Source organism: Devosia sp. P2_G7 (assembly GCF_056403495.1).
In genome coordinates this window covers 54,775-166,331 of the sequence record NZ_JBFUFI010000010.1, presented here as the reverse complement: position 1 = coordinate 166,331, position 111,557 = coordinate 54,775, and the positions used below count along the sequence as shown (strand labels likewise).

111 protein-coding genes and 5 tRNA genes (2 of these 116 only partly in view) are annotated in these 111,557 nt (G+C 65.5%); 63 read left to right on the top strand and 53 right to left on the bottom strand.

The window, feature by feature from the left end; all coding sequences use genetic code 11:
- Positions 1 to 492, top strand: the final stretch of a protein-coding gene (locus AC1DWU_RS16945; RefSeq protein ID WP_477151172.1) for a hypothetical protein. 1,182 nt of this gene lie to the left of the window's left edge; the window shows 492 of its 1,674 coding nt (coding positions 1,183-1,674); its start codon lies off the left edge, out of view; its stop codon occupies positions 490 to 492.
- Here the strand turns inward: AC1DWU_RS16945 and AC1DWU_RS16940 are convergent.
- The 3 genes from AC1DWU_RS16940 to AC1DWU_RS16930 are packed head-to-tail and all read right to left on the bottom strand — an operon-like array spanning position 489 to position 3,011.
- Complete coding sequence (locus AC1DWU_RS16940) at positions 489 to 1,421, bottom strand: hypothetical protein (RefSeq protein ID WP_477151171.1); 933 nt, start codon at positions 1,419 to 1,421, stop codon at positions 489 to 491. The two genes, AC1DWU_RS16945 and AC1DWU_RS16940, sit on opposite strands and share 4 nt — an antisense overlap.
- Entirely contained in the window at positions 1,414 to 2,043 is a 630-nt protein-coding gene (locus AC1DWU_RS16935; RefSeq protein WP_477151170.1) for a class I SAM-dependent methyltransferase, read from the bottom strand. Before AC1DWU_RS16935 ends, AC1DWU_RS16940 begins: the two co-directional genes overlap by 8 nt.
- Positions 2,040 to 3,011, bottom strand: coding sequence for a glycosyltransferase family 2 protein (locus AC1DWU_RS16930; RefSeq protein WP_477151169.1), 972 nt, complete (start codon positions 3,009 to 3,011; stop codon positions 2,040 to 2,042). Before AC1DWU_RS16930 ends, AC1DWU_RS16935 begins: the two co-directional genes overlap by 4 nt.
- Positions 3,012 to 3,267: 256 nt before the next feature.
- On the opposite strand from AC1DWU_RS16930, the gene AC1DWU_RS16925 reads away from it, so the two are divergent.
- A complete protein-coding gene (locus AC1DWU_RS16925) occupies positions 3,268 to 3,579 on the top strand; it encodes an integration host factor subunit alpha (protein WP_477151168.1) in 312 nt (103 codons plus the stop codon).
- Positions 3,580 to 3,605: 26 nt separating this feature from the next.
- Positions 3,606 to 4,121, top strand: a complete 516-nt coding sequence (locus AC1DWU_RS16920) for a MerR family transcriptional regulator (protein ID WP_477151167.1) — start codon at positions 3,606 to 3,608, stop codon at positions 4,119 to 4,121.
- Here AC1DWU_RS16920 and AC1DWU_RS16915 read toward each other — a convergent pair.
- Positions 4,118 to 4,381: a hypothetical protein gene (locus AC1DWU_RS16915; RefSeq protein ID WP_477151166.1), complete on the bottom strand. Its 264-nt coding sequence runs from the start codon at positions 4,379 to 4,381 to the stop codon at positions 4,118 to 4,120. The genes AC1DWU_RS16920 and AC1DWU_RS16915 overlap by 4 nt on opposite strands.
- A 217-nt stretch (positions 4,382 to 4,598) precedes the next feature.
- Here AC1DWU_RS16915 and AC1DWU_RS16910 point away from each other — a divergent pair, with 217 nt between their 5' ends.
- Positions 4,599 to 4,952, top strand: a complete 354-nt coding sequence (locus AC1DWU_RS16910; protein ID WP_477151165.1) for a response regulator — start codon at positions 4,599 to 4,601, stop codon at positions 4,950 to 4,952.
- Positions 4,953 to 5,020: 68 nt separating this feature from the next.
- Here the strand turns inward: AC1DWU_RS16910 and AC1DWU_RS16905 are convergent, their stop codons facing one another.
- Positions 5,021 to 6,556, bottom strand: a complete 1,536-nt coding sequence (locus AC1DWU_RS16905) for an MDR family MFS transporter (RefSeq protein ID WP_477151164.1) — start codon at positions 6,554 to 6,556, stop codon at positions 5,021 to 5,023.
- A 117-nt stretch (positions 6,557 to 6,673) separates the two neighbouring features.
- Here AC1DWU_RS16905 and AC1DWU_RS16900 point away from each other — a divergent pair, with 117 nt between their 5' ends.
- The gene (locus AC1DWU_RS16900; protein ID WP_477151163.1) at positions 6,674 to 7,327 is read left to right on the top strand and encodes a MarR family winged helix-turn-helix transcriptional regulator; all 654 of its coding nucleotides are present in this window, start codon (positions 6,674 to 6,676) and stop codon (positions 7,325 to 7,327) included.
- Between the two features lie 129 nt (positions 7,328 to 7,456).
- Positions 7,457 to 7,930 carry a Cys-tRNA(Pro) deacylase gene (gene ybaK, locus AC1DWU_RS16895; protein ID WP_477151162.1) on the top strand — a complete coding sequence of 158 codons (474 nt, stop codon included), beginning with the start codon at positions 7,457 to 7,459 and terminating at the stop codon, positions 7,928 to 7,930.
- Here the strand turns inward: ybaK and AC1DWU_RS16890 are convergent.
- The gene (locus AC1DWU_RS16890; protein WP_141728495.1) at positions 7,927 to 8,088 is read right to left on the bottom strand and encodes a Thivi_2564 family membrane protein; all 162 of its coding nucleotides are present in this window, start codon (positions 8,086 to 8,088) and stop codon (positions 7,927 to 7,929) included. The two genes, ybaK and AC1DWU_RS16890, sit on opposite strands and share 4 nt — an antisense overlap.
- 146 nt (positions 8,089 to 8,234) lie before the next feature.
- Between AC1DWU_RS16890 and AC1DWU_RS16885 the strand changes: the two genes are divergently transcribed.
- From AC1DWU_RS16885 to AC1DWU_RS16870, 4 genes are all read left to right on the top strand, one after another.
- Complete coding sequence (locus AC1DWU_RS16885; RefSeq protein ID WP_477151161.1) at positions 8,235 to 8,867, top strand: cysteine hydrolase family protein; 633 nt, start codon at positions 8,235 to 8,237, stop codon at positions 8,865 to 8,867.
- Positions 8,868 to 8,941: 74 nt separating this feature from the next.
- A tRNA-Pro gene (locus tag AC1DWU_RS16880) sits at positions 8,942 to 9,018 on the top strand.
- A 30-nt stretch (positions 9,019 to 9,048) separates the two neighbouring features.
- The gene (locus AC1DWU_RS16875) at positions 9,049 to 10,023 is read left to right on the top strand and encodes a phosphotransferase enzyme family protein (RefSeq protein ID WP_477151160.1); all 975 of its coding nucleotides are present in this window, start codon (positions 9,049 to 9,051) and stop codon (positions 10,021 to 10,023) included.
- A gap of 18 nt (positions 10,024 to 10,041) precedes the next feature.
- Positions 10,042 to 10,827 (top strand): metallophosphoesterase family protein, encoded by a 786-nt coding sequence (locus tag AC1DWU_RS16870; protein ID WP_477151159.1) that lies wholly within the window; start codon positions 10,042 to 10,044, stop codon positions 10,825 to 10,827.
- On the opposite strand, the gene AC1DWU_RS16865 is transcribed toward AC1DWU_RS16870, so the two are convergent.
- The 5 genes from AC1DWU_RS16865 to AC1DWU_RS16845 are packed head-to-tail and all read right to left on the bottom strand — an operon-like array spanning position 10,824 to position 15,961.
- Positions 10,824 to 11,336, bottom strand: coding sequence for a cyclic nucleotide-binding domain-containing protein (locus tag AC1DWU_RS16865; RefSeq protein WP_477151158.1), 513 nt, complete (start codon positions 11,334 to 11,336; stop codon positions 10,824 to 10,826). The two genes, AC1DWU_RS16870 and AC1DWU_RS16865, sit on opposite strands and share 4 nt — an antisense overlap.
- A 37-nt stretch (positions 11,337 to 11,373) precedes the next feature.
- Positions 11,374 to 12,630, bottom strand: coding sequence for an O-antigen ligase family protein (locus AC1DWU_RS16860; RefSeq protein WP_477151157.1), 1,257 nt, complete (start codon positions 12,628 to 12,630; stop codon positions 11,374 to 11,376).
- A 1-nt stretch (position 12,631) separates the two neighbouring features.
- Positions 12,632 to 14,149 carry an undecaprenyl-phosphate glucose phosphotransferase gene (locus AC1DWU_RS16855; RefSeq protein WP_477151156.1) on the bottom strand — a complete coding sequence of 506 codons (1,518 nt, stop codon included), beginning with the start codon at positions 14,147 to 14,149 and terminating at the stop codon, positions 12,632 to 12,634.
- 45 nt (positions 14,150 to 14,194) lie between these two features.
- Positions 14,195 to 15,370: a glycosyltransferase family 4 protein gene (locus tag AC1DWU_RS16850; protein WP_477151155.1), complete on the bottom strand. Its 1,176-nt coding sequence runs from the start codon at positions 15,368 to 15,370 to the stop codon at positions 14,195 to 14,197.
- A gap of 36 nt (positions 15,371 to 15,406) precedes the next feature.
- Positions 15,407 to 15,961 carry a polysaccharide biosynthesis/export family protein gene (locus AC1DWU_RS16845; RefSeq protein ID WP_477151154.1) on the bottom strand — a complete coding sequence of 185 codons (555 nt, stop codon included), beginning with the start codon at positions 15,959 to 15,961 and terminating at the stop codon, positions 15,407 to 15,409.
- Between the two features lie 159 nt (positions 15,962 to 16,120).
- On the opposite strand from AC1DWU_RS16845, the gene AC1DWU_RS16840 reads away from it, so the two are divergent.
- Genes AC1DWU_RS16840 through AC1DWU_RS16830 form a run of 3 tightly spaced genes read left to right on the top strand, consistent with a single transcriptional unit; the run spans position 16,121 to position 20,575 of the window.
- Complete coding sequence (locus AC1DWU_RS16840) at positions 16,121 to 18,199, top strand: GumC family protein (protein WP_477151153.1); 2,079 nt, start codon at positions 16,121 to 16,123, stop codon at positions 18,197 to 18,199.
- Between the two features lie 5 nt (positions 18,200 to 18,204).
- Positions 18,205 to 19,239 carry a polysaccharide deacetylase family protein gene (locus AC1DWU_RS16835; protein WP_477151152.1) on the top strand — a complete coding sequence of 345 codons (1,035 nt, stop codon included), beginning with the start codon at positions 18,205 to 18,207 and terminating at the stop codon, positions 19,237 to 19,239.
- Positions 19,240 to 19,288: 49 nt separating this feature from the next.
- Entirely contained in the window at positions 19,289 to 20,575 is a 1,287-nt protein-coding gene (locus tag AC1DWU_RS16830) for a UDP-N-acetylglucosamine 1-carboxyvinyltransferase (protein ID WP_477151151.1), read from the top strand.
- A 6-nt stretch (positions 20,576 to 20,581) separates the two neighbouring features.
- Here the strand turns inward: AC1DWU_RS16830 and AC1DWU_RS16825 are convergent, their stop codons facing one another.
- Positions 20,582 to 20,788: a DUF2842 domain-containing protein gene (locus tag AC1DWU_RS16825; RefSeq protein ID WP_477151150.1), complete on the bottom strand. Its 207-nt coding sequence runs from the start codon at positions 20,786 to 20,788 to the stop codon at positions 20,582 to 20,584.
- A gap of 83 nt (positions 20,789 to 20,871) precedes the next feature.
- Between AC1DWU_RS16825 and AC1DWU_RS16820 the strand changes: the two genes are divergently transcribed.
- The 3 genes from AC1DWU_RS16820 to rpsI all read left to right on the top strand — a co-directional run bounded on the left by AC1DWU_RS16820 (position 20,872) and on the right by rpsI (position 23,220).
- Complete coding sequence (locus AC1DWU_RS16820; RefSeq protein WP_477151149.1) at positions 20,872 to 21,924, top strand: COX15/CtaA family protein; 1,053 nt, start codon at positions 20,872 to 20,874, stop codon at positions 21,922 to 21,924.
- Positions 21,925 to 22,273: 349 nt separating this feature from the next.
- Positions 22,274 to 22,738: a 50S ribosomal protein L13 gene (gene rplM, locus AC1DWU_RS16815; protein WP_477151148.1), complete on the top strand. Its 465-nt coding sequence runs from the start codon at positions 22,274 to 22,276 to the stop codon at positions 22,736 to 22,738.
- Positions 22,738 to 23,220, top strand: a complete 483-nt coding sequence (gene rpsI / locus AC1DWU_RS16810; protein WP_477151147.1) for a 30S ribosomal protein S9 — start codon at positions 22,738 to 22,740, stop codon at positions 23,218 to 23,220. The genes rplM and rpsI overlap by 1 nt, the downstream gene beginning before the upstream one ends.
- Before the next feature lie 55 nt (positions 23,221 to 23,275).
- Here rpsI and AC1DWU_RS16805 read toward each other — a convergent pair whose 3' ends face one another.
- Positions 23,276 to 24,688 carry a DUF2264 domain-containing protein gene (locus AC1DWU_RS16805; RefSeq protein ID WP_477151146.1) on the bottom strand — a complete coding sequence of 471 codons (1,413 nt, stop codon included), beginning with the start codon at positions 24,686 to 24,688 and terminating at the stop codon, positions 23,276 to 23,278.
- A 112-nt stretch (positions 24,689 to 24,800) separates the two neighbouring features.
- Here AC1DWU_RS16805 and AC1DWU_RS16800 point away from each other — a divergent pair, with 112 nt between their 5' ends.
- From AC1DWU_RS16800 to AC1DWU_RS16770, 7 genes are all read left to right on the top strand, one after another.
- Positions 24,801 to 25,832: a glycosyltransferase family 4 protein gene (locus AC1DWU_RS16800; RefSeq protein WP_477151145.1), complete on the top strand. Its 1,032-nt coding sequence runs from the start codon at positions 24,801 to 24,803 to the stop codon at positions 25,830 to 25,832.
- A gap of 293 nt (positions 25,833 to 26,125) precedes the next feature.
- Positions 26,126 to 27,343, top strand: coding sequence for an LL-diaminopimelate aminotransferase (locus tag AC1DWU_RS16795; RefSeq protein ID WP_477151144.1), 1,218 nt, complete (start codon positions 26,126 to 26,128; stop codon positions 27,341 to 27,343).
- Between the two features lie 254 nt (positions 27,344 to 27,597).
- Positions 27,598 to 28,566 (top strand): iron-siderophore ABC transporter substrate-binding protein, encoded by a 969-nt coding sequence (locus AC1DWU_RS16790; protein ID WP_477151143.1) that lies wholly within the window; start codon positions 27,598 to 27,600, stop codon positions 28,564 to 28,566.
- Between the two features lie 8 nt (positions 28,567 to 28,574).
- Positions 28,575 to 29,543, top strand: coding sequence for an iron-siderophore ABC transporter substrate-binding protein (locus AC1DWU_RS16785; RefSeq protein ID WP_477151142.1), 969 nt, complete (start codon positions 28,575 to 28,577; stop codon positions 29,541 to 29,543).
- Between the two features lie 243 nt (positions 29,544 to 29,786).
- Positions 29,787 to 31,127, top strand: a complete 1,341-nt coding sequence (locus AC1DWU_RS16780; RefSeq protein ID WP_477151213.1) for a homoserine dehydrogenase — start codon at positions 29,787 to 29,789, stop codon at positions 31,125 to 31,127.
- A 34-nt stretch (positions 31,128 to 31,161) separates the two neighbouring features.
- Positions 31,162 to 32,142 carry a class II fructose-bisphosphatase gene (glpX, locus tag AC1DWU_RS16775; protein WP_477151141.1) on the top strand — a complete coding sequence of 327 codons (981 nt, stop codon included), beginning with the start codon at positions 31,162 to 31,164 and terminating at the stop codon, positions 32,140 to 32,142.
- Positions 32,139 to 32,519 carry a DUF1801 domain-containing protein gene (locus tag AC1DWU_RS16770; protein ID WP_477151140.1) on the top strand — a complete coding sequence of 127 codons (381 nt, stop codon included), beginning with the start codon at positions 32,139 to 32,141 and terminating at the stop codon, positions 32,517 to 32,519. The genes glpX and AC1DWU_RS16770 overlap by 4 nt, the downstream gene beginning before the upstream one ends.
- A gap of 54 nt (positions 32,520 to 32,573) precedes the next feature.
- Here AC1DWU_RS16770 and AC1DWU_RS16765 read toward each other — a convergent pair whose 3' ends face one another.
- Positions 32,574 to 33,524 (bottom strand): Tim44 domain-containing protein, encoded by a 951-nt coding sequence (locus tag AC1DWU_RS16765; protein ID WP_477151139.1) that lies wholly within the window; start codon positions 33,522 to 33,524, stop codon positions 32,574 to 32,576.
- 179 nt (positions 33,525 to 33,703) lie between these two features.
- Here AC1DWU_RS16765 and recJ point away from each other — a divergent pair, with 179 nt between their 5' ends.
- Together recJ and AC1DWU_RS16755 are read left to right on the top strand one after the other, a co-directional pair.
- Positions 33,704 to 35,500 (top strand): single-stranded-DNA-specific exonuclease RecJ, encoded by a 1,797-nt coding sequence (recJ, locus tag AC1DWU_RS16760; RefSeq protein ID WP_477151138.1) that lies wholly within the window; start codon positions 33,704 to 33,706, stop codon positions 35,498 to 35,500.
- A gap of 172 nt (positions 35,501 to 35,672) precedes the next feature.
- A complete protein-coding gene (locus tag AC1DWU_RS16755) occupies positions 35,673 to 36,908 on the top strand; it encodes a class I SAM-dependent methyltransferase (RefSeq protein WP_477151137.1) in 1,236 nt (411 codons plus the stop codon).
- A 10-nt stretch (positions 36,909 to 36,918) separates the two neighbouring features.
- Here the strand turns inward: AC1DWU_RS16755 and AC1DWU_RS16750 are convergent, their stop codons facing one another.
- Positions 36,919 to 37,206, bottom strand: a complete 288-nt coding sequence (locus tag AC1DWU_RS16750; RefSeq protein WP_477151136.1) for a putative quinol monooxygenase — start codon at positions 37,204 to 37,206, stop codon at positions 36,919 to 36,921.
- Entirely contained in the window at positions 37,206 to 38,168 is a 963-nt protein-coding gene (locus AC1DWU_RS16745; RefSeq protein WP_477151135.1) for a nucleoside hydrolase, read from the bottom strand. The genes AC1DWU_RS16750 and AC1DWU_RS16745 overlap by 1 nt, the downstream gene beginning before the upstream one ends.
- Positions 38,169 to 38,511: 343 nt before the next feature.
- Between AC1DWU_RS16745 and AC1DWU_RS16740 the strand changes: the two genes are divergently transcribed.
- Positions 38,512 to 38,769, top strand: coding sequence for a hypothetical protein (locus AC1DWU_RS16740; protein ID WP_477151134.1), 258 nt, complete (start codon positions 38,512 to 38,514; stop codon positions 38,767 to 38,769).
- A 117-nt stretch (positions 38,770 to 38,886) separates the two neighbouring features.
- Here AC1DWU_RS16740 and AC1DWU_RS16735 read toward each other — a convergent pair whose 3' ends face one another.
- Positions 38,887 to 39,258 (bottom strand): hypothetical protein, encoded by a 372-nt coding sequence (locus AC1DWU_RS16735; RefSeq protein ID WP_477151133.1) that lies wholly within the window; start codon positions 39,256 to 39,258, stop codon positions 38,887 to 38,889.
- 151 nt (positions 39,259 to 39,409) lie between these two features.
- Here AC1DWU_RS16735 and AC1DWU_RS16730 point away from each other — a divergent pair, with 151 nt between their 5' ends.
- From AC1DWU_RS16730 to AC1DWU_RS16715, 4 genes are read left to right on the top strand one after another with little or no spacing between them, the layout of a single operon-like run.
- Complete coding sequence (locus tag AC1DWU_RS16730) at positions 39,410 to 40,363, top strand: ABC transporter substrate-binding protein (protein WP_477151132.1); 954 nt, start codon at positions 39,410 to 39,412, stop codon at positions 40,361 to 40,363.
- A complete protein-coding gene (locus AC1DWU_RS16725; protein WP_477151131.1) occupies positions 40,364 to 41,395 on the top strand; it encodes a FecCD family ABC transporter permease in 1,032 nt (343 codons plus the stop codon). It begins immediately after the preceding gene.
- The gene (locus tag AC1DWU_RS16720; protein WP_477151130.1) at positions 41,392 to 42,453 is read left to right on the top strand and encodes a FecCD family ABC transporter permease; all 1,062 of its coding nucleotides are present in this window, start codon (positions 41,392 to 41,394) and stop codon (positions 42,451 to 42,453) included. The genes AC1DWU_RS16725 and AC1DWU_RS16720 overlap by 4 nt, the downstream gene beginning before the upstream one ends.
- A gap of 14 nt (positions 42,454 to 42,467) precedes the next feature.
- On the top strand, positions 42,468 to 43,292 hold the full coding sequence (locus AC1DWU_RS16715) for an ABC transporter ATP-binding protein (protein ID WP_477151129.1): 825 nt from the start codon (positions 42,468 to 42,470) through the stop codon (positions 43,290 to 43,292).
- 14 nt (positions 43,293 to 43,306) lie between these two features.
- On the opposite strand, the gene AC1DWU_RS16710 is transcribed toward AC1DWU_RS16715, so the two are convergent.
- The 5 genes from AC1DWU_RS16710 to AC1DWU_RS16690 form a co-directional block, all read right to left on the bottom strand.
- Positions 43,307 to 44,095 carry an alpha/beta fold hydrolase gene (locus AC1DWU_RS16710; protein ID WP_477151128.1) on the bottom strand — a complete coding sequence of 263 codons (789 nt, stop codon included), beginning with the start codon at positions 44,093 to 44,095 and terminating at the stop codon, positions 43,307 to 43,309.
- The gene (locus tag AC1DWU_RS16705; RefSeq protein ID WP_477151127.1) at positions 44,092 to 44,547 is read right to left on the bottom strand and encodes an SRPBCC family protein; all 456 of its coding nucleotides are present in this window, start codon (positions 44,545 to 44,547) and stop codon (positions 44,092 to 44,094) included. The genes AC1DWU_RS16710 and AC1DWU_RS16705 overlap by 4 nt, the downstream gene beginning before the upstream one ends.
- 15 nt (positions 44,548 to 44,562) lie before the next feature.
- Complete coding sequence (locus AC1DWU_RS16700) at positions 44,563 to 45,159, bottom strand: dihydrofolate reductase family protein (protein WP_477151126.1); 597 nt, start codon at positions 45,157 to 45,159, stop codon at positions 44,563 to 44,565.
- Positions 45,160 to 45,249: 90 nt separating this feature from the next.
- Entirely contained in the window at positions 45,250 to 45,603 is a 354-nt protein-coding gene (locus tag AC1DWU_RS16695; RefSeq protein WP_477151125.1) for an ArsR/SmtB family transcription factor, read from the bottom strand.
- A gap of 62 nt (positions 45,604 to 45,665) precedes the next feature.
- Positions 45,666 to 46,502, bottom strand: a complete 837-nt coding sequence (locus AC1DWU_RS16690; RefSeq protein ID WP_477151124.1) for a transglutaminase-like domain-containing protein — start codon at positions 46,500 to 46,502, stop codon at positions 45,666 to 45,668.
- Between the two features lie 111 nt (positions 46,503 to 46,613).
- On the opposite strand from AC1DWU_RS16690, the gene AC1DWU_RS16685 reads away from it, so the two are divergent.
- Complete coding sequence (locus AC1DWU_RS16685; RefSeq protein WP_477151123.1) at positions 46,614 to 47,573, top strand: transglutaminase family protein; 960 nt, start codon at positions 46,614 to 46,616, stop codon at positions 47,571 to 47,573.
- A 108-nt stretch (positions 47,574 to 47,681) separates the two neighbouring features.
- Positions 47,682 to 48,728 (top strand): aldo/keto reductase, encoded by a 1,047-nt coding sequence (locus AC1DWU_RS16680; RefSeq protein WP_477151122.1) that lies wholly within the window; start codon positions 47,682 to 47,684, stop codon positions 48,726 to 48,728.
- A gap of 266 nt (positions 48,729 to 48,994) precedes the next feature.
- Here the strand turns inward: AC1DWU_RS16680 and AC1DWU_RS16675 are convergent, their stop codons facing one another.
- Entirely contained in the window at positions 48,995 to 50,176 is a 1,182-nt protein-coding gene (locus AC1DWU_RS16675) for a mandelate racemase/muconate lactonizing enzyme family protein (RefSeq protein ID WP_477151121.1), read from the bottom strand.
- A 129-nt stretch (positions 50,177 to 50,305) separates the two neighbouring features.
- Between AC1DWU_RS16675 and AC1DWU_RS16670 the strand changes: the two genes are divergently transcribed.
- Positions 50,306 to 51,223, top strand: coding sequence for an alpha/beta hydrolase (locus tag AC1DWU_RS16670; protein WP_477151120.1), 918 nt, complete (start codon positions 50,306 to 50,308; stop codon positions 51,221 to 51,223).
- 53 nt (positions 51,224 to 51,276) lie between these two features.
- On the opposite strand, the gene AC1DWU_RS16665 is transcribed toward AC1DWU_RS16670, so the two are convergent.
- From AC1DWU_RS16665 to AC1DWU_RS16650, 4 genes are all read right to left on the bottom strand, one after another.
- Positions 51,277 to 51,351 (bottom strand) — tRNA-Glu (locus AC1DWU_RS16665).
- Between the two features lie 62 nt (positions 51,352 to 51,413).
- Positions 51,414 to 51,488, bottom strand: a tRNA-Glu gene (locus tag AC1DWU_RS16660).
- 68 nt (positions 51,489 to 51,556) lie between these two features.
- Entirely contained in the window at positions 51,557 to 52,012 is a 456-nt protein-coding gene (locus tag AC1DWU_RS16655) for a YcbK family protein (protein WP_477151119.1), read from the bottom strand.
- A 157-nt stretch (positions 52,013 to 52,169) separates the two neighbouring features.
- Positions 52,170 to 52,589, bottom strand: coding sequence for a VOC family protein (locus AC1DWU_RS16650; protein WP_477151118.1), 420 nt, complete (start codon positions 52,587 to 52,589; stop codon positions 52,170 to 52,172).
- 172 nt (positions 52,590 to 52,761) lie between these two features.
- Between AC1DWU_RS16650 and AC1DWU_RS16645 the strand changes: the two genes are divergently transcribed.
- The 6 genes from AC1DWU_RS16645 (at position 52,762) to AC1DWU_RS16620 (ending at position 58,367) form a co-directional block, all read left to right on the top strand.
- Positions 52,762 to 53,826, top strand: coding sequence for an ABC transporter substrate-binding protein (locus tag AC1DWU_RS16645; RefSeq protein WP_477151117.1), 1,065 nt, complete (start codon positions 52,762 to 52,764; stop codon positions 53,824 to 53,826).
- Positions 53,827 to 53,829: 3 nt separating this feature from the next.
- Positions 53,830 to 54,888 carry a FecCD family ABC transporter permease gene (locus tag AC1DWU_RS16640; protein ID WP_477151116.1) on the top strand — a complete coding sequence of 353 codons (1,059 nt, stop codon included), beginning with the start codon at positions 53,830 to 53,832 and terminating at the stop codon, positions 54,886 to 54,888.
- Complete coding sequence (locus AC1DWU_RS16635; protein WP_477151115.1) at positions 54,881 to 55,639, top strand: ABC transporter ATP-binding protein; 759 nt, start codon at positions 54,881 to 54,883, stop codon at positions 55,637 to 55,639. The genes AC1DWU_RS16640 and AC1DWU_RS16635 overlap by 8 nt, the downstream gene beginning before the upstream one ends.
- Complete coding sequence (locus AC1DWU_RS16630) at positions 55,636 to 57,003, top strand: hypothetical protein (protein WP_477151114.1); 1,368 nt, start codon at positions 55,636 to 55,638, stop codon at positions 57,001 to 57,003. Before AC1DWU_RS16635 ends, AC1DWU_RS16630 begins: the two co-directional genes overlap by 4 nt.
- A gap of 105 nt (positions 57,004 to 57,108) precedes the next feature.
- Entirely contained in the window at positions 57,109 to 57,732 is a 624-nt protein-coding gene (locus AC1DWU_RS16625) for a cold-shock protein (protein ID WP_477151113.1), read from the top strand.
- Between the two features lie 164 nt (positions 57,733 to 57,896).
- A complete protein-coding gene (locus tag AC1DWU_RS16620) occupies positions 57,897 to 58,367 on the top strand; it encodes a DUF192 domain-containing protein (protein WP_477151112.1) in 471 nt (156 codons plus the stop codon).
- Here AC1DWU_RS16620 and trhA read toward each other — a convergent pair.
- On the bottom strand, positions 58,354 to 59,040 hold the full coding sequence (gene trhA, locus AC1DWU_RS16615) for a PAQR family membrane homeostasis protein TrhA (RefSeq protein ID WP_477151111.1): 687 nt from the start codon (positions 59,038 to 59,040) through the stop codon (positions 58,354 to 58,356). The two genes, AC1DWU_RS16620 and trhA, sit on opposite strands and share 14 nt — an antisense overlap.
- 142 nt (positions 59,041 to 59,182) lie before the next feature.
- On the opposite strand from trhA, the gene AC1DWU_RS16610 reads away from it, so the two are divergent.
- Positions 59,183 to 59,713: an ArsR/SmtB family transcription factor gene (locus AC1DWU_RS16610; RefSeq protein ID WP_477151110.1), complete on the top strand. Its 531-nt coding sequence runs from the start codon at positions 59,183 to 59,185 to the stop codon at positions 59,711 to 59,713.
- Between the two features lie 7 nt (positions 59,714 to 59,720).
- Here the strand turns inward: AC1DWU_RS16610 and AC1DWU_RS16605 are convergent, their stop codons facing one another.
- On the bottom strand, positions 59,721 to 60,473 hold the full coding sequence (locus tag AC1DWU_RS16605; protein WP_477151212.1) for a YdcF family protein: 753 nt from the start codon (positions 60,471 to 60,473) through the stop codon (positions 59,721 to 59,723).
- 135 nt (positions 60,474 to 60,608) lie between these two features.
- On the opposite strand from AC1DWU_RS16605, the gene AC1DWU_RS16600 reads away from it, so the two are divergent.
- Positions 60,609 to 60,684: transfer RNA gene (locus tag AC1DWU_RS16600), tRNA-Arg, on the top strand.
- Between the two features lie 242 nt (positions 60,685 to 60,926).
- On the opposite strand, the gene AC1DWU_RS16595 is transcribed toward AC1DWU_RS16600, so the two are convergent.
- From AC1DWU_RS16595 to AC1DWU_RS16585, 3 genes are all read right to left on the bottom strand, one after another.
- On the bottom strand, positions 60,927 to 61,172 hold the full coding sequence (locus tag AC1DWU_RS16595) for a hypothetical protein (RefSeq protein ID WP_477151109.1): 246 nt from the start codon (positions 61,170 to 61,172) through the stop codon (positions 60,927 to 60,929).
- A 108-nt stretch (positions 61,173 to 61,280) separates the two neighbouring features.
- Positions 61,281 to 62,726, bottom strand: a complete 1,446-nt coding sequence (locus AC1DWU_RS16590; RefSeq protein WP_477151108.1) for an ArnT family glycosyltransferase — start codon at positions 62,724 to 62,726, stop codon at positions 61,281 to 61,283.
- A 141-nt stretch (positions 62,727 to 62,867) separates the two neighbouring features.
- The gene (locus tag AC1DWU_RS16585) at positions 62,868 to 63,893 is read right to left on the bottom strand and encodes a LacI family DNA-binding transcriptional regulator (RefSeq protein WP_477151107.1); all 1,026 of its coding nucleotides are present in this window, start codon (positions 63,891 to 63,893) and stop codon (positions 62,868 to 62,870) included.
- 236 nt (positions 63,894 to 64,129) lie between these two features.
- Between AC1DWU_RS16585 and AC1DWU_RS16580 the strand changes: the two genes are divergently transcribed.
- The 10 genes from AC1DWU_RS16580 (at position 64,130) to AC1DWU_RS16535 (ending at position 74,049) form a co-directional block, all read left to right on the top strand.
- A complete protein-coding gene (locus tag AC1DWU_RS16580; protein WP_477151106.1) occupies positions 64,130 to 65,368 on the top strand; it encodes an ABC transporter substrate-binding protein in 1,239 nt (412 codons plus the stop codon).
- A 110-nt stretch (positions 65,369 to 65,478) separates the two neighbouring features.
- Positions 65,479 to 66,438 carry a carbohydrate ABC transporter permease gene (locus AC1DWU_RS16575; RefSeq protein ID WP_477151105.1) on the top strand — a complete coding sequence of 320 codons (960 nt, stop codon included), beginning with the start codon at positions 65,479 to 65,481 and terminating at the stop codon, positions 66,436 to 66,438.
- On the top strand, positions 66,435 to 67,361 hold the full coding sequence (locus tag AC1DWU_RS16570; protein ID WP_477151104.1) for a carbohydrate ABC transporter permease: 927 nt from the start codon (positions 66,435 to 66,437) through the stop codon (positions 67,359 to 67,361). Before AC1DWU_RS16575 ends, AC1DWU_RS16570 begins: the two co-directional genes overlap by 4 nt.
- A 6-nt stretch (positions 67,362 to 67,367) precedes the next feature.
- Positions 67,368 to 68,444, top strand: a complete 1,077-nt coding sequence (locus AC1DWU_RS16565) for an ABC transporter ATP-binding protein (protein ID WP_477151103.1) — start codon at positions 67,368 to 67,370, stop codon at positions 68,442 to 68,444.
- 126 nt (positions 68,445 to 68,570) lie between these two features.
- Positions 68,571 to 69,323 (top strand): sugar phosphate isomerase/epimerase family protein, encoded by a 753-nt coding sequence (locus tag AC1DWU_RS16560; RefSeq protein ID WP_477151211.1) that lies wholly within the window; start codon positions 68,571 to 68,573, stop codon positions 69,321 to 69,323.
- A gap of 8 nt (positions 69,324 to 69,331) precedes the next feature.
- Positions 69,332 to 70,078, top strand: coding sequence for a sugar phosphate isomerase/epimerase family protein (locus tag AC1DWU_RS16555; RefSeq protein WP_477151210.1), 747 nt, complete (start codon positions 69,332 to 69,334; stop codon positions 70,076 to 70,078).
- 4 nt (positions 70,079 to 70,082) lie between these two features.
- Positions 70,083 to 71,225, top strand: a complete 1,143-nt coding sequence (locus AC1DWU_RS16550) for a Gfo/Idh/MocA family protein (RefSeq protein WP_477151102.1) — start codon at positions 70,083 to 70,085, stop codon at positions 71,223 to 71,225.
- A gap of 141 nt (positions 71,226 to 71,366) precedes the next feature.
- On the top strand, positions 71,367 to 71,579 hold the full coding sequence (locus AC1DWU_RS16545; protein WP_477151101.1) for a hypothetical protein: 213 nt from the start codon (positions 71,367 to 71,369) through the stop codon (positions 71,577 to 71,579).
- A gap of 252 nt (positions 71,580 to 71,831) precedes the next feature.
- Entirely contained in the window at positions 71,832 to 72,887 is a 1,056-nt protein-coding gene (locus AC1DWU_RS16540) for a sugar phosphate isomerase/epimerase family protein (protein WP_477151100.1), read from the top strand.
- Positions 72,888 to 72,897: 10 nt separating this feature from the next.
- Entirely contained in the window at positions 72,898 to 74,049 is a 1,152-nt protein-coding gene (locus AC1DWU_RS16535; protein WP_477151099.1) for a Gfo/Idh/MocA family protein, read from the top strand.
- A 33-nt stretch (positions 74,050 to 74,082) separates the two neighbouring features.
- Here AC1DWU_RS16535 and AC1DWU_RS16530 read toward each other — a convergent pair whose 3' ends face one another.
- The 4 genes from AC1DWU_RS16530 to AC1DWU_RS16515 all read right to left on the bottom strand — a co-directional run bounded on the left by AC1DWU_RS16530 (position 74,083) and on the right by AC1DWU_RS16515 (position 76,161).
- Positions 74,083 to 74,814, bottom strand: a complete 732-nt coding sequence (locus tag AC1DWU_RS16530; RefSeq protein ID WP_477151098.1) for a sulfite exporter TauE/SafE family protein — start codon at positions 74,812 to 74,814, stop codon at positions 74,083 to 74,085.
- Positions 74,815 to 74,831: 17 nt separating this feature from the next.
- Entirely contained in the window at positions 74,832 to 75,752 is a 921-nt protein-coding gene (locus AC1DWU_RS16525; protein WP_477151097.1) for a TraB/GumN family protein, read from the bottom strand.
- 11 nt (positions 75,753 to 75,763) lie between these two features.
- The gene (locus AC1DWU_RS16520; protein ID WP_477151096.1) at positions 75,764 to 76,069 is read right to left on the bottom strand and encodes an ETC complex I subunit; all 306 of its coding nucleotides are present in this window, start codon (positions 76,067 to 76,069) and stop codon (positions 75,764 to 75,766) included.
- Positions 76,070 to 76,084: 15 nt separating this feature from the next.
- Positions 76,085 to 76,161, bottom strand: a tRNA-Pro gene (locus AC1DWU_RS16515).
- Positions 76,162 to 76,264: 103 nt separating this feature from the next.
- Between AC1DWU_RS16515 and AC1DWU_RS16510 the strand changes: the two genes are divergently transcribed.
- Positions 76,265 to 76,999 carry a phosphatase PAP2 family protein gene (locus tag AC1DWU_RS16510; protein ID WP_477151095.1) on the top strand — a complete coding sequence of 245 codons (735 nt, stop codon included), beginning with the start codon at positions 76,265 to 76,267 and terminating at the stop codon, positions 76,997 to 76,999.
- Here the strand turns inward: AC1DWU_RS16510 and metC are convergent.
- Positions 76,989 to 78,140 (bottom strand): cystathionine beta-lyase, encoded by a 1,152-nt coding sequence (metC, locus tag AC1DWU_RS16505; protein WP_477151094.1) that lies wholly within the window; start codon positions 78,138 to 78,140, stop codon positions 76,989 to 76,991. The genes AC1DWU_RS16510 and metC overlap by 11 nt on opposite strands.
- Positions 78,141 to 78,394: 254 nt before the next feature.
- Here metC and AC1DWU_RS16500 point away from each other — a divergent pair, with 254 nt between their 5' ends.
- The 5 genes from AC1DWU_RS16500 (at position 78,395) to AC1DWU_RS16480 (ending at position 84,140) form a co-directional block, all read left to right on the top strand.
- Positions 78,395 to 79,426, top strand: coding sequence for an amino acid ABC transporter substrate-binding protein (locus AC1DWU_RS16500; RefSeq protein WP_477151093.1), 1,032 nt, complete (start codon positions 78,395 to 78,397; stop codon positions 79,424 to 79,426).
- A gap of 119 nt (positions 79,427 to 79,545) precedes the next feature.
- The gene (locus tag AC1DWU_RS16495) at positions 79,546 to 80,733 is read left to right on the top strand and encodes an amino acid ABC transporter permease (RefSeq protein WP_477151092.1); all 1,188 of its coding nucleotides are present in this window, start codon (positions 79,546 to 79,548) and stop codon (positions 80,731 to 80,733) included.
- Between the two features lie 9 nt (positions 80,734 to 80,742).
- Complete coding sequence (locus tag AC1DWU_RS16490) at positions 80,743 to 81,867, top strand: amino acid ABC transporter permease (RefSeq protein ID WP_477151091.1); 1,125 nt, start codon at positions 80,743 to 80,745, stop codon at positions 81,865 to 81,867.
- A 3-nt stretch (positions 81,868 to 81,870) separates the two neighbouring features.
- Positions 81,871 to 82,671: an amino acid ABC transporter ATP-binding protein gene (locus tag AC1DWU_RS16485; protein ID WP_477151090.1), complete on the top strand. Its 801-nt coding sequence runs from the start codon at positions 81,871 to 81,873 to the stop codon at positions 82,669 to 82,671.
- A gap of 413 nt (positions 82,672 to 83,084) precedes the next feature.
- On the top strand, positions 83,085 to 84,140 hold the full coding sequence (locus tag AC1DWU_RS16480; RefSeq protein WP_477151209.1) for an amino acid ABC transporter substrate-binding protein: 1,056 nt from the start codon (positions 83,085 to 83,087) through the stop codon (positions 84,138 to 84,140).
- Between the two features lie 3 nt (positions 84,141 to 84,143).
- Here the strand turns inward: AC1DWU_RS16480 and AC1DWU_RS16475 are convergent, their stop codons facing one another.
- Genes AC1DWU_RS16475 through AC1DWU_RS16465 form a run of 3 tightly spaced genes read right to left on the bottom strand, consistent with a single transcriptional unit; the run spans position 84,144 to position 86,964 of the window.
- Positions 84,144 to 85,160: a WD40 repeat domain-containing protein gene (locus AC1DWU_RS16475; RefSeq protein WP_477151089.1), complete on the bottom strand. Its 1,017-nt coding sequence runs from the start codon at positions 85,158 to 85,160 to the stop codon at positions 84,144 to 84,146.
- 32 nt (positions 85,161 to 85,192) lie between these two features.
- On the bottom strand, positions 85,193 to 85,915 hold the full coding sequence (locus AC1DWU_RS16470; RefSeq protein ID WP_477151088.1) for an alanyl-tRNA editing protein: 723 nt from the start codon (positions 85,913 to 85,915) through the stop codon (positions 85,193 to 85,195).
- Entirely contained in the window at positions 85,912 to 86,964 is a 1,053-nt protein-coding gene (locus AC1DWU_RS16465) for a cysteine synthase A (RefSeq protein ID WP_477151087.1), read from the bottom strand. Before AC1DWU_RS16465 ends, AC1DWU_RS16470 begins: the two co-directional genes overlap by 4 nt.
- Before the next feature lie 395 nt (positions 86,965 to 87,359).
- On the opposite strand from AC1DWU_RS16465, the gene cysD reads away from it, so the two are divergent.
- From cysD to AC1DWU_RS16450, 3 genes are all read left to right on the top strand, one after another.
- A complete protein-coding gene (cysD, locus tag AC1DWU_RS16460) occupies positions 87,360 to 88,277 on the top strand; it encodes a sulfate adenylyltransferase subunit CysD (protein ID WP_477151086.1) in 918 nt (305 codons plus the stop codon).
- The gene (cysN, locus tag AC1DWU_RS16455) at positions 88,277 to 90,193 is read left to right on the top strand and encodes a sulfate adenylyltransferase subunit CysN (protein WP_477151085.1); all 1,917 of its coding nucleotides are present in this window, start codon (positions 88,277 to 88,279) and stop codon (positions 90,191 to 90,193) included. The genes cysD and cysN overlap by 1 nt, the downstream gene beginning before the upstream one ends.
- Before the next feature lie 221 nt (positions 90,194 to 90,414).
- Entirely contained in the window at positions 90,415 to 91,944 is a 1,530-nt protein-coding gene (locus AC1DWU_RS16450; protein WP_477151084.1) for a peptidoglycan-binding protein, read from the top strand.
- A 5-nt stretch (positions 91,945 to 91,949) separates the two neighbouring features.
- On the opposite strand, the gene AC1DWU_RS16445 is transcribed toward AC1DWU_RS16450, so the two are convergent.
- From AC1DWU_RS16445 to AC1DWU_RS16385, 13 genes are all read right to left on the bottom strand, one after another.
- Positions 91,950 to 92,156: a hypothetical protein gene (locus AC1DWU_RS16445; protein ID WP_477151083.1), complete on the bottom strand. Its 207-nt coding sequence runs from the start codon at positions 92,154 to 92,156 to the stop codon at positions 91,950 to 91,952.
- Between the two features lie 259 nt (positions 92,157 to 92,415).
- Complete coding sequence (locus tag AC1DWU_RS16440) at positions 92,416 to 93,465, bottom strand: alginate lyase family protein (protein ID WP_477151082.1); 1,050 nt, start codon at positions 93,463 to 93,465, stop codon at positions 92,416 to 92,418.
- Position 93,466: 1 nt separating this feature from the next.
- On the bottom strand, positions 93,467 to 96,199 hold the full coding sequence (locus AC1DWU_RS16435) for a tetratricopeptide repeat protein (RefSeq protein WP_477151081.1): 2,733 nt from the start codon (positions 96,197 to 96,199) through the stop codon (positions 93,467 to 93,469).
- Between the two features lie 20 nt (positions 96,200 to 96,219).
- Positions 96,220 to 96,861 (bottom strand): alginate O-acetyltransferase AlgF, encoded by a 642-nt coding sequence (locus AC1DWU_RS16430; protein ID WP_477151080.1) that lies wholly within the window; start codon positions 96,859 to 96,861, stop codon positions 96,220 to 96,222.
- A 15-nt stretch (positions 96,862 to 96,876) separates the two neighbouring features.
- On the bottom strand, positions 96,877 to 98,199 hold the full coding sequence (locus AC1DWU_RS16425; RefSeq protein ID WP_477151079.1) for an alginate O-acetyltransferase AlgX-related protein: 1,323 nt from the start codon (positions 98,197 to 98,199) through the stop codon (positions 96,877 to 96,879).
- Positions 98,196 to 98,999: an SEL1-like repeat protein gene (locus AC1DWU_RS16420; RefSeq protein ID WP_477151078.1), complete on the bottom strand. Its 804-nt coding sequence runs from the start codon at positions 98,997 to 98,999 to the stop codon at positions 98,196 to 98,198. The genes AC1DWU_RS16425 and AC1DWU_RS16420 overlap by 4 nt, the downstream gene beginning before the upstream one ends.
- Positions 98,996 to 100,099: an alginate O-acetyltransferase AlgX-related protein gene (locus tag AC1DWU_RS16415; RefSeq protein WP_477151077.1), complete on the bottom strand. Its 1,104-nt coding sequence runs from the start codon at positions 100,097 to 100,099 to the stop codon at positions 98,996 to 98,998. Before AC1DWU_RS16415 ends, AC1DWU_RS16420 begins: the two co-directional genes overlap by 4 nt.
- A gap of 10 nt (positions 100,100 to 100,109) precedes the next feature.
- Positions 100,110 to 101,540: an MBOAT family O-acyltransferase gene (locus AC1DWU_RS16410; RefSeq protein ID WP_477151076.1), complete on the bottom strand. Its 1,431-nt coding sequence runs from the start codon at positions 101,538 to 101,540 to the stop codon at positions 100,110 to 100,112.
- Complete coding sequence (locus AC1DWU_RS16405; protein WP_477151075.1) at positions 101,540 to 103,060, bottom strand: right-handed parallel beta-helix repeat-containing protein; 1,521 nt, start codon at positions 103,058 to 103,060, stop codon at positions 101,540 to 101,542. Before AC1DWU_RS16405 ends, AC1DWU_RS16410 begins: the two co-directional genes overlap by 1 nt.
- A complete protein-coding gene (locus tag AC1DWU_RS16400; protein WP_477151074.1) occupies positions 103,053 to 104,489 on the bottom strand; it encodes a mannose-1-phosphate guanylyltransferase/mannose-6-phosphate isomerase in 1,437 nt (478 codons plus the stop codon). Before AC1DWU_RS16400 ends, AC1DWU_RS16405 begins: the two co-directional genes overlap by 8 nt.
- A 2-nt stretch (positions 104,490 to 104,491) precedes the next feature.
- The gene (locus AC1DWU_RS16395) at positions 104,492 to 105,508 is read right to left on the bottom strand and encodes a hypothetical protein (RefSeq protein WP_477151073.1); all 1,017 of its coding nucleotides are present in this window, start codon (positions 105,506 to 105,508) and stop codon (positions 104,492 to 104,494) included.
- Positions 105,509 to 105,622: 114 nt separating this feature from the next.
- Positions 105,623 to 107,110 carry a glycosyltransferase gene (locus tag AC1DWU_RS16390; RefSeq protein WP_477151072.1) on the bottom strand — a complete coding sequence of 496 codons (1,488 nt, stop codon included), beginning with the start codon at positions 107,108 to 107,110 and terminating at the stop codon, positions 105,623 to 105,625.
- 3 nt (positions 107,111 to 107,113) lie between these two features.
- Positions 107,114 to 108,433, bottom strand: a complete 1,320-nt coding sequence (locus AC1DWU_RS16385) for a nucleotide sugar dehydrogenase (protein WP_477151071.1) — start codon at positions 108,431 to 108,433, stop codon at positions 107,114 to 107,116.
- Between the two features lie 801 nt (positions 108,434 to 109,234).
- Between AC1DWU_RS16385 and AC1DWU_RS16380 the strand changes: the two genes are divergently transcribed.
- The 3 genes from AC1DWU_RS16380 to AC1DWU_RS16370 all read left to right on the top strand — a co-directional run.
- Entirely contained in the window at positions 109,235 to 109,654 is a 420-nt protein-coding gene (locus AC1DWU_RS16380; RefSeq protein ID WP_477151070.1) for a response regulator, read from the top strand.
- 98 nt (positions 109,655 to 109,752) lie between these two features.
- The gene (locus tag AC1DWU_RS16375) at positions 109,753 to 110,748 is read left to right on the top strand and encodes an amino acid ABC transporter substrate-binding protein (RefSeq protein ID WP_477151069.1); all 996 of its coding nucleotides are present in this window, start codon (positions 109,753 to 109,755) and stop codon (positions 110,746 to 110,748) included.
- Positions 110,729 to 111,557: the 5' portion of a L,D-transpeptidase family protein gene (locus AC1DWU_RS16370; protein ID WP_477151068.1), read on the top strand. It continues 818 nt past the right edge of the window; 829 of the gene's 1,647 nt are visible here — the first part of the coding sequence; its start codon is at positions 110,729 to 110,731; its stop codon lies off the right edge, out of view. Before AC1DWU_RS16375 ends, AC1DWU_RS16370 begins: the two co-directional genes overlap by 20 nt.

Below are 111,557 nucleotides of genomic sequence, written 5' to 3'. Positions count from 1 at the left end.
CTTGAGCCGGCGCATCCGGAGGCTGTCGCCGGAGTGGGTTGGCTCGCCGGGGTGGAGTCGACGCCGCTGCGCTTTTTCGGGGCAAGCTCGATATTCCTCGCCGTGCCTGCGGCGCTGCTGCTGCTTGCCGGCCGGATCGGCCGGATGATCGTGCTCGTGCTGTTCATCGGCCTCGCCGGAGCGGCGATCCATTGGCACGAGCTGCAGCATGCCGAGGTGCAGCTACTGTTTCTCAACGCCGATGTCGACGCGGTGCATAAGACGCAACTGGCGCCGCTGTACTGGTCGGAGGCGGTGCGCGACCAGTCGCCGTGGTCGTACTCGCTGCAGTACGCGCTCGATGCACCCTTCCTCGACATGGACGGGCCGCTGCCGGCCAAGGCCGGGTTGATCTCAACCGACCCGGCTTCGGACGGTCTCGCGTGCGCAGCGCGCCTGCCGCGGGGACTATACCTGTTGGCCAATCCGCCTGATGCGGGAACGGGCTGCTAGGGCTTCCGTTTCATAGCGAAGCCGATAAGGGCCAGCAGCACATCGCCGAAGGTGGTGATCAACCGGTGGCCGAGCGCGACGGTGGTGGCGCCTGGGATACCGGCGGCGGTCAGGCCGGCGATCAGCACGGCGTCGCGCACGCCAAGGCCGCCTGGGGCGCCGGGAACGAGGAAGCCGATCAGCCAGGCGGCGGCGGTGATGCCGATGATCTGCGGCGAGGCCGCGCCGGGGCCGCCAAGGCTCCAGGCCAGCGCCAGCGCGAGGCCACCGCTGCCGAGCATGAACAGCAGGTAGAGGCCCAATGCCAGTACGCCGCGGCCGACGATACGACCGGCGAGGCGCTGGACCTTGAGCCTTCGGGCAACGGCGGCGAAGAGCACGGTCACCACACCGGTGCATCCGATGACGATAGCGGGCAGTAGCAAGGCTTCGAGGCCGTGGAAACGCAGCTGATCGAGCAGCAGGGGCAGGGCAAGGATCGACGCGATCACTCCACCAGCAGCCGAAAGCAGTGCCAGTTCGACGAGCTGGGCGATGCCGAGTGCGGTGTGGGAGGCACCGGCGGTGCGGGCCTCGACATAGCGGCCGACCATGTGGAGAACGTTACTCGGCAGGTACTTGTAGACCTGGGTGCGCGCGTAGATGGCCAGCGCCGGCAGGAGCGCGATGGCGGGGCGATCGATGGCCGCCAGCATGCCGTGCCATCCGAACGCGAGGAGGAGCAGCAGCAGCGCATAGGCGAGGCTGCCGCCGGCGATCGTCGCGAGGAACGTCGGTGAGGTGACATCGGCGCTGAGCTGGCCGAACGAGCGCTGGACGGCGAAGACCACGAACACCAGCGCGGCCAGCGTCACCGCAATGCCGGCTGCCTTGAGCCAGGGGTGGAGGCGCGAGGGCCTCGCGACGGTGTCTGGCTTCAGCTCATCCACTGCGGCACAGAATCATGGTCCAGGGCAGCGGGCGGCGGATCTCGACGATCTCAAAGTTCTGGGCGATCAGCGAGATGAAGGCCGACGAGGACCAGTGCTGGATGTGTCCTGGGGTGTTGCCAAGCTCGGCCATGTATTTGCCGCGCATCACGTTCAGCACGCGCCAGATCGGCTCGCGCGGCACGCTGACCAGCAGGTACGGGGTCGCGATCCTGTGCAGGGATGCAAGGGCGCGGGCGGTGTCGGGGATGTGCTCGAGCACCTCGCAGCAGATCGCGAGCGGGGCACTCTGCTCCGCCCTCAGGTCGTACAGTGAGCGAACCTCGAATGCAGCAGGTAGGCCGCGCTCGGCGCATTGCGCGTTGGCCTCGGCGACGCTGCTCGCCTCGAGGTCGGAGCCGTGCACGGTCCAGCCGCGATCGGCAAGCCGCATGCTGAGATTGCCCTCACCGCAGCCAACCTCATAGGCAGTGCGCGCCCCGGTCTTCGCCGTGAGCTCATCGAAGGCGGCGAGGAAGCCATCCATCAGCAGGCGCGCGACCGGGTTCCTGGTGTTGTACTTGTCGTAGTGGTTGCCGGGGACGTTGACGTAGTCGTGCCGCACGTGGGTCGGCCCGCTCATGGGGCGTGCTCCCGGGATGGCGCGGTTCGCTGCAGTTCGGCCCGCAACTGCCGCTCGCGGATTTCCTCGAGCAGCCGCCGGTTGGTGGCGATGAGATCGGCGAGGATGCCGCCCACCGCGAGGATGCCCGACACCGCGAGGAGCCCGGCGCCGAGCACCAGTGACTGGATGTTGCCCGCGCCTTCGCCGATGGCGAAGTGGTAGAGGAAACGCACGAAGACGATGACAGCAGGCAGGGCGACGATGATCGCAAGGCCGAGGAAGAAGCGCAGCGGTTTGTAGAGCACGAAGATGCGGACCACCGTCAGGATCGACCTCGCCACGTAGCTACCGATGCTGCGGACCAGCCGCGAGGGGCGCAGGTCGCCGTTGACGCCCACCGGAACGGACGCGATGGCGATGCCGTTGCGGCCGGCCTGGATGATGGTCTCGAGCGTGTAGGTATAGGAGTTGAACACGTTCATTCGCACCGCCGCATCGCGGTGAATGGCGCGGAAGCCGCTTGGCGCATCGGCGACCACCGTGCCGCTGGCCTGCTTCACCACCCACGAGCCGAGCCGCTGCAGCAGCTTCTTGATCGGCGAGAAATGCGCGATCTGCTCGATCGGTCGGGCGCCGACGACGATCAGCGCCTTGCGCGCGAGAATCGGCGCCACCAGATCGGGAATCGAGCGGGCGTCGTACTGGTTGTCGGCGTCGGTATTGACGATCACGTCGGCGCCAAGCCTGAGGCTGGCTTCGATGCCGGCCATGAATGCACGAGCCAGACCCTGGTTGGTCGGCAGCGATACGATGTGGTCGACGCCGTTCGCCCGCGCCACCTCGACCGTACGGTCGGTGGAGCCGTCATCGATCACCAGCCATTCGACGCGCTCGAATCCTGTCACGCTGCGCGGCAGGTCGGCGAGCGTGATCGCGAGGGTGGCTTCCTCGTTGAGGCACGGAATCTGGATGATCAGCTTTGACAAGTTGGATCCGACGGTCGCGAGGGTCCACGACGTGTGGCGCCGGACCAAAACTCTCCACCAGAAGTCCGAATTCGCGGTTAACTCGGAGGGCGGGGCCGCCGCCCGGCCAGTTGGGGCGGTTGCGAAGTGGTCACGCCTTTGATTGGTAAGCCAGATTGCCAGTCACGTTACAGCGCGTTAATCTTTGACAAAATCCGTGGGTGGGGGCGCCTGACGGGGACCTGAAATGCAGGTAGGCGAAACGGAGGGGCGGCATATGACACAGAAGACGGTCACGCGAGCGGACTTGGCCGAGGCGGTCTACGAAGCGGTGGGCTTGTCGCGAACGGAATCGGCCGAGTTGGTCGAGCGCGTACTCGACTTGATCGGCGACGCGCTGGTTGAGGGCGCCAACGTCAAGCTCTCCTCGTTCGGCTCGTTCCAGGTGCGCTCGAAGAATCAGCGCATCGGCCGCAATCCCAAGACCGGCGAGGAAGTGCCGATCCTGCCGCGACAGGTTCTGGTGTTCAAACCCAGCAACGTGTTGAAATCCAAGATCAACAAATCTATGGTCCGGTCTGGAAAATAAGACTCTTTCCGGGCGGGTGAGTCCTTTTGGACAAGTCTCCAGACGCGTTTAGAACCATCTCCGAGGCGGCCGACGAGCTCGACCTGCCGCAGCACGTGCTGCGCTTTTGGGAAACGCGCTTTTCCACCATCAAGCCGCTGAAGCGCGGCGGCGGCCGGCGCTACTACCGGCCCGAAGACGTATTGCTGCTCAAGGGCATACGGTACCTGCTCTACGACCAGGGGTTCACTATCAAGGGGGTGCAGCGCATCCTCAAGGACCAGGGCATCCGCTACGTCATCGGCATCGGCGAGGGCCGCCCGGTGGAAGCGCTGGAGCACCAGCCGGCCGATACCGAGCCAGACGAGGACTTTGCATCGGAATCAGCGGTGCTCGTCGAGGACGACATGACCGAGGTTGCGCCCGCGCCCGCTCGCCTGAAGCTGCCAAGCTTCAAGCCAAAGCCGGCTGGGCTGACCGCTGCCGACCGCGACAAGCTGTCGGATGTGCTGCGCGAGTTGCTCGACTGCAAGCGCCTATTGGAGCGGGCTCGCGAGGGCTAGGCCCCAGGGCCGCTATCGTCTTCGGCCGCGCCATTGCCATCAAGCACGCCGAAAGACTGCGAAGAACCATTTCCGCTGGCGTTGACCACCCCGTCGACAGCGAGTCCACGCCGCAGCAATTCGCGCACCGCCGCGGCCCGGCTCGGCATCCGGTTGGCGAAACGAAAATCATCGAGCGCACGCAGTTCGTCTGCCTCCAGCATGATCTGGAGGCGCTCGCCGCGGATCAGGTCGTTACCTTTGTAGGTCTTTTCGGACATCGCAGATCATGAGGTTATGAGGTCACTTACTCATTCAACTCATTAGACGCCGAATGGTTGCATGCAGCGCGTACTCATTCGCCCCAATGCGCTGCAAGGTGGCAACGCGCTAACTCCCATTTTCCTCGATTTTACGGGGCCGACGGCGCAAGCATGATCGCGAAGGAGACGGCAAGTGCTATCAAATCCGCAGGTAGAAGGCTTTGGAATCGGGACCGTGCTGATCGTCGAGGACGAAGCACTGGTATCGGTGATGATGGAGGATTTCCTGCTCGATCTCGGTGCGTCGGAGGTGATCGTCTGCGGCACTCCGGATGAGGCCCGGTCGCGGATGGGCAACCGTTCGGTGCACTGCGCGATCCTCGACGTCAAAGTCGGTGGCGCCGACAGCTTCGAGCTCGCCGACGAGCTGACCCACCGGAACGTTCCGTTCTTCTTCGCGACGGCAACGGGGCCGGAGGCAATCGTCGAGCGTCACCGCCATCGGCCCATTCTTGCCAAGCCCTTCTCGAACGCCCAGCTGCTCGAATTCCTCCACGCCACGATCTCCGAGCCGCGGCCGACGATTTGACGCCAGGCGCGCAGGCGCGAATGACAAAGGGGCCGGATGGCCCCCTTGTTCGTTTCTCGTTCCGGCCGTTACGCCCGCTTCGGGATCTGCACGTCCTTGAGCAGGATGGTGAAGCCCATGGCCAGCACATAGAGCGCGGCGACCCACAGGAACATCACGTTGATGCCGGCGCCGTAGTGGCTCAGCACCACATCGCGCGCCGCCTCCGGCAGGCCCGAAGCGATGTGCGGGCTTAGGCCGGTGAGGCCGTCGGGCAGTTGCGCCGCGACATCGGCGGGCAGGGCGGCGTTCTGCTGCGTCAGCGCGAAGGTCATCACCGCGCCGTTGATCGCGAGACCGATCGACGCCCCGATGGTACGGGCCTGGGTGATCAGCCCGGTGGCCGCGCCGATGTCGCTCAGCGGCGCCGCGGCCTGGATGGCAACCATCAGCACCTGGAACTGCAGGCCCATCGAAATGCCGAACACCGCCATCATCAGCGCCAGAATCCACAGCGGCGTGTGGGCGTCGATAAAGGTGAAGGCGACCATCAGGGCAGCGCCCACGGCCATTGCCGCGACCGGCATCCACTTGTATCGCCCCGTCGAGGCGATCACTCGGCCGGCGACCATCGAGATCACCATCGAGGTGGCCGATGCCGGCAGGAACAGGAAGCCGACCTCGGCCGGCCCCAGACCGGTGAGTGTCTGGAAGTAGAGCGCGAAGTAGAAGAACATCCCCAGCGTCACCGAGCCGGCGATCAGCGAAACGATGGTGACGATGCTGATGGTGTGGTTGCCGAACAGCCGAAGCGGCACGATCGGCTCCTCGGCACGACGCTCGACCATGATGAACCAGATGGCGGCGCCGACGCCGATCACCGGCAGCGCGAAAGTCAAGAGGTCCGGGCCCGAGGGATCGAGCACGTGATCGCCCCAGTAGACGATGGCGGTGGTGGCGATAGCCAGCAGCACGCCGCCGAGATAGTCGACCTTGTGCTTCTTCTCGGTGAATTTCGACTTCATGGCGAAGCCGATCAGCGCCAGCACCACGAGGCCGACCGGCAGGTTGACGAGGAACACCCAGCGCCAGCCGAAGATATCGGTGATGTAGCCGCCGGCGACCGGCCCGAGGATCGAGCTCAACGCGAACACGGCGGACGAATAGCCCTGGTATTTGGCGCGGTCGCGCGGCCCGAACAGTTCGCCGATCATGGCGAAAGCCGAGACCATCAGCCCGCCGCCGCCAATGCCCTGGAGGATGCGGGCAGCGATCAGCGATTCCATCGACCAGGCCATGCCGCAGACCGCTGAGCCGACAAGGAAGAGGACGATGGCGGTCATCACCACGTTCTTGCGACCGTACATGTCGCCGAGCTTGCCGTAGAACGGCGACACCGCAGCGGTGGAGAGGAGGTAGGCCGAGCCGACCCAGCCGAAGAGGTGCAGGTTGCCCAGTTCGCCGGCAATGGTGGGCAGCGCGGTGACGACGATCTGCATGTCGAGGGTCGCCATGAACATCGCGATCAACGCGCCGAAATAGACGAGCAGCGTCGTGCGGTCGGGGCGCGCTGGCGCCTCGGCGACCGGCGCGGCGCCGGAAATGGGATTCGTATCAACGCTCATTTGGAAATCTCCGAAACTCGGATGGCTTATGTGCCTCCCTCACATATGTGTCAACAGCAAATATGTGCACACAGCATGTAATTGACGTGAGCACATGAATCTGCTAGGCGCGGTGGCATGAAAGACAACCATGACATGCCGCCGCTGCCGGTGCTGGCCTGCACGACAATCGGCGATCAGGAGCTGGTTGCCCTGGCGCGAAGCCGCGGGCTCAGCGAGGCGGCGGCCCAGGCCGTTGGTGCGATCGATGGCGTGATGGCCAGAATCCGCCGCAACATGATGCGCCGCGAGTTCGGCCGGATCGTGCTGGCGCAGATCGCGCCAGATCTGGAAGTCGCCCACATGGACGTCATCAGCGCCATCGGCCATCGGATCGAGGGCGACGCAGAAGAGGTGACCGTCGGGCTGATCGCCGAGCGGCTCGGCATCGATCCATCGCGCGCCAGCCGGGTATCCGCCGACGTCGTCGACCGCGGCTTCGCCCGCCGCGTCGCCTCGCAGCAGGATGCGCGCCGCATCTGCCTTGAGTTGACGCCCAAGGGCCGGCGCTTCGTCGATGCGATCCGGCAGAGCAAGATGGGGATGTTCACCAGCGCACTGGGGCAGTGGGACGAATCCGAGCTGATCGTGTTCGCCAACCTGCTCGATCGCTTCAGCAGTTGGGCCACTGACCCCAAGGGGCTCACGGAGCGGGCGGCAGAGGTCAAGGCGTTGCTGGAGGAGCCCGAGGCTGGGCCCAAGCCGAAGCGGCAGCCTGCCAGGATCACCTGATATCCGCTTCCGCCGGCGGGCTGCTCGGCGTACAGCCGGCTACGATGCCGACATCGGCAGGCTGTTGCTCCAGGCACCGGGCGGCCACGCAGTAGACGGCGCGGTTTCCGCGCCGTAACACTTGGTGCTATGTCCAAGACCACCGCGGCCACGCTGGCGCTCGACAAGGCCGGCATCGCCTTCACCCATTTCCCCTACGATTACGATCCCGATGCGCCGCGTATCGGCCTGCAGGCGGCCGAGGCGCTGAACAAGGCGCCAGAGCAGGTGTTCAAGACGCTGATGGCGGAGGTCGACGGCAAGCCGGTCTGCGTCGTGGTGCCATCCGACTGCGAGGTGAGCATGAAAAAGCTCGCCGCGGCGTTCGGCGGTAAGTCCGCCAACATGATGAAGCCGGCGGACGCTGAGCGTCTCACCGGCTTCAAGGTCGGCGGCATCAGCCCCTTTGGGCAGCGCAAGCGCGTGCCCACGGCCATCGATGAGACCGCCGAACTATTCGACGAGGTGCTGATCAATGGCGGCCAGCGCGGCCTCCTGGTCGGGCTGAGCCCAACTGATGCGGCGCGCGCGGCCGAAGCGAAGCTGATCGACCTGGTGGCTTAGAATACCGCCAGGTACTTCAGCAGCGAAACAATGCCGATGATGATCACGACGATCTGGATGATCTGCTTCACCCGGGCATCGACCGGCAGGCGCTGAACCAGCCAAAGGATGAGGACGACCACCAGGAAGGTGATGAGGATTCCGATAAGGACGGACATCTGTAATCTCCGTGACGCCGCGGAAATGCAGGCCCTTTCACAACGCGCGAGACGGCAAATCGTGACAGGCGCTCGCGAAATTCCTCTCCAGTGGCTTTCTTGAGTGGGGGAGGGGAACCGGTCGCGCCGCATCGAGTTGCTGGTCGATGACCTCCCCGACAGACCTCGTCGCACCTTCCGGCATTCACTTCGGTCCGCTTGGCGATAACTGGGTGCACCTCTGTGTCGACATGCAGCGCATGTTCGCCGAGCAGACCGAATGGCACGCGCCGTGGATGGAGAAGGTGCTGCCGGAGGTCGTGCGGCTGGTGGAGCTGGGCCCAGAACGCACGGTCTTCACCCGCTTCGTTCCGCCCATGTCGGCGGATGAGGCCGGCGGCACCTGGCGCCGCTACTACCAGCGCTGGGCGATGATGACACGTGAGCAGCTCGATCCCGCGCTGATCGACCTGATCCCCGACCTCGGACGATTTGCGCCACCGGCGCGGGTGTTCGACAAGCCGATCTACAGCCCCTGGCTGGGCAGCCGGCTCCACGCCGAACTGCTGGCCGACGGCGTCGACACGGTGGTGGTATCGGGCGCCGAAACCGAAGTCTGCGTGATGGCGGCCGTCATCGGCGCCATCGACCTCGGCTACCGCGTGATCATCGCCACCGACGCGATCTGCTCGTCCGCCGATTCCACCCACGACGCCATGGCGCACATCTACGACAGCAGATTTGGCATGCAGGTGGAGACGGCGGAGGTGACGGAGATCGTGGAGGCGAGGGGGCGTTAGCCCTGCTTCGATCGCATTGCCGCAAAAATGCCTCTTGCCTCAAAAGGCTGGTTTCTGTAGGCCTCCGCACCAGTCGGGGTGTAGCGCAGCCTGGTAGCGCATTTGTCTGGGGGACAAAGGGTCGTCGGTTCAAATCCGGCCACTCCGACCATTTCTTCTAAAGGCCTCAGAGGATAGCGGATTGGATATTGCCCCCAGCGATCCGCTCCCGGAGGAACTGTCGCTCGTCGCCGGCAGCCTCGAGCGCTGGCCGGTCGCCGATGGCGGCGCGCCGGTTCTGATCAATCTCTCCGAGAATCACACGTTCCGCATCGACGGGCCCAACGGCGCGCGCCATGTGCTGCGGCTGCATCGGCCGCGCTATCAATCGAAGACCGCGATCGGCAGCGAGCTGGCCTGGCTCGAGGCAATCACCGACGACACCGAGATTCCGGTGCCGCGGCCGATTCCCGGAGCCGACGGCGAGATCGTGCAGGAGGTGGCGCCCGATCGGTTTGCGGCACTGTTCGCGTTCGAGAACGGCAGCGAGCCGCAGCCGGATGCCGATCTCGTGCCGCTGTTCGCGACGCTGGGGCGGTATGCGGCGACGCTGCATAACCACATCGCCACCTGGCAGCAGCCCGAGAAGTTCGTGCGGCCGATCTGGGACGCGGTGGGGATCCTCGAGGCGTCCGGACTGTGGGGCGATTGGCGCAAGGCGCCGCATGTCGAGGGCGAGGTGCTGGCCGACCTGACGGAGCTCGACGCGGCGCTCAGGACCGATCTCAGGGCCTATGGCACCGACATCGATCGCTTCGGGCTGATCCATGCCGACATGCGGCTCGGCAACCTCCTCGTCGATGGCGAGCAGACGATCCTGCTGGATTTCGACGATTCCGGCTTCGGCTGGTTCCTCTACGACCTGGCCGCCAGCCTCTCGTTCATCGAGACCTCGCCGCAGGTGCCGGCGCTGATCCGGGCGTGGCTCGGCGCCTATATGGAAATCCGGCCGCTGAAGCCGGAAGACCTCAGGATGATCGATACGTTGATCCTGCTCAGGCGCATGGCGTTGCTGGCCTGGATCGGCTCGCATGCAGAAACCGACCTTGCCAAGGCCCATGCGGAGCGGTTTGCGCTGGACACCGCGACAATGGCGCGGAAGTATCTCGCTCGCTGACGACCGGGGGAGGGCGCCATGCGCATCCTCGCCGTCGCCGATCTACACTACAGCCTGCCGCAGTTCGACTGGCTCGTCTCGGTCGCCGATCGCTATGACTTGCTGATCATCGCCGGAGATTTGCTGGACGGCAGTTCCTTCGTCACCACGAGCGCGCAGATGGTGGTGGTGCTGAAGTATCTCGAGCGGCTGCGGGCGCTGGCGCCGCTCGTCGTGTGTTCGGGCAATCATGACCTCAACCACGCCTACTCGACCGGGGAACGCTATGCGCGCTGGGTGCCCTATGCGCGTGGGAGCGGCGCGCATGCCGACAACGAGACCTTCGCGATCGGCGAGGATACTGTCACCGTCTGCCCATGGTGGGATGGGGATATCGCCAAGCACGCGATCGGCAGGCAGCTGGCGGAAGCGGCGACGACGCGTGGGCGGAACTGGTTCTGGGTCTATCATGCGCCTCCGGCCGAGGCGCCGGTGAGCTGGTCGGGGTCGCGGCACTATGGCGATGTCGAGCTGGCGGCTTGGATTGTGCAGTACCGGCCGCAACTGGTGTTCAGCGGGCATGTGCATGAAGCGCCGTTCGCGCGCGGCGGCTCATGGGCATCGCGCATCGGGGATACCTGGGTCTTCAACCCCGGCAAGCAGGTGGGCGATGTGCCGACGCATATCGTGGTCGACTCCGAACTGAAGCAGGCGGCCTGGTTCTCTTTCGAGGGTGCGGGAACGCTCGACTGGGGCAGCGGTAGCGCACCCGAAGAGATGACCGAGTGGCCGGCCTGGCTGCCACGGGCTCCGGTGGCTGCCTAGAGGCGGGGATCGGGCTTGCCGTCACCGGCAGGAGCAGCAGGCTGCGAGGGGAGCTGCTGGTTGACCAGGGCTTCGAGCACCTCGTCGACCATGCCGAGATGGTCGCTGCGGTCGCTGAATTGGTGCTTGAGGTCGGCGAGATAGGTCGTGGCGTCGATCAGCCGGCTGGCGAGGATGCGGGCGACGTGGAAGACGATCTCCGGCCGCATCTGCAGGAAGCTCTCGGCATCCTCGATGCGGTGGACGGTGACGGGCTCGATGGCGCGCACGGTGGCGCTGTGTGGGCGGCCGAGGAGGGCGGAGATTTCGCCGAACACGGCGCCCGGCTCGTCGACCAGCGAGACGCGGACGTCGCCGCGCAGCACTTCGACGGCGCCGTCGACGAGGATGTAGAGCACGCCGCTGCTGGGACCTTCGGCGATGAGGATATCGCCGGTGTCGTAGCGCACCTTGGCGAGGTCCGCCGTGGTGGTGAGGACCGCCTGCATCGAGCTGCTCTGAGGTTCCATGTTGCCCCCGCTGTCGCGCTAGGGAGCAATCATGCCCTCAGGGAACGGGCGCCGCCAAGCCAAATCGCTTCTCGACATGCCGGTAGGCGGCGGTGATGCCCCAGATCAGCCCCGCGACGAGGAAGAAGTGGCGCCAGTGGTCGAGGTCGATGATCGCGGCTTCGCCCGCCAGCGGCACGAACACCGACACCAACGGGATCAGCAGCAGGCGGTTGGGGCCGGGGCGGGCGATGTATGTGGCGCTGCGCCATAGCGTGACGCCGATAAACAGGATGAAGACGAAGCCACCGCCCCAGCCATAGGCGTGCAGCACGTTGACGTAAGTGTTGTGCGGCTCTTCCTTGACGCGGAGGTTGCGGAACTCGAGCGGGCCGAGCCCGAGCGGGTGCTGCAGCGCCAGGTCGAAGGCGTAGCCCTGGCGGCCGAAGCGCCCGCTTTCGCCGGTGTCATAGTTCTGCGACTGGGTGCGGAGCTCGATGAACGAGCGGAACTGCGGGATCGACAGTACGCCGGCCGCCGCCACGACGAGCAGCAGCAGGCCGAGCAGCGCGATCATCAGCATGCGCACCTTCTGGCGCGCGTGGGCTTCGAGCACGAACACCAGCAGGTAGATGATGGCACTGGAGATGACGATGTGGCCCCAGGCGGCTCGGGAGAAGCTGGCGAAGACGCCCACCAGCAGGACGGCGTAGGCGAGTGCAGCCCAGGCGGCACGCTTGGGCGTGCCGATCAGCACACGCTGCAGCGCATACATGGCGGGCAGGATCAGGAACGGGCCGAAGACGTTGGGATCGTTGAACAACGCCTTGGCCCGATCGTAGCGGGTGAACAGGTCGTGGCCGATGCCGAGGTAGCCGAGCGTGCCGAGGATGGCAGAGAGCAGCGCCGTCGCGAGGTAGGCGCCGACGATCAGGCGCATGCGGGCCTGCGGCGCGTCGGCGACGTAGTTGGCCACCCAGTAGGAGGTGAAGAACAGGAAGATCGTGACGGTCTGGTAGATCAGCGCGTCCGGGATCGAGCTGAACCTGACCTGGAAGGCGGCGATGATGGCGAACGGGATGAAGCTCGCGAATAGCACCAGCAGCCCCAGGGTCGAGCGGCGCAGCGTGAAGCCGGCGAGCATCGAGACGCCGAGGACGAGCAGGAAGGCGAGTTCGTAGGGCGACGGCTCGGTGATCACCATGCCGCCGGCGAAGATCCAGAGGACGACGAGTGCGTCGAGCAGGGTGGTGGCGCGGGTGCGGAGCCAGGTGGCGCCGAGCGCCGAAACGGTGTGGACGCCGGCGGCGCTCACCTCAGAACGCGTTCTTGCGCTGGGTGAACAGCGAGATCGGGGTCATCGCGACGATCTTCACGTCGAGCCAGAGCGACCAGTTTTCAATGTAGTAGAGGTCGTGGTTGACTCGCTGCATGATCTTGTCGACCGTGTCGGTCTCGCCGCGCCAGCCGTGGATCTGGGCCCAGCCGGTCATCCCCGGCTTCACCCGGTGACGGGCGAAATAGCCCTCGACCGCATCGTAGTAGAGCTGGTTGTCGGCCTTGGCCGAGAGCGCGTGCGGACGCGGTCCGACGATCGAAAGTTCACCCAGAAGGACATTGAAAAGCTGCGGAAGTTCATCGATGGAGGTCTTCCTGATGAACTTGCCGACCTTGGTGACCCGCGGGTCGTCCTTGGTCACCAGTTTCGTGGCGTTGGCATCGAGCATGTCGGTGCGCATCGAGCGGAACTTCCACATGTCGATGAGCTGGTTGTTGAAGCCGTGGCGCTTCTGCCGGAAGAACACGGGGCCCTTGCTCTCGAGCTTGATGGCGATCGCGGTGGCGATCATCACCGGCGAGAGCAGGACTAGGGCGGTGATCGCGACAAGCTTGTCGAACAGCCACTTGAAGACGAGGTTCCAGTCCGAGATCGGCCGGTCGGCCATGTCGAAGACCGGCACGCCGCCGACATAGGAATAGGCCTTCGAGGTGAAGCGCAGCTTGCTCATGTGGGCCGAGAGCCGGATATCGACCGGCAGCACCCAGAGCTGCTTCAGCATGTCGAGCACGCGGTGCTCGGCGAACAGCGGCATCGAAACGATGACGAGGTCGACCCGGGTCTGCCGGGCGAACTCGATGAGTTCGGCGACGCGGCCGAGCTTGGCGAGGCTGGCGACGGATTCGGGCGAGCGGTCGTCGTTGCGGTCGTCGAACAGGCCGAGCAGGTCGATGTCGTCGCTGGCACCGGTCTGGATGGATTCGATCAACGCCTCGGCATCCTTGCCGCCGCCGACGATGACGGTGCGGCGTCTCAGTTTGCCCTGCCGGGTCCAGCGGGTGACCAGCTCGTGCACGAAGGTGCGCGAGACGACCAGCACCACGAGGCCGGCGGCCCAGAATGTCACGACCCAGTTGCGCGACAGGGCATGGCCGCTGTCATAGAGCAACACCAGCGCGCCAAGTACGGCGAAGGCGGCGGTCCAGGCGAGCGCTGTCTTCCAGATCTGCGTGAAGCCCAGGCGATAGGCGGCGACGCTATGCATCCGGGCGAGGCTGATGAACAGTTGCGCCACGGCGACGACGCCGAGCGTGGTGATGACGCTGAGCAGCGTGTCACCGCCATTGAGCCCGAACAGCGTGAAGCCGGTGAGCGTCAGGACACCGATCTCCGCCACCTGCGTGACGCCCGTCACCACCGCCGCCGAATAGGTCGGCTCGATCGGCTGGTCGGCGATCGCTGCGGCGAGGTCGCCCAGTCGCGGCGGGCCGGCCTTGGCCTTGGGCGGGTGGGCGACGTGCTCGAGGACGGCTTCTTTGGGATCGAGATGGAACATGGTGGGGGCGGCTCTTTGACTGGGCTCTTGTGGTTCAGCCGGACTTTAGGAAGATACCGATGAAGACTCGGTGAAACCCGTAGTTCGCCTGGTGTCGAGGACTCGCCGGTACAGCGCCTCGATCTGATCGGCCATGTGGGCGATGGAGAAGCCGGCGCGGATATGGGCGAGGCGCATCTCGGCCTCCTGCGTGGCCGCCGCGGGGTCGTCGAGGGCAGACTGCATCGCCCGACGGAGGGCAGGCGTATCGGCCGCGGGGAGCAGGCTCGACGCGGTGGGTCCGAAGATTTCCCTGACCCCGCCGACATCGGTGGCGATCACGGGCCGTCCGGCGGCCGCGGCCTCGAGGATGACGTAGGGCAGCGACTCGGCGAGCGACGGAACCACGGCCATGCGGCCGAGGTGCAGGGTCGGGCGGGCCGGCTTGACGCCGAGCAGGGTAACGCGGTCGGCGAGGCCGAGCCGGGCGATCTGGGCTTTGACGGCGTCGAGATCAGGGCCGCCGCCGGCCATGACGAGAGTGGCGGGGCGGCCGCCTGGGGCGCGAACGGGTGCCAGCGCATCGAGCAGGTAGGCGATGCCCTTCACGGCGCGGAACTCGCCGATGAAGACGAAATCGGCGGCATCGGGGCCCGGCGTGATCGGCTCGAACTCCGAAGGCATCAAGCCATTGTGGATGACCGGGGCGGGGCAGGTGGGCCGGGCGATTTGCGAGACATAGGCGGCCTGCGCAAAGGCGCTCTCGAACACGATGGCGTCGGTGGCCCCGATCAGCGCCCGCTCGATCAGGCGGAAGGCGAGGCCCGCCGGTGAGTGCGGCTTGTAGTTCAGTACGCCACCATGTGGGGTGTAGAGCGAGACCCGCTGCCTGGCGCCGATCCGCGCCAGCCGCGCGTTGAGGCCGCCTTTGGCGCCGTGACCATGCAGCACATCGATCTGCAGCACATCGGCAAGCTGCCTGACCTTTAGCGGCGTCATGAGGTCAGCGGTGCCGAAGACGCGCGGAATGGGGAGCGAATGGATGCCCAGCGGCGCGAGAGGTCGGAGCCTGCCGAGCCGCTCCTCGGTGAGGGCGTCGGTGTGGAGGCTATCGGCGACGATGCCGATCTGGTGGCCGCGGGCCGCCAATTCGTGCGTCAGGTCGTAGACATGCCGGAACAGGCCGCCGACCGGGGCGCGGAGAATCTGGAGGATGCGGAGCGGCGCGGAATTACGGAACATGGCACGCAGTTTTGCGTACCGGGGTTTCCGAACCCTTTAGAGCCAGCGCTCCGACACCACGATGGTATCTCCGGGGTAAATGGGGAAGTCGAGGTCGACCGTCCCCTTTGCCATCTGGTTGCCCTGCCGGCGGTAGACGATCGCCCTGCCGCGGTCGGCCGTATCGGAGAATCCACCGGCGGTGCTGATCGCGGCGCGAACCGTCATACCGTAGACATAGGGGAACTGGCCGCCGTTCTTGATCGCGCCCTGGATGAAGAATGGACGGTAAGTCTCGATTTCGACTGCAACACTCGGCTCGCGGATGTAGCCCTCAGCGAGCGCGGCGGTGATCGAGGCGGCGGCAAGCTGGGTGGTCTTGCCGCGCACCTTCACCGGACCGACCAGCGGCAGCGCCACGGCGCCCGAGTCGTCGACCTGGTAGCTCTTGGAGAGCTCGGCCTCGCCATAGACGCTGACCCGGACGACGTCGCCGGTATCGAGCGCGTAAGGGCCTTTCACGTCGACCAGGTAGGTCGAGGGACGGCCGTTCATGGCGCAGGCCGCGAGCGGTACGAGCAGCAAAATGAGGAGGAAACGCAGCCAGCGCATGGCCATCCCTGGAAACCCTGATCAGGGTGTCAGTGTCGGGGCGCTATGGTTAACATTCTGCTTAGAAAATCACGCTGCGGCTCTCACATTGCGAGGCCGCTTAACCGAATGCTTACCACGATGGGCCCATAGCTCGGGTGTAACAGTGAGGGCGGGCGAGTGAGTTCGGATATCGAGCGCGCCGAAGATATGCGGATGGACGTGGGGGCGCTCGTTGCCGCCGTGCTGTCGCGCGGGCTGCGGATCGTGCTCGTCACGGCTCTGCTGCTGGTGGCGACCGCCGCGGTCCTGCTGTTCATGCCCAAGACCTACGAATCCTCGGCGAGCCTCCTGGTCGAGGCGCGCGACAATATCTACACGCGCGCCGCCATGGAGGCGCCGACGAGCGGCAGTTCGGTGAACACCGAAGCGCTGATGTCGAGCCAGATCGAGCTGATCAAATCGCGCGACCTGCTGCTCGAGGTGGTCGATTCGCAGAACCTGCGTTCGGTGCCGGAGTTCTCCAATGCCGGCTTCTCGCCGATCGGCTTCGTCATGCGGCTGATCGGCCGTGGGCCTGAAGCGCGTAGCGTCGACGAGACGGTGCTCGGCAACCTGGCGGACCGGATGACAGTGATCCGCGAGCGCGACTCGGCCGTCATTTCGATCTTCGTGCGCTCGACCGACGCGGAACTGGCGGCTCGTGTCGCCAACGCCATCGCGGCAGCGCATGTGAAGCGCCGTGGTGCCCAGTCGCTGACCGATACCGCGGATGCCACGGTGTGGCTGCAGGAAGAGATCGACAAGCTGCGTCCCAAGGTGAGCGCGGCGGAAACCGCGGTGGCCAATTACAAGGTCGACAACGACCTGTTCGTCGGGGCCAACAGTGTGCCGGTGACAGACCAGCAGCTGACCGTTGTCAGCACGCAGATCGCCGAAGCGCAGCAGCGCAAGAACGATGCCGAGGCGCGGGCGCAGGTGATCCGCGGGCTGCTGGCTTCCGGGCAGTCGCTCGACGGCGTCAACGACGTCCGCAACTCGGTGGTGATCCAGAGCCTGTTGCAGACCAAGGCGAACCTGCAGGCCGACCTGGCGCAGAAGTCGACGACGCTGCTCGCCAACCACCCGACGATCAAGGCGCTGAAGGCGCAGATCGGCGAACTCGGCAAGCAGATCGTCGCCGAGGCCGATCGCGTGGCGGATTCGCTCGTTGCCGAGGCGAAGGTCGAGGCCGACCTGGAGCAGCGGCTGCGCGATGACCTGACCCGCGCCAAGCTCACCGCCGGCGACGCCACCAAGGGCAACGTGACGCTCGATAGCCTCGAGCGCGAAGCCAAGGCGCAGCGTGACCTGCTGGAAAATTACCTGGCGAAATACTCCGATGCCGTGTCGCGTACCGCTTCCAACTCGGCACTACCCGATGTCCGCATCGTCAGCGAGGCCGCCCCGTCTGCAGAGCCGGCTTCGCCGAAGATCCCGCTGATCCTCGGTGCCGTCGGCTTCGTGGCGCTGGCGTTGCAGATCGGGGCGGTTCTGTTCGGCGAGCTGATGTCCGGACGTGCGCTGGTCGAGCGGGAGACCGTGGCGGTTTCGGAAGAGGAAGCGCTGCCCGAGGATGCCGAGGCGGTGGCAATCGCTGTGGCCGACGCGATCGCCGACGAGCCGAGGGTCGCCGGGCAAGCGAGCCCTGCGGCCGCCTCCCGGCCTCCAGTGGCTGATGACCTGACGCAACTGTCGGCCGCGGTCAGCTCACATCAATTGCGTACGGTGCTGCTCGCGAGGCTCGACGATGGGCCTGAGGCCGTTATCGTGATCGACCGGTTGCTGGAGGACGCGCTGATGAGCGACCTGAGCGCCGTTGTCGTGGACGCCGGAAGCGGCGAAGCCGGCACCGCACTTGGCCTGACCGACCTCGCGGCGGAGCGGGCCGACTATGGCGACGTCATGCAGCGTGCCGGCGAGAATCTCGCGGAAGTGCCCTGGGGCCGGCTGTCGACGCTGGATCGCCGGTCGTCACGGCCACTGACCCTGATCGAGGCGCTGGCCGACATCTATCATGTGGTGATCGTCGACACCGGGCGCGTTGGCGTGGCTTCGGGCCTGCCACTGTTCAGCGGAGCGCGCGCCACTGTGGTGCTGGTGGCAAGCGAGGCGAGCGGCCCGGTGGCCGTGTCTGCGGCACGGCGCGATATCGTGGCGCTCGGTTTCGAGGTTGGTCGCGTGGTGAGTCTCCCTGCCGTCAGGGCCGACGTGGCGTAAGCCCGATGGCCGAGTTCAAGTACAGGCTGATCGGCGCCGCCTTCGAGCTGTTGTGGGCGAGCCAGCTGACGCGCCTGATCCGCAGCCGCTCCAAATCGCGCGGTGTCATCTTCACCCTCCATCGAGTGCTGCCCGACGACCCAGCGGATTTCTCGCCCAACGCCATCCTGCAGGTGAAGCCGGACTTCCTCGAGTTCACCATCGGGCGGGTGCGCGAACTCGGCTTCGACATCGTCGACATGGACGAGGCGGCGCGCCGCATCGAGGCGGACGAGCCGGCAAAGCCCTTCGTGGTCTTCACCTTCGACGACGCCTACCGCGACAATCTGAGATACGCGTTGCCGATCCTGCGGCGCCAGCAGTGCCCGTTCACCCTCTATGTGCCGACGGCGCTGGTCGATGGGGTCGGCGAGGTGTGGTGGCAGACGCTCGAGGATATCGTCGCAGGGCAGAATGCGCTGGCCGTGACCTATGCTGGCGACACCGAGTATTTCGTCACCGCGAGCCTTGAGGAAAAGCAGCGGGCCTTCGACAGCCTCTATCGGCGCATGCGCACCATGCCCGAAGCCGACCGCGTCAAGCTGATCCGCGACCTCGCCCGGCAGTACAATTTCGACCTGGCGCAGCATTGCCGCGAGTTGATCATGGATTGGTCCGAGCTGCGGAACTTCGCCGCCGAGCCGCTCTGCACTATCGGCGCGCACACGGTGCACCACTATGAGCTGGCAAAGCTCAGTCCGGCCGACGCGCGCAACGAGATCGAGCAATCGGTCCGCATCCTGAAGGCGCAGTTCGGCAAGACGCCGCTGCATCTCAGCTACCCGATTGGCGGGAGTGCCTCGGCCGGGCCGCGGGAGTATACCCTGGCTCGCGAACTGGGGTTGCGCACGGCGGTAACGACGCGGCCGGGCGGACTTTATGCCGGCCATCGGCATAGCCTCCACTCGCTGCCGCGGGTGTCACTCAACGGGCAGTTCCAGTCGCGGCGCTATGTCGATGTCTTCGCCACCCCGGCGGTGTTCTCAATGCTGCCGGGTTGATCGGGTTCATCTCGCCTCCCATTCGGACTGATTCACTTTCGGAGCTTTCATGGCAGACCTCATCGTCGACGGCGCGCACCCGGTTTCGGGCACCATCCGTCCGTCCGGCAACAAGAACGCGGTGCTCCCCATGCTCTGCGCCACCTTGCTGACCGACGAGGAAGTGACGCTGAGCAACGTCCCCGAGATCAGCGACATCGACAAGCTGGTCGAGTATTTCCGCACCAAGGGCTCTCGTGTGGAGCGCAGCCTCGAGGCGCGGACGCTGACCATCCAGCACGACTTCAAGGCCTTCGCCACGTCCGATGCCGAGCTGCCGGTGGGCATTCGGGCTGCCGTGCTGCTGCTGGCGCCGGTGCTGCTTCGCAGCGACCACCTGATTTTCGACACCGAGGCCAAGGGCTGCGCACTCGGCGTGCGTGAGATCGACCCGCATCTCGAGATCCTCGAGCGCTTCGGCGGCACGATCGCCGGCACGCATCCGTTCCGTGTCGAGCGGCGCAACGAGATCCGCGGCACCGATATGTGGCCCGACTACGCGTCGGTAACCGCGACCGAGACCTTCGTGATGATCGCGGCGCTCGCCAAGGGCACCTCCACCATGAACAACGCCGCGTCGGAGCCGCATGTGCAGGCGCTGTGCGACATGCTGGCGGCGATGGGCGCCGATATTGACGGCATCGGCACCTCGCGGCTGACCGTGCGGGGCGTGGGCAAGCTGTCGGGCACGACCGCGCGGGTTCCCGATGACCACCACGAGGTCGCGACCTTCCTCGCCATCGGCGCGGTGACCGGCGGCCGGCTGACGGTCGAGACCGACATGGGCCCGCAGCTGACGCTGATCCTCCGCCAGTTCGGCAAGCTCGGGCTGGAGTTCGAGGTGGGCGAGGGGAAGGTCACGGCGACCGGCTGGACTCGCAAGGTGACCGAGCCCTACACCGCCGAGATGCTGCCCAAGATCGAGGCGGCACCCTGGCCGTATTTCCCGGCGGACCTCCTGCCGCATGCCATCGGCATCTCGGTCGGTTGCACCGGCGACATCATGTTCTGGAACAAGGTCTACGAGGGTGCGCTGGGCTGGAGCGCGGAGCTGCTGAAATTCGGCGCCCGGGTGCACCTGTCCGACCCGCACCGGCTGGTGGTGTTCGGCGGCAATCCGCTGCGGCCGGCGACGGTCGAGGCGCCGTACATCATCCGGGTGGTGGTGGCCCTGCTCCTGGCGGCGATCCAGATCCCCGGCGAGTCGCGCATCAAGAACGCTGACCCGATCCGGCGGGCCTATCCGCACTTCGTAGAAAAGCTCAGCGCTCTCGGCGCCAAGGTGCGCTGGGAGTAGGGCGGGCTACTTATCTGGCTTGGCCATCCAGCGGATGATCCAGGTCGCCGGGAAGAACCAGCCCATGCCCATTACGGCGAAGAAGCCGATGAGCAGCCACCATACGGCGGCGCCGAGGAAGCTCATGTAGATCCACATGCCGAGCACCGACCAGACGAGCAGCGAAAGCAGGATCAGGATGGTGCCGAGCAGCTTGCGGGTGGACTGGGTCATGGATTTCCTGGGTCGGGATGCGGCATCGCGGCCATTGTCAGACGGCCGCCGCCGGGAGTAGTTCGGGGCGAAAGGAACCCATCTTGGCCCTCAGCGCAACCGAACAAACTGCCACAGCAGCAGTATCCACCCGCGATCGGCTGAAGCCGGTCCGGATCTGGCTCTACCTGGTGGCGCTCCTGGTGCTGACCATGGTGGTGGTGGGCGGCGCGACGCGGCTGACCGAGTCGGGGCTTTCGATCACCTCATGGAAGCCGGTTTCCGGCACCATTCCGCCGCTGTCCGATGCCGACTGGCAGGCCGAGTTCGAGGCCTACAAGCTGATCCCGCAGGGGGTCCAGAACTCCTGGATGGGGATCGAGGACTTCAAGTCGATCTTCTGGTGGGAGTGGGCGCACCGCTTCCTTGGCCGTTTCATCGGGCTGGCCTTCGCGGTGCCGTTCCTGGTGTTCCTGTTCCAGAAGCGCTTCACCTGGAGCCTCGCGGCCCCGCTCGCCGGGCTGTTCGTGCTTGGGGGCTTCCAGGGCTTTCTCGGCTGGTGGATGGTCTCGTCGGGCCTGTCGGAGCTGACCTCGGTTTCGCAGTACCGGCTGGCGGCGCACCTTAGCGCGGCGGCGCTGCTGTTCATCGCGCTGATCTGGGTGGCGCGGCGGCTCGAGCCCGCCAAGGATGCCACCCCCACGGGTTGGCCGGTGTGGCTCCTGTTGCTGCTGATCCTGGTCCAGATCGCGGCGGGCGCCTTCGTGGCCGGGCTCGATGCCGGCATGGGCTACAACACCTGGCCGTTGATGGATGGAGCGCTGATCCCGCAGGGGTTGGACGCCATAGACCCGTTCTGGAAGAACCTGTTCGAGAACACGCTGACCGTGCAGTTCATCCACCGGATGATCGCCTATGCGGTCGTGCTCTATGTCGGGTGGCTGCTGTGGCGGCAATCGCCGCGCGGCGGCTTCGGCGGCGTACACGGCTGGCTGCCCCGCATTTCGGCGCTGATCTTGCTGCAGGTGGCGCTCGGTATTGCGACGCTGCTCAACATGGTGCCGATCTCGCTGGCACTGGGCCACCAGGCGCTGGCCTTCATGCTGGCAGGAGCCGTGACGGCGTATCTCGCTGACGCGACGCCGCGGCGAGCTTAGTCCACTCGTAGTTGCCTCCCCACTGGCCGTCATCCCGGCGAAAGCCGGGACCCAGTGCTCGCCGGTCTCAGGCGGACAGGCCTCTCCGACCTTGCTGTGACAGACCGGAAGGGCAGTGCCGTTCCGACTTTCGAGCAGTGCGTCCCGGCTTTCGCCGGGATGACGGCCAGTGGAGTGGTGTAGAGTGAGCAAAATCAATTACTTAGCATGTGGTATCATAATACCAACAACGCAAACCATTGAAAATACAGCGCTAAATCTTTCCGCTTGACGCTTTGCAGTCGCGTCCGTATATCCGCGCCACGAATACGGGGCAGGGGTCTCTCTGTCCGCTTTCAAGGAAAACGAAATGAGCACCTACACGGCGAAGCCGGACGAGATCCAGAAGAAGTGGATCCTGATCGACGCCAAGGATCTGGTGGTTGGCCGCGTCGCCTCCATCATCGCCATGCGTCTGCGCGGCAAGCACCTGCCGACCTACACCCCGCACATGGATACCGGCGACCACGTCGTCGTGATCAATGCCGACAAGGTGAAGCTGACCGGCAAGAAGCTCGATCAGCGCCGGTTCTTCTGGCACACCGGTTATCCCGGCGGCATCAAGGACCGTACGCAGCGCCAGCTGCTGGAAGGCCGATTCCCCGAGCGCGTGCTCGAGAACGCCGTCCGCCGCATGATCCCGGAAGGCCCGCTCGGCCGCAAGCAGTACGGCAACCTGCGCGTTTACGCTGGTGAGACCCACCCGCATGAGGCCCAGGCGCCCGTGAAGCTCGACGTCGCTTCGTTCAACTCCAAGAATGTGAGGGCCAAGTAATGGCCGAGACCATCAATTCGCTCGAAGACCTGGGCACCGCTTCGGTCGCCGCCGTCGTCAATGACGCGCCGGTGCATGTCCAGAAGCTCGACGCGCAGGGCCGTGCCTATGCCACCGGCAAGCGCAAGAACGCCATTGCCCGCGTCTGGGTGAAGCCGGGTAACGGCAAGATCACCGTCAACGGCAAGGAGTTCAACGCCTTCTTCGCCCGTCCGGTGCTCCAGATGGTGCTGCAGCAGCCGATCGTCGCCGCGGCCCGCAAGGACCAGTACGACATCGTCGCCACGGTTTCCGGCGGCGGTCTCTCCGGCCAGGCCGGTGCTGTGCGTCACGGCATCTCCAAGGCGCTCACCTATTTCGAACCCGAGCTGCGCGGCGTGCTGAAGGCCGGCGGTTTCCTCACCCGCGACAGCCGCGTGGTCGAGCGCAAGAAGTACGGCAAGGCCAAGGCCCGTCGTTCGTTCCAGTTCTCCAAGCGCTAAGCTTCGAGTTCTCAGATTTCCGGAAAGGCCCGCTTCGGCGGGCCTTTTCTTTTGGCTACCGCTTCAGCGGGTAGGGATCGAGCGCCGAATAGACCTCGGCGTCGTAGGCGGCGGCGTGGTTGTTCGGTCGCTGTGCCCGTTCGCGCAGCAGCTCCCGCATCCGGTGCTTCCAGCTGTAGGGCCGAAGGGCAGGGCGATTGCCCCTGTTCTCGGGAATGACGATTCGGATATCGCCTGAGGTCTCCTCCCCTTCGATGACCCAGCCGAGTTCGGGCAGGTCCAGCCGGTAGTCCTCAACCTCGACCGGCAGCGGCTGCTCAGGAGCGGTCCAGTATGCTGAACCCGGCGGATGCAGCAGCGTCGGGATCACCGAGCGTAAGCCCCAATGGCTGCTACCCGGGCCGGAGTAGCTGTCGAGGAGCCGCGGATCGTCGCCGAAATAGCCCTGGGTCAGGGTGCCGTCGCGCGCCGCGCCATGGGCAAGGAAGTATCGCCAGACACAGTCGTTGGCCCGACGCGACAGGCCGAGCCGCTGTGGGCTCGGATCGAGCAGCGCGGCGACCGACAGGGGAGCGCTGGCGGCGGTGCGATAGCAGACGCTCCGTCCCATGATCGGGATGCCTTGCGGGCTGATCAGATGCGCTGTGAGGTCGGCCGAGGCGAGGACGGCGCTGCGCATGAACTCGGCGTCGTAATCGGGATGCATCAGATGCAGGAACGCCAGCTGATAGGTGATGCCCCAGACATTGTAGTAGTCGACCACCCGGTGGGTCGCCGAATCCGAGAACCAGCCATGGGCGAGATAGTGTGGCTTGAACCTCTCATAGTCCGGGAGCGCCGTGACGGTCCGCCCCTCGAGCGCGGCGACGACGGCCTCGCAAGTGGCGCCGAACAGCAGCCAGTTGTTGACCGGCCGATCCGAGGCAGCCGCACGGCGCAGCCAGGTGAGGAGGTTGGATTGCGTCCGGGCATCGAGCATCGGCCAGATGGTGTCCCGCCCGATCCACAGCGTCACCGCGATGTCGCTGGCCTCGACCAGAACCTGGGCCCAGTCGTAGGGATCGCTCCAGTAGGCGGGATGCGCCGGATCGGCTCCGGCCGTGAGCCCGGAGGCGAGCAACTGGGCGAGGTCGACGCTGCGACCGCTCGGCAGGTCGGAAATCACCGGGCCGCGGCCGCCGGCAATCCAGGCAGCAAAGAGCGGGGCGGTTCGCGCAAACCCTTCGACTCCAGCGACGCGATAGCCGTGCAGGCTACCCCTGCCGCGATACTGGGCGCGCTCGAAATCGGGCGTCGCGGCGGCGAGGAAGCCATCAACGAAGTAGCGGAACAGCGTCTCGTAGCGTTGCTCCGCTTCGATGCCGCTGTCGAGGAAGTCGCGCACCAGCGCCGCATCCGCTTCGCTTGGGCGAGTGGGAGCCGGGCGGTAGCGCAACCAGCCCAGTCCAGTCGAGAAAGGCATACGCATGGATGCTCCGATCCGGACCAGCGTAGAGTGGCTTGGGCATGGACCGCAACTACGGCCGCTTGCGAGCACCGTCCGTCCACGATACGCATTGCCGCGTTCAGACGAGCAGCCAATGCCGCAGCCCAAGACCGTTCTCATCGTCACCGACGCCTGGCACCCACAGATCAACGGGGTGGTGCGCTCGATCGAGCTGGTGGCGCGAGAGATGGAAAAGCGCGGCATCACCGTCAAACTGCTGACGCCGAACGAATTCAAGACCTTCCCGATGCCCGGCTATGGCGAGATTCGACTGAGCCGGACGCTGATGAAGCCGGTCTACGCGCGGATCGAGGCGGCGGCACCGGATGCGATTCACATTGCAACCGAGGGGCCGCTCGGCATCATGGCGCGGCGCTGGTGCCGGCGGAACGGTTTCGCGTTCTCTTCCGCCTATCACACGCAGTTCCCTGAGTACCTGCGGGCCCGGCTGCCGGTGCCCCTGCGCTGGAGCTACCGGTTCCTGCGCTGGTTCCATGGCGCGGCGAAGTACTGTCTCGTGGGGACGCCGCATTTGAAGACGCTGCTGGAGCAGCGCGGCTTCACCAACGCGGTGATCTGGCAGAAGGGCGTCGATACCGAGCTTTTCAACCCCGCCCGCCGTGAGCCCCTGGCCTGGAATGGACCGGTGTTCCTCTATGTCGGGCGCGTGGCGGTGGAAAAGAACATCGAGGCCTTCGTGGCGCTCGACCTGCCTGGGACCAAACTGGTGGTAGGCGGGGGGCCCAGCCTCGAAAAGCTCAAGGCGGAATACCCCGACGTGGTGTTCGCGGGCCCCAAGCAGGGCGAGGAACTGGCGCGGCTGTTCGCTTCGGCCGACGTCTTCGTGTTTCCATCCAAAACCGACACCTTTGGCCTCGTGCTGCTCGAGGCGCTGGCGAGCGGTACGCCGGTCGCGGCGTTCCCGGTGACCGGCCCGATCGACGTGATTGGTGATGCGCCGGTTGGCGTGCTGAACCACGACCTCAAGGCGGCAGCAATCAAGGCGCTCGATATCCCTCGCGATGGCTGCCGGGACTATGCCGAGCAGTTCTCCTGGGGCGCCAGCACCGACCAGTTCCTGAAATACCTGCCGGTGAGGGGCGTGGGGGCGTCAGAGCGCACTTGACCTCCGCCCATCTCGGCCACTAAAGCTCCGCAATCCTCGCTCAGGGTTTTGGACATGACTCAGGGAGTAGCAGCGCTAATTGCAGCCGCCGGTTTTGCCGGTGCGGCCGCATGCGCTAGCGCCCCCGCTCGCTAGCTCTCCCCGAGCGCCGCAATGCGGCTGGGGAGAGCGGAACCGAACGAGCCTGCCGCACACGCGGCTTAACCGAGTCAAGACCATAATTCCGCGATAATCGGCGCCTCACTGAAGGCGTTGCGGGCACCACGGGTGCGTCGCGGGTCACCGAGGTTCCAATGAACGAAGATTTCCACCGCATCCGCCGCCTTCCGCCCTACGTCTTCGCGCACATCGATCCGATCAAGGCCCGGCTCCGCGCCAGCGGCGTGGACATCATCGACTTGGGCATGGGCAACCCCGACATGCCGACGCCGCAGCACATCGTTGAAAAGCTGCAGGAGACGGTAAAGGACCCGCGCACCCACCGCTATTCGTCGTCGAAGGGTATCCCGGGTCTTCGCAAGGCCCAGGCGAGCTATTATGGCCGCCGCTTCGGCGTGAAGGTGGACGCAAATACGCAGGTGGTGGCGACGCTGGGCTCGAAGGAGGGCTTCGCCAATATGGCGGCGGCGATCACCGCCCCGGGCGACGTGGTGCTGGTGCCGAACCCGACCTATCCGATCCACGCCTTCGGCTTCATCATGAGTGGCGGCGTGGTTCGCTCCATGCCGGCCGAGCCGGACGAGAATTTCATGCGCGCGCTGGATCGGGCGGTTCGCCATTCGATTCCGAAGCCGATCGCGCTGATCCTCAACTATCCGGCCAATCCGACCGCCTACACGGCGTCGCTGGATTTCTACAAGGAAGTGGTCAAGTACTGCCGCGAGCACTCGATCTTCATCCTCTCCGATCTCGCCTACTCCGAAATCTATTTCGATGACGAAGTGCCGCCTTCGGTGCTGCAGGTCGAAGGCGCGATGGACATCACCGTCGAGTTCACCTCGATGTCCAAGACCTACTCGATGCCCGGCTGGCGCGTCGGCTTCGCCGTCGGCAACGAGCGGCTGATCGCAGCGCTGACCCGGGTGAAGTCGTATCTCGACTACGGCGCGTTCACCCCGATCCAGGTAGCGGCTGCCGCGGCGCTGAACGGCTCGGACGACGTCATCGATGAAGTGCGCAACGTCTATCGCACCCGCCGCGACGTGATGGTGGAGAGCTTCGGCCGCGCCGGCTGGAACATCCCGTCGCCCAAGGCGACGATGTTCGCCTGGGCCCCGATCCCCGACCAGTTCGCGCATCTGGGCTCGCTGGAGTTCGCGAAGCTCCTGATCCAGGAGACCGGCGTCGCCGTCGCCCCGGGCGTCGGCTTCGGCGAGTACGGCGACCAGTACATCCGCCTGGCGCTGGTCGAGAACGAGCAGCGCATCCGGCAGGCGGCGCGCAACATCAAGAAGTTCCTGTCGGGCCAGCCGACCCACGGCAACGTGGTGCCGATCACCGCTGCGAAGTAAGCGGACGGCAGAGAGTTTGCGGCGGCCCGGTCACTGACCGGGCCGCTTGTTTTTGTGCCGTCGTTTCCCCCACCACCGGCGTCATCCCCGCGAAAGCGGGGGATTTCCGTTTGCGATGGCGCCTCGGGTGCAAAACAGAGGTTTCGCTTTCGCGGGAATGACCTGGTGAGTCCGAGAGACACGCGTCGCCTTTACCCCTTGCTCATTAACATGACTATGATTATCAGCTTTTGGTTCTCACCAAAGGGTCCATCATGCTTCGCCACCTTCTCGCCGTCCTGACGCTGCTGGTCGTCGCCGTGGCGCCCGCCGCGGCCCAGTCCTTCCCCGTCACCATCAAGCACGCCTTCGGCGAGACAATGATCGAGAAAGCGCCGGAGCGCGTCGTCACCTGGGGCTGGGGCAACCATGATGCGTTGCTGGCGCTGGGCGTGGTGCCGGTCGCCATGCCGTTCTCCACCTATGGCGGCGGCGAGAACGGCCTGCATCCGTGGGTCGAGGAGCGGCTGAAGGAGCTCGGGGCTGCGACCCCGATCCAGCTGTCGGACACGCAGGAGATCCCGTTTGAGCAGATCGCCGCGGCCAAGCCCGACGTGATCGTCGCGGTGTTCTCCGGCATCAAGGCCGAAGACTATGCCCGCCTGAGCCAGATCGCGCCGACCGTGGCCTATCCGGATCAGCCGTGGAGCACGCCGTGGCAGGAGGTGACGCGCACCGTCGGCCGGATCGTCGGCAAGCCGGTGGAAGCCGAGCAGGTGGTCGCCGACACGCTGAAGTTCGTCGCCGACGAGGCGGCCAAGTATCCCGAGATCGCCGGCACCACCTTTGCCGGGGTGAACGATTTCGATGGCTCCATCGCCGTCTACGATGCGCTCGATGCGCGCATGAAGTTCCTCACCGATATCGGGCTGGTGCTGGCGCCAAGCGTCACCGAGCTCTCTCCCAAGGACGGTTCGTTCTACTACCCGCTGAGCTACGAGCTGTTCGACCAGCTGAAGAGCGACATCCTCATCACCTATTACGAGACGCAAGCGGCCTCGGACGAGTTCTTTTCGAAGCCCTATGCGCACAGCCAGCCGCAGTACCAGAAGGGCGCTTTCGCCTCGCTCATCGGCATCGAGTATGTCGCCGCCGTTTCACCCCCGAGCGCGCTGTCGCTGCGCTGGGGCTTCCCGCACTACGCCGAAATCATCGCTGCGGCCGCCCGCAACGCCAAGAAGTGAGATCGATCATGCCGAAACTGCTCAACCTCGCCGCGGCGCTGGTCATCGCGCTGCTGGCTTCGCCGGCCTTCGCTCAGGCCTTCCCGGTCACCATCAAGCATGCCCTCGGCGAGACCGTGATCCCCGCCGCGCCGCAGCGCATCGTGACGCTCGGCTGGTCCTCCACGGACGCGGCGATCGCACTGGGCACCGTGCCCGTGGGCTTCCCGAGTTTCCGCTCCGCTGGTTTCGACAAGGATATCGTGCCGTGGGTGGAAGAGGGGATCGCCAAGGCCGGAGGGGCGATGCCGACCACCTTCGACGACAGCGCCGGCGCGCCCATCGAGAAGATCGCGGCGCTGAAGCCCGACCTGATCCTCGCGGTCTACTCGGGGATCACCGAAGGCGAGTACAAGCTGCTGAGCCAGATCGCGCCGGTGGTGCCGTATCCGGAGACACCGTGGACGGCGACCTGGCAACAGGTGATCACCATTTCCGGTGAGGCGATGGGCAAATCCGCCGAGGCGGCGACGCTGGTCGCCGAGCTTGAGCAGTTCATCCGCGACGAAGCGGCCAAGTACCCGGCCCTGGCGCGCAAGAGCGCCGTGACGCTCATCGACTACAACGGCGCCGCCGCCATCCACTCTGCCGACGATGCCCGCGCCAAGCTGCTGGCGCTGGCAGGCCTCGTGATCCCGCCGCGGCCGGACGCGGCGGGTGCTCCGCAAGGCTTCTGGTACCCCCTCAGCTACGAGAACTTCGACCAGATCCCGGCCGATATCCTCATCGGCTTCTTCAACTCACCAGAACTCGCCGACGAGTTCTTCGCCCGGCCGTACATCGACAGCGCGCCGCAGGTGAGGAGCGGCGCCTACGTGAAGATGGACGACCGCATCCTCAACATGGCGGTGATCTCGTCGAGCGCGCTGTCGATCAAATGGGGCATGCCGCGCTACTTCGAAAAGATCGCCGAGGCGACCAGGCACGTTGGCAAGTGAGCTAGGTGATCAATCCTATTGACGGATAGGGTCTTTCCTATTCATAGCTCTCGGGTAACTCCGAGAGCGTCTTTGATGAGCGATATCCAGTCCTTCCGCCAGTCCGTTGAAGCCTTCATCGCTGCGCGCGATTGGACGCCCACCCGCTTCGGGCGGACGATCGCGGGTGACCCGCTGTTCGTGTTCGACCTCAGGGAAGGCCGTGAGCCGCGCTCCGATACGCGCACCCGCATCCTCAAGGCGATGCAGGACCATGCGGACGCAGCCCTCGAGGCGCCGCTCAGGATCGGCGTTGCCGGGCTCGGCAATGTCGGCGCCACGCTGGTGCGGATCATCCAGAAAGACGGCGAAGAGCTGACGCGGAAGTTGGGGCGGAAGATCACCGTTACGGCCGTCTGCGCCCGCTCGCGCAGCCGCGACCGCGGCATCGATGCGAGCAATCTCGAATGGTTCGATGATCCGGTGGCGCTCGCCAAATCGGACGGCATCGACCTCTTCGTCGAGCTGATCGGCGGTGAGGATGGGCCCGCGCTGGCCGCGGTGAAGGCCGCACTGGAGATCGGGCGCCCTGTGGTTACGGCCAACAAGGCGCTGCTGGCGCGGCATGGCGTCAATCTGGCGAAGGCCGCCGAGGAATCGGGCGCGCAGCTCGGCTTCGAGGCGGCGGTGGCCGGCGGCATTCCGGTGATCAAGACGCTGCGCGAGGGGCTCGGCTCGGCCCGTATCGCCCGCGTCTACGGCATCATGAACGGCACTTGCAACTACATCCTGACCCGCATGGGCAATGAGGGCATCAGCTTTGCCGAGTGCCTCGCCGATGCACAGAAGCTCGGCTATGCCGAGGCCGATCCGAGTTTTGACGTCGACGGCTTCGACACCGCCCACAAGCTCGCCATCCTCGCCTCGCTCTGCTTCGGCTGCGAGATCGCGCCGGATGAAATCTTCGTCGAGGGCATCACCTCGATCAGCCAGGCCGACATCAAGGTGGCCGGCGACCTCGGCTACAAGATCAAGCTGCTCGGCATTGCCCAGCGCTCCGCCGATGGCATCGACCAGCGCGTGCACCCGACGCTGGTGCCCAAGACGTCGGCCATCGCCGGCGTCGATGGCGTGCTGAACGCCGTGGCGCTCGAGACCGACCACGTGCACGAGCTGCTGCTCGCCGGCCCCGGCGCCGGTGGCCCGCCGACCGCGTCGTCCGTGCTATCGGACATCCTCGACATTGCCCGCGGCACGCGAGTGCCGCCGCTCGGCGTGCCGGTGGCGGAACTGACGCCCTATCGCCGCGCGCCGATCCGCGAGCACGAGGGCGGTTACTACATCCGACTAAATGTCAGGGATGTGCCCGGCGCGTTTGCCGCTATTGCTACTCGCATGGGTGCCGCGGGCATTTCGCTCGAAAGCGTCATCCAGCGTCCGGATTTGCGTGTTAGCGAGCCGGGCGTGACGGGGACCGAATCCCGTACGGTGGTGCTGCTCACGCACTCCACCATGGAGCAGACCGTCCGTGACGCCTTGCAGGCGATCAAGGGCGATGGCTTCATCGTCGGCGATCCGCAGATGATCCGGATCGAACAACTCTAGTGAAGCCTCCCTGCGGCGGAGGCAGGGAGTGCTCATGAAGCTCAGCAAGTCCGATACCGACCGGCAGGCGGCGATCGACCGTTCGCTCACCCTCGAACTGGTGCGCGTCACCGAGGCCGCGGCGCTCGCCGCCGCCCAGTGGCGCGGCAAGGGCGACGAAAAGGCGGCCGATGCTGCTGCCGTCGAAGCGATGCGTGGCGAGATGGGCAACGTGCACATCCACGGCCGCATCGTCATCGGTGAGGGCGAGCGCGACGAAGCGCCGATGCTGTTCATCGGCGAGGAGGTGGGTGCCGGCGACGGCCCCGAGGTCGATATCGCCGTCGACCCGCTGGAAGGCACGACGCTGTGCGCCAAGAACCAGCCCGATTCGATCTGCGTGCTGGCCATGGCTGAGCGCGGCGGGCTGCTGAATGCTCCCGACGTCTATATGCACAAGATCGCCATCGGCGCCGGTTACCCCGAGGGCGTGGTCGACCTCGACCAGAGCGCCATGGTCAACGTGAAGGCGCTGGCCAAGGCCAAGGGCGTGCCGGTCAGCGAAATCACGGCCTGCGTGCTGGATCGTCCGCGCCATGCCGGGCTGATCGATGACCTGCGCACCGCGGGGGTCGCCATCAAGCTGATCTCCGACGGCGACATCGCCGGCATCATCCATGCGGTAAACACCGAGGATACCGGCATCGACATCTATCTCGGGTCCGGCGGCGCACCTGAAGGCGTACTGGCGGCGGCGGCACTCCGCTGCATCGGCGGCCAGATGCAGGGGAAACTCATTCTCGACACCGACGAGAAGCGGGCTCGGGCGCTGAAGATGGGGATCACCGATCCGAACCGGAAATATCGCACCAACGAGCTGGCCTCGGGCGACGTGCTGTTCGCCGCAACTGGCGTCACCGACGGCAGCCTCTTGAGCGGCGTCCGCTATGGCAAGAACTCAGTGCGCACCAACACGGTCGTGATGCGCTCGTGGAGCCAGACGGTGCGTTGGATCACTGCGGAACACCACCGGTGAAACCCGCCGACGCGGAACAGGTCGCGGCGCTGATGGCAGCGCTCGACCATCCGCTGAAGGCCGAGATCGACGCGCTGCGCCGCATCGTCAGGGCGGCGGGGCCGGAACTGGGCGAGCGGGTCAAGTGGAACGCGCCGAGCTATTACCTTGGCAGGCACGACATGGCGGCGTTCAACCTGCGGCAGACCGGCTTCGTTCAGCTGGTGCTGGTGTTCCCTGGCGGGCTGATGATCGACGATCGGCGCGGCTTGCTTGAGGGTGACTACAAGGATCGCCGCCTGGCACGGTTCGACACGATGGCCGATGTCGAGGCCAAGCGCACGGCGCTGGCGGCGGTGGTCAGTGAGTGGGTGGCGCTGGTCGCCGCGCTGCCCTGATACGAGAACGGGCCGCCCACCGGGCGGCCCGCGTACATTTCGGTAATCGGGAGCTTACGCTTCCTGGATGGCGCTGATCAGCCAGCCACCGCCATTCTGGCGCACGAAGGTCCAGACTTCGGCGGTCTCGGTCACCCGGTCGTCCCCGGAGACGATCTCGCCTGTGGCGCGGTTACGGGTGACGTCGCGGGATTCGTAGCGCATCGCCACGGTCGCGTAGTCGGTGTTGCCCTCGCGCCAGGCCTCGGCCACGTCGCCGGCCAGCAGTTTGATGTCATAGACCTCATTCCTGAGACCCTTGGTGGCGTTCTCGCCCAGCTCTTCGGCCAGGTAGCCCATGACTTCCGGCGTCGAGATCCGGCGCAAGGCGGCGTAGTCCTCGCGCGAGTAGGCGTCCTGCAGTTCCTTGAGGTGGCCCTCGAAAGTGTTGAGGTCGGCATCCGTGATACCGATCTGGTCACGGTTGCCGGCGCGGCGCGATGCGCCCGAGCGCTGGCCCTGCGAGTTGGTGCCGCTGCTGCCGTAGGTCTGCGCGGCGCGCGGCGCCTCGTAGTTGAGCGGTCCACCGCCGGCCATCGCCGGGCGCTGCTGGCGGCGGCGCAGGAAGAAGCTGACGATCAGGCCGATGATCACCACCTGGAACAGCAGGGCGAGCATGCCGCCGAAGCCGCCAAAGCCGAACCCGAACAGCATGCCGAACAGGCCGCTGAACAGGAAGCCGCCGAGCAGCGCGCCGCCGAAGCCGCCGAAAATGCTCGGGCGCGCCGGCGTCGTGGCGTTGCCGACCGTGTTATTGCGGGTCGTGCTGTTGGTCATCGTGTTCTGCACCGGCGCGGTCGTCTTTGGCGAAACCTGCGTCGCCGGTACGCTGCGCTGAGTGAACGTGCCGCGGCTGCCGAAGCTGCCGCCCCGCCGCGCCTCGGCGGTATCCACCGCGACGAGCGAGAAGGCCATGATCAGGGTGGCGAGAAGGGCCGAAAGTCGAAAGCCCCGCGAAGCGAACATTGTGGTTCCCCATGAAAAACTGTCGTTCATATGGGGGCGGTCGGGGGTGAGTTTTAGACCTTGCAAGTCCTGCATGTCCGATTTTGGTCGCGACCGGCGCATCATCAGAGAGGGCGAAGCAGAGGAAAACCATCCTCGCCCCTCGACTAGGACGCCTATTCTGCTTACCTCCGCCGGTGATGGACGAGCCGCGCCCCTATTTCCTTGATGTGTCGAAATCCGCGCTGGGCCGCTCCTGGGTGGATCGGCTCGATGCGGCGGCGCTGCGCACCGCCTCGGCCATCGGGCAGCGCACTGATCTGTCGGAAATCCTTGCGCGCATCGTGGCTGGGCGGGGCGTCGATGTCGACGCCGCCGAGACCTACCTGCAGCCGACCATTCGCGAGCTGATGCCCGACCCGTCGACGCTGGCGGGGATGGACGCTCTGGCCGAGCGGCTGGCGCGCGCCATCACCGACAACGAGCCGGTGGCGCTGTTCGGCGACTACGACGTCGACGGCGCCTGTTCCTGCGCGCTGATGGCGCGGTACCTGCGGCATTTCGGGCTCGATCCGCAGATCCACATTCCCGATCGCATCTTCGAGGGCTATGGGCCCAACACCACCGCAATCGACAAGCTGGTGGATGGCGGGGCCAAGCTGCTGATCACGCTCGATTGCGGCACCACCAGCGACAAGCCGATCGCCCATGCCCGCGAGCGCGGGCTCGATGTGCTGGTGATCGACCACCACCTGTCCGACGCCGAGCTGCCACCGGCCAACGCGCTGGTGAACCCCAATCGTCCGGACGACATTTCCGGTCTCGGCTATCTCTGCGCCGCCGGCGTCACCTTCATGGTGCTGGTGGCGACCAACCGGCTGCTGAAGCAGCGTGGCGATACCGGCCTGCCCAACCTGATGACCATGATCGATCTCGTGGCGCTGGCGACGGTGTGCGACGTGGTGCCGTTGAAGGGTCTGAACCGGGCCTTCGTGGCACGCGGCCTCGAAGTTGCGCGCACCGGCTCCAATCGCGGTATCAGCGCGCTGGCGCTGGCGGCGCGGCTGTCAGGACCCTTGAACGCGTATCACCTTGGTTACCTAATCGGGCCGCGCATCAACGCGGGCGGCCGCATCGGTGACGCGGCGTTGGGCACGCGACTGCTGTCGCTCGACGACGAGCAGCAGGCGCTGCAGATCGCGGCGCAGCTCAACGAGCTCAATGTGGAACGACAGCGCATCGAGGTCGAGGCGGTGGAGGAAGCGACCCGCGCCGCCGAGGTCGAGATCGGCAGCGGGGAGGGCCCGCCGGTGCTGGTTCTGGCGTCCGCCAACTGGCACCCCGGCGTCGCCGGCCTGATCGCAGCGCGCCTGCGCGAGCGCTTCGAGCGGCCCACCTTTGCCATCGCCCTGCAGCCCGACGGCACCGGCACCGGTTCCGGCCGCTCGATGCCGGGGGTCGATCTCGGCAGCGCCGTGATCGAGGCGGTGGAACTGGGCCTTGCGGCCAAGGGCGGAGGCCACGCCATGGCGGCGGGCGTGACATTGAAGCCCGGTCAACTCGGACCGTTCCGCGCCCATGTGGTGGAGCGGCTGGGCACCAGCGTTGGCGCGGCGCGGGCGCTCACCGCGCTCTCCATCGATGCGGCGATGACGGCGCGCGGGGCGACCCCGCAGTTCGTCCACGAGATCGAGCGGGCAGGGCCGTTCGGCGCGGGCAGTCCGCAGCCGGTTTTCGCGTTCCCGTCGCACAAGGCGCGGTTCGCTGAAATCGTCGGCACGGGCGGGCACGTGAAGTTCACCCTGACCTCCGACGACGGCGCGCGACTCAAGGCCATCGCCTTCCGCGCCGCCACGACGGCGCTGGGCGAGGTGCTGCTCAGCGCCGGCAACGATACCCCGCTACACATGGCCGGAACGTTGTCGATCGATCACTGGCAGGGCCGGGAAGAGGTGCAGTTTCGCCTGCTGGACGTGGCGCGGCCGGGTGGTCGTTAGCGGACTGAAAGCACCGCTTGCGGCTTGAAAGTCATGCTTGCATATCCACTTATGGCGGCTAAAGTGCTGCCCTAATTCGCGGGGAACGCCGCTGCTGTTGCTTCTGGCACTGACGCGGCGGCGTTGGTTTGACCGCTCGGCGGAGCGGACCAATAGTCTGGAATGTTGCGTCATGGATAAGCTTGCGGTTGAAACGAGGGCGGTGTCGCCCACGCCGTGGACCCATCTGCTGTCGACCGTTGCGGCATGGCTGGGAAAGCGCCTTATCGGGCGTCCCAAGCATGGTGCAGTGACCATCACCTTCCCCAATGGCCGCTCCCGCACCTTCGGCGATCCGGCGACTGGCGTGCATGCCCGGCTGACCCTGCACAACTTCAAGGTGCTGCAGAAGACGCTGCAGCGCGGCACCGTGGGCTTTGCGCAGGCGTACATCGATGGCGATGTCGAGATCGAGGACCTGACGGGGCTGTTCCGCTACTTCCTGCAGAACCGCGACGTGCTCGATAGCGGTGAGGACTCCTGGTATGGCCGCGCCGCCCAGGACATCACCTACCACCTGAGCCGCCACAACTCGAAAGAGGGCAGTAAGAAGAACATTTCCGAGCACTACGACCTCGGCAATGACTTCTACGCCGAGTGGCTCGATCCCTCTATGACCTACTCCTCGGCCATCTTCACCTCCGACGACCAGTCGCTCACCGACGCACAGCACACCAAATACCGCCGCGTCGCCGAGATGGCGGGGGTGAAGGCGGGCCACCGCGTGCTGGAGATCGGCTGCGGCTGGGGCGGCTTCGCCGAGACTGCGGCCAAGGATTTCGCCGCCGAGGTCTATGGCATTACGCTGTCGGCCGAACAGCTGAAATATGCCAACGAGCGGCTGCAGCGGCAGGGGCTGGATGGCCTAGCCGCCATGCACTTCGAGGACTATCGCGACACCCGCGGCGAGTTCGACCACGTCGCTTCGATCGAGATGATCGAAGCGGTGGGCGAGGAGCACTGGCCGAGCTATTTCAAGACCGTGCACGACCGGCTGAAGCCGGGTGGCACCGCGGCGATCCAGGCGATCACCATCGGCGAGCAGGATTTCCATGACTACCGGGCGCGCCCGGATTTCATCCAGCGCTTCATCTTCCCCGGCGGCATGTTGCTGACCAAGACGGCGATGAAGGAGCAGGGCGACAAGGTCGGCCTGATCCTCGAGAATGTCGACACCTTCCGCCTGAGCTACGCCAAGACCCTGAAGCTATGGCGCGAGCGCTTCCTCGAGCGCTGGAACGACATCAAGAAGCTCGGCTACACCGAGGAATTCCGTCGCAAGTGGGTGTACTACCTGAGCTATTGCGAAGCCGGCTTCGCCGAAGGCTCGATCGACGTCGGAATTTACCAGTACCGCCGCCCGGCTTGAAGCTGAGCGCCTAGAGACCGATCCCGCCCACCGGTTTAGTGACGGCGATCGTCTCGAAGCTGGCAATGAGTGGCCGCCCCTTGGCGATAGCCTCCTTCACCTCGGGCAGCGCCAGCGACGCCTGATGCGCCTCACTGCTCACCCACACCTCAGTGACGTAGATCGCATCGGCGTCCTGCGGGTCATGGGCGACCACATAGCTCAGGCACCCCGGCATGCCGCCCTCGCGCGTGAGCAGCGCAACCAGCGTCGCGCGCTGGCCGGGGGCAGCGGTGATCTTGCCGATGAGCCCATACATCAGGCGCCTCCCACCAGTGTATCCCGATATAGCTTCAGCACCGCATCCGCATCGACCCCGACTGCTATGCTCTGGCTCGGGCGACCGTCCCAGGGACCCGGTGGATAGTTGCGACCATCCGGCTTGATGATCGTCTGGCCGATGGCGATGCCCTCGGTGACGACCCGGATCGCTCCGGTCTCGACCTTGTAGAACTCGGGATGCAGGGCGAGGGCCACCGCGCTCGAGTCGTGGACATAGAAGCCGTCGAGCCCGGCGCTCTCTCGATGGAAGTTCTGGTAGAAGGCCGAGATGGCGCGAACGAACGCCCCGTCGCTGCCGGCGGCGTCCGCGAGCTCCTCGAGATAGGGCTCGGTCATGATTGTCGCCTGCGTCACGTCGAGCCCGGCGATCGACACCGGCCAGGCGGCACCGAAGACGATGTCGGCGGCATCCGGGTCGCCCCAGATATTGGCCTCGGCGACCGGCGTGACATTGCCGGTGTGCCCATTGCGGCCAAACGCGCCGCCCATCACCAGCACCTGCTTGACCAGCCCGACGATCTCCGGCGCCTCGCGCATGGCACGCTCGAGGTTGGTCATCCGGCCGACGGCGATGATCGTCACCTCGTGCGGGTTAGCGCGGACGAGATCGATGATCAGCTGATGCGCCGGGCGCGGGTCGGCAGTCTCGGTGACCGCTGGCAGCCAGATGTCGCCGAGACCGTTCACGCCATGGACGAACGTCGGCGGCGCATCGGGCTCGCCCACCAGCGGTGCGCCCGCGCCCTGAGCAATGGGCGCGCTGAAGCCGAGCTTCTGCTTGAGGTACAGCGCGTTGCGCGTGGTCGTCGCGATGTCCGCATTGCCGAACACCGTAGTGACGCCGATCAATTCGATCCGCGGATGACGGGCGAGCAGCAGCAGGGCCATGGCGTCGTCGACGCCGGGGTCGGTATCGTAGATGACTTTGAGTGTTTGCATGCCGGACATCATGCATGCCGCGGCGCAGCGCGCCAGCCTGACGGGTGGTGCAGCCAATACTTCGGCTGCCTCAGCTTTCCGATGTAGTTTGCGCCGCGGCCGTTACTGCGCCCGCAACGATAGATAGCGCCTCCAAGCTTGCCCGCTCGGGCAAGCAAGCTCTCGCCCCGGCTGTCGTCCGCCTAAGCTTGCTTTCACGCAAATTTGGCGCATCATTTCATAAAACCCGCGACGCTTCGTACTCTCGCTCGAACTACGCACTTGTGCGAAACTCGTTCCAGATGACGGAACGGCACCAGAATCGGTGATAACGGTTCCGCTAACAGCAGGGGTGACCTCTCGAATGGCCAAGGCGCTCTACCTCGTGATCCAGAGCCGCGACAATTGGTGGGTCGATTTCGAGGGCAAGGCGCACGGGCCTTACGCGTCGCGCTCCAATGCGGCGCTCGAGGCGCAGTCGCTGGCCCGCTTCCAGGCCCATAGCGGCCGCGAGGCCGAAGTGCTGGTGCCGGACGAGCAGGGCAAATACTGGGTGGTCTGGTCGAGCCTCTCCGATCGCGGCGACGGCCGCAACTTCAGCCCGTACCGCGTGGCCAGCTGACTTTCAGGATATTGCCATCCAATACCGGGTCATTCCCGCGAAAGCGGGAACCCCTGTTTCTCGCCTGCGAACGGAAATCCCAGTTTTCGCGGGGATGACATCGGGTGTGTAGCGAGGTCAGCGGATCAGCTTGCTCGGCACCTTGCGCACCAAGATCTCCTCGTGCCCGTCCTCATGCGCCCGCGTCAGCCGGTGCACGCCGTCGAGGATCAGCCAGCGCCCCTTGAAGCGGGTGATCTCGATCGGGAACATCAGGTTCGCCGCGCGTACCCGCCGGTATTCCTTTTCGTAGCGAAACGGCGCGCGCAGCACCTGGCGCGGCGTCAGCACGTACCGGTCGTCGCCGAGCCCCCACACGGGCACGTCGAGGTGCCAGAGCAGCCTGTCGATCGGGAATGTTTCGGCCGGCAGGTCCAACGCCCACAGCGCCTCGACGTCCCAATCGAAGGCATACCAGTACTCCTGGATGGTCGCCGGCAGCTCGATCACGCTCAGCCCGTCTCCCGTTGGCGACTAAATCGTAGCACCGATTGGTGAAAGCCGGATGACCTGCGGGATCGAGGCGGAAACATGACTTGACTAATCAGCTTAGCGCCTTGATAGGTGACCCCCATAATCAACATATTTTCGGGTCCCTGTTATGTCCCTCAAAGCTCTTGCCACCACTGCTTTTGCGACGCTTCTGCTGGCTTTGCCCGGCGCCGCGCTCGCGCAGGCCTGGAGCTATGTCGGTGGCTCGGGCGCTACCGTGACGCTGGACCATGTGCCCACTCGCATCATCGCCAGCCAGGACGCCGCAGCCGGCCTGATCCCGCTCGGCATTCGTCCGGTCGGCATCTACGCCGACAGCGCCGTCGCCGACGCCAAGGCGCTCGAGGGGCTCGACCTGACGGGCATTGCGATCATCGGCGAGGCCTGGGGCGAAGTCAGCATCGAGAAGGCCGCGGCGCTGAAGCCGGACCTGATCGTCGGCGAGTGGTGGCCACTCGACAGCGCCTGGAGCGGCGGTGCGGACGTGGTCAATGCGCTGAAGCCCCTGGCCCCGGTCACCGGCCCCAGGCAGGGTGCCTCGATCGTCACCCTGATCGAAGACTACGAGAAGCTCGCCGAGAGCCTCGGCGCCGATCTGGCTGCTCCGCAGGTCGCCGCCGAAAAGGCTGCGTTCGTTGCCTCGCGTGACAAGTTCAAGGCGGCCGTGGCCGCCAAGCCCGACCTTTCCGCCCTCGCGGTGTGGGCCGGCACGGACGCGCTGTATGTCGCCGCGACCGCCGGTTCGTCCGAACTGATGGACTTTGCGTCCTGGGGCCTCAAGCTGATCGATCCGCCGGTCGCCGATGATCGCGGCTACTGGGAGACCTTGAGCTGGGAGCAGATCGACAAGTACCAGCCCGACCTGATCCTGGTGGACAATCGCTCCAAAACCACGATCGAGACGGCCAAGGCGCAGGCCACCTGGACCACCTTGCGTGCCGCCGCAGCGGGGCAGGTGACCGACTGGCCGGCGTTCTGGCTGCGCAACTACGCCGCCTATGCCCGTGAGCTCGACAAGCTCACCGCGGCTATTGACGCTGCCGACGCGACCGTCGGCGACTAAGTGCCGGCCAGCGCCACATCGGCGGCGGGCCTTCCACCTGCAGCACGCGCCGGCGGCTTCGTGCTGCTGGCGCTGCTGCTTGTCGTGGTGCTGGTGCTCTCGATCACCGTGGGCGCCCGGCCGATCGCGCTGGGCGACATCTGGAACACGCTGACGGCGTTGGACGCGACGCAAACCAACCACAAGATCATCCTCGACCTCAGGCTGCCGCGCACGCTGGTGGGCCTGCTGGTCGGGGCGGCGCTGGGGCTCTCGGGCGCTATCCTGCAAGGCGCGACCCGTAACCCGCTGGCCGATCCCGGCATCCTCGGCATCAATGCCGGCGCGACGCTCTGTGTGGTGCTTGGCATCTCGGTGTTCGGCATTACGCAGCTCTCGGGCTATGTCTGGCTTGCCTTCCTCGGGGCAGGGGCGGCGATGCTGGTGGTCTACCTCGTCGCATCGCTCGGTCGCGAAGGCGCGACGCCGGTGAAGCTGGCGCTGGCCGGCGCGGCGGTCACCGCGGCGCTCACCTCGCTCACCAGCGCCATCCTCATTACCAATGTCGAAACGCTCGATCAGATCCGCTTCTGGCAGGTCGGCGCGCTCACCGGGCGCACCACCGACATCCTGATGCAGGTGACGCCGTTCATCCTCGCCGGCATCGTCCTGGCGCTGCTGACCTCGCGTATACTCGACGGGCTGGCGCTGGGTGACGACGTCGCCCGCGGCCTCGGCCTCAAGGTGCAGCGTTCCCGCGCGCTGGTTGGTTTCGCGGCGGTGATCCTCGCCGGAGCTGCAACTGCCGCGGCTGGGCCGATCGCCTTCGTCGGCCTCACCGTGCCGCATCTTGCCCGTGCCTTCACCGGCCCGAACTACCGCTGGATCCTGCCGTACTCGATGCTGCTGGCGCCCATCCTGCTGCTCGGCGCCGATATCATCGGCCGGGTGATCGTGCCGCCGGGCGAGTTGCAGGTCGGCATCGTCACCGCTGCGCTCGGGGCGCCGTTCTTCATCGCGCTGGTCAGGCGCAGGAAGCTGGCGGAGTTATGAGCGCCACGTCCAGCCTCAACCCCGTCGGCGCAGTCGTCGCGGCGCGCAAACGCCTGCAGCGGCGCTATGGCCTCGTGGTGCTCGCCCTCGCGCTCCTGTCGCTGGCGGTGGCGAGCCTCTCGATGTCGGTGGGCGACTATCCGCTGCCGCTCGCCGACGTGGCGCGCTCGCTGCTTTCACCGCTCACCGGCAACGCTGACGCGGCGAACGACTTCATCGTGCTCGGCGTCCGCCTGCCGCGCGTCATGGCCGGACTGCTGTCCGGCGCGGCGTTCGGACTTTCCGGCGTCATCTTCCAGACCATCCTCCGCAACCCGCTCGCCAGCCCCGACATCGTCGGCATCACGACCGGCGCCAGCGCCGCGGCGGTGCTGGCGATCATCGTGTTCAAGTGGTCGGGGCTCGGTGTCTCGGTCATGGCCTGCGGCGGCGCGGTGCTGACGGCGCTGCTGATCTACGGGCTCGCCTGGCGCAATGGCGTCACGCCCTACCGGCTGGTGCTGATCGGCATCGGCATGGCGGCGCTGGCGGGGGCGGTGGTCTCGTACCTGTTCACCCGCGCCCGCATCATGGAAGTGCAGGAGGCGCTGAGCTGGCTGACCGGCAGCCTCAATGGCGCGAGTTTCGAGGGGCTGACGCCGCTGGCCGTCGCGCTATTGGTTCTCGGCCTGCTGGCAGCCCTGTTGTCGCGGCCACTGCAATCGCTGCAACTGGGCGACGACGCGGCTATTGCGCTCGGCACCAGGGTGGAGTTTTCCCGCCTCGGCCTGATCCTCGTCGCCGTATTGCTGGCCGCCTTCGCCACGGCGGCTGTCGGCCCGGTATCGTTCGTCGCCTTCATCGCCGGCCCGATCGCGCGGCGCCTGCTCGGCCCCTCCGGAGGCGCACTGATCCCGGCCGCGCTGGTCGGCGGCCTCGTCACCAACGGCTCCGATTTCGTCGCCCAGCACATGCTTGGCCGAAACCAGTTGCCGGTTGGCGTCGTCACCGGCGCGCTCGGCGCCGCGTTCCTCATCTACCTGCTCGCCGCCGCCCAACGTTCCGGTCGCGGCGGCTGATCCGGAGGCGTTTGATGTCAGTGAACCACCAGCTCTCGGCCGCCGACCTGACGCTCGGCTATGGCGATCGCACCATCGTGGAGAAGCTCAGCCTCGACATCCCGCCCGGCAAGTTCACAGTGATCGTCGGCGCCAATGCCTGCGGCAAGTCCACGCTGCTGCGCGGGCTGGCGCGGCTGCTGACACCAACCGCCGGCACGGTCTATCTCGACGGCCGCGCCATCCACCAGATGCCCACCCGCGAGGTGGCAAGGCTACTCGGCGTCCTGCCGCAGACCCCTGTGGCGCCGGACGGAATCACCGTCGCCGACCTCGTCGGTCGCGGCCGCTACCCGCACCAGGGGTGGTTCCGCCAATGGATGGCCGCGGACGATGCGGCTGTGGCCACGGCGCTGCAGGCGACCGACACGCTCGACCTGGCCGGTCGGGTGGTGGACGAACTCTCCGGCGGGCAGCGCCAGCGCGTCTGGATCGCCATGGCGCTGGCGCAGGAAACCGAGCTGCTGCTGCTCGACGAGCCGACGACGTTCCTCGACATCAACCACCAGGTCGAGGTGCTCGACCTGCTCACCGACCTGGTGCAACAGCGCGGCCGTACCGTGGTCGCCGTGCTGCACGACCTGAACCTCGCCTGCCGCTACGCCGACCACATCGTCGCCATGCGAGACGGCAAGATCGCGGCATCGGGCGCGCCGGGCGAAGTGGTGACAGCGGAGCTGGTGAAATCGGTGTTTGGTATGGAAGCCGAGGTGTGCCCGGATCCGGTCTCGCACACGCCGATGATCGTGCCGGTGGGACGGCACCGGGTGCGGCCGAGGGTGAAGGCGGCGGCGGAATAGGGGGCTGGCCCGCGTCAGTCCCGCTCGTCATGCCGGGCCAGAAACTCGCGCACCGCATCCCAGAACAGCGGCTTGTTGACCGCCTCGTGGCCGACATTGGCGATGATCGCCAGTTCGCCGGCGCCAAGGTGCCGGTAGAGCCGATTGGCTTCCTCAATCCCGCCCAACTGGTCTCGATCTCCCATGATCACCAGTGCCGGGACCGAGATCGAGGCAAGTTGCCGTTCGGTGTAGCGGGGCAGGGTGAACCAAAGCTCGGAGATCTGGCGCAGGAACGACTTCCAATAGTCGGGGCCATAGTGGTGCGCGTGCGCCACCTTGATTTGCTCGAAATACGGACCAAACTCGCGCGCCAGTCGGTCGAAATCCACCTCGCCGGGCGATGGAAACCCCCAGCCGTGCAGCCCCTCGATATAGGCATCCGTCGGCTCGCTGAGCGTGCCGCCCAGCACCAGCGCACCGGCCTTACCGGGATGGCGGAGCCCGAACTCCAGCGCCGTCTGCCCGCCATCGCTGTATCCGACGATCAGCGGACGCTTCAGCCCTAGCGCCGCGATGAACCCGGCGACGTCGTCGGCGAACTGGGCGTAGCTCATCTTCTGCGCCGGGTTGCTGGTCTTGCCGTGCCCGCGGGTATCGAGGGCGAAGACGCGGTAGCGGTCGGCCATCCGCGGCATCGCCTCGCCCCACGAGCTGGCAGTCGCTGTTCCCCCGTGGAGGAGCAGCAGCGGCTGCCCGCGGCCTTCCTCGAGGTAGTGCACCTCGAGGTCGCCGACGCGGACGGCCTTGCTGATGGGGCTCACTGCTTGTCGAGCCAGATGCCGATCTGGTCCATCAGGAAGTTGGTGCCGGCCTCGCGCTGGGCCGAGGTGTCGAGCCCGTCGAGGAAGGCGCCGTCTTCGCGCAGCACCATCCGCGTGCCGCCGTCCTGGGCGGTGAACTCGACGGTCGCGACGCTGACCGAGATGCGCTGCCCATTCATGTGCATCTCGTAGGTGTAGATGATGCGGTTGTCCGGCACGATGTCGCGATAGGTGACGTCGAAGACGAAGTCGGTGTCGCCCATCTTCTCGGCATTGTACTCGCGGCCCCCCTCCTTGAACTCGAAGATGCTGTTGGGCTTTGCCGGATCGGGCGAGCCGAACCACTGGCGCTTGAACTCGGGATTGGACCAGGCCGAGAACACCTTGGACACCGGATGCTTGTACTTGCGCTCGATGGTGAAGCTGCCGTGGGCGATGGAACGTTCGGTCATTTGCATTTCCTCATTCTAGGCTTGGTTGATGATGTTGAATTCGAAGTGGGTCACATCAGGCGAGGCCGCCACGACCCGGGTGCGGACGAGCTCGATGTGAGCGTCGCCAATCTTGTCGAAGAGCCGCGTGCCGCTGGCGAGCAGCACGCTGACCACCTGGATCTGCAGCGCGTCGGCAAGGCCGGCCCTAAGGATCTGCTGGGCAGCCTCGGCTCCCATTACGATCACGTCCTTGCCGTCTGCCGCGTTCTTCGCCTGCCGCACGACGCTTTCGACGCCATCGGTGACAAAGCGGAAGCTGGCGCTCTTGGTCGGGAGGTCCGGCCGCGGGTTGTGGGTCAGCACGAACGACGGCGCCGGGTAGGGCGTGTCGTCATCCCAGTGCACGAAGCCGAGATCGAAGGTCCGCCGGCCGACGATCACTGCGCCGAAGGCGTTGACCGACGCGGCGGCCTCGGCAGCGTCAGCGGGGTCCTTGTCCTGTTTGTCTGCAGGAAACATCCACTCGTGCAGGCGGTCGCCGCCGATACCCATGGGGTCACGCGCCGAGACTTCCGGCCCCGTGACGTAGCCATCGAGGGACATGGAAAAGCGCAATACAACTCTGGCCATCTGACCCTCCTGTGGGTGCAGGACATAGCTCGCCCGTCGCCGGAAACGGTGCTTCCGGCCGATTAGTTCTGCTCTGTCGTCGTTGCGGCGTTACTTGCCGGGCTTGTCCGGGCCGCTGGGCAGCGCGTCGAGGAACGCTCCCAGCCGGTCCAGCCGGTGCTCCCAGCCGACACGTCGATCATTGATCCACTTCTCGGCCATGCTGAGCGCTCCCGTGTCGATGGTGCAGGTCCGCACCCGTCCGACCTTCTGCGTCGTCACCAGCCCACTCTGTTCCAGCACCTGTAGGTGCTGCACGATGGCGGGCAGGCTCATCTGGAACGGTTCGGCCAGCTCGCTGACCGATGCCGACCCTCGGCTCAACCGTTCCACCATGCGCCGCCTTGTGGGGTCGGCCAGGGCCTGGAACATGAGGTCGAGGGGTTCTGTCTCTTGGTTAAGCATGATCTTAAGTATCGCGACGCTGAGCGGCTGTCAATACGTAAGTGAATGCTTAAGTGATTTTCTCAAGGCGTCGAGAGGCTGACGGCGTCGGTGGTCCATTCGGGCTCCGGCTCGGGGTTGAGCCGCTGCACGGTGATCGTCTTGGGCGGGCCGCCGAGTTGGCCGAAATAGGTGGCAAAGGCGGAGTCGGCCGCGTCGCGGCCCACAGCGATGCGCATGATGCCATCGAGCGGGCAGAGGCGGGTTGCGTCGAAGAGGTACCAACGCCCGCCCAGATAGGCTTCGAACACCGCGTGAAAATCCTGCGGCACGAGATCCAGCGCATAAGCCGAGACGAACCGGGCAGGGATCCCGAGGGCCCGCGCGAAGGTGATCCCCAGGTGCGCGAAATCGCGGCAGACGCCGGCGCGCAGCGTGAACGTGTCGTAGGCCGAGGTGCTGATGTCGCTGGAGCCTTCGAGATAGTCGACGTTCTCGAAGATCCAGTTGCAGATCGCCGTCACCTTGTCGTAGCCGCCGCGGATATCGCCGAACTGCCGCCAGGCGAAGCGCCCGAGCCTGTCGGATTGGCAATAGCGGCTCGGCGACAGGTGCCCGATCACCTCGAACGGCAGTTCGGCTACCGGTACCTGCGCGATGGCTCCGGGGTCGCTGATGAATGGGTGCGCGTCGATCTGTGCGGTGTAGCCGATCAGGTGCTGGCCGACCGGCAGCACCATCCGCCGGTAGCGGTTGCCGGTTTCAGGCACGACATGCGACTCGGTAGCTATTCCGGTCGAGATGCTGAATTGCTCGCTGAGGATCTCCTGGCCCTCGCCGCGCTGCGCCTCGATGTTGAGGATCAGCGTCGTGTCCGCCGCCACATCGTATTGCAGGCTGCAACTCACCGAGAACTTCATCGCGTCATCCCATCCGATGTGCCTCAATTCGGCACGCGCCTGGAAAGTTCCGCGGAACCGCCGTGACAGCTCGGCGGTTGTGATCCGGGGCAGGGAACGGGATCGGTTGCGATGACAGTGATACGGGTACGCCACGTCACGACGTACAGCTATCGGCGGCCAGTGCGCTTCGGCGAGCACCGACTGATTTTCCGCCCGCGGGACAGCCACGACCAGCGCCTGATGAGCTCAGCCATATCGATCTCGCCCAACGCCGAGATCCACTGGATCCACGATGTCTTTGGCAACTGCATCACCATCGCGGAGATTGCCGGTGCGGCCACAGAGCTGCGCTTCGAGACGGACATCGTGCTCGATCACACACCACAGATGGGCCCGCGCTTCAGGACCGAGGAGCGCGCCAAGCTCTGGCCATTCGAATACGACGAGGAATGCCTGCCCGATCTCGCCCCTTACCTGCGTCCGCACCACCCGGCGCCCGAGGTCGAGGCGTTTGCCCACCGGTTCGTGCGCCCCGAACTCGAGACCGAGACCGGGCGCCTGCTGATGACGATGACGGTGGGGATCCGTGAGAGCTTCAAATACTCGCGCCGCACCGATCCCGGCACGCAGTCGCCGGTCGAGACGCTGGCCACGCGAACGGGCACCTGCCGCGACTTCGCGCTGCTGATGATCGAAGCCTGCCGCAGCCTTGGCCTCGCCGCCCGGTTCGTCACCGGCTACATCTACGTGCCGTTGCGCGACACCGGTCCGACGCCGCGCGGTGGCGGAGCCACGCATGCCTGGGTGCAGGTCTTCCTGCCGGGCGCCGGCTGGGTCGAGTTCGATCCCACCAATGGCATCGTCGGCAGCAAGGACCTGATCCGCGTCGGCGTGGCACGCGAACCGCGACAGGCCAAGCCGCTCAGCGGCAGCTTCATCGGCGACCGCAAGGACTATCTCGGCATGACCGTCCAGGTGAACGTGACCGCCGATATCGGGCGCCAGAAAGAGCAGGCCGAGGCGGCGGCTGCCGGCCGGCGTCTCCGCGATGCCAATGCCGAGCGCCTCACGGAACGCCCGCGGCAGTGACTTCCAGTCACGGCACCTGACCGGCCTTCGACCGAAGCACAACTTTACGCGCGCCGGATTTCCCTATTCGATCCGCCCCGCGGCTTTGCCGTCTATTCGGAGGAAATAATGAAGTATCGCTATCTCGGCCGTAGCGGCCTGCTCGTGTCGCGGCTTTGCCTCGGCACCATGACGTTCGGCAATTCGCAGTGGGGCTGCGACCAGGAGACGTCGAGCGCCATCGTCAAACGCTTCGTCGAGGGCGGCGGCAACTTCATCGACACCGCCAACGGTTATTCCGGCGGGGCCTCGGAGACCATGCTCGGCGTGGCGCTGAAGGACCACAGCCGCGACCAGCTGGTGATCGCCACCAAGTGCTGGTTCCCCGCCGATCCGGCGGTGACCTCGCGCGGCCTCAGCCGCAAGCACATCGTCGAGGCCGCCGAGAAGAGCCTGAAGCGGCTCGATACCGACTACATCGACCTCTACCAGTTCCACGGGCCCGACCCCTACACGCCGATCGAGGAGAGCCTGCGCGCCGCCGACGACCTGATCCGCGCCGGCAAGATCCGCTATCTCGGCTGCTCGAACTTCTATGGCTGGCAGATTGCCAAGACCAATGGCGTCGCGGCGCTCAAGGGCTATGAGCCGCTGGTCTCGGCGCAGCATCTCTACAACCTCGTCCGCCGCGACATCGAGCGCGAAATCCTGCCGGCCTGCGACGACCAGGGCCTCGGCATGATCTGCTGGAGCCCGCTGGCCGCCGGCATGCTCACCGGCAAGTACCGCGGTGAGGACAAGCCCGACGAGAAGTCCCGCATCGGCCAGCAGGCCGCGATCACCCTGCCGCGCTACTGGTTCGAGGATTCGCTGAAGATGATCGACAAGGTCGTCGAGGTGGCGGGCCAACTGGGGCGCACCCCGAGCCAGGTGGCGCTGAGCTGGCTGCTGGGCGATGTCAGGGTCACGGCTGCGATCATCGGCGCCCGCCGCGTCGAGCAGGTGGCGGAGAACCTAGAGGCCGGCGACTTCGACCTGCCGGCGGATGTGCGCCAGGAGCTGACCGACGCCATGCCGCTCAAGCTCGGCTACCCCTACGAGTGGATGGACATCAACCTGCCGGGCACCTTCGGCAAGGCGGAACTAGAGCCGACGCACACGCAGCGGCTGCCATAAGCCGAGCCACCGGCCTCTCCATGATCCTCTCCCGCGTGGCGGGGGAGGGGACCACCCGAAGGGTGGTGGAGGGGGCGGCCAAGTCCGCCGTCTTGCCTTCTCCCCTTGTGGGAGAAGGTGCCCGAAGGGCGGATGAGGGGTTCTCTCCGCCAACTCAGCCGCTCGTCGCATGCGCTTCGATCGCGCAGCCTGTGGCTGCGGACCCCTCATCCGGCGCCACGCGCCACCTTCTCCCACAAGGGGAGAAGGCAAGAGGGGAGCCCACCTCAGTTCCAGTCCGGCTCCCCAGCAAACCGGTGCCCGCTGATCCAGTCCTGGTCCAGCTCCACCCCAAGCCCCGGCGCAGTCGACACCTGCATCTTGCCGTCCCTGATCTGCAGCGGATTGGGCGACGCCCACGCAATGCTGTCTGCCCGCCGCGTGCACTCAATCCGCGGGCAGTTGAACACCGACGCCGCCAGCTGCTGGCTCGCCGCGTTCATCAGCAACCCGCTGACATTGTGCAGCGTGATCGGAGTGCGATACAGCGCCGCCAGATCCGCGATCGCCTTGGTGCCGGTGATGCCGCCCGAGCTGATGATGTCGGGCTGCAGGCAGTCCACCGCCTGTGATTGCAGGAACGGCAGCGCCCCCTCGGGCAGCTCGATGTTCTCGCCGGTCATGATCGGGATGTTGGTGGCGCGGCGGAGCGCCAGCCAGTTCTCGGAAAAGCCCGGCTGCAGCGGGTCTTCGTAGTAGATCGGCTTGATCGCCTCCACCGCCCCGGCCACCGCGATGGCGCTCGGCGGATCGAGCTCGTTGTGGCAGTGGACGATGATGTCGATCTCCTCGCCCAGGTGCTCGCGCGCCAGCTCGTAGGAGCGGCGAATCTTGCGGATGTCGCCCGGCGACAGGCTTGGCACATATTCCTGCATCTCGATGCCAATGGCGTCGTGGATGTCGACCTTGAAGGTCTTGAACCCATGCGGATCGGACTTGAGGTCAGCGGCGGCCTCGGCCCACGCGCCCGCATCGGTCAGGTCGAAATGCGGGCAGTGCGAATAGAGCTCGAGCTCGGTGTGGAACGCTCCGCCGAGCAGCTTGTGCACCGGCTGTTTGAGCAGTTTCCCCGCCAGGTCCCACAGCGCCATGTCGATCCCCGAGCAGATCATGATGTGCGCCGGGCGTTGGCGATAGGCGTAGAACATGTTGTGGTGGTGGACGCCGATATCGAGCGGGTCCTTGCCGATCAGCTTGAGATGCGGCAACCGCGCGCCACCCTCGGCATGGGTGAGGATCGCGGCCCGCACCAGGTCACCATCGAGATCGCCGCACTCGCCATACCCGGAAATGCCGGCATCGGTGTCGATCCGGATCAGGCAGAACCCGCTATCGAGCCGCAACGCCCTGATCGCGGTAATCCGCGCCTGTCCCCGATCCCCTTGTGACAGGTGCCCAATAGTCGACATGAATGCTCTCCCCCGTTTTGCCGCCCTCTATAGCGGGGAGTTCAGCAACGAAGCCAGATGCCCAATATGGTGTATTTCGCTCGCGGCCCGCGGATGCGAATAGAGAGCGACGAGCAGGAGGAGCCCGCCATGGACACGATCGACGACAGCCGCGCAGCCAGCCCCGAGGCGCCGGACGCTGTCGGCGTTCACACGATCTGGCCGGGCAACGGCGTCCCTCCTGGCTCGGAGGATTGGACCTGGCGCCAGAGCACGATGCAGATCCCGTGGGCCGAGACCACGCGCCGCCTGAGCCGCAACGTCGTCGTCCCGACGGTCACCGTGTTCCTGCCCAAGCCGGGACAGGCCAACGGCACGTCGATGGTGATCGCGCCCGGCGGCGCGTTCCACTTCCTGATGGTCGACCACGAGGGCTACGACATGGCCCGCTGGCTGGCCCATCTCGGCGTCACCTCGTTCGTGCTGAAATACCGGCTGGCCCGCACTCCGGACGCCGATGCCGACCTGCTGGAGTTTCGCACCAACCTGCAGCGTCGGCTGGGCGAGGCCCGCACCTCGGACTCCGAACCGCCAGCACGAGATTTCCTCAACGACGTACGGCTGATGGGCGAGGAAGACGGTCGCCAGGCCATCCGCTTCGTCCGCCAGCACGCCGCCGAATGGGGCCTCGATCCGCAGCGGATCGGCATCTCCGGCTATTCGGCTGGCGGGGGCGTTTCGATGGGGGCCACGCTGCAATATGACGCCCTCAGCCGCCCGGACTACTCCGTCGCCATCTATCCAGCCTACCGCGCCGGCATGCCGGTTCCCGAGGACGCGCCGCCCCTGTTCCTCGCCATCTCCGACGACGACAAATCCATCCCGCCGGTCTCCGCCGCCCGCCTCTACGAGGCCTGGCACAAGGCCGGCAGATCCGTCGAGCTCCACATCTTCGGCAACGGCGCCCACGGCTTCGGTATGGGCGCGAACGGCCTGCTGTCCGACCCCTGGACCGATTTGCTTAAGAACTGGATGGCGTCGCAGGGGCTGCTGGAGCGGGCGCGCTAGCGCGCGCGACCTCGCGTTGGCGAGGCGCATACAACCGGCAATTTGTGGAGGATTGGCGCGCCCAAGGGGAATCGAACCCCTGTTCCCGCCGTGAGAGGGCGGTGTCCTGACCGCTAGACGATGGGCGCGGAGGAACTCGTTTATCGGCGATGATCGCCTTACCGTCAACCACCGGCCCATGAGGGGAAAGTGGCGCGCCCTAGGGGAGTCGAACCCCTCTCTGCACCGTGAAAGGGTGCCGTCCTAACCGATAGACGAAGGGCGCCGCGGTGGCGTCCGTATAGGGAGGTTCATTCGGGCTGGCAAGTGCAAATTCCGCTCTTTTCGGAGCTTTCAGCAACCCGAGAAGGTGACGGGCTTCCTCCAGCCGCGCGGCCGGTCGCGCACATCCACGTGGATGAAGCCGTGCCCCGGGTAGCAGCCGAGACCGCCCACTTGGTCGTTACGCATGGCGAAGGCGATGAGGCTGCCCTTGCTGACGCCCGGGATGAAGAAGTCCACCGCCATGCAGCGCATGTGGTAGCTCGAGTCCTGGCCCCCGCCGATGATGTTGCGGATCGGATCGCGATAGCCGGAGTTGACGACGATCTTCTTGCCGAACCTGCGCTCGAACGAGGAAATCACCGATCGGAGCTTGGGCGAGATGCAGGAATTGTCGACGTCATCGGAGGAGAGGAACATCCCGGCGCGCTGCACGTAGCCGTTGTAGGAGGCGCTGCCACCGCCACCCAGAAAGAAGCAGCCGTTCAGCAGCAGGGCGCAGCAGAGCGCCGCAATCAGTCGTATCATCGTCACTTCCCCGGCCGCCGACGGGCGGTAAGAGAACGCCGACCCTTGCCCGGCCGGCGCTCGCGAGGAAGCTACAAAGTCTTGGCTAACCGTCAGCTAACTCAACTGGTTAGCAGCCGGTTACCTCAGGGGTTGCCGAAGGGTAACCCCGAAGCGACTACCAGGCGCCGGTGTTCGGCATCGACAGCCACGGCTCGGCCGGGGCGAGCGCGGCGCCTTCCTGCAGGATTTCGACCGAGATGTTATCGGGCGAGCGGACGAACGCCATGCGGCCGTCGCGGGGAGGGCGGTTGATGGTGTAGCCGAGGTCCTGCATATGCTTGCAGAAGGCGTAGATGTCCGGGACCTCGTAGGCGAGGTGGCCGAAATTGCGCCCGCCGGTATAGACCTCGGGATCCCAGTTGTAGGTGAGCTCGACCGGCGTCTCGTGCTGGCCCTTGGCGGCGAGGAAGATCAGCGTGTAGCGGCCTTTCTCGTTCTCGCTGCGCCGCACTTCCTCGAGCCCGAGCCCGTCGCGATAGAACCGGAGGCTGGCGTCGATGTCGGTGACCCGCACCATGGTGTGGAGATATTTCAACTCTGGTCCTCCCGGAAATGTCGTGGTTGCGGCTGCCGCAACGGGCAGTAGGCATATGCGAGTTCGGCGTCTCCCGTCCACTTTTCGCCGCGCATCGAAACAAACTTGAGTGCAACACTCATATAATGTAGCACATCGGTCGCTGACGCATTTTAGAGTCTGGACCCGAACCATGCATACCCCATTCCGTCTGCCGGTAATCGCCGCTGGCCTGGCCCTCGCTGCCATGAGCCCGGCCTACGCGCAGGTGAGTTTCCTCGATCATCGCGGTGTGAAGGTCGAGCTCGACAAGCCCGCTGAGCGGATCGTCACCACCCACACCACCGGCGCCATCTCCGTGCTGGCAGCAGACGGCTCCGCGGCGCACCTCGCGGCCATGGCGGCCAAGACCAAAGACTCGCTGACCTCAGCGGTCTATGGCGAGATCATCCCCGGCCTGGCCGATATCCCGGCCTCCGCCGTGACCGAGGGCTTTGCCCCGAACGTCGAGGCGATCCTCGCGCTCAACCCGGACCTGGTGATCCAGTGGACGTCGGATCCCGAGCTGATCGAGCCGCTCGAGCGCGTCGGCCTCAAGGTCATGGGCTGGGATTGCTGCACCGAGCAGCAGCGCCGCGACTACCTGATGATGGCCGGTTATGCCACGGGCAAGATCGACCGGGCGCAGTCGATGCTGGCGATCCAGGACGCCTCTAACGCTGCGCTCAAGGAGAAGTTCGCGGCCACCGCTGCGGCTGACTACGTCAAAATCCTCGAAGTCGACCAGCTCGGCGACCAGATCCGCGTCGTCGCCAACTCGTCGCAGGACTACGCGCTATCGGGCGTGCAGAACCTCGCGGCCGATGGCACCGGCGAGTGGTGGCGCACCATCGATGCCGAGCAGTTCCTCGTCTGGAACCCCTCGGTCATCATCATCCCGGCCTGGGAGCCGGACCTCAAGCCGCAGGCCTTCTACGACAACCCGCTACTCGCCAGCGTCGATGCCATCAAGAATAAGCGCGTCTACAAGGTGCCGGCCTTCAATGCCTCGCCTGACGCGCCGGAAGTCTATCTGACCGCCGTCTGGCTCGCCGCCATCACCCATCCGGAGGCCGCCGCCAGCAACTTCCGTGATGAAGTGGCCAAGGGCTACAAGGCGATCTACAGCGCCGACCTGACCGCCGCGCAGATCGACAAGCTGCTCGAGCTCGAGGCCAATGCCGGGTCCGAGGGCTACAGCGCCAAGTTCGGCGGCTAAGAGATGACCGACACCGCCCACGCGGTGGTCGTTGCGGGGCGCGGCAGGACGATTCCTGTCGCGCTCATCTGCCTGGCCCTGCTGATCCTGTTCGTCCTCTATTCGGTGACCATCGGCCGCTACGGCCTTACCGTGCCCGACGTGGCTGCCATCCTGATCGACAATGTCGTTCCTGTCGGGACCCCGAACTGGACCGACGTGCAGGAGAGCGTGGTCGAGATGATCCGGCTGCCGCGCATCCTCGCCGCGGTTCTGGTCGGCTTCGGGCTCTCGGTTTCCGGCGCCGCGCTGCAGGGGCTGTTCCGCAATCCGCTGGTCGATCCGGGCATCGTCGGGGTCACGGCCGGCGCCGGCTTTGGCGGCACGCTGGCGATCCTCCTCGATATCGACGGGGCAGGGCTGCTGGCGCTGTCGTTCTTCTGCGGCATCGGCAGCGTCATCGCGGTGCGGGCGCTGGCGACGGTGAGGGGGCGAACCTCGATCCTCACCCTCGTTCTCGCCGGTGTCGTCGTTTCTGCCTTCTTCGAAGCCGCTATCTCGATCGCCAAGCTCCTCGCCGATCCGCACCAGAAGCTGCCGGCCATCACCTACTGGCTCATGGGTAGCCTCGCCTCCACCAACTACTGGGATCTGTTGCTGCTCGGCATCGCCATCATCCCGGCGGCGCTGGTGATCTATCTGCTGCGCTTCCAGATCAACATCGTCTCGCTCGGCGAGGACAAGGCCCGCGCGCTCGGCTCTCCCGTGGCGCTGGTGCAGTGGACGGTGCTCGTCGGCACCGCCTGCATCTCGGCAGGCGTCGTCGCCACCTCCGGCATGATTGGCTGGGTCGGACTCATCGTCCCACACGTGGCACGGGTGCTGGTCGGCGCCGACCATCGCCGGCTGCTGCCGGTCGCGGGGCTGATCGGCGGCATCTACATGCTCGGCGTCGACAATGTCGCCCGCACCGCCAGCGTCGCGGAAATCCCCATCGGCATTATCACCGCCCTGGTCGGCGTGCCGGTGTTCGCCGTGATCCTCCGCCGCGTCCACAGCAAGGGCGGATGGCGCGATGATTGAGGTCAAAGACCTGGCACTGCGGCGCGGCCCGAATCTTGTCGTCGACCGGCTGAGCTTCAGCATCGCCGGCGGCCGTATCCTCGGCATCCTTGGCCCCAACGGCGTCGGCAAGACCACGCTGCTCAACGCACTGATCGGTACGCTGCGTCCGTCGCGCGGCACCGTCACTGTCGCCGCCCGCATCGGCTACGTGCCGCAACTGTTCGATCTCGCCTTCGACTACACCGTCGCCGACGTGGTGCTGATGGGGCGGGCGCGGCAGATCGGCCTGCTCGGATCGCCGCGCAAGGCCGACTTCGAGGCGGTGTCGCTGGAACTCGACCGGCTCGGCATCACCGACCTCGCCGATCGCAAGTTCAACTCGCTTTCCGGCGGCCAGCGGCAACTTGCGATCATCGCCCAGGCGCTGGTGTCGGAGTGCAGCGTGCTGATCCTAGATGAGCCCTGCGCCGCGCTCGACTACCGCAACCAGGCGATCGTCATTCAGCTGCTGGCCCAGCTGCGAGCCGAGCGCGGCCTGACCATCGTCTTCTCCACCCATGCCCCGCAGCACGCCCTCGATGTTGCCGACGACGTGCTGCTGCTGCGCGGGCCGGGGCGGTACGACTTCGGCCCGGCCGCCGACATGCTCACCGCTCCGCGCCTCTCCGAGCTCTACGGGCTGCCCGTGCTCGACGCGCACTTCACCGATAGCGGCGCCCGCACCTTCGTGCCGCGCTTCCTCGACCCAACCAACGGACTTTCACCGTGACGCACAAGAAGATCGCCTACCTGACCTGGGGCAATGCCTGCCAGATGCGCAGTTTCCAGGACTTTTCGGCGCTGCTCGATGACATGATCTATCTGGGCGATCTGCCGCGCCACGACCTTTCGAAATACGCAGCAGTCGTGGTGCCCGATGCGATGGACGACGCAGCGCTGAGGGCGCATGCGAAGCAGCTCGACGACTACGTCCGGCGGGGCGGCTTCCTGATCATCTTCGGCGGTGAGGCAACGGCCCAGATGATCGACGTGGTCCAGCTCAAATGGCAGCCGACCTTCGTCAAGGACTGGCTATGGTGGCAGAAGCCGGGCACGAAGCTCGAGCTGCACCAGCCCGAACCGCATCACCCGATCTGCGAGTCCATCCCGCTGCGCGACATGGGGTGGCACTGGAACGGCGTGTACGAGCTCAACGACAAGGCGACCTCGGCGCTGAACCTCACCGACGACAGCGGCAGCCTCTTCCTCGATTTTCGCGACCTCCCCAACGGTGGGCGACTGATCGTCTCGACGCTCGATCCGCACCTCCACAATGGCGAGCGCTTCATGCCCGCCACCAAACGCTTCCTCGATGGCTTCTATCCCTGGCTGAACCGCGAGCTCGGCATCGTGCGGGAGCGCAATTTCCGCGTCACCTACCTCCAGTGCTTCCACCACGAGACCGAGTGGGAGCCGGAAGGGCTGGCCGATAGCATCGCCAACCAGGGCGGGACGCTCAGCTATCTGCCGGCCACCGAGCTCACTCCGGAGGCGCTCGAGGAAACCGACATCCTCTATATCCCCAACAACCAGGACCAGTTCCTGCTCCGAACCAAGCAGGACATCCTGCTGGCGTTCCTCGCCAGCGGGCGCCACCTCGTCATCAACTCGGAACCGTCGATAGCGTGGCTGCCATTCCTCACGCCGTTCACGGCCGTGCCGGGGCGTCCCTTCACCAACCTGCATGTACGGGTGCGGAACGACCCGCTCGGATTCTTCGCCGAAATGGACGAGCGGTTCGATGCCTGGTGCGGGGTGGTGGGCCAATATGCGCGCGGTTGGACCGAGGTGCCGCCGGGCGGCATCTGGCTGACCGATGTCGGCCCAGCCGAGGACCCGAAGCCAGCCGACTGGCTGTGGCGCTACCCCACCGACGACGGCCAGGGCGGCTATGTCTTCATGCACAACGGCGACAATATGATTCGCTACCCCGACCACGGCCCGCACACATTCGCGCTGGTGGCGCATATCTGCGCCAAACTGGCCGGGCGTTCGGTGATCAACCCGACGGTGCGACCCGGGCAGTTACCCATTCTTGCAACACTTGTTGGCAGTAATTCTTCACTTCCGGAGCCCGTTGCGAAAAACCCCTGACAAAATCGTAAACGCTTCTTAACTTCCCAAGCTGAATCGGACACAGTGTTTGCTGTGTGGCGTACCCCGACTAGCGGCGGGGCGAGTACGAAAAGGCTTGAGGGCATGGGGGCCAAATTTACAGCCGACGGTGACGAACCCGGGTACCGGTCCGACGAGACCAGCCCGCTCGGTCAGCACCCGGCGTCCGAACACGGCGGGGATACCAGCCTCGATGTCATTGAGGTGGTGGGCTCGATCAAGTGGTTCGACGTCGCCAAGGGTTTTGGCTTCATCGTCCCGGACGATGGGCGCCCGGACGTTCTCCTGCATGTGACCTGCCTGCGGCGCGATGGCTACCAGACCGCCTACGAAGGCTCCCGCATCGTCGTTGAAGCGCTGGCCCGCCCCGGTGGGCTGCAGGCCTTCCGCATCCTCTCGATGGACGACTCGACCGCCAAGCACCCGGCCCAGATGCCGGCGCCGCGCACCCACGTCACCGTGGAGCCGAGCAGCCGCCTCGAGCGGCTCGAGGTGAAGTGGTTCAACCGCATCCGTGGCTTCGGTTTCCTTTCCGCCGGCGACGGCGCTCCGGACATCTTCGTCCACATGGAAACCCTGCGCCGCTTCGGCATCACCGAACTGCGCCCCGGCCAGCACGTGCTGGTGCGCTACGGGCAGGGCCCCAAGGGCCTGATGGTTGCGGAGATCCGTCCCGACGGCTGGGGCGACGCTCCGTCCTCGCACTGACTTCTTGATCCTCCCCCGCGGGGCGGGGGAGGAGCTGCCTTACTTCTCACTTTCGCCGGGCACCGTTTGCCTTCTCCCACAAGGGGAGAAGGCGATCATCTGCACCGCCGGTGTTTGCGAACCGCGGCCGGTCCGCTAAGCTGCGGGCAACTCAGACCAACCCCATGCTCTCCATGAACATCCTCCGGGCCCTGCACGGCGCATTTGTCGCCTTACTGCTTCTCACGCTCACCGCCTGTGCCGACGACAACCGGCTGGTGATCAAGTCGAAGAACGGCGATCACCCCTTCACCGTCGAGGTGGTCGATACGCCCGAGACGCGTGCCAAAGGGCTGATGTTCCGCGAATCTCTCGCACCCGATGCCGGCATGCTGTTCGACTTCAAGGAGACCCGCGAGGTCAGCTTCTGGATGAGCAATACGCTGATCCCGCTCGACATGGTGTTCATCACGCCCGAGGGGCTGGTTGCCAACATCCACGCCAACGCCCGCCCGCGCGACCTCACCTCGATCCCGTCGGACGGCCCGGTGATGTTCGTCCTCGAAATCCCCGGCGGTCGCGCCAAGGAACTCGGGATCACGGCCGGAGACCTCGTCGTCCACGACCGGATCAAGAACGGCGCTAAAGCCGGCTGATCACCATGCAGTCGAGCACCGCGATGAGGTGCAGGCTGGCGCCGGCGACGACGAAGCTGTGCCACACCGCGTTGTGGAAGGTCAGCCGTTCCCACAGGTGGAAGATCAGCCCGACGCTGTAGCAGAGGCCGCCCGCCACCAGCAGCCACAGGGCGGTGGAGGGCAGGTGCGAGGCCAGCGCCTGGAACACGAACACGCCGCTCCAGCCGATCCCGAGATAGAGCACGATCGCGCCGCGCCCGAAGCGGTGCGGCACGAACAGCTTCAGCGCCATTCCGGTCAGCGCCGCGCCCCAGATCAGCAGCCCGACCAGAATGCTCGACGGCGTCGCCCCCAGCAGCACCAGGAACGGCGTGTAGGTACCGGCAATGAACAGGAAGATCGCCGCCTGATCGAGCCGCGCCAGCGTGCGCTTGGCGGGCGAGGCGATCGGACAGAGGTTGAAGGCGAGCGAGATGCTGAGCACCAGCAGCAGGCTGCCGACATAAAGCACCAGCGCCGGCAACTCGTTCGGCGCCGTCTCGTAGCCGGCGAACGCCAGCAGCACCGCCCCGAGCGCCACCGCCACGACGATGCCGATGCCATGCACCACCCCGTCGGCGATTAGCTCGGGCAGGGTGAAGGGGCGACCTCTGGTCCACCAGGTTCGGGCAATTGTCGTCTCGGTCGTCACGGCTCGTCGGGTCTCTCGCGCAAATAAGCTGTGACAATCCCGTCATCGGACTGTCACAGTCAACCTATTCCTTACCCTGTCGGCTTGACACGTAACGCAGTTGTTACAACTGTCCGCGCACCTCGTTGTTTCGGAAGACAAAATGAGTCTCGCCGACCTCTTTTCAGCTCTCGCCGACCCGACCCGCCTGCGCGTGCTCGAGTTGCTGCACGACAAGCCGCGGCCCGTCCATGAGCTCGCCGGCGCCTTCGACATCAGCCGTCCGGCCATCTCGCGGCACCTCAGGGTGCTGAAGGAAAGGGGCTTGGTGAGGGAAGTGAAGCAGGGCCGCGAGAACCTCTATTCGTTCCAGCGCGACGAACTGAAAGCCGGCATCGCCTGGCTGGAGACGCACCAGCGCAAGGCGGGCAAGGGCAAGAAGGCCGTCGTGGCTGAAGTCGCCGCTGCCGTGGCCGAGGCTCCGGCCGCGATCGAAGTTCCCGTCATTGTCGCCGAGCCAATCGTACTACCGGAACCTGCACCGGTCGTGCCGGAGCCCGCGGCCGAGCCGATCGTCTTGGCTGAGCCGAAGGCTCCGGCCAAGCGGCGCACGGCCAAGCCGAAGGTCGCGGCCGAACCCGTCGCACCGCCACCGCCAAAGCAGGCCCCGCAGCTGTCGCTCTTCGACCTGTAGTCTGGGCCTACGGCCCGGGCACCAATTCGTCGATTCGCCCGGTCATGTAGTACCCGAGCAGCCCCGCCCACTCGCGCAGCGCCAGGTTGCTGACCGAGATGTTCTCGGTCGACTGATCCGGCTTGATCCGCACCCCCTCGGCGCCGCTGGCGAGATAGTCCGCGGGCCATGGCACGACGGCAAAATCGGCCCTGCGGAACAGCCCGACAGCACGCGGCATGTGGAAGGCGGAGGTGACCAGCAGCCAGGTCTGGCCCTCGGTCACCCCGGCGAGTTCCTTGGCATACTGCGCGTTTTCCTCGGTGTTCCGCGACTTGTCGTCCATCACGATGCGCTGGGGAGCAATCCCGAACGCCTCGAAGAATCGCCTGCCCGCCAGCGCCTCCGGTTCCTGCTGCACCAGCGCCGCCGGCCCGCCCGCGATGACGATCCTGGCATCTGGATGCCGCAGCGCCAGCCGCAACGTCTCGACGAAGCGGTCGCCCGAGCGGTTGAGTTCGTATCCGCCGCGCACCGAGTTCACCTCGCCATCCATGCCGCCACCCAGCACCACGATGCCATCGATCCGCGCCGGTTCCGCCGGCCGCACGAAGCGCTGCTCGAGCGGCGTGACCAGCAGGTAGCCGAAGGTGGTGAAGCTGAACACGAACAGCAGCAGCGCCGCCAATCCGACCAGCACCCGGGCCGGCCACCGACGCTTCAGCCAGCTCAGCAGCAACCCGGCGACGAGCAGCAGCGTGACCAGCGACAACGGCTGCACCAGCAGCCAGAAGATGCGCGTGATATAAGGAAACAGGGCAGGGTCCTCGCGTGTTGGCGCACCCTGCCACCGCGCCCGGGAGTCGGCAAACCCGAGGCCTGACAATCCGGCCCGATTGCGCTACACCCGCGCCACGGCCTCGTAGCTCAGGGGATAGAGCAGCAGCCTTCTAAGCTGTTGGTCGCAGGTTCGAATCCTGCCGAGGTCGCCATCATGAATCATCCGACCCACCGCTGAGTTCGCGGTCGTCCCGGCCGCGGCATGCGTCGCCTTGTCCGCTTTACCTTCCAGCAGTTTTTACCAGCGGAAACAGTGGCGTACGGACTTTAGTCCCCATTGTGACAGGCACGCAGGTTGCCTCTTATTGCTCTACCCCGGTCACGCGTCCACCACCCGCGGCCCGGGCGGGTCGGATGCTGTTCCCTCTCGAGGGACGGCATCCGGCTCGGTCTATCAGTGCTTGCGCCAGACCTGCACGTCCTCGTCGGCCACCAGCCGCAATCCGTCACTGTTCTCGACATAGACCGAGGCGTCCTCCCCGAGCGCGCGCAGCATTCTTGCCGCAAACAATGCGTCGGAAATCGCCTCGTCACGCTGCGTGTAGGGGCGGGGGCCGGCTGAGCTATCGAGATCGTGTCCGGGGCTGGCGATCCGCCAGCCCGCGCCGTCATGCCGCACAAGTATCCTGACCGTCGTCATGCAACGCCTCCGCTCGGCCCTGAACGCGCGAATCCCCGCACGGGTTGCTACGCCGCGATCACGGCAGCAACAGGACCGGACATAAGCACAGCTCGAGTGAGGCCCGCGTTACGGCTTGAACCCGCGCCCCAGCAGCAGTTGGTAGGTCGAGAGCGGATAGCCGAACCGTGTGGTGGTCACCGGTCCCAGGTCCTCGACGCTGTCGAAACGGTGGGCGAAACGCTCGGGAGACGCCTTGCCCGGCACCACGATGATCGCAGTCTTGCCCGCGTCCGCGTGGCCTTCGCGCCAGAGCCGCAGCTGGCTGTGGCCGCCTTCGAACGAGACGAGGTTGTCATCCGTACCCAGCCCGAAGGCGAGCCGTGACGAGTGGGTGTAGCCGGTCGACCCGATCAGTTCGGCGCCATACTGCTCGGCTGCGCGCCTTGCCGCGGCGGCCACCTGATCCTGGCCGAAGGTGATCGTCGCCTCCCCGTCGCTCATGTGCACCAGCTGGGTCGGAATTGGCGCGCCCAGATAGTAGACGGTGGCAAGAACGGCAAACAGCGCTCCCCATCCCAGGTGCAGCCGGATCGTCCAGCGAGAGCGGACATAGAGCGGCGCAACCAACAGGAACGGCAGGAAGCTGAGCACCATCCAGTGCGGGCTCACCTGCCGGCTGATCGCACCCCAACCCGCCATCGGCAGGAAGCACAGCGTTGAAATCAGCGCCGTACCCCGCGCGATCAGCAGATACCCCTTCTGCGGCCCATCCGGCAGCTTGCCGAAGAGGAAGCGGCTGAAGGCGGGGATCAGGAACGGCGAGAAGATGAGCACGCAGAAGATGATCAGCCGTACCAGCGTAAACGGGGTGAAAAGCTCGGCGTCCGTCTGCATCCGATCGACGGCGTGGAGCTCGAGGCTGGCGAAGCGGTGCTGCCAGTTCCAGAGCAGCACCGGCAGCGTCATCACCAGCGTCAGCGCGCCGGCCAGGTACAGATGCGGGGAGCGGAAGACGCGCCGCAGTCCCGGTTCGGCGATCAGCACCGCCAGCATGCCGGCCGCAACGATCACCGCATTGTACTTGCTCAGCGCGGCGAGGCCCATGAACAGCGCCCCAAGATAGAGGTGCAGCACGCGTTCGTTGCCTTGCAGGACGCCGCCGAGATACCGCCCCATCTGGAACAGGCTGAGGGCGGAAAAGCAGATCAGCAGGTGGTCGGGATAGTTGAGGGTGCTGAGCACGTCGAGCAGCGGCGAAGCGCTGTAGATCGCCAGCGTCAGCCAGAAGAAGCGCTGCGGATCCTCGGGCGCCAGCCAGCGCGAGGCGCGGTGGATGCCGTAGGCCAGCACGAACGACGTGACGACCGGAGCGAAATGGAGACCGGCGGGCGTCCAGCCCAGCAACAGCCTGCCGATAGCCGAGGTCCAGCCGACCATCGGGGCATGGTCGAAATACGACAACTGCAGGTGGCCGCCCCACAGCCAGTAGTACGCCTCGTCGCCATTGGGCGGAACGACCACGGCGTAAGCCAGCCTCAACAGCAGGAAGCCGGCGACAGCGAGCTGCAGCAACAGTAAATCACGGCGCGGCGTGCTTGTTGCCGTTGCCCCAATGTCGGTATTCGCGTCCAGAACCACGTTGCGCCTCAAGCTGCTCCGGGCCTGTACTATACGGTACATTGAAAAAGAAAAGCCGTGGCGGCAGTCGCGGCCCTAGATCGCCCGGGTGCTCTCCCGCACCACCAGATCGGACGTGAGCACCACGTGGATCGGCTCGTCCTCCGGCACCACTCCCTCGATGATGTCGATCAGCGAGCGGGTCGCCATCCGCCCGATATCCTCGCGCGGCTGGCGCATGGTGGTCAGCGGCGGGTCGAAGAAGCGTGCCACCGCGATATCGTCGAAGCCGATCACTGAGATGTCGCGCGGGCAGTCGATGCCGTCGAGGCGCAGCCGATGAATCAGCCCAAGCGCCATCTCGTCGTTGCCGCAGAACACCGCCGTCGGCAGTTCCCCGCTGGCGAGGAAGTGCTCGGCCGCCTCGGTGCCCGATTCCATGTTGTAGGTGCCCGGGAACAGCCATTCCTCGCGGACCGCTAGCCCAGCCTCCTGCATCGCCTCGGTGAAGCCGATGAAGCGCTCGTTGGTCGATTGGTTGCGCGATGGGCCGATCACGTGGCCGATGCGCGTATGGCCGAGCTCGAGCAGGTACTTGAGCGCCCGTTTGGCGGCGAGCCGGTTGTCGGTGATCACCGAGTGGACCTTCGGGTCCGGAATCTCATCATAGGCGGCGACCAGGGGGAGGGCGACGCCATCGTCGCGCAGCCCGTGCAGCCGGTTGGTGTCGAGCGAGCCGTCGAACAGCAGCAACCCGTCGGCGCGGTTGGAGAGCAGGTAGTCGCTGAGCCAGCGGTTGGGATCGTCGCCGATCCGGCTCGCCACCAGCACGCTATAGCCGCGTGCCGACGCCTCGCGGATCACCGCGTCCACGATGGTCGAATAGAATGGGTTGCCGATATTGGGGGCCGCCATCAGAATCGTCCGCGCCGCCTTCAGGCGCAGCGAACGGGCTGCCTGGTTCATCGTATAGCCGGTCTCGCGCACTGCGGCATGCACCCGCTCGCGCGTCGTTTCAGACACCCGCTCGGGCGAACTGAGGACACGGCTCACGGTTGCCGCCGACACGCTTGCGTGACGGGCAACGTCTTGAATTGTCGGTGTTCTTCTTGTCGGAACCATTGGTTCGCAGCGCTCCCTCACCGCTGCTCACACGTCCTGTCTAGATCGACCTTGACAGCCGCGCAAGGAATGTCTGAAACTCCTGAAATCGATTGCATTGATCTTCAGTAACAGATTGTGTAATCGATTACACGCAGTCAGCTCCTGAGGCTACCCGGAAGAGGGGCCCCTGTGCGGCTGGCGCAAATTTCGCGAGGGGCGTTTCGCTCCTGGGTGAACGTTGGGAGGACTACATTATGAAGTCAGTCGTGTCGGTGGTGGCCCTGGTGGCTGCCGCCCTGCTTGGCAGCACCGCGGTGCGCGCTGCGGACGTCGAAGTCATTCACTGGTGGACGTCGGGCGGCGAACAGGCCGCTGTGTCGGTGTTCGCTCGTGAGTTCGACGCTCTCGGTGGCGACAAGTGGGTCGATACTGCTATCGCCGGCGGCGAAAACGCCCGCTCGGCCACGCTGCAGCGCATTCTCGGTGGCGATCCCCCGGGTGCGGCGCAGTTCAACCCCGGCCGTCAGTACGAAGAACTGATCGCCGGCAACATGCTGCTGGATCTCACCGATCTTGCAACCAAGGAAAACTGGGCTGGCTTCATCCGTCCGGCGTCCATCTCCGAGGCTTGCCTCGTTGACGGCCACTGGTGGTGCGTGCCGGTGAACATCCACTCCTGGAACTGGGCCTGGGCCTCGATCCCGGCGTTCGAGAAGGCCGGCGTGCCGCTCCCGACCAGCTTCGACGACTTCCTCGCGGAAGCCCCGAAGCTCAAGGAAGCCGGCATCATCCCGTTCGCCATCGGCGGCGAAAGCTGGCAGATCAACGGCGCGTTCGGCGTGCTGCAGACCTCGCTCCTCGGCCTCGACAAGCGTGAGAAGATCCTGAAGGACAAAGACCTCGAGCTGGCCAAGGCAGAGATGCCCGCCGTGTTCGAGAAGTTCCGTCAGTTCAAGCAGTTCTCCGATGAAGGCTCGGCAAACCGCAACTGGAACGACACGACCAATCTCGTCGTGACCGACCAGGCGGCCCTGCAGGTCATGGGCGACTGGGCCCGTGGCGAGTTCGGCGTCGCCGGCGAGAAGGCCGGTGTCGACTACGCTTGCCTCGCGCTCCCGATCGACCACCCGACGGTGTCCACCGGCGGCGACATCTTCCTGTTCCCCAAGCAGGCCGATCCGGCTGTTGAAGCGGCGCAGCTGAAGATGGCGTCCATGATGGTCAACCCGCAGGTCCAGGCGCTGTTCAACAACGCCAAGGGCTCCATGCCGATCCGCGACGACGTCGATATGTCGCTCGCTGACGATTGCATGAAGAAGGGCCTCGAGATCATCAAGGATCCGGCCAACATTGCCCCGGATGCGGGTCGCTGGCAGTCGAACGACACCACCGGCCAGATGAACGACCTCGTTGCCCAGTTCTGGGCCGACGACTCGATGACCGTCGACGCTGCCGTTGAGCAGTACGTGACGATCCTTCAGAACGCCGACTAACTAGTCTATGATGTCCGGGCGGTGCCAAAAGCACCGCCCGGCTCTTTTTTCGGCGTATCCGGGTGGGCGGGGATCCGGGGCCGGTTGTCTCAACAACGCGGGGAGTAACCATGACCCAGATCGCCGAACCAGGCGAACGCGCGGCCACTGGTTTTGCCGGTACGGCAGCGGAGCGCAAACCGCGCACGCGCAGGAAATTCAACATTCAGTCAGTGCTGGGCACGACACCGATGATCGTTACGGCGGTCGGTGTGTTCGTGATCTGCATCATCTTTTCAATCATCTGGTCGTTCACGAACTCCAAGGTCTTCCCGAACTTCAATTTCGTCGGGCTGGCCCAGTATGAGCGCCTGTGGCGCACCGACCGGTGGATCATCTCGGTCCAGAACGTCCTCATCTTCGGCGTGCTGTCGATCGGCGTCGGTATGGTGGTGGGCTACCTGCTCGCGGTCTTCATGGACCAGCGCATCAAGCAGGAAGACCTGTTCCGCTCGATCTTCCTCTATCCGTTCGCCATGTCGCTGGTGGTTACCGGCCTCGTCTGGCAGTGGATGTTCGACCCCAACCTCGGCATCCAGGAGTCGGTCCGCCAGCTCGGCTGGACCAGTTTCGAGTTTGCCCCGCTGGTGAAGCAGGAGACGGCACTCTACGGCATCGTGCTCGGCGGCCTGTGGAACGGCGTCGGCGTCACCATGGCGATCATGCTAGCGGGCCTCCGCGGCGTTGACTCCGAGATCTGGAAGGCCGCCAAGGTCGACGGCATCCCGACCTGGAAGACCTACCTGTTCATCGTATTGCCGATGATGCGGGGCGCTATCGCCACCGCCTTCATCCTGCAGTGTACCGGCGTGGTGCGTGTCTTCGACATCGTCATCGCCATGACCCAGGGCGGTCCGGGCGTCTCGACCCAGATGCCTGCCATCTATGTCATCCAGCACATCACCGATCGCGCCAATGTGGGGCAGGGCATGGCCGCTGCCACCATGATGCTCGTGCCCGTCGTCGTGCTCATCGGCGCCCAGTACTTCCTGCAATGGAACGCCGGCCGCAAGTCGAGGAAGGCCGCATGACTACCGAAGCCATCTCCGGCGGTATCTCCGCCAGCCCCGCTGCCGTCACCGGTCCGCGTGGCCCCAAGCCCAAGCACCTCACCATCGGCCGTGTCGGCGTCTATGCCTTCCTGATCATGGCGGCCATCTTCTTCCTGCTGCCGCTCTGGGTGATGATCGTCACCTCGCTGAAGACGCTGCCGGAAATCCGTCAGGGGCACCTGTTCAACTGGCCGGCGCTGCTGAGCTTCGATCCCTGGCTGAAGGCCTGGGATACCGCCTGTACCGGCCGCGATTGCGATGGCCTGAAGCCGGGCTTCTGGAACTCGGTGAAGATCACCGCGCTCTCGGTGCCGGTGTCGATCGTCATTGCCATGATCAACGGCTATGCCCTGAGCTTCTGGAAGTACAAGGGTTCCGAACTGCTGTTCGGCATCCTGATCTTCGGCGCCTTCGTGCCATATCAGGTGGTGATCTACCCGCTGATCATCGGGCTGCGCGAAATGCATCTGTTCGCCACGCTCCCGGGCATCGTGATCGTCCACACCATCTTCGGCATGCCGATCCTGACGCTGCTCTACCGCAACTTCTTCGCCTCGCTGCCGATCGAGCTGTTCAAGGCCGGCCGCGTCGACGGGGCAGGGTTCTGGGGCATCTTCTTGCGCATCATGCTGCCGATGTCGGTGCCGATCACCATCGTCGCCGTCATCCTGCAGGTCACCGGCATCTGGAACGACTTCCTGTTCGGCACGGTCTTCGCCGGCCGCGAGAACATGCCGATGACGGTGCAGCTCAACAACATCGTCACCACGACGACCGGCGTCCGCGAGTACAACGTGAACATGGCCGCGACCATTCTCACGGCAGCGGTTCCGCTGGTGGTCTATTTCATCTCGGGTAAATGGTTCGTCCGCGGCATCGCCGCCGGTGCGGTGAAGGGGTAAAGCTCCATGTCGTCTAGCGTTTCCATCAAGGATCTCAGCCTCAACTTCGGCAACGTGAAGGTCCTCGAATCTCTCGATCTCGAAGTCGCACAGGGTGAGTTCATCGTTCTGCTCGGGCCCTCGGGCTGCGGCAAGTCCACGCTGCTGAACTGCATCGCCGGTCTGCTCGACGTCTCCGATGGGCAGATCTTCATCTCGGGCAAGAACGTCACCTGGGACGAGCCCAAGGACCGCGGCATCGGCATGGTGTTCCAGTCCTATGCGCTCTACCCGCAGATGACGGTCGAGAAGAACCTCAGCTTCGGCCTCCGCGTCGCGCGTATGCCGAAGGCCGAGGTCGATGCCCGCGTGAAGCGTGCGTCGGAAATCCTGCAGATCGAGCCGCTGCTGCAGCGCAAGCCCGTCGAACTGTCCGGCGGCCAGCGTCAGCGCGTCGCCATCGGCCGCGCCCTGGTGCGTGACGTCGACGTGTTCCTGTTCGACGAACCGCTGTCGAACCTCGACGCCAAGCTCCGCAACGACCTGCGCGTCGAGATCAAGCGGCTGCATCAGCGGCTGAAGAACACCATGATCTACGTGACCCACGACCAGATCGAGGCAATGACCCTCGCCGATCGCATCGCCATCATGAAGAACGGCGTGATCCAGCAGCTGGCCGACCCGCACACCATCTACAACAAGCCGGTCAACCTGTTCGTCGCCGGCTTCATCGGCTCCCCTTCGATGAACTTCATCAAGGGTGACCTGCAGGGCGCGACGCTCAGCGTCGACGGCCAGGCCAACATCCCGCTGACCAACTACCAGTTCGCCAACCAGACCAATGGTGCGTCGGTCCTGGGTATTCGGCCCGAACACATCGCGGTGGGCGAAGAGGCGCGGAAGATGCCGGTGCAGATGGAGTCGGAGATCGAGATCGTCGAACCGATGGGCGCCGACACCGTCGCCTGGACCAAGATCGCCGGTCAGTCGCTCACCTTCCGCGCCGCTGCCGAAGTGCATCTCGAGCCGGGCCAGAAGGTCCTGATCGGCTTCGATCCGGGCCGTGGTTCCGTCTTCAACGCAGCGAGCGGCAACCGCATCTGACCATTCGGCTCATCCACCTTACCGACCGCGTAGCCGCGCGCCGGTCAGGATGTTACGAGCCCATCAAGTAGCAGCACTGCGCCGCCCCGGCAACGACCGGGGCGGAGGCTTTACTGGAGGAGATTACTGTTGGACTTTTCATTCCAGCTCTATAGCGCGCGGAATTTCCCGCCGCTGGACGGCGTGCTCGGCCGCCTCGCCAAGCTCGGCTACAGGCAGGTCGAGGGCTTTGGCGGCCTCTATGCCGAGGCCGACAGCCTCGCCGCCTCGCTCAAGCAGCACGGCCTCACCATGCCGACCGGCCATTTCGGCCTCGCGCAGCTCAAGGATACCGAGGCCGCGCTGAAGACCGCCGAGACGCTCGGCATGAAGTTCCTCTACTGCCCGGCCATCCCCAAGGAAGAGCGCGACGGCCAGCCCGACAGCAAGTGGGTCGAGCTCGGTGAAACCCTCGCCAAGCTCGGCGAGACCTTCCGCAAGCGCGGCTTCGGCTTTGGCTGGCACAACCACGATTTCGAGTTCCGCCCCACCGCGAGCGGCAAGCTGCCGATGGACATCATCCTCGACACCGCCGGGAACAACGATTGGGAAATGGACGTCGCCTGGGTGGTGAAGGGCGGCCAGGATCCGATCGAGTGGATCAAGAAACACGGCCGCCGCATCAACGCCGTGCACGTCAAGGACGTCGCTCCCGCCGGCGAAAACGCCAACGAGGATGGCTGGGCCGATGTCGGCCACGGCACCCTCGACTGGCAGGCACTTTCGGCCGCCGTCAAAGCCCACACCAACGCCCGCTACTGGGTGATGGAACACGACAACCCCGCCGACGTCGACCGCTTCGCATCCCGTTCGATCGCCGCCGTCAACGCCTGGAAGTGAAAGAGGCCATAATGAATATCGGTTTTCAGCTGTTCAGCGCCCGCAACTACCCGCTCGCGGACGTGCTCAAGAAGGTGGCCGCGCTCGGCTACTCCCATGTCGAGGGCTACGGTTCGCTCTATACCGACCCGGCCGCGCTGAAGGCGCAACTCGACGCCAACGGCCTCACCATGCCGACCGCCCATATCAGCCTTGGCGACCTCGAGGATACCTCGAAGACCCTGAAGCTCGCCGAGACGCTGGGCATCAAGGTCGTGGTCTGCCCCTGGCTCGCCCAGGCTGACCGCCCGACCTCGGCCGATGGCTGGAAGACCTTCGGCGACAAGCTGCAGAAGATCGGCAAGCCGTTCCAGGATGCCGGCCTCACCTTCGGCTACCATAACCACGACTTCGAGTTCGCCACCTACGACGGCCAGTACGCCATGGACCTGCTGCTCGAAGCCGCCCCGGCCGTGAACGTCGAAGCCGACGTCGCCTGGATCGTCCGCGGCAAGGCCGACCCCGCGACCTGGCTGCCGAAGTTCGGCGACCGGATCGTCGCCATCCACGTCAAGGACATCGCCCCCGCCGGCCAGAACGCCGATGAAGATGGCTGGGCCGATGCCGGCCAGGGCGTTGTGCCGTGGAAGACCCTGTGGCCGATCGTCCGTAACAAGACCAAGGCGGCCTACTTCATCGCCGAACACGACAATCCCAACGACATCGACCGCTTCGCCTCGCGCTCGATCGCGTTCATCAAGTCCCTCGGAGCCTAAGATCATGGCAAAGACCTATGGCGTCGGCATCATGGGCGCCGGCAACATCTCGGCCGCCTATCTCCGCCTCGCGCCGCTGTTCAAGAACCTCGAAGTCCGCGCCATCGCCGACATCCTCCCCGAGGCCGCCAAAAAGCGCGCGGAGGAGTACAAGGTCGCGGCGCAGACCCCGGACGAGCTGCTGAAGAACTCGGAAATCGACGTGGTCGTGAACCTCACGATCCCGGCGACCCACTTCTCGATCACCAAGGACATCCTCTCGGCCGGCAAGCACGCCTATTCCGAGAAACCGTTCGTCCTGAGCGTCGAAGAGGGCATCCAGATCAAGGCGCTTGCCGAAGAGCACAAGCTCAAGGTCGGCTCGGCGCCGGATACCTTCCTCGGTGGTTCGCACCAGCAGGCGCGCTCGATCATCGACAGCGGCAAGGTCGGCAAGATCGCGTCGGGCACCATGCACGTGATGAGCCGCGGCATGGAGCACTGGCACCCCAATCCGGACTTCTTCTTCCAGCCGGGCGGCGGTCCCATCCTTGACATGGGCCCGTACTACATCACCGATCTGATCAGCCTCATCGGGCCGATCAAGCGCGTCACCGCCTTCACCAGCAAGGCGCGCGAAGAGCGTGAGGTCACCACCGAGGGCTCGCCGTTCAAGGGCACCAAGGTCAAGGTCAACACCCCGACCACGATCAACGCCATCCTCGAGTTCCACTCGGGCGCCCAGGTTACGCTCGGCGCCAGCTGGGACGTCTCGAGCCATGGCCACCACAATATCGAGCTCTACGGCACCGAAGGCTCGGTCTACGTGCCCGACCCGAACTTCTTCAACGGCGACGTCACGATCACCGATCGCGCCGGCACCAAGGAGAAGGTCACTCCCTGGGACCATCCCTTCGGCGTCGCCAACCAGGATCTCGACAAGCCCAACCCGCGCGCCAACTACCGCAATGCCGGCCTCGCCGACATGATGGACTCGATCGATACCGGCAAGGCCGCCCGCTGCGGCCTCGACGTGGCGCTGCACGCCATCGACGTCATGACCTCGATCCTGCGCGCCGGCGAAACCGGCCAGGTCATTACCCTGCAGACCACCTGCGAACGCCCGGCCGCCCTCGGCATCGAAGAGGCCCGCGCCCTGCTGCGCTGAGGCCAGAGCAAAGGATAAGGCAGGGGCCCGGGCAAATGCTCGGGCCCCTGCCATTTTGACAGCGTGGGTATCTTGGTTCTGCGTATTGCACCGGGCATCTGCCTCTGGTGTTCTCAACGCGTCTGTCGCGAGGAGGACTGGATGGCGCTCTGCAAATTGACCGACACGCACAACAACAACAAGCCGATCTACATCAATCCGCTCGAGGTCATCGCCGTGCAGGATGTTTCCGGCCAGACCTGGGTGATCACCACCGGGCGCATGCCCAACGGAGCCAGCAGGCACGCGGTGGTGGCGCAGTCCGTTGAGGACACGGTCAAGCTGCTCGACGGGATGATGCCGCGTATGACCTAGACCTCACGGTCCCGGCGCTAGCGCTTCGCCGGCCCCGCGTCTCGATCGCATAGCCCGAAGTCTATGCGCAGTCGGGCATTTCCACTCGCCATCACCTTGACAGTTCCGAGCCGAGCATGAAGGTACCTTCCCGACATGTCAGTGGCGGCTCGGCAAAATACCCCGTGGAATTCCAATCGGGCCGAGACGCAGCGCTGACCTGAGGTACGTGCACAATCGGTGGCCGAACCGGGCTACCAAAGGGAGGTATTCATGCGCACCATCAAGGGGCCGGCCATTTTCCTGGCCCAGTTCGCAGGCGATCAGGCGCCGTTCGACACCCTCGACAATCTGTGCGGCTGGGCCGCTGACCTAGGCTACAAGGGCGTGCAGATCCCGACCTGGGCCAGCCATCTGGTCGATGTCGAGAAGGCAGCAACGTCGAAGACCTATGCCGACGAGCTTAAGGGCAAGGTGAACAGCCACGGGCTCGAGATTGCCGAACTCGCGAGCCACATCATCGGCCAGCTGGTCGCCGTGCATCCGGCTTACGACACCCTGTCCGATGGCTTCGCCATTCCCGCTGTGCGCGGCAATCCGAAGGCCCGGCAGGAATGGGCTGTGCAGCACCTCAAGCACTGCGCCGCGGCCTCGAAGAATCTCGGCCTCAAGGCCCACGCCACCTTCTCGGGCGCACTCGCCTGGCCCTATCTCTACCCGTTCCCGCAGCGCCCGGCCGGCCTCGTCGAAGAGGCGTTCGACGAACTGGCCCGCCGCTGGACCCCGATCCTCGACGAGTTCGATCGCAACGGCGTCGACGTCTGCTACGAGATCCACCCCAGCGAAGACCTGCACGACGGCGTCACCTACGAGATGTTCCTCGAGCGGGTGAACAATCACACGCGGGCGAACCTGCTTTACGATCCCAGCCACTTCGTGCTGCAGCAGCTCAACTATCTGGAATATATCGACTTTTACCACGAACGCATCCGCATGTTCCACGTCAAGGACGCCGAGTTCAACCCGACCGGCAAGCAGGGCGTCTATGGCGGCTTCCAGTCCTGGGTGAACCGGGCAGGGCGCTTCCGCTCGCTCGGCGATGGCCAGGTCGATTTCGCCGGCATCTTTTCGAAGCTCAGCCAGTACGGCTTCGACGGCTGGGCCGTGCTCGAATGGGAATGCGCCATCAAGTCGCCGCAGCAGGGCGCCGAGGAAGGGGCTCCGTTCATCCAGAGCCACATCATCAATGTCACCGAGAAGGCGTTCGACGACTTCGCGGCGTCGGGCACCGACAAGGCGGCCAACCGCAAGATTCTCGGTCTGAGCTAAGGGGGAAGAAATGGCAGAAAACGGCGCACCGCGCATTCGCCTGGGCATGGTCGGTGGCGGCACCGGTGCTTTCATCGGCTACGTCCATCGTGTCGCCGCCCGCATCGACGGCGACTACGACCTCGTCGCGGGAGCCTTGTCATCCAACGCGGCGACGGCAAAGGAATCCGGCAAGAACCTCGGCTTCGCCGAGGATCGCATCTACACCTCCTACGAGGAGATGGCAGCCAAGGAATCCGCCCGCAAAGACGGCATCCAGGCCGTCTCGATCGTCACCCCGAACCACGTCCACTTCGGCCCGGCAAAGGCCTTCCTCGAGGCCGGCATCCACGTCATCTGCGACAAGCCGATCACCTCGACGCTCGAGGACGCGCGCGCACTGGCGGCGATCAAGCCAAAGAAGGGCGCGAAGTTCCTCCTCACCCACAACTACACCGGCTACCCGCTGGTGCGGCAGGCCCGTGAGCTGGTGAAGTCGGGCGCCCTAGGCAAGATCCGCATCGTGCAGGTCGAGTACCCGCAGGATTGGCTGACCAATGCCGCCGACCCGGACAACAAGCAGGCCTCGTGGCGCACCGATCCCAAGCGCTCCGGCGCCGGCGGCGCCATCGGCGACATCGGCACCCACGCCTACAACCTCGCGCGCTTCGTCACCGGGCTGAAGACAGAGGCCGTCAGCGCCGAGCTCACCAGCTTCGTCAAGGGCCGAAAGCTCGACGACGACGTGCAGATCAAGCTGCGCTTTTCGGGCGGCGCCAAGGGCATGCTGTGGGCGAGCCAGGTGGCAGTGGGCAACGAGAACGGCCTGCAGCTGCGCGTCTATGGCGAGAAGGCCGGGCTCGAGTGGCGGCAGGACAACCCGAACTACATGTGGTTCACCGAGTTCGGCAAACCCAAGCAGCTCCTGACCCGCGGCGGCGCCATCTCGGCCCCGCCCGCCGCCTCGATGAATGTCCGCATCCCGGGCGGCCATCCCGAGGGCTACCTCGAAGCCTTCGCCACGCTCTACAGCCAGTTCGCCCAGGTCATCCGCGGCGAAGGCAAGGATGTTGCCGGACTCCTGCCCAGCCTCGCCGATGGCGTCGAAGGCATGGAGTTCATCATGGCCTCCGTCGCCTCGTCCAAGGCCGACGGCAAGTGGACCAAGCTCAGCGAGGTCTGAACTGATCCCGGCCCTCGCCTCTGGCGGGGGCCATCACGTCCAGGCCGCCACCGCACCCCAGATCAGCACCAGCCCGGACACGGTCAGCACGATCAGCACCAACCGGCGGAAGCCGATTGTCGTCAGCCGCTTGAACACCAGCACCCCGGCGATAGCGAACGGCACGAGTGTGCCCCCCGTCAGCGCCAGCGGAACCGCCATCTCCGCCTTGATCGTTCCCGATATTGCATAGACGGCCAGCGTTGCCGTGTGCATGGCGATGTTGAAGCCCTGCAGCACGCCGCGCTGCTCGTCCTTGCTCCAGCCGCGCAGTGTTGTCCACAGCGTCGGCACCGGCCCCGAGATGCCGGCCATGCCCCCGAGGAAGCCGCCGATCCAGCCAGAGAAGGCATCGGCGACCCGCCCGCCCCATTGAAAGTTGAGATCGGGCCGCAACAGCAGCATCAGCGGGCAATAGGCGACGAGGAACAGCCCGAGCCCGAACTTGAAGGCGTTCGGATCGGACGCGCCGACCAGTTGCGCTCCGATCGGGATGCCAACCAATCCGCCCGCAATGAAGGGCAGGGCCCGTCGCAGGTCGAAGCCGCGCCACACGAACGGCAACGTCACCAGTTGCCCCACCAGCGACCCGAACACCGTCAGCACGACCGCCAGCTTCGGATCGACACCCCAGGCCCAGATCGATAGTGACACCAGCGCGAAGGCGAAGCCCGACACGCCCTGCGCAAACCCCGACAGGGCCGCGCCCACCCCGATCAACAGCAAAGTTTGGTCCAAATCGACTACCGGCGCTGCGGTGTCTTGGGATGCTGCTGTCCGGTCGGCGGACCCGCCGGCGGCGGCTCGTCCACCCGCTCGACCGTGTACCCCCGCTGCTCGAGCAGTTTTGGTACCCCACCGGACCCAACGAGATGTGCCGCACCGACGATGATCAGCGACTCATCGTTGTCGGCCAGGAGTTGCTCGATCGGCGTCAGCCAACGCTCGTTGCGCTTGGTGATCAGGGTGTCGTACGCCGCCTTGTCGCTAGCCTTGACCTGATCGGTGACGAGGGTGGCGAGCGCAACCGTATCCCCGCGTTCCCAGGCGTCGATCAGCGTATCCAGCGTATCGATCTCGCCCCTTTCGATGGCCTCGACTGCCGACATCAACCCCTCGATCTGCTCGTCGAGCGGCGTATCGGCGAGAAAGCCCATCTGCTCGGCCGCAGTCTCGAGGCTCCGCTTGCGCTCGGGAGCGATCTCGGCGTCCACCAGCGTTTCCACTCCGGCCATCTTCTTGGGCCCGATACCGCCCGCCAGCGTCATCGCCGCCAGCCACGGTTGCATGCGCTCCAGCACGACAATGTCCGATCCAACGGCGGCTGCGGCGCTGGTGAGGCGCTCGAACTCCTCAGGCTCCAGCAGGTCGGCTAGGGTCTTGCCGCCGCCCACCATGCCCCGGGTCAACGTGAACTGGGTGATCGCGCTGTAGGCCTCGAGGTCCATCACCACCTCGAAATAGACGTGCTCGGCCGAGTTCAGGATGCTGTCGAACTCGGGTGTGCGCCAGTCGACGTCGCGCGTGAACAGGTGAACCGAGCCGAACAGATAGATGTCGCTGTCGGCGTCGCTGACCTTCCAGATCGCGGGGTCGGCCAGCGCCGGGCCGCTGAGCGCAATGCCCGCGGCGAAGGTGAGCAGCAGGCGGCGGAGCTGTCTCACGCCGCCGACCCTCAGTGCGTCCAGGGCGTCTTGCGGTCGGAGCGGAAATTGTCCGAGTAGCTGGTGCGCTTCACCGTCGGGCTATGGTCCGGCAGCACCTGGTAGGCGATGCCGTTCTTGTGCGCATAGGCCTCGGCTTCCTCGAGCGTGTCGAAGGTGAGGCGGATCTGCGCCCGCGTGTCGGTGGACGAGGTGTACCCCATCAGCGGCTCGATCTCGCGAGGAGTGGCCGGCTCATGCACCAGGACCCACTCCTTGGACTTGCCGCGGCCGGACTGCATGGCGCTAGGCGCAGGCCGGAAGATACGTGCCGTCATCGCTTCCTCGTCAGATGGTCGGGGCAGAGTGATTCGAACACTCGACCCCCGGTTCCCAAAACCGGTGCTCTACCAGACTGAGCTATACCCCGAACTGTCGCCCTTCCGTTATCGGGAGTTGCCCAAAAGAGCAAGCTGGCCACCGCAGATGACACGAGGTTGACGGCGCTATCCCAATCCGCTGACAAGGACACGATGATCGATCTGAGCAAACCCTGGCCTTTCGGCTTGTCGCGCCGCAACGCGCTGTACTTTGTCCTCGGCTTTGCCGTGCTGATCGTCGCGCTTTATTGGCTGGATCGGCCGCTGTCGGTGTGGGGGCAGGGCCTGCCGGAAGGCGTCAGGGCGTTCTTCGAGTGGGTGACCCAGTGGGGCGAGTCCGACTGGATCCTGATTCCGACGTTCATCGCCTGGCTGGTTGCGTGGCTGCTCTCGCTCCTCACCCGTGACGCCATCAGGCAAGCGCTCGGCGAACTGGCTGCGCTCGCCGGTTTCATCTTCGTCGGTGTCGGGTTGCCGAGCCTCATCTCGACGCTGCTGAAACGTCTTATCGGCCGTGGCCGGCCCGAGACCTGGGTCGAGGAAACGCCGCTGAGCTTCCAGTGGCTCAACTGGAGCGCCTTCGAATACCAGAGCTTCCCCTCGGGCCACGCCACCACGGCGTTCTCGCTCGCGGCCGTCGTCGCCTTCATCTGGCCGAAAGCCTTCTGGCCGGCGATGGCCTTCGCCGCCCTCGTCGCCATTTCCCGCATCGTCGTGGGCGCGCACTATCCGACCGACATCACCGCCGGCGCGGTGCTGGGCGTGCTTGGCGCCTACGCGGTGCGCCAGTTCTTCGTCGCCCGCGGCTGGCTGTTCGCCGCCAACGACAAAGGTGGTACGGAGCGCCGGAAGTTCGCGGCGCTCCACGGCCTGTTCGTCAGGCGCTAACCGCGTGGTAGCGGCCCAGCGCCGCGCCCATGTCCGCCTGCAGGTCAGCGAGGCTCTCGAGCCCCACATGCACCCGGAACATCTGACCCGGGGCGTCCCACGGCACCGCCGTGCGGATATTGGTCGGGTCGAACGGGATGCAGAGGCTCTCGTAGCCGCCCCACGAATAGCCCATGCCGAACAGCTCGAATCCATTGACCATCGCCGCCAGCGCCGCGCGCGACCGCTTGTTCACCCGAAACGCGAACAGGCTGCCCGAGCCCTTGAAATCGCGCTTGAAGATGGCGTGGTCCGGATGGCTGGCAAGTCCGGGATGATAGACCTCCTCCACCCCTGGCTGGCCCTGCAGCCAGGCGGCAAAGGCCAGCGTCTGCTCGTTGTGATGCTTCATCCGCACCGCCAGCGTCCTGAGCCCGCGCAGCGTCAGGTACGAATCGTCGGGCGACACTGCGACGCCGAGGATCCGGTGCGTCCGCTTGAGCCGGTTCCAGTGCGTCTCGTTGGCTGAAACCGTGCCCACCATCGCATCGGAATGACCCACGAACATCTTCGTCGCAGCGTGCATCACCACGTCGGCGCCCAGCTCGAGCGGGCGGTGGAACAGCGGCGTCGCCCACGAGTTGTCGACGATCACGGTAATGCCGCGGGCGTGTGCCGCCGCCGCGATCGCCGGCAGGTCCTGCATCTCGAAGGTCAGCGAGCCCGGGCTCTCGACGAACACCGCCTTGGTCTTGTCCGTGAACAACTGCGCAATGCCCGCGCCGATCCGGGGATCGTAGAATCGCGTTGTTATGCCAAACCGCGTCAGGCCCTCGGTGGCGAACGTACGTGTCGGTTCGTACGCGGAATCGGTCATCAACAGCTCGTCGCCCGCCGAAACCGCTGCGAGCAGTGCGGTGGACAGCGCTGAAAGCCCCGATGGCGCGATGATCGTCCCCGCCGCCCCCTCGAGCTCGCTCACCAGGTCGCAAAGCGCCCGAGTCGTAGGGTTGTCGTTCCGCCCGTAGCGATACGGCGCCTTGTAATCCTCCAGTTCGTCGAGCGTCTTGAACAGGATGGTCGAACCGCGGAACACCGGCATGTTCACAAAGCCGAAATGATCGTCCGAAGCGCGTCCGCTATGCGTGAGAACGGTTTCCATGGACACGGTTTCGCCGGTTTTCCCGGGGTTTTTAGTCATTGCAAGTCCTGCTCAAATTGCAGTCACGGTGGGATTCTGAACAAAAAACAGTCAGGTCTGCTGCCCCATTTTGGCCATGGAGCTTGACGCAACCGGCAATTGCCGCTTCGATGCTTACCAGCATCACTCCCGCCCTCCAAGGCGGAGGTGCCGCCAGGCAGTAGGCTGGGGCCACGCTGCCTGGACGAACAGGGTCAGGAAACAAGGTAAAAACAATGATCAAATCGCTTCTTACCGTCGCGCTCGCGGCAGGCCTCGGCCTTTCCGCATCAGCTGCGTACGCTCAGACGACGACGTCCGCGACGCTTGATGCCGTGAAAGCCAAGGGCTACGTCCAGTGCGGCGTGACCGGCGGCGTCCCGGGCTTCTCCGCTCCGGATGCGAACAACAACTGGACCGGTCTCGAAGTCGACTACTGCCGCGCCATCGCGGCGGCTGTTTTCAACAATGCCGACGCCGTACGCTACACGCCGCTCACCTCGCAGGAGCGCTTCACGGCTCTCTCCGCCGGTGAAATCGACGTGCTGTCGCGTACCACCACCTGGACCATGAGCCGCGACACCCAGCTCGGCATCAAGTTCGTCGGCACCATGTTCTATGACGGCCAGGGCTTCATGGTCCGCAAGGCCGACAACATCAAATCGGCGCTCGACTTGAGCGGCGCCGCCATCTGCATCGAGTCCGGCACCACCACCGAGCTGAACGCGGCGGATTACTTCGCTGCCAACAAGCTCGAGTTCAACACCGTGGTGTTCGTCGATCAGGACGAAGTCGTGAAGGCCTACGAAGATGGCCGCTGCGACGTCTACACCACTGACTCGTCGGCTCTCGCCGCCGAACGTTCGAAGTTCGCCAACCCGGCTGACCACATCATCCTGCCCGAGATCATCTCCAAGGAGCCCCTCGGCCCGGTCGTGCGTCAGGGTGACGATGGCTGGTTCAACATTGCCCGCTGGACCTACTACGCGCTGCTCGAAGCCGAAGAGCTGGGCGTCAGCTCGGCCAACGTCGACGAGATGCTGGCTTCCGACAACCCGGCGATCAAGCGCCTGCTCGGCGTTGAAGGCGACTTCGGCACCCCGATCGGCCTGACCAAGGACTGGGCCTACCAGATCGTCAAGCTGGTCGGTAACTACGGCGAGGTCTACGACAAGCACGTCGGCCCGAACACGCCGATCGGTCTGGCCCGCGGCCTGAACGCGCTGTGGAAGGATGGCGGCATCCAGTACTCGCCGCCGATCCGCTAAGCCTTTCTGCAGCCCGGCGCTGATCTCCAGCGCCGGGCTGACCACTTCCTGGCGACGGCTTGGCGGAGCTATTGTTGCCACGATTATTCGTTCTCCTGGGCAGGGGAGATGCGCGACCCATGGCATCCTTAGACACGGCGCAAGCACCGCCGCGGAATTTCTCCTTCAATGACCCCGTGGTACGCGGCGTCATCTACCAGGTCGTTGTCGCGGTGCTGGTCGTCACGTTCGTGGTCTGGATCGTCAACAACACGGCGATCAACCTCAAGGCGCAGAACAAGACCTCCGGCTTCGACTTCCTCTGGAAGACGGCCGGCTTCGATATCAGCTTCGCGCTGTTCCCCTTCGATCGCACGTCCTACTACTGGCAGGCCTTCCTCGTCGGCCTCACCAACACCATTCTCGTCGCCGTCATCGGCATCTTCTTTGCCACGGTCATCGGCTTTACCATCGGCATCGCGCGCTTGAGTTCGAACTACCTCGTCTCGCGGCTGGCCACGGTCTACGTCGAAACCATCCGCAACATCCCGCTGCTGCTGCAGCTGTTCTTCTGGTACTTCGCGGTGCTGAAGACCATGCCGGCGGTGCGCGACTCGCTCGCCCTGCCGCTGAACACCTTCATCAACCAGCGCGGCCTCTTTGTGCCGCGTCCCGTGCCCTCCGAGCAGTTCGTCTGGGTCTGGGTGGCACTGCTCGTCGCCGCCGTGCTGTGGTTCGCGCTGTCCCGCTGGGCCAAGGCGCGGCTCGAACGAACTGGCCGGCGCTTCCCCGTGTTCTTCGGCGGCTTGCTGCTCACCGCCGTGATCGTCGCCGTCATCTGGCTGGCAAGCGGTGCGTCCGTCACCTTCGATCCGCCAGTGCTCAACCGCTTCAACTTCAAGGGCGGGCTCGAATTGCCGCCGGAGTTCGTGGCGCTGCTGTTCGGGCTCTCCATCTACACCGCCTCGTTCATTGCCGAGACTGTGCGCGGCGGCATCCAGTCGGTCAGCCACGGCCAGACCGAGGCGGCCCAGGCGCTCGGCCTCCAGGAAGGCGACCGGCTGCGGCTTGTCATCGTCCCGCAGGCCATGCGCGTCATCATTCCGCCGCTGACCAGCCAGTATCTCAACCTGACCAAGAACTCGTCGCTCGGCGCCGCCATCGGCTACCCCGAGCTGGTGAACGTCTTCACCGGCACGACGCTCAACCAGACCGGCCGCGCCATCGAGGTGATCGCGCTGACCATGCTGGTCTATCTCATCCTGTCGCTGGGCACTTCAGCGCTCATGAACTGGTACAATGCCCGCGTGGCATTGGTTGAGCGGTAGGAGCACCCGATGACCGATATCGCCTTCGTCCGCTCCGAGATTGCCACCGCTCAACCCGCTCCGCGCCGTGAGAGCGGGGCGATCGCGTGGCTGCGCAAGAACCTGTTCGCCAGCGTTTCGGACAGCATCCTCACCATCGTTGCCGCGCTGTTCCTGTTGTGGATCATCCCGCAACTCTACGGCTTCTTCATTGGCCGCGCCGTGCCGCCGGGCGGCACCGTCGAGCAGTGCCGCGTCGAGAATGTCGGTGCCTGCTGGGCTTACATCTCCAGCGAGATCGAGTTCTTCATCTACGGCTTCTACCCGATGGCCGAGTACTGGCGCCCCAACATCGTGTTCGCGATGCTGGCGCTCATCGGCCTGCCGCTGCTCTGGCCGTCCGCACCGTTCAAGATCGCCAACGCGGCGCTGTTTTTCGTCGTGTTCCCGATCGTCTCGGTAATCCTCTTGTCCGGCGGCATGTTCGGCCTGCGCTACGTGCCGACCGAGCAGTGGGGCGGCCTCCTCGTCACCCTGATCATCTCGGTGGTGGGCATCTGCCTGTCGCTGCCGCTCGGCGTCCTGCTGGCGCTGGGCCGGCAGTCCAAGCTCCCGATCATCAAGACGCTCTGCATTGCCTTCATCGAGCTGATCCGCGCGGTACCGCTGATCACCATCCTGTTCATGGCCTCGATCATGCTGCCGCTGTTCATGCCGCAGGGCACGACAGTCGACAAACTGGTTCGCGCCCTCGTCGGCGTGACGCTCTTCGCCTCTGCCTATATGGCCGAGGTGGTGCGCGGCGGCATGCAGGCGATCGGCCGTGGGCAGTACGAGGCGGCACAAGCCCTTGGGCTCGGCTACTGGAAACGCACCGGTTTCATTATCCTCCCGCAGGCGCTCAAGCACGTCATCCCCGGCATCGTCGGCAACTTCATCTCGCTGCTGAAGGACACTTCGCTGGTCTACATCGTCGGCATGAAGGACCTGCTCGAGGCCGTGAAGACCAAGAACGACGCCATCGAGTGGGCGTCCCCAACCCAGTCCATCACCGGCTACATCTTCGCAGCGGCGGTGTTCTGGGTGCTCTGTTTCTCCATCTCCCGTTACTCCCGATACTGGGAGCGCCGGCTCAACACCGGCCACAAGAGGTAGCTCATGTCAGACGTTTCCCCGGTAGTCGTTGATCGCGACATCGACACCTCGAACATGCAGGTGTCGAAGACCGAAGTGGCGGTCGAAATCATCGGCATGAACAAGTGGTTCGGCGACTTCCACGTGCTGCGCGACATTAATCTCAAGGTGATGAAGGGCGAGCGCATCGTCATTGCCGGGCCGTCGGGCTCCGGCAAGTCGACGCTGATCCGCTGCATCAACCGCCTCGAGGAGCACCAGAAAGGCCAGGTCATCGTCAATGGCGTCGAGCTGACCTCGGACCTGCGTCGCGTCGACGAAGTGCGCCGCGAAGTCGGCATGGTGTTTCAGCACTTCAACCTGTTCCCGCACCTCACGATCCTCCAGAACCTGACGCTGGCGCCGATCTGGGTGCGCGGCATCCCCAAGGCGCAGGCCGAAGAGACGGCGATGAAGTACCTCGAACGGGTGCGCATTCCCGAGCAGGCGTCGAAGTTCCCCGGCCAGTTGTCCGGCGGCCAGCAGCAGCGTGTCGCCATCGCCCGCTCGCTCTGCATGAACCCGCGCATCATGCTGTTCGACGAGCCCACCTCCGCCCTCGACCCGGAAATGGTCAAGGAAGTGCTCGAGGTGATGATCAGCCTCGCCGAAGAAGGCATGACGATGCTCTGCGTCACCCACGAAATGGGCTTCGCCCGCCAGGTCGCCAATCGTGTGATCTTCATGGATCAGGGCCAGATCATCGAGCAGAACGAGCCTGAAGCGTTCTTCTCCAACCCCCAGCACGAACGCACCAAGTTGTTCCTCAGCCAGATCCTGCACTGAAGCCTCTTGGTCCTCCCCCGCGTGGCGGGGGGGACCATGCGAAGCATGGTGGAGGGGGCGGCCAAACGCGCAGAAAGCGCCAAAACTCCGTTCATCTACCGTTCACGTCGATGGCAAACCGGCGGCCGGGCAGGGCAGCAACGCTGCCATACGCCACGTACCGGCCGGCCTCCTCCGTCGCCGCCACTCGCCAAAACCCTCCGCTTTGCCGGCCGTTCCCCACACTTGTCCCCGCCACTCACCGCCGGGCGATAATGTCTCGCGTCGAACAACAGCAGCGAGACACATCGGCAGAGGAACCAATTGAACGATCTTACCCGTAAGCGTTCAGCGACAGCGGCGCAGTGCCGCCTTGACCCGGCCACCCTCGATCGGGATATTGCGCCCGGGCGAGTTGGAGCAACGTTTTGACCATGACGGTTTCGGCCGTTTGGCGTGGCCTCGTCCGCGTCATCCTTTGTGTAGCGATCATGATGCCGGCCTTCGCCACGGCGCAGACCGCGCCGCCTGCTGCGGCCGGCCCGACGCTGCAGGCGATCCGTGACCGCGGTCACCTGATCTGCGCCACCTCCGATCCGCTGCCCGGCTTCGCCCAGCCCGGCACCGACGGCCGCTGGACCGGCTTCGACGTCGACTTCTGCCGCGCCGTCGCAGTCGCCGTGTTCAACGACGCCAGCAAGATGGAGTTCGTGCCGCTGTCGGGCGACAGCCGCTTTGCCCAGCTACAAACCGGCAGCATCGACCTCATCGCCCGCAACGCCCCGTGGACCATGCGCCGCGACACCGGCTACGGCGCCAGCTACGTCGCCACCTCGTTCTACGACGGCCAGGCGATCATGGTGCCGCAGTCGCTCGGTTTCGTTTCCGCCTACGAACTCGACAACGTGCGGGTCTGCATCGTCGATGCGCCGGAGGAACTGGCCAACCTGCGCGAGTTCTTCTTCGGCACGCAGGCGACCTATACCGAAGTGCTCTACGAGGACCGCGAGGACCTGACCGTCGCCTACCGCGAGGGCCTCTGCAACGCCGTGTCGGCCTCGGCCAGCTTCCTCAACGCTATGCGCCGCAGCCTGCCCGAACCCGCGACACATCGCATCCTGCCCGAGCGCATCTCGAAAGATGCCTTCGGCCCCGTGGTCCGCGCCGGCGACGACCAGTGGTTCGATATCGTCGAGTGGACGCTGTTCGCACTGATCGATGCCGAGGAGGCCGGCGTCACCTCGCTGAACATCGGCTCGCTGGCGGCCGCCAAGACCCACCGCATCCGCCGCCTGCTCGGGCTCGAGGGCGACTTCGGCCCTACCATCGGCCTCGACCACATGTTCATCGCCAATGTCATAAAGGCTGTCGGCAATTACGGCGAGATCTTCGAGCGAAACTTCGGGCCCGCCACGGGGGCCGCCGTGGTCCGCGGCCAGAATGCCCTGTGGACCAACGGCGGGCTGATCTACGCCCCGCCGATCGAGTAGGCGTCAGGGCCCATAGCTGATCAGCGCGATCTCGCCAACGCGCGTATCGAGGTTGAAGCGCGTCGCCGCAACAGCCGGCCGGTCGGCAAGCCACGCGATGTGCCGCCACTCGGCGTTCCAGCTCGGCACGCGGGCGACGATGGCCCGATCATCGAGCCGCCACACGATCAGCGCGGAGTTCTCCCGGCCCCATTCTCGCGGCGCGTCGAATGAAGCCGCGAGATAGCGGCCGTCCGGGCTGAAGGACAGTTCCGGTAACTGCTGATCGCCGAGCCGCCAGCCCTGAAGCGGGGCGACCAGCAATTGCCCGGCCCAGGAGGCGAAGGCAGCGTCCGCGATACGGACGCCGACAACGCCGCTGTCGTCGCGGGTCTCGAGATGCTGCGCGATGCGCGCACCGTCCGCCGACATGGCCGACGCAATGCCGTTGACGAAGATCGGCGCTGCGGCAGGCCCACTGATCTCTCCGGACTGTGTCCCGTCGAAGCCGTACACCTGCGCGACGCCCGATGCGGGCCGCTCGAAACTGCCGATACCGGGGTCGACGAGGAGACGCCTGTCGCCATCGAACCCAATGAAGCTCGGCCCGAACTGCTGGACGCTGCCCAGGCTTTCGCCGGTGCTCCTGTCGATGATGGTGGTGGGCAAATCCAGCGACGACACCGCCAGCAACCTGCCGTCGGCAGACACAGCAGCCTTGAGCCACGAGATCGCGGGCGGCAGCGCGGGCAGGGCGGTTTCGCCCACGTTTCGGCCGTTCGCATCGAGCTCTATCAGGCGTTGCGGCGCCGTAGGCTCAGGCCCATCACCCCGCCTGGCGGTCAGCAGCGTGCCGTCGGGCAGGGCAGCCAGCATCTGCAGTTGCGTCGCGGGGAAACTTGCGATGACCCGGCAGGTACTACCTCCCAGCAGCCTGTCGATTGGGCCGCACGGGTAGAATGCACCCTGGCCCCAGGCGAAGACGGCCAAGCCGACGGCGCACACAACGACCAGGCTGCTGATGACGACCTTCCAGCTCATCGGCCCCGCTCCGCCGTTATCTGCTTGAGACGCTAGGCCGATTCTGTGTCGAACAGGACACTGACGCGCCGGTTGATAGCGCCCTTCTTCTCGATCTTGCCGAGCTTCAGGCGGCCGACCTCGCTGGTGTTCCTGACATGCGTGCCGCCGCAGGGCTGCAGGTCCACATCGCCGATGCGCACCAGCCGCACGCGGCCCTGGCCCATAGGTGGCTTGACGTTCATCGACTTGATCAGGCCGGGGTTGGCCTCGAGCTCCGCATCGGTGATCCACTCGGCCGATACCGGCAGCGCCGCTTCCACTAACGCATTGAGTTTGCGCTCGATTTCGGCCGCGTCCGGGACATCCGGCAGGTTGAAATCGACTCGCCCCTTGTCCTCGCCCACCGCAGCGCCGGTGATTGGGTAGGGCAGCACCACGGTTACGAGATGCAGCGCCGTATGCATCCGCATCAGCTTGTGCCGGCGCTCCCAATCGAGGTGGGCGATGACCTCTTCGCCCTGCTGAAGCCCAGCTTGATCCGCCGCAGGCACGTGAAAGATTACCGTCTTATCGCCGTCAGGATGGATTGTTCCAGCGATCGAGACGAACGAGCCATCGGCGCGTTCGAGCTTCCCGGTGTCGCCCGGCTGGCCGCCCGAGGTCGCATAGAAGATGGTCCGGTCGAGCATGATCCCGCCCTCGGGCGTGATCGCCGTCACCAGCGTCGGCAGCGAGCGGACGTAGCTGTCCTCTCGAAAGATGAATTCAGTCACGCAACCGGCTCCGCCTCGACGACCGAATGCCAGTCTATGGGCGTCTTGGCCTCAAGCCAATGCGGCACCGGCAGGTTCTTCGAGCGGAGGAATTCCGGGTTGAACAGCTTGCTCTGATAGCGGTTGCCATAGTCAGCGAGGATCGTGACGATGGTCTTGCCCGGCCCGAGATCACGCGCCAGCCGCACCGCACCGGCAATGTTGATCCCGGAAGAGCCGCCGAGGCAGAGCCCCTCATATTCGAGCAGGTCGAAGACGTAGGGCAGGGCCTCGCTGTCGGGAATCTGGTAGGCCCGGTCCACCACGATGTCTTTGAGATTGGCGGTGATCCGGCCCTGGCCGATGCCCTCGGTGATCGAGTTGCCGGAGCTCTTGAGCTCGCCAGTCGTGTAATAGCTGTAGAGCGCCGCGCCCTCGGGATCGGCGAGGCCGATCTGGATGTTCGGGTTCTTCGCCTTCAGCGCCATCGAGATGCCGCCAAGCGTGCCGCCCGAGCCGACCGCGCAGATGAAGCCATCCACCTTGCCGCCGGTCTGTTCCCAGATCTCCGGGCCGGTGGTCTCGATATGCGCCTGCCGGTTGGCGACATTGTCGAACTGGTTCGCCCAGATCGCGCCGCCCGGCAGTTCCTTCGCCAGCTTCTCGGCCAGCCGGCCGCTCAGCTTCACGTAGTTATTGGGGTTCTTGTAGGGCTTGGCCGGCACCTGGATCAGTTCGGCGCCGAGCAGCGTCAGCGCGTCCTTCTTCTCCTGGCTCTGCGTCTCGGGGATCACGATCACCGATTTGTAGCCCAGCGCATTGGCGACCATGGAAAGGCCGATGCCGGTATTGCCGGCCGTGCCCTCGACGATCGTCCCGCCCGGCCGCAGCAGCCCCTTCTTCTCGGCGTCGCGCACGATGTAGAGCGCCGCTCGATCCTTCACCGATTGCCCCGGATTGAGGAACTCCGCCTTGCCCCAGATATCGCAGCCCGTCGCGTCGGAGACGCGGTTGAGCCGGATCAGGGGCGTATTGCCGATGGCGGAGATGACGTCGCGGTGGTTGGTCATGGGGTACGGGAGCTGGTGAAGGTGGCCCGAAACTAGGGGGCAGGCGGACCGCTGCCAAGGCTTAAGGCACGGAATGGTATGGGATTTCGAACCGGAGCGGATTAGTGGCAGGATTTCGCGGGGCGCGGTCGAAGCAGGGCAGGCCATTCCGGCCGTGCGCCCGGACGACATCGTCGCCTGCGACGAGAACAGTGACTTGGAATAGATTTTCCTTTCCTCGATGTCCCCGACGCAGCCGTTCTTGTCATGACGGTCATGCGACAAGCTCCACCTTTACAATGTCAGATACGCGCAAACAGGCGGAATAGTTCACTTTTTTGGTAGTCTAGTAGCGCTTGCCGCTCCCCTTCTGACCGCGTATTTGACTGCCGTTGCAACATGGTTCCCCAGCGCCAATGAGTTCAATCGGCCCGCGTGGCCTCAGCCACCTGAAGTCCCTCGAGTCCGAGAGCATCGAAATCTTCCGCGAAGTTGCGGCGAGCTTCGAGCGGCCGGTGATGATGTATTCGATCGGCAAGGACTCCTCCGTCCTGCTGCATCTGGCGCGCAAGGCCTTCTATCCCAGCCGCATTCCGTTCCCGCTGCTCCACATCGATACGAAGTGGAAGTTCCGCGAGATGATCGCCTTCCGCGACCGGATGGCGAAAGAGCACGGCTTCGAGCTGCTGGTGCACACCAACCCCGAAGGCCTCGCCAACAACATCAATCCGTTCGACCACGGCTCGGCGCGCTTCACCGACATCATGAAGACCCAGGCGCTGCGCCAGGCGCTGAACGCCGGCGGCTACGATGCAGCGATCGGCGGTGCCCGCCGCGACGAGGAGAAGTCCCGCGCCAAGGAGCGCATCTTCTCGCACCGCAACGCCCAGCACGCTTGGGACCCCAAGAACCAGCGCCCCGAACTCTGGCGCATCTTCAACACCCGGCTGGCGCCCGGCGAAAGCATGCGCGTGTTCCCGATCTCGAACTGGACCGAGCTCGACATCTGGACCTACATCTATTCCGAAGGCATCGAGATCCCGCCGCTCTACTTCGCCCGGCCGCGCCCGGTGGTCGAACGCCTCGGCACGTTGATCATGATCGACGACGACCGCTACCGCTTCGAACCCGGCGAGACGCCGCGCGAGGAAGTCGTCCGCTTCCGCACCCTCGGTGATTACCCGCTGACCGGCGGCATCCGCTCCGACGCGGCTGATCTTCCCTCGATCATCATGGAAATGCAGGCCTCCCGCACCTCCGAGCGCGAAGGCCGCCTGATCGACAGCGACCAGGCCGGCTCGATGGAAAAAAAGAAGCAGGAAGGGTACTTCTGATGGCCAGCGTACCCATGACCGCACCCTCGGCCGAAGTGGCGCTCGATCTCTGGCTTGCCGAGCAGACCGAAAAGGGCCTGCTGCGCTTCCTCACCTGCGGCTCCGTCGACGACGGCAAATCCACACTGATCGGCCGCCTGCTCTATGACAGCCAGCTGATCCTCGACGACCAGCTCGCGAGCCTCCGCAAGGAAAGCCGCAACCGCACGACCGGCGACGAAGGCATCGATTTCTCGCTGCTGGTCGACGGCCTCACCGCCGAGCGCGAGCAGGGCATCACCATCGACGTCGCCTATCGGTTCTTCTCGACCGACAAGCGCAAGTTCATCGTCGCCGATACCCCGGGCCACGAGCAGTACACCCGCAACATGGCGACCGGCGCCTCGAACGCCGACCTCGGCATCGTCCTGATCGATGCCCGCAAGGGCGTGCTGACCCAGACCCGCCGCCACAGCTTCATCCTCAGCCTCATCGGCGTGAAGCACGTGGTGCTGGCGGTCAACAAGATCGACCTCGTCGGCTACGATGCCGATGTGTTCAACGCCATCGAGACCGAATACCGCGCGTTTGCCAAGGATCTCGGCTTCGAGACCCTGCAGGCGATCCCCGTGTCGGCGCTGAAGGGCGACAACATTCTGAAGCCGAGTCCGCAGATGCCCTGGTACCAGGGCCCGCAGCTCGTGCCCTACCTCGAGACCATCGAGGTCGCGACCGACCGCGTCGAGCAGCCGCTGCGCTTCCCGGTGCAGTGGGTGAACCGCCCCAATCTCGACTTCCGCGGCTTCTCCGGCACGGTTGCCTCGGGCGCGGTGAAGGTCGGCGACGACATCCTTATCGCGGCTTCGCGGAAGCCCGCGAAAGTCACCCGCATTGTCACCATGGACGGCGACCAGCAGCGCGCCATCGCCGGTGAGGCCGTGACGCTGGTGCTCGACCGCGAGGTCGACATCTCGCGCGGCGACGTGCTGGTGCACCCCGGCGAGACGCCCGACTATTCCAACCAGTTCCAGGCCCGTCTCGTCTGGATGAGCGACGAGCAGGCCATTCCCGGCCGCTCGTATCTGCTGAAGCTCGGCTCCCAGTTGGTCCCGGCGTCGATCACCTCCCTCAAGTTCAGAACCAACGTCAACACGCTCGAAGAAAGCGCTGCCAAGACTCTGGAATTGAACGAGGTGGGCACCGTCACTATCGCCACCGACAAGCCGATCGCCTTCGACAGCTACCGCGACAACTCCCTCTCCGGCAGCTTCATTCTGATCGACCGCATCACGAACGCCACGCTCGGCGCCGGCGTCATCGAGTACGGGCTGCAGCGAGGCAAGAACCTGAGCTACCAGTCGTTCGACGTGAACCGGAAGGTGCGCGCCGAAATGAAGGGCCAGACGCCCCAGATCGTCTGGTTCACCGGTCTCTCTGGTTCGGGCAAATCCACCGTTGCCAACCTCATCGAGAAGCGGCTCACCGCCGAAGGCCGCCACGCCTACATCCTCGACGGCGACAATGTCCGCCACGGCCTCAACAAGGATCTCGGCTTTACCGACGAGGCGCGCGTCGAGAACATCCGCCGGGTCGCCGAGGTCGCGCGGCTGATGGCCGATGCCGGCCTGATCGTCATCGTCTCGTTCATCTCGCCGTTCCGCAACGAGCGCCGCCTGGCGCGCGAAGTGGCTGGTGACGTGAAGTTCACCGAGGTCTTCGTCAACACCCCGCTCGAAGTCTGCGAGGCCCGCGATCCCAAGGGTCTTTACGCCAAGGCGCGGCGCGGCGAGATCAAGAACTTCACCGGCATATCGAGTCCCTACGAAGCCCCGGAAAAGCCCGACATCGTCCTGCATGGCGCGCTCCAGGACCCGGTTCAGATGGCCGATGACCTGTACGCCCGCGTCTTCGAGTGGGACACCGGGTACTCGATCTAAGATCGATCCCTACCTCGGTCTCACCGTCCGCAGGTGATGCGAACTGCCTTTTCCCCTTGTGGGAGAAGGCAGAACGGTGGTCGCCATCGGCACATACGAAGGCTCCCCGCAAGCAGACGACCGATGGGCTGCGGCAACACACTCTGTGAACACCTCGCCACCTTCTGGCGCCTCACCCAATTCGATGCGACAATGCCGATGGGTTGATTGGCTAGTTCATCATGCGCAACGCGTTCCGGCTTCTGTTCTGGCTGCTGCTGCTTTGGGCGCCGGCTGTTGCCGCGCACGCCTCCTTCGATGATTCGAAGGTGTGGTTCGAGCGGCTGAGCAACGACGAGCGCTCCTCGACCCAGACCGACCTGATCCTCCTCGGCCACTATCAATACCTGGTCGACGGTCAGTTCGGCCGCGGCACGTTCGATGCGATCGCCGCCTTCCAGAAGAGCCAGGGCCGCGCCACCACCGGTGTCCTCACCGATTTCGAACGCCGCTCGCTGCACGACCTGGCGGGGCAGGTGGACAGCAAGCTCGGCATCGAGCTGGTCAGCGATACGCCCGCTCACGTGGCGATGATGATCCCGCTGCGCCTGCTCTCGATCCGAAACCCCACAGACGCCGGCACGTCCTATGTCAGCGAGGACGGCGAGTTCTCGCTCGAGACCATGCACGTCTCGCTCACCGACCAGTCGTTCGAGGCGCTGTTCGACTTGATGACCAGCCCCGATCCCGAGCGCACCGTCACCTATCGCAGCTTCGGCGCCGGCCGCTTCGTGGTCTCCGGCCAGATCGGCGACTACTCGTTCTACACCATGTTTGTCAGCGCCGCCGGCGAGGCCATCGGCTACTCGCTGGCCTGGGGCAAGACCTACGAGAACGAGGGCGCCATCACCTCGGTCTACCTCGCTTCGCACTTCACCCCGCTCGGCAGCCTGCCGCCGCCCGATGAGCTGAAGAAGGCGGAGGGGACGGGCGGTGCACCACCGCGCGGCGCGTTCAGCCTGCCCGAGGACCAGCCCGACCTGATCGTCCTCAATGCCGACATTACCGAGAGCACTCCCGGCGAGTTCGACCGCGCGCTCGCGGCCCGCCCGGACGTCAGGATTGTCGCCCTCAACAGCCCGGGCGGCTCGGTCGATTCCGCCCTGCGCATGGCCTACGAGATCAAGAAGCGCGGCCTGACCACGTTTGTGCCGCGCGACATGGGCTGCTACTCGGCCTGCGCCTACATCTTCTTCGCCGGCGCCAACCGGCAGGCCGAAGGCGAACTCGGGGTGCACCAGATCTCCGCCGAGGTTGCCGACCTGGTGCTGGCGCAGACGACCCTCGGCGATGTGCTGGATGCGTTGCAGGATTTCGGCGTCCACCAGCAGGTGATCTCGCACATGCTGCGCACGCCGCCCGACGACATGTACGTTTTCACCCGAGCCGAACTGGCCGATCTCGGCATCGACCGCGGCGATCCGCTGTCGATCACCGTAGCCCTCGAGCAGCCGGCGGAGCCCGCCAACAGCGGCGGCGCCGCCTTCGTGCATCTTTCGAGCCAGTCGAGCGCAGCCGAGGCGGAACGCTCACGCAGCTATATCGAGGGGCGTTGGAGTTCGCTGTTCGGCGAAGCAAAGCCCGAGATCGCAACCTCGGGCGACGTCTATCGCGTGCAACTGCCGACCCCGTCGCTCGAACGCGCCAACGCCATTTGCGCGGCCATCAAGGCGGACGGCGGCGGCTGCTACGTCACAGCTGCCGGGAGCTGAGTGTCTTAGTGATCGCCCGCCGTGACGGGCTTTTCGTCGGCGTCGACCAGTTTGGTCTCGACGTCGTGGTCGATGCCCCAGTCCAGCGCCTCGAGCTTCAAGGTCTCGAACAGCGCATCGGCGCTGACCCTGCGGCCATCAAGTTTAGCGAGGACAGATGAAAAACGCGCACCGAGATCAGACGGTGCATCAACAACTGTTGCAGGGACCACGGCCACACTTTCCACGAGCGAGCGACGAAGTCGGACGAGCCCCCGACTGTTCGGGCGCGGGCCTACTGCAGAATCCTTTAAGGAATGTCTCTTGGACAAAGTACAATTTCGCTTTCATTCGGAAAGCGCGCTGTGGGCCAAGCAACAGAGCTTTAAGCGCAGTTTTCTACCGCGCTCTAACGGTATCCACCTGAACCGGGAATGAAAAGCGCCGCCTGCCTCATATTGGGCAGGCGGCGCCTTCATTCGGACGGAAGGGTTAACTAGTTGATGCCGGGAGCTTTGCAACCCAATCGCCAAGGCGCGTCAGGTTGCCGCCGAGCTTGGCGTGAGCCAGCGGTCGCAGGTTTTCGACGAAGGCGTCGGTCGCCGCATCGGGGGCGTGACGCAGCAATGGCTCCACCCAGGCCAGCATGAACGGCTCCAGCGCCTGCTTGCCGGTCTGGAACGTCTGCTCCTTGCCGTTGATCTTCTGGACGATCGACGGATCCTCGATCGCCCTGAGGCTGAACGCGGCGATGGTGCTGAGCTTGCCGTCGCAGGCGGCATAGCCATCGTAGCCGGTGGCTTTCAGCAGGTCGGCGGTGACGATCAGCGGCGCGGTCGCGTGCAGTTGGTAGTTCAGTGCCTTGTCGGCCCGCCCCATCTCGAGCGGCAGGCTGCCATCCGGCGAGGCCTGGCAGGTCACCAGCTCGAAGCTGCCTTTGGCCCAGTCAAGCATCGCCTTGTCGCCGTTCAGCCGTCCGATCGCCGCCGCAGCCAGCCCCGCCCAGGCGCGCAGGTTCGCCTTCTTGGCATTGCGCGGTGCATCGTTGTCGAAGAACTGCTCCATCGAAGTGGCCACACCGGTGAGCCACGCGACCACGCGCTGCCGCTTGTCCGGGTCGAGGGGGCCGGCGGTCTCGGCCTGCAGCAGGGCGATTGCCAGCCCCGCGTAGCGGGCTCCGATCGCCAGCTTGACGTTCAGCGTCTCGAGTTCGGTCAGCGCCCCCGCGGCCGCCCACTGGTCGAGCCAGTCCAGCACGCATCCGGCTCGCGCCGTGTCACCGTCCATCAGCGCCGTGTTGGCCATCTTCATCAGCTCGCCGATGAACTTCTCAACCGGCTGCAGTGCGCGGTCGACTTCGGCGTTCGATGCCTCGTCGATATCCGAGCGGGTCTTGCTGTCATCGGTGTAGCGGCTGCCGAAGGTCAGGCTGACCACCGGGGCAGGGGCTACGGGGCAGGCAAAGGGCTTCTCCTCGGCGCGAGGAGCCGTCGCGCCGAGGAGAAGGGTCATCGCTGTCGCGATGCCGAAAGCAGTCCGCATCTCAGTTCTCCACCGCCATCGAGGCGAGCAGCCGCTGCGCCTCGGGGTTGCCGAGCCCCGCGGCATCCTTGAGCAGCACCGTCGCCTGCTGGATCGAAGGCTCGATGCCGATGCCCATGGCATAGGCCTTGGCCAGTTCGACCATCGCGATGGCATCGCCCGCTTCGGCTGCGCGCTTCAGCCAGGAACTGGCATCGCGCGCTTCGGCAACAGTCGTGCCGGTCGAGCGAAGATAGAGCGCCAGCTCGCGCATCGCCACCGCATCGCCCGACGCCGCCGCAGCAGCATAACGTGCCGACCAGTCGACCTCATCCATGACCGCGGTCTGGATCGCCGGCGGCGCCTTCAGCACCTTCTCGCGGATCTTGCCGAGGTCAGCCACCGGGGCATCGTCGATCATCCGCTTGAACATCGCCACTGCCTTGGTCGGCGCGAAGTCCTCGCTGTCCGGATCGGCATAGATCTTCACCAGCCGGCTCACCGCCGTGTCGTCGCCGAGCGCCACCGCCTGGTCGAACAGCTCGATCGCGGTCTTGGCCCGCTCCTCGCCGCCCATCGCCATGTAGCGGTCCGCGATCGCGGTGTGACGCCAGCCGTCCTCGCCGGCGAGCCGGAGGCTCACCTGCAGCCAGTGCTCGGTTTCGGCATCATCCGCCGTCGCGACGAACGCACCGGCCAGCTTGATGGTGTTCTCGAACGTGCAGTCGACAACGCTGGCCGCGCGATAGAGATAGTCGTGCCGCTGCGCCTCGTCGTTGGTGTTCGCAGCCGCAAAGATCAGCGCATCGGCATCGCCACGATCCTCGATCGCCTGGTGATACTGCTGGAGCAGTTGGGTGTCGCTGACGCCCTGCGCCTGCATGATCGGCAGCAGCCGCAGGATGGCGTCGCCCTGGCCCTGTTGGGCCGCCTCGGTCAGATAGCCGATTGCCTCCTTCTGCTTTTCCGCATCGTTGGGGAAATAGTCGAGCAGCACGGAGCCGAGATCGACCGCCGCCCGCGGCAGGCCATCGGCGCGCGCCTTCTTGAGCGCGGCGATTGTCTCCTCGATCACCGTCGGCGTTGGCGCCACGGTGAGCCGATGCCGCGCCAGCGCGTCAACGGTCGCCGGCACCGGGTCGATGCGCGACTGCCAGAACTCCAGCATCTCCGGCGAAGCGCCGTTGCGGCTCAGATAGTCGACGTAATAGGCGACGGAATTGGGCCGGCCATACAGCGCGTGCGTCTGCAGCTTGGCGAGCGCGATCGGATCGGCGGCAGGGTCGAGGGCACCGATTTCGTCGGAGTCCATGAACTCGGTCGAGTTGCCGGCCGCGTCTTCCGTACGCTGCCAGAAGCTGGCGAGGCGCATGTCGGCACCCTTCGGCGCACGGCAGAGATAGGCCTGTCGCAGATCGGTCATCGGGTCGATCTTGCCGGCGTAGGTCACGGCGAACCCGAGCAGCTCGGTTGCCCGTTCGAACACGCCGGGCTCGTCCCGGTGGCGCAGCAGGATGAATGCCAGTTCCTGCGCCGAATCCGCGTCTTCGAGCGTCACGCCCTTTTCGAGCAGAGCCTTTGCCTCGGCTTCACCGGCCCAGCGCCCCTTTTCCTTGAGCACGAGCTTGGCAAGCTTGGAGAACGCCCAGCCCGGCGGCTGCGGCATGCTGACGAGCTGCGTCAGCGTCGCCTTGAAGTCCTGGCGCTTCTCGGGAATCGCCTCTTCCGTTTCGAGCAGCGTCGCCAGCCGGAACAGCGCGTTGCGGCTCCCGAGCTTTGCCGCCTCGCGGTAGTATTTCTCGGCCTCGTTCAAATCCAGCGGCAGCAGCGCGCCGGCCTCGTAGAACTTGCCGATCTCCACCTGCGCCGCCGGCACGCCGCGATCCGAGGCGAGGTTCAGGTATTTCAGCAGCGTGTCGTTGTTCTTGACGATCAGCTCGCTCTCGAGATGGAGCTGCGCCACCTTCCAGGCCGCCCCGGCGTCGCCGAGATCGGCGGCCAGCCGCAGCCACTGCTCGGCGATATTGTGGTCCTGCTTGACCACCAGGCCCTTGGAATATTCGCGCGCAATGCGGCCGATGCGGTCGCAGATCTCGGGATCGAGCTTGCCGACCAGGGCGCCGAACGCCATGGTCACGGCGAGCTTGGGGTCGAGCTCCCAGCCCGGCACCTGCTGGCCCTCGATATTCATCGAGGCGAGGCGGAGCAGGGCGTCGGCATTGCCACCCATCGCGGCGCGCGTCAGGTAGCCGAGACCCTTGTCCTTGTCCTTCTTCACCACCAGCCCATCGAGATAGAGCGTCGAGAGCAGGTTGAGCGCCTTGGGCGCCAGGCTGTCGGCATTGGCTTCCAGCGCGGCGATAACGCCGGTGTCGCGCAACTGTGGCACCTTGCCAGCCTTGAGGTAGAGGTTGATCCGGTCGATCGAGACGTCCGGCACCTTTGGTGCCGGCATCTTGCCGACGATCCCCAGCATCTTGTCGACCAGTTCGAAATTGGCGATCGGGTTGAGGTCGCGCAGCCGCCGCGCGTCCTGCAGCACCAGATCCGGGTCGCCCTCCGGAACCGATACCCCGTCCCACGCCTGCCAGCGCGCGACCACGTCCGGGTCGGCCTTCTTGGCGATGCAGACCTCCTGCGCCGGAATCTCCGGCGGCAGGAATGTCACCTCGACAGGCGCGGCCAGAACGGGGCTCGCGAAGCTGACGCCGATGAGGAGGGCAGCGGCGGTGAGGCGTGAGACGGGTGTGGGCATATTTGCCTCCTGGTAGCGCCTTACTCGGCGCGGAAGAACGCGTTGTCGACGGCGGTGGCGGTGTAGCTGCCGTTCGAGCCAGTGAAGATGATCGACACGCCGCCGCGGCGCTTGAGATCGAGCGCGGCCACGGTGGCCACCGACTTGCCGTCGGCCTGCACTTCGAAATCGAGCGTCAACGGCGCCTTGAGCGCTACCGACTTGGTGGTGTCGCCCGCCACGCCCTCGATTGCCTTGGTCTTGGCGGTAGGGACGAACAGGTCGACGCTGGCGAGGTCGGAGAGGTTGTAGAAATAGACCGTCGCCTTGCTCGGATCCGACGCCGGCTGGTCCTGCAGCACCAGCGGCTCACCCTCTACACTCCAGGCGTAGGTGTAATAGGCGCCCGGCGAAGTAGTCACCGAACCCGACACGTCGCCGGCCGAAACCGGAATGTCGCCCGGCTGCACGTTCACATAGGCCGAGAGGCCCTCGGTGATGTTGTCGACCGTGGTGCCGTTGACCACCGCTACAGCGGCGCCGGGCACCAGCACGCGCACGAACGCCGAGTTCGGATCGACCGGCGCATCGTAGAGCCCGTCGTCCTGAGCGAAAGCCGCTGGGGCGGCGCTGAGCAGCATCAGGCTCGCGATGGCGATGAGTTTGGGGGTTGAGCGCAGCATTGTTGGCTCTCCTTCCTAGGTGTTGCAGAGGGATATCGCCGCCGTCTTCTCCGAGAGGCGATCGAACTGGATCGAGACCTTCGAGAGCTCGAGGCTGTCGAGGGATTCGAGCGGGATAAAGAACCGGCCGGTGGCCCGGAACCGGTCGCCGCGGTGGACCTCGCGGGTGAACGTGCGGCCGTCGGTGCTCTCGAAGTTCAGCACCACGTCGCGGCTGCCATTGTCGCCGGCATCGGCCAGCAGCACCTGGTTCGGCGCGATCGGCGTACCGGTGAGGTCGGCCTCGTAGAGGCCCTTGCTGCCATCGATCACGGGAGCGTTGCCGACCGGCTTGCAGTCGTTGCGCGCCGCCGCGATCAGCTCGGTGATCGAGCCGGTGCCGAACTGGGCGAGGTTGTTGTAGATCGGGTTTTCCCACACGAGGAACTTCGGCCGCTTGGCCTGGAACTCGCGCGAGGTGAGGTACGAGGTGACGGCGCCGAACTGGTTGCCGCCGGTGATCGCCATGTTGGCGACCGGCAGGCTCGAATACTGCGCGAGGAAGCCAGAGAAGTTCGGCACCAGGGCGTCCGAGAAGCTGGTGCCGACCAGCGCGATCTCGTCATTGGTCGCGCCTTCCTCGGTGCCACCGCTATCGCCGAAGATATCGACGCTGGCGTCCGCACTGGCGACTTCAACCGTCTCGTAGGCAGTGCTGATCACCGGGGGCAGGCTCAGCACGCAATAGGCCTGCAGTTCGCGGCGCATGCCCGAGACGGCGAGTTCAGCACCGGTCGCCTTGGTCTCGTAGGTCACCGGCGTCACATCGGCGTAGGCCGGCAGCTGCTTGATCAGCCCGCCGATCGTCTGCGCCGCCGTCTCCGCGCCCTTCGACGTCCAGTGGAAGTCCGACCGGAAGAAGGGCGGGTTTGTCCCGTCGGTGGTGCGCAGTGCTGACAGCAGGTCGACGGCGATCACGCCCTTGTCGTTGAGCCGCTTGACCTGGTCCTCGTAGACCGCCGTCGCGACGTCGAGGTTGAAGCCGAAGAGGTCGGCCTCCGCGGGGAGGAAGGTCGGCAGCGTCACGCTCTTGGTGGGGATCGGGACGTAGAGCATGGTCGTCCCGTGCGCCTTCAGCGCCTCGGCGAGCTTGCCCATCTGCGTCGTCGTATCCTCGGTGAACGGGTGCTGCATGCGCAGGTCGGCGAAGATGCGGAAGAAGAACCCGTCCTTGCCTTCCACCGCCGCCAGGGTCGGATTGTCTTCGAGATGCTTGCAGCCATAGGCCGAAGTCGCGAGCACCGGGCTCGCCGACAGCGTCGCAGCAAGTGCTGCGCCCACGAGCAGGGTCTTGTTCATTGTACTGTCTCCGTCGAGGCGGTGAGCTGGGGTTCGAGAGTGCGGAGCAGGTTCTCCGCCATGGTCCGGATGTTGAGGGTGTCCGACGCGGCGGCGATCTTCAGGTAGCCCTTGGCCTGTTCGATCTCGGCCGGCTCCGGGACGCCCGCGAGCAGCGCGAAGGCGAGATCGAGCGCCGCCTTGCTGTCGCCGCCCTCGGCGGAGGCAACCAGCAGTTCGTCGGCCCGCGCGGCGTTCGGCCCGAACGGCTTGCCGGCGCGGTACATCGCGATCAGCCCGTCGCGGGCCACCGGATCACCCTTGGCGGTCAGCTTCTCGAGCAACTTCTGCGACTCGGCCAGGTTCTTCGGCTGGTCGTCGAGAACGCCGGCATTGAGCAACCGGATCAGCGGCCGCACGGCGGACGTGCGCCCATTCTCAGCCGCGCGCCGGTAGTACCGAGCTGCCGCGTCGAGCGTCGCCGGGTCGTTGTCGGCCTCGATGCGCTTGGCGAGGTTCATCTGCGCCAGATCGTCACCGGAATCCGCCAGCCGCTGCAATTCCTTGAAGCTGACTTCCTTGCCGGCAATCATCCGGTTACGGATCAGCTTCAGCGGATCAACGGCCTTCGGCGTCTTGGCGTTCTTCTGCTTGATCGGACCACCGAAGATCGACGCCTTGAAGTCCAGCATCACGGGGCCGTTGTGCTCGGAGTCGCTGGCGAGCGACGGCATCACCCGCTGGAACGCCGCCGAGGGGCCGACAGTGCCGGCGAGTATCAGGGCGCCAAGTGCCAATGTTGAAACGAGGTGTCGGGTCATTTCTCCGCCTCCTCGTTCCAGAGCTTGGTCTGGCCGAGGTAGCGCACGGGGAACTCCCAGATCACGACTTCGGGCGGCGCATCGCGCAGCGTTTCGCTCTTGAGGAACGCCCGCATGGGCGCCACCGGACCCTTGCCCTCTTCGGCGAGGTTCAGCACGTCCGAGCCGAGCGAGACCTTCAGGCTCTCGCCGAAGCTCCACTGCGGATTGGCGCTGTAGCTGGTGCCTGTCAGGACGAACGGAATGGAGGAGGGTCCGAAGATGTCGGTTGACGAGGCTGCAGGGGGCGCAGTGGCCTCGCGGGGCACGACAGTCTCCGGACCCAGACCGACGAGAGGTGCCAACCCGCCGGTAACGATGAATTTCGAGAGGTCGCCTTCGCGCGGCACTGGCGCTGCGTCGGCGATGGTGTAATCGGTGTCGCGCTTGCCCAGCGCCGTGCCCACCGCGTCCGCCACCACCTCGGCGCCAAGCGGCGTCCAGTGCGTGTCGGTGGTGAGGAACAACTGGCCCTTGGCCTTCGCTTCGAGCAGCGGCGCGCGCGTCTCGATGTTCTTGATCCCCGCTTTGTCGAGCACGGTGCGGAAGTCTTCGTACAGCCGCTCGAGATCACCGGGGATCGCCGCGTAGCTCACGTGCTCGCGGTAGATGTCGGCCTTGGCGGGCAGGGGCACCACCACCAGCTCGATACCCTTTGCCGCCAGCTGATCGCGCACCGCCACGACGCCGGCCGCGGCTTCAGCCAGGTTCGGCGTCCGCTTCAGCGTCGCCTCGAACTCTTCCTTCGAGAACAACCAGCCATCGTCGCCGACCACCACGCCCGGACGCCCCTCGCGGAACGCCAGGTAGCGCGCAGCCCCCATCGCATCGATCGAGGGTAGCCGGTGCGGCATGATCTTCTTGTAGTAGGTGTCGATCTGGATGGCGGCTTCGCCGTTCAGATACTCGGCCGCCGACTTCGGCATCTCAGCGATGTCGCGACCGAGCCCGGTGACGAACTCGTAGTTGGCGACCACCGCATAGCCGAGGAACAGCACCGGCAGGGCGAAGGCGGGGGCGGCGGACGCGAGGCTCTTGGCGCTCAGAGTGATAGCGGGCATCGATGCCTCCTCAGAACTGGAAGTAGAGGAACGGGGAGTAGGTCTGCTCGGCGAGGCGCATCAGGCAGAAGATCGCCAGCGCGCTGAGGGCTCCGGCCTTCACGAGGCTCGTGGCCGCCGCCGTTGCCGTCCCGTCGGCGTTGACTGTGATCTGCGGCTCCCACAGGTGCCGCATCCGCGGCTCGGCAATGGTGATGGCGATTGCGATGGCGAGCATGGTCATCGCCTCGCGGCTGACCATCCAGGCCACTTCCGGCCGGATGCCGATGCCGTTGAAGCCGAACATGCCGGCATACATCTGGAACGCCTGGCCGACATCGGGAGCGCGGAACATCACCCAGCCGAGCACCACCGCAACGAAGCAGAGCGGCAGGCTCCACCAGTAGTTCTGCGCGGTCTTGTCGTAGCCGGTGAGCCGCTCGACGACGAGGATGCCGCCGTGCCACACGCCCCACAGGATGAAGGTGAACGCGGCGCCATGCCACAACCCGCCCAGCAGCATCACCAGGAACAGGTTCACATAGGTGCGAACGGTGCCCTTACGATTGCCGCCCAGCGAGATGTAGAGGTAGGTGCGCAGCCACGTGCTGAGCGAGATGTGCCAGCGCCGCCAGAACTCAGTGATCGAGCGGCTGATATAGGGCATGTTGAAGTTCTCGGCGAAACGGAAGCCGATCATCAGCGCCAGCCCGATCGCCATCGCCGAGTAGCCGGCGAAGTCGAAATAGAGCTGCATCGAGTAGGCGATGGCGCCCAGCCAGGATTCGGCCATGGTCGGGTTGGGGGCCGAGAACATGGCGTCGGCGAGCGGCGCCACCGGGTCGGCGATCAGCACCTTCATCGACAGGCCAATCAGGAACCGCTGCCAGCCGGCGTTGAACAGTTCCCAGCTGTGCTCACGGTGCTCGAACTGCGGCGCCAGATCCTTGTAGCGCAGGATCGGACCGGCCACGAGCTGCGGGAACAGCGCGAGGAACGCCGCGAAATCGATGATGTTGCGCGAGACCTTGGCGTCGCCCCGATAGACGTCGACCAGGTAGCTGATCGAGTGGAAGACGTAGAACGAGATGCCGATCGGCAGCAGCAGCTGCCAGTGGATCCCGAGCGCGTCCGGGGTGGTGCCCCACAGCTCGGCAAAGCTGTCGACGAAGAAGTTCAGGTACTTGAACACCCCGAGCACCAGCAGGTGCCCGGTGACCCCGACGGCCACGAACAGCTTGGCGCGCGGCGTGCCCTGATACTTCTCGACCAGCAGTGAGAACACATAAGCCCACAGCGTGTTGGCGCACAGCAGCACCAGGAAGTCGAAGCGCCACCAGCCATAGAACAGGTAGGATTCGATCAGTAGCGTGATGTTCCGGTACTTGACCGGCGTTAGGTAGTACGCCGCGAGGAAGATCGGCAGGAACAGGAACAGGAACGTCTCTGACGAGAAGACCATCAGGCATCTCCCTCGAAGGTACAGCTGGTGGGGCGCAGGGCGCCGGTTGGGGTAAGCTTGGCGCCGGCCTTGAGCTGCAGGCCGTCGATGATCGTCGGCGTGCTGTCGGTAGCGCTGAGGTTGAAGAAGCGGTCGGTGAACTGCACCAGCTCGCCATCGAGCAGGCGCGGGGCCTGTCCGGTGAAGTCGTTCATCGCGAAGGCCAGCCGCGCCGTGGTCGAGCCCTTAATGCCGACGCGGTTGCCGTCGAGCTGGTTCGAGGCGATCTCGATCACTCCGTAATCGGGCTGATGCGTCACGCTGATCCCGGCATTGCCGTTGTCGATCAGCCGGTTGGCGCTGACCTTGAGACCGGCGCTGTCGCGCACCGCGAGGCCCGATTGAGCGTTCTGCAGCAACAGGTTGCCGGCAACATCGATGCAGTCGGCCGAGGCCACGGAGACACCGGAGCGCTTGCTGCCGGCGATCAGGTTGCCCTCGATCGTGAGGTTGGCGGCGCCCGCATCGGCAAAGATGCCGTTGAGCCCTGCGTCGATGACGATGTTGCCCGAGAGCTCAACCGTGTTCGCCCCGCCGGTGACCTTGATCCCGTGCGCTGCCGATCCGGCTAGCACCACGTTGCCTCGCGCCGCGATATCCTTGCCGCCGCTCAGCAGCAGCGCCGGACCGCTCGAAGCGCCGAAGACGTTGCCGTCGACGATCGCTTCGTCCGCATCGACCAGCGCCAGCGAGCCGACGTCGTCGAACCGGCTGTCGCGTACGATGGACGGCGACGGCTTGGCGTAGAACCCACCCTCGAGAATGGTCACCCCGGTCAGCGGCGGGAACAGCCCGTAGCCGAGATCGGCAAACGTCATCCGCTCCAGCCGTGCGCTGCCCGAGAGGGCGACCACGACGAACGGGTTGAAATCCTTGAGGCGCGGGTTGGGCTCGCCAGTGCTGGCGATCCCCGCGGCATCACCGATCAAGTTGCCTGAGGCAAGGAGGAAAGCGCCGGTGGAGCGGTCGAGCAGCAGCGTCTCGCCTGGCTGCAGCGACAGCGTTGCGCCGTTCCACACCGCGATCGGCAGATGCGCGACATAACCGGCATCGGTCTTGTCGATGAGCCCAGTGAGCTTGGCCGCGGTAACCGCCTCATAGAGCTGTGCAAGGCTGGTGACGCCAGCCTCGACCAGCAGCACTTCAGGCTTCGCCTGCGCCTGGCGCAGCGCCACGTGGTAGTTGGCACCGGCCTGCAGGGCCAGCTGGCTCAGCACCAGGTCGATCGATACGACGCTGACCTTCACCCCGCCGAGCGCCAACTCCTCGGCCGGCTTCGTCTCGGCAGCCGTGTAGCTGAAACCGAGAGGCGCGGCCGCCGACTGGAGGTCGGAGGCCGGACGGCCGGCCTCGACCATCGCCGCAAGTGCGGCGACGGTCTTTTCATAGGCGAGGGTCCGCGCGTAGTCGGCCCCCGAGGCGGCCCAAGGGAGCGAGCATGCCGCGGCGGCAAGACCTGCGCAGACCCACGCCTTACGCATGTTCGCGGCTCCCATCGGCCACCGCTGCAAGTTCGAGCAGCGGGGTAAGGTGCGTCAGGGGACCGTCCACATGGCAGGCGACCTCGATGACCTGCATCGGGCCTGTGCCGTCATTGATCACTTCGGCGGTCTGCTCAGGGCCGATCTCGAAGGTCGCGCCAGCGCGGATCTCGCGGCGGCGGCTGCCCATGTGCAGCATCCCGCCACCCGAGGCGACGACCATCAGCCGCCGGAACTCCGAGCCGCTCTCCACCGGCAGCGTCGAGCCGGGGTTCACGGTGAGGTGCCGGAGCATGTAGCCGGCGCCCGAAGCGAGCTTGCCCTGCTTGCCCCAATCGGTGGCGCCGAACGAGTGGTCTTCGGCCTCGCGGCGGTTCTGCGCCTTGAGCTGCTCGACGATCTTCTTGACGTCCTGCGACTGGTCGCGGGTCGTCACCAGCAGCGCATCGTGCGTATCGACGACGACGAGATTGTCGACGCCGACCACCGCGACCAGGCGATCCGACCCACGCACATAGCTGTCGCGGGAGTTGACCATCATCACGTCGCCGCTGACGACATTGTTGTCGTCCGACTTCTTGCCGATGGTGTGGAACGCAGCCCAGGCGCCCACGTCGTCCCATTCGACATCGGCCGGAGCCAAGGCCACGGTCTTCGATTTCTCGAATACCGCGCGTTCGGTGGGAAGGCTCTCGGCCGAGCCGAAGCTCGCTTCCTCGAGCACCAGGGCGCCGTCTTCGTTCACCGCATTGGCGAGCGAAGCGCTGACCGCACCGAAGGTCACCGGATCGAACCGGCGATACTCTTCGATCACCGTGTCGGCCCGCATCAGCGAGATGCCCGAGGCCCAGTAGGCGAGCCCGGTCTCGATCAGCGACTGCGCCGTCTGCGCATTCGGCTTCTCGATAAACTTCTCGGCCCGATGCACGCCGCGGTAGTTGGAGAACTCGCCGCCATCGATGATGTAGCCGTAGCCTGTTTCGTTGTAGCGCGGCTTGATGCCGAAGGTGACGATCAGTCCGTCCGAGGCGGCCTTATGCGACTCCCGGATGCGGGAGTTCAGGTCGCCGTCGATCACGTGGTCCGACGGGCAGATCAGCATCACCGCGTCAGGATCGGTGCGAGCGATCAGCAGCGCCGCTGAGAGCACTGCCGGCCCGGTATTGCGCGCCACCGGCTCGGCGATGATCCGGGCGTTGCGCTGCACATCGCGAAGCTGGCGACGGACAGTGCCCAGGTGCCCGACGGCGACCGACACCACGGGATCGTGGAACAGTTCGCCCCGGTGCCGCTGAACGGTGGTCTGGAAGAAGGTGATCGAGCCCTCATGGTCGATCGGCTGGAACTGCTTCGGCTGCTGGCTGCGGGACAACGGCCAAAGCCGCGTGCCCACGCCCCCGCAAAGAATGACTGGATGGATGGCGTTCATTTTTAGTGGCCCTCGTTCGCCGGTCCGTTGAAGGAGAAGAACCGCCCCACCGCCGCCAGCGGGTCGGATTTGATCAGCACGTCGACCGGCGACCCCACGGTGCTCTGGTCGAGCGCAGTGGCCGGCACGAGCGTGACCGGGATGGCCGTGCCGTCAGTGGCACTCCTCAGCAGTCCCGGCAGTTCCTTGGCGTCGAGCGTCGCGGTGGTGACGACACCGTTCGGCATGTGCACTTCGGCATGCGCGCCGGAGGCGAGGGCCCTGAGGCCGTTGCCGTCGACCTTCGACGAGATCACCACCGGCGCGTCCTTGGGAGCGACGGTCATCACCGTGTCGCCAGCCAGCACCGTGGCGCCGCCCTGGGCCGAGCCCGGCGCGACCACGCAGTCGCACGGCATCGACACCGCGAGCACTTCGCCCGAGGTGGTGCGGATGGCGAAAGCGATATCGCCCTTCACCGCCGCCGGATTGACGAAATCGAGCTGGCCCGGGCTGATGGCGCGGAGGTCCATGCCATCGAGCGTGATGGTCGAAAGCCCGGTCACCGGCAGCACGAACAGCCGCTCGTAGAGCTTCACGCCGACGAACCCGACCAGCAGCAGGCCGAGGCCGACGAAGGCGCCCCAGCGCAGCCCGGTCATCACGCCCTGGGCCGCCGATGGCTTGAGCCTTGGCGCCTCGGTGCGAATGGTCTCGACCTTTTCGCCGGTCCGGATCATCCCGTCGACGCCGACCAGATCTCCGCCGACGAACGAGTTGAGGATGTAGCGGAGCTGCGGCAGATGCGGGCCAGTCGGCTCGAGGAACCGCAGCGTCACCGTCCCGGCCTCAGGAGAACCGGCACCAATCGCGGCATCGACCGGCAGGCTGATCGCGTAGCCGGGGAAGTTGAAGACCAGCGTCACCAGCTGCACGCGGCCGTGGAGCTGCGGGTCGATCAGCCCGGTGGCTTCCGCCCCGACGATCGACAGGCCCTGGCCTGCGAACGAGCGACCATTGATGACCACGTTGAATGGCATCCGGATAACCGGGTGTTCGCTATGGCCGGCGAAATCCGGTGAGGGCGCGCTTCTGCTTGCCGCGACGGTTGGTTTGTCGATTTCTGCATGCGCTTCGGTCATTGGTTTGAGCCCTCAGTTGGCATGGATAGGGAAGGGGCTGAGGAGCCCCGTGACGAAGATCACCCCGGCCACGAGCAGGCCCAGGGCGAGCACGTGCATGTAGCTGGAGGTAATGGAGCGAACCCGGCCGGCGCCGCCGCCAAGCCCGCCGGTGCCCGTGGCCGACTGGCGGGTCCAGCGCTGGCGATCGAGGCGGAACATGACCGAGGTCTTGATCGCCGCGCCGAACAGCTGGCCGAAGTAGAGCAGGAACGGGTAGGTGATCGGGAACGGCCCGCCGAAGCTGGCAAGCAGCCAGCAGTAGGCGTAGCGGGTCGCCATCACCCAGGCGATGTAGGCCACCGCGATCAGCGGATCGACGAAGATCGAGAACAGGATGATGCCGACCGGTGCCGTCAGCGTCGTCCACATCGAGACGCGCTGGTCGAGGATCGACCACCAGGCGAACGGCCCGATCTTGGCGGGCGACAGCGCCAGGGCGCGGCCGTTGGTGCGCAGCATGTTGCCGAACCAGCGGCGCATCAGGGTGACGGCGCTCTCGACGAAGCCGGGCTTGGGCTGGGTCTCCATCGAGACGCAGGAGACGTCCGGCAGATAGGCCATCTCGTAGCCGTTCTTCAGCAGCCAGAACCAGGTGGACTTGTCGTCGCCGGTAAGGAACTTCACCCGGCCCAGGCGCCAGTGGTCAATGTAGTCCTGTTCGACCGAGGCGATGAACTCGGGGTTGGTCGCGAGGTCGGCACGGAACACCGACATGCGGCCGGTGAGGGTGAGGACGCGGCCGCCCAGGGCCACTGCCGACATCATCATCTGGCGCTGGGTGAAGCGCAGCTTGAACCAGTCGCGGAAGAGGGGAGCGTCGTCGATCTCGGCGCGTTCATGTGTGGTCAGCGCGCCGACCCTGCCGTTGGCGAAGAACGGCGCCGAGCGTTCAACGATGTCGGACGGAATTTGCGTGTCGCCGTCGATCAGCAGCACGACGTCGTCGGCGCTGGGGTAACGGCGGGCGATGGAGCGGAGCGAGGTGGCGAGCGCGTCGCGTTTGCCGGTACCATCGATGCGATCGATCACCACTTCCACGGTGTCGATGCCTTGCAGCACCTGTGCTGCGACGGCCCGGATCAGCCGCTCATCGGCCACATCCACCACCGAGGCAACCACTGTCGAGCCGCCCGGCGAGCGGCGGGCCGCCTGGAAGATCGAACGATAGACCCGCGCGGTGATCGCGGAGTCGATCTTGTAGCTGGTGGCGAGGAAGAACGCGTGCGCCGGGCGCTTGGTGGCATAGAGGGCCTCGGCGGCAGCGCGCCGCCGAGGGTAGAAGATGCGGATATAGAGATGCGCGCGGGCGAAGTTCACAAACGCCCAGCTGTAACGCCAGAGCCCGATCACCCCGAGGGTGAGGAACACCCCGGCGCCGCCCGAAAAGGCGGACGCCGGTACGGTGCTGGCGATGGCCGCAGCCAGGAGAATGTAGAGACCGTGCGCGATGAAGTTCATGGCTTACCAGCAGATGCCTTCGTACGTGCCGTTGGAGCGGAGCGAGGCGTTGATGCGCGTCAGGTCCACCAGCGAGCGATACTCGGAGACGGCGTTGAGCGGTGCGATCGCCTCCTCGTAGCGATTGCCCACGAGGATCACGTCGGCGCCGGCGATCAGGTCTTCGATCTTGCCGACGAGGCGGGACGGCAGGTCCGGCACCACATCGTTGCCGCGGCCCATGGCGCTGACGCCGCCGGCAACCGCTTGCGACACGTACGGGTCGTAGACCTTGAGCTCCATGCCCTTCGAGATCAGCCGGCTCGCGAGCTCCGCCAGCGGGCTCTCGCGTAGGTCGTCAGTGCCCGGCTTGAACGCGATGCCGACCAGCCCGACCGACTTGGCGCCGGAATTGTGGACCATCTTCTCCGCCCGATCGATCTGCGCGGCATTAGCCAGCAGCACCGAGTCGAGAAGCGGGGACGGGACGCCCTTCTTGGCCGCGAGATGCTGCAGCGCCCGCACGTCCTTGGGCAGGCACGAGCCGCCGAAGGCGAAGCCCGGCCTCATGAAGTAGGGCGAGATGTTCACCTTGGTGTCGGCGCAGATGAGCTTCATCACCTGCTGGCCGTCGACACCCGAGGCCTTGGCGATGTTGCCGATCTCGTTGGCGAAGGTCACCTTCACGGCGCGCCAGGAGTTCGAAGCGTACTTCACCGCTTCGGCCGTCTTCAGCGTCACCACGTGCGACGGCACCGGCATCTGGGCGTTGATGTCCTTGAGGATCGCCTCGGTGCGCGGCTCAAGCGCGCCGAACACGATCAGACCCGGATCGTAGTAGTCGGCGATCGCAGTGCTCTCGCGTAGGAATTCCGGGTAGTAGCCGACGCCGAAATCCTGGCCGGCGATCATGTTGGAGGCTTCTTCGAGCACCGGGATGCAGGTCTCGTCCATCGTGCCCGGCACGATCGTCGAGCGGATGATCACCGAGTGGAAGCTCTGCTTGTGCCGGATCGCCTGGCCGATATCGGCGCAGACGCCCTTCACGTATTTGAGCCCGACAGCACCGGTGTCGTCGCTCGGCGTGCCGACGCAGACGAAGCTCGCATCGGTATCGAGCACCGCCTGCTGGCCGTCGGTGGTGGCGCGCAGCCGCCCCGAGGCAACAGCGCGGGCGATGATTTCATCGAGCCCGTTCTCGACGATCGGCGACAGCCCCGAGTTAACGGCGCTTACCTTTGCTGGGTCGAGGTCGACCGCGATGACCTCATGACCATCGTCCGCGAGGCACGCTGCGGAAACGACTCCAACATATCCGATTCCAAAGACGCTAATTCTGGCCACGACAGTCCTCTTTCAGAAGTGTGAGCAATATTGTTCTCGCCCTACGGGCGAGTTGTTGTGTAGCTACCGAGTACAGAACGCCGAGCTATGTGCTCGTTGGCCCCGTTACGCTAAGTGACATCACACGTACTCTCCACCGCTGGAGTGATCGCTTCTGACGCTTAGTATTGGCATTCTTGCCGGTGGTTGGCCGTTGTTCGCCATCCGATGTGTGAAAGCCTGTTCGCTGGTCCGGAATCTGAGAAGCAATGGGGACTCATACGAGCCATGCGATTGGCGCATGACGTACGGTCGTCATGGGATTGCAACTTTTGGCCTAGGACTGCGCAAAACCGTACGCAGCCTGCGGCATCCCGCCTTATGGCCGCCGATCCGATCCGTGCCCGAAGCATGTTCGGATTACGGCAAAACCGTGCCTCCCTCTCGGGCTCACGGTCGCGTGATGCTTTTTTGGGCAGTTTTTGTCCACGCGGCGGCGGATGACGACCAGGTGACAACGCTGCCAAATCGCCCTCGGAACCGAACGACCTTGTCGCTGCAGCCCGCCGAAACCCAAGCAAAACAAGGGTCGTAGCGAATTTGTTCGAGGCTTTATCTAATCGTCGTCTGATTTCCGCGAGGATTCGTTAGGTGTTTGTGCGCACCTCGCACCCCTGTACGGGAGCCGCGCCACTGGCCGCGCTTTTGCCGTCGTTGAGCGAAAGGATTCGCATGGGCCGAGTCGAAGGTGCCAACTCTTCGCCTCGAATGCACGGCCGTGAGAACGCCGTGCGATAGGGTGTTAAATGCGGGTCGTAATAATTGACATCAACCGGAAGCAGCCGGCCACTGGTCCTCGTCGTCGAGGACGAACCCATGATCATGCTGGGGGCAGTGCAATTGTTCGAGGCGGCGGGGTTCGAAGCCCTCGTCGCCTTCAGCTCCGACGAAGCAGTAGCGCACCTCGAGGGGCGCTCGGGGATCGTCGTGGCATTCATAGAGTATGACGTGCCGGGGACGCTCGACGGGGCAGGGCTCGCCGAGACCATTCGCAACCGCTGGCCGACGCTGGAGATCATCGTCGTGTCGCGGCCGCGGCCCGGCGAGACCCCTGATCTGCCCCTCGGCGCGCGCTACTTCGAAAAGCCTTACACGCACGCCGAGATAGAACGCGCGCTCGATCAGTTGGGCCTCACCGGCACTGTACCCCGGGCGAGGACCAATCTGCCGCCGCGCGGCTGACAACGATCCCGTAACGGCGGCATCCCGCACAGGACTTGTGCCGCGCCGCCGTTACGGACAACACTTGCCAACCAGCATCTCGCCATGAGGGGTGGCTAATGCACCGAGCGCATCTAGCGGCAGCGACGCTCGCTCTTCTCGCTTCAACCTCGGTCGGCCACGCCGGCACGCTCGACGACGTCCGCGCCCGCGACAAGCTGGTCTGCGGCGTCAGCGAAGGCCTTGGCGGGTTCTCCGAACAGGATGGGGCAGGGGTCTGGCAGGGTTTTGACGTCGACTTCTGCCGCGCCGTCGCCGCTGCGGTGCTGGGAGATACCGAGAAGGTCGACTACGTGCCGCTCTCGGCCGAAGCGCGCTTTGCCGCGCTCACCGACGGCAAGATCGACCTGCTGTCACGCAACAGCACCTGGACCATGTCGCGAGACCTCGATCTCGGCCTCGACTTTCCCGGCACCAGCTATTTCGACGGCCAGGGCTTCCTGATCCCCGCCATCTTCGGCGCCATCAGCCCGCTCGAACTCGACGGCGCGACCATCTGTGTCGTCAGCGGCACCACCACCGAGGCCAACGCCGCCGCCTATTTCGAGAAGGCCGGCCTCACCGTCTCCTTCCTGAGCTTTGCGGAACGCCCCCAGGCCCGCGCCGCCTATGCCGCCGCCAAGTGCGACGCCTACACCGCCGACCGCTCCGCCCTTGCTGCCGAACGCGCCGAGTTGCCGGTGCCCGAGGACCACGTCATCCTTAAGGACGTCATTTCCAAGGAGCCGCTCGGCCCTGTCGTCCGCGACAGTGATCCGCAATGGACCAGCCTGATCCGCTGGACCCTGTTCGCGCTGATCGACGCTGAGGAGCAGGGCCTTGGCACCGCCGCAATGGCTGGCGCCGGCTCGGACGATGCGAAGCGAATGGGTGCCCCTGCGGTCAAGTCGCTCGGCCTCCCCGAGGACTGGCTGGTGAAAGTGCTGGCTGGCGTCGGCAACTACGCCGAAATCTTCGATCGCAACCTCGGCGAAGACACGCCCATGCAGTTGAGCCGCGGCGTCAACGCCCTCTGGACCCAAGGCGGAATCCTCTATGCACCGCCCATGCCCTAAGCTGATCCGTAACCTGCTTGTTGCGCTTCTGGCGCTGTTCTTCGCCGCCCCGGTCATCGCGCAGGATCGCGTCGACCTCTCGCCTCGCGACCTCGCGGTGGTCCGCATCAACATCATCGACCTGCTCGCCAATGAGCCGCGCCTGCCGCTCCCCATCAAGCAGCGCCGCGATGTGCTCCGCGCCTATTATGAAGAGCAGAGCGGCGATCTGCTGTGGCTCAACAGCGCGCGCGCCGGCGCAATGGTCTCGCGCCTCGTCAACGCCACCGACGACGGCCTCAACCCCGACGACTATCCGGGCCAGCAACTCGCTGGCCTGATGGCCGCGGCCGGAGAGACCGACAAGCGCAGCCTCGCCATCATCGAGCTCTACTTTTCCGCCGCCTTCCTCGAGTATGCCTCCGACCTGAAGGTCGGCCGGTTCCTCCCCAACAAGATCGACCCCAACTTCTTCCTCACCCCGCGCACCATCGACGAAGCCGCCGCGCTCGCAGGCGTCGCCAAGGTCGCCGACGTCGAGATTGTGCTGCACGCCTGGGAGCCGCAGAACGCCGAGTATCAGGCGCTCCGCAAGGCACTCGATGACTACCACGCGCTCGCCGTGCTCGGCGGCTGGGGCACCGTGCCGCTCGGCGACACATTAAAGCCGGGGATGACCGATCCGCGCATCCCGGCGCTCCGCGCCCGCCTCGCCGTCACCGACGGCGCCGCCGTGACGGCGCCCGGCGAGCCCGAGTTCTACGACGACACGCTGGTCGAGGCGGTGAAGCATTTCCAGGCGCGCCACGGCCTCGATATCGATGGCGTCG

Coding starts and splice junctions, on each gene's coding strand:
- AC1DWU_RS16935 (WP_477151170.1), bottom strand. CDS start 2,043: ATGAGCGGGCCGACCCACGTGCGGCACGACTACGTCAACGTCCCCGGC.
- AC1DWU_RS16925 (WP_477151168.1), top strand. CDS start 3,268: ATGACACAGAAGACGGTCACGCGAGCGGACTTGGCCGAGGCGGTCTAC.
- AC1DWU_RS16915 (WP_477151166.1), bottom strand. CDS start 4,381: ATGTCCGAAAAGACCTACAAAGGTAACGACCTGATCCGCGGCGAGCGC.
- AC1DWU_RS16905 (WP_477151164.1), bottom strand. CDS start 6,556: ATGAGCGTTGATACGAATCCCATTTCCGGCGCCGCGCCGGTCGCCGAG.
- AC1DWU_RS16900 (WP_477151163.1), top strand. CDS start 6,674: ATGAAAGACAACCATGACATGCCGCCGCTGCCGGTGCTGGCCTGCACG.
- ybaK (WP_477151162.1), top strand. CDS start 7,457: ATGTCCAAGACCACCGCGGCCACGCTGGCGCTCGACAAGGCCGGCATC.
- AC1DWU_RS16890 (WP_141728495.1), bottom strand. CDS start 8,088: ATGTCCGTCCTTATCGGAATCCTCATCACCTTCCTGGTGGTCGTCCTC.
- AC1DWU_RS16885 (WP_477151161.1), top strand. CDS start 8,235: ATGACCTCCCCGACAGACCTCGTCGCACCTTCCGGCATTCACTTCGGT.
- AC1DWU_RS16870 (WP_477151159.1), top strand. CDS start 10,042: ATGCGCATCCTCGCCGTCGCCGATCTACACTACAGCCTGCCGCAGTTC.
- AC1DWU_RS16865 (WP_477151158.1), bottom strand. CDS start 11,336: ATGGAACCTCAGAGCAGCTCGATGCAGGCGGTCCTCACCACCACGGCG.
- AC1DWU_RS16855 (WP_477151156.1), bottom strand. CDS start 14,149: ATGTTCCATCTCGATCCCAAAGAAGCCGTCCTCGAGCACGTCGCCCAC.
- AC1DWU_RS16850 (WP_477151155.1), bottom strand. CDS start 15,370: ATGTTCCGTAATTCCGCGCCGCTCCGCATCCTCCAGATTCTCCGCGCC.
- AC1DWU_RS16845 (WP_477151154.1), bottom strand. CDS start 15,961: ATGCGCTGGCTGCGTTTCCTCCTCATTTTGCTGCTCGTACCGCTCGCG.
- AC1DWU_RS16835 (WP_477151152.1), top strand. CDS start 18,205: ATGGCCGAGTTCAAGTACAGGCTGATCGGCGCCGCCTTCGAGCTGTTG.
- AC1DWU_RS16830 (WP_477151151.1), top strand. CDS start 19,289: ATGGCAGACCTCATCGTCGACGGCGCGCACCCGGTTTCGGGCACCATC.
- AC1DWU_RS16825 (WP_477151150.1), bottom strand. CDS start 20,788: ATGACCCAGTCCACCCGCAAGCTGCTCGGCACCATCCTGATCCTGCTT.
- rplM (WP_477151148.1), top strand. CDS start 22,274: ATGAGCACCTACACGGCGAAGCCGGACGAGATCCAGAAGAAGTGGATC.
- rpsI (WP_477151147.1), top strand. CDS start 22,738: ATGGCCGAGACCATCAATTCGCTCGAAGACCTGGGCACCGCTTCGGTC.
- AC1DWU_RS16805 (WP_477151146.1), bottom strand. CDS start 24,688: ATGCGTATGCCTTTCTCGACTGGACTGGGCTGGTTGCGCTACCGCCCG.
- AC1DWU_RS16800 (WP_477151145.1), top strand. CDS start 24,801: ATGCCGCAGCCCAAGACCGTTCTCATCGTCACCGACGCCTGGCACCCA.
- AC1DWU_RS16795 (WP_477151144.1), top strand. CDS start 26,126: ATGAACGAAGATTTCCACCGCATCCGCCGCCTTCCGCCCTACGTCTTC.
- AC1DWU_RS16790 (WP_477151143.1), top strand. CDS start 27,598: ATGCTTCGCCACCTTCTCGCCGTCCTGACGCTGCTGGTCGTCGCCGTG.
- AC1DWU_RS16785 (WP_477151142.1), top strand. CDS start 28,575: ATGCCGAAACTGCTCAACCTCGCCGCGGCGCTGGTCATCGCGCTGCTG.
- AC1DWU_RS16780 (WP_477151213.1), top strand. CDS start 29,787: ATGCAGGACCATGCGGACGCAGCCCTCGAGGCGCCGCTCAGGATCGGC.
- glpX (WP_477151141.1), top strand. CDS start 31,162: ATGAAGCTCAGCAAGTCCGATACCGACCGGCAGGCGGCGATCGACCGT.
- AC1DWU_RS16765 (WP_477151139.1), bottom strand. CDS start 33,524: ATGTTCGCTTCGCGGGGCTTTCGACTTTCGGCCCTTCTCGCCACCCTG.
- recJ (WP_477151138.1), top strand. CDS start 33,704: ATGGACGAGCCGCGCCCCTATTTCCTTGATGTGTCGAAATCCGCGCTG.
- AC1DWU_RS16755 (WP_477151137.1), top strand. CDS start 35,673: ATGGATAAGCTTGCGGTTGAAACGAGGGCGGTGTCGCCCACGCCGTGG.
- AC1DWU_RS16750 (WP_477151136.1), bottom strand. CDS start 37,206: ATGTATGGGCTCATCGGCAAGATCACCGCTGCCCCCGGCCAGCGCGCG.
- AC1DWU_RS16745 (WP_477151135.1), bottom strand. CDS start 38,168: ATGCAAACACTCAAAGTCATCTACGATACCGACCCCGGCGTCGACGAC.
- AC1DWU_RS16740 (WP_477151134.1), top strand. CDS start 38,512: ATGGCCAAGGCGCTCTACCTCGTGATCCAGAGCCGCGACAATTGGTGG.
- AC1DWU_RS16730 (WP_477151132.1), top strand. CDS start 39,410: ATGTCCCTCAAAGCTCTTGCCACCACTGCTTTTGCGACGCTTCTGCTG.
- AC1DWU_RS16720 (WP_477151130.1), top strand. CDS start 41,392: ATGAGCGCCACGTCCAGCCTCAACCCCGTCGGCGCAGTCGTCGCGGCG.
- AC1DWU_RS16715 (WP_477151129.1), top strand. CDS start 42,468: ATGTCAGTGAACCACCAGCTCTCGGCCGCCGACCTGACGCTCGGCTAT.
- AC1DWU_RS16705 (WP_477151127.1), bottom strand. CDS start 44,547: ATGACCGAACGTTCCATCGCCCACGGCAGCTTCACCATCGAGCGCAAG.
- AC1DWU_RS16700 (WP_477151126.1), bottom strand. CDS start 45,159: ATGGCCAGAGTTGTATTGCGCTTTTCCATGTCCCTCGATGGCTACGTC.
- AC1DWU_RS16695 (WP_477151125.1), bottom strand. CDS start 45,603: ATGCTTAACCAAGAGACAGAACCCCTCGACCTCATGTTCCAGGCCCTG.
- AC1DWU_RS16690 (WP_477151124.1), bottom strand. CDS start 46,502: ATGAAGTTCTCGGTGAGTTGCAGCCTGCAATACGATGTGGCGGCGGAC.
- AC1DWU_RS16685 (WP_477151123.1), top strand. CDS start 46,614: ATGACAGTGATACGGGTACGCCACGTCACGACGTACAGCTATCGGCGG.
- AC1DWU_RS16680 (WP_477151122.1), top strand. CDS start 47,682: ATGAAGTATCGCTATCTCGGCCGTAGCGGCCTGCTCGTGTCGCGGCTT.
- AC1DWU_RS16675 (WP_477151121.1), bottom strand. CDS start 50,176: ATGTCGACTATTGGGCACCTGTCACAAGGGGATCGGGGACAGGCGCGG.
- AC1DWU_RS16670 (WP_477151120.1), top strand. CDS start 50,306: ATGGACACGATCGACGACAGCCGCGCAGCCAGCCCCGAGGCGCCGGAC.
- AC1DWU_RS16655 (WP_477151119.1), bottom strand. CDS start 52,012: ATGATACGACTGATTGCGGCGCTCTGCTGCGCCCTGCTGCTGAACGGC.
- AC1DWU_RS16645 (WP_477151117.1), top strand. CDS start 52,762: ATGCATACCCCATTCCGTCTGCCGGTAATCGCCGCTGGCCTGGCCCTC.
- AC1DWU_RS16640 (WP_477151116.1), top strand. CDS start 53,830: ATGACCGACACCGCCCACGCGGTGGTCGTTGCGGGGCGCGGCAGGACG.
- AC1DWU_RS16635 (WP_477151115.1), top strand. CDS start 54,881: ATGATTGAGGTCAAAGACCTGGCACTGCGGCGCGGCCCGAATCTTGTC.
- AC1DWU_RS16625 (WP_477151113.1), top strand. CDS start 57,109: ATGGGGGCCAAATTTACAGCCGACGGTGACGAACCCGGGTACCGGTCC.
- AC1DWU_RS16620 (WP_477151112.1), top strand. CDS start 57,897: ATGCTCTCCATGAACATCCTCCGGGCCCTGCACGGCGCATTTGTCGCC.
- AC1DWU_RS16610 (WP_477151110.1), top strand. CDS start 59,183: ATGAGTCTCGCCGACCTCTTTTCAGCTCTCGCCGACCCGACCCGCCTG.
- AC1DWU_RS16595 (WP_477151109.1), bottom strand. CDS start 61,172: ATGACGACGGTCAGGATACTTGTGCGGCATGACGGCGCGGGCTGGCGG.
- AC1DWU_RS16585 (WP_477151107.1), bottom strand. CDS start 63,893: ATGGTTCCGACAAGAAGAACACCGACAATTCAAGACGTTGCCCGTCAC.
- AC1DWU_RS16580 (WP_477151106.1), top strand. CDS start 64,130: ATGAAGTCAGTCGTGTCGGTGGTGGCCCTGGTGGCTGCCGCCCTGCTT.
- AC1DWU_RS16575 (WP_477151105.1), top strand. CDS start 65,479: ATGACCCAGATCGCCGAACCAGGCGAACGCGCGGCCACTGGTTTTGCC.
- AC1DWU_RS16570 (WP_477151104.1), top strand. CDS start 66,435: ATGACTACCGAAGCCATCTCCGGCGGTATCTCCGCCAGCCCCGCTGCC.
- AC1DWU_RS16565 (WP_477151103.1), top strand. CDS start 67,368: ATGTCGTCTAGCGTTTCCATCAAGGATCTCAGCCTCAACTTCGGCAAC.
- AC1DWU_RS16550 (WP_477151102.1), top strand. CDS start 70,083: ATGGCAAAGACCTATGGCGTCGGCATCATGGGCGCCGGCAACATCTCG.
- AC1DWU_RS16545 (WP_477151101.1), top strand. CDS start 71,367: ATGGCGCTCTGCAAATTGACCGACACGCACAACAACAACAAGCCGATC.
- AC1DWU_RS16540 (WP_477151100.1), top strand. CDS start 71,832: ATGCGCACCATCAAGGGGCCGGCCATTTTCCTGGCCCAGTTCGCAGGC.
- AC1DWU_RS16535 (WP_477151099.1), top strand. CDS start 72,898: ATGGCAGAAAACGGCGCACCGCGCATTCGCCTGGGCATGGTCGGTGGC.
- AC1DWU_RS16520 (WP_477151096.1), bottom strand. CDS start 76,069: ATGACGGCACGTATCTTCCGGCCTGCGCCTAGCGCCATGCAGTCCGGC.
- AC1DWU_RS16510 (WP_477151095.1), top strand. CDS start 76,265: ATGATCGATCTGAGCAAACCCTGGCCTTTCGGCTTGTCGCGCCGCAAC.
- metC (WP_477151094.1), bottom strand. CDS start 78,140: ATGGAAACCGTTCTCACGCATAGCGGACGCGCTTCGGACGATCATTTC.
- AC1DWU_RS16500 (WP_477151093.1), top strand. CDS start 78,395: ATGATCAAATCGCTTCTTACCGTCGCGCTCGCGGCAGGCCTCGGCCTT.
- AC1DWU_RS16495 (WP_477151092.1), top strand. CDS start 79,546: ATGGCATCCTTAGACACGGCGCAAGCACCGCCGCGGAATTTCTCCTTC.
- AC1DWU_RS16490 (WP_477151091.1), top strand. CDS start 80,743: ATGACCGATATCGCCTTCGTCCGCTCCGAGATTGCCACCGCTCAACCC.
- AC1DWU_RS16485 (WP_477151090.1), top strand. CDS start 81,871: ATGTCAGACGTTTCCCCGGTAGTCGTTGATCGCGACATCGACACCTCG.
- AC1DWU_RS16480 (WP_477151209.1), top strand. CDS start 83,085: ATGACGGTTTCGGCCGTTTGGCGTGGCCTCGTCCGCGTCATCCTTTGT.
- AC1DWU_RS16475 (WP_477151089.1), bottom strand. CDS start 85,160: ATGAGCTGGAAGGTCGTCATCAGCAGCCTGGTCGTTGTGTGCGCCGTC.
- AC1DWU_RS16465 (WP_477151087.1), bottom strand. CDS start 86,964: ATGACCAACCACCGCGACGTCATCTCCGCCATCGGCAATACGCCCCTG.
- cysD (WP_477151086.1), top strand. CDS start 87,360: ATGAGTTCAATCGGCCCGCGTGGCCTCAGCCACCTGAAGTCCCTCGAG.
- cysN (WP_477151085.1), top strand. CDS start 88,277: ATGGCCAGCGTACCCATGACCGCACCCTCGGCCGAAGTGGCGCTCGAT.
- AC1DWU_RS16450 (WP_477151084.1), top strand. CDS start 90,415: ATGCGCAACGCGTTCCGGCTTCTGTTCTGGCTGCTGCTGCTTTGGGCG.
- AC1DWU_RS16440 (WP_477151082.1), bottom strand. CDS start 93,465: ATGCGGACTGCTTTCGGCATCGCGACAGCGATGACCCTTCTCCTCGGC.
- AC1DWU_RS16435 (WP_477151081.1), bottom strand. CDS start 96,199: ATGCCCACACCCGTCTCACGCCTCACCGCCGCTGCCCTCCTCATCGGC.
- AC1DWU_RS16430 (WP_477151080.1), bottom strand. CDS start 96,861: ATGCTGCGCTCAACCCCCAAACTCATCGCCATCGCGAGCCTGATGCTG.
- AC1DWU_RS16425 (WP_477151079.1), bottom strand. CDS start 98,199: ATGAACAAGACCCTGCTCGTGGGCGCAGCACTTGCTGCGACGCTGTCG.
- AC1DWU_RS16420 (WP_477151078.1), bottom strand. CDS start 98,999: ATGACCCGACACCTCGTTTCAACATTGGCACTTGGCGCCCTGATACTC.
- AC1DWU_RS16415 (WP_477151077.1), bottom strand. CDS start 100,099: ATGCCCGCTATCACTCTGAGCGCCAAGAGCCTCGCGTCCGCCGCCCCC.
- AC1DWU_RS16410 (WP_477151076.1), bottom strand. CDS start 101,540: ATGGTCTTCTCGTCAGAGACGTTCCTGTTCCTGTTCCTGCCGATCTTC.
- AC1DWU_RS16405 (WP_477151075.1), bottom strand. CDS start 103,060: ATGCGTAAGGCGTGGGTCTGCGCAGGTCTTGCCGCCGCGGCATGCTCG.
- AC1DWU_RS16400 (WP_477151074.1), bottom strand. CDS start 104,489: ATGAACGCCATCCATCCAGTCATTCTTTGCGGGGGCGTGGGCACGCGG.
- AC1DWU_RS16395 (WP_477151073.1), bottom strand. CDS start 105,508: ATGCCATTCAACGTGGTCATCAATGGTCGCTCGTTCGCAGGCCAGGGC.
- AC1DWU_RS16390 (WP_477151072.1), bottom strand. CDS start 107,110: ATGAACTTCATCGCGCACGGTCTCTACATTCTCCTGGCTGCGGCCATC.
- AC1DWU_RS16375 (WP_477151069.1), top strand. CDS start 109,753: ATGCACCGAGCGCATCTAGCGGCAGCGACGCTCGCTCTTCTCGCTTCA.